We start from the raw sequence: 115,343 nt of genomic DNA on the forward strand, positions 1-115,343 counted from the left end.
GCGGTGGACTCTGAGTGTGTGGGTGACCGTCACGACGGTCGCTGCGGGGTCATTCCCGACTGCCTGAGCGACTATAGGCCGGCAAGCAATCAAACGCATGTTTGAAACATACGTTTACGCCCCACCCTTGTCAAGCACCTGCGCAGCACAGACTACGCCGCGGGCACGACAAAGTGCTTCGATCTCGATGAGGTGTCTTGCCGGCGATAGAGCCGCAGATCGGCGCCTGACCGGACATCCTGCGGCTGCGCCCGGCGCTGCTGCAGCACGCGGAAACTGGACGCGCCCCGGTCGGGCGCAGCGCTCTGCACGGGCGCGTCGTGGACAGCGCTGGAGGCGTGGAAGTGAGTGGGCGAGGCGGGAAGGAGCGGCAGCGGCGCGACTGCCAGCGAGCAAGACGCCATTGCGCCGCCGATCTGCATCAGCCTCTCCTTACCACTGGTCGGCTTTTGGACTGCGTTGCTGGGTCAAGCGGAGTCTGGGTGCAGCAGGGCAGCGCTCCGCCCTGGCGGACGGCCGCTCAGGCCTTGGTGTCGATCAGGGTGCCCAGCACTTCATCGGCGGTCTTCACCAGCCGTGCGCCGACCTGCGCCTCATGCTGGCCGACGCGCAAGGCCACCAGGCTTTCGCTCAGGTCGGCGGGAGCGTCGGCATGCGACTCGGGCGTTGCATCGACGCGGCTTTGTTCCGGCGCTGGCGCGGCAAGCGCAGCACCGGCGATCTCGGTCGCCGCCTGATCGATGCGCCGCTGGCCAGACTGAATGCTGCTGATGCCCGCGCTGAAGGTGCTGCCGGAGATTTCCATGAGTTAGCTCCCCTGGGGGAAAGACGCCGTAGACCTGCATTGAAGCAGAAAACATCCGGCCGACCTACTGGCATTTGGTAATGGCAAAAGGCCGCCTTATAACGCAACCCCGAGCCGGGCGAGGTCGAGATGCGCGGCCACGGCCGCCGGCAGCGGCTGGTCCAGGCGCGGCACCCGCCCCAGGCAGGGCGCCGGCAGGCGCTCGACCAGGGTCGCCAGGTTTTCCTCGAGGCGCGAGGTCTGCGGGTCGACCACGTTGGCCACCCAACCGGCCAGCGGCAAGCCGTCACGGGCGATCGCCTCGGCGGTCAGCACCGCCTGGTTGATGCACCCCAGGCGCACGCCCACCACCAGGATCACCGGCAGCTGCAGGCTGATCACCAGATCCGACAGGGACGCCTGGCCATCCAGCGGCACGCGCCAGCCCCCCGCCCCCTCGACCAGGGTGAAGTCGGCGCCCTTGTCCAGGATCCGCTGCACCGGCCCGCGCAAGGTCGCCACGTCCAGCACCGCGCCGACCTCGCGAGCAGCCAGGTGGGGGGCGATGGCCGGTTCGAATGGCAGCGGGTTGACCTCCTCGTAGCGCAGATCGAGGCTGCATTCCCCCAGCAGGGCCAGGGCATCCTCGTTGCGCAGCCCGTCCGGCGTGCGCACGCAGCCAGAGGCCACCGGCTTGGCCGCCGCGGTGCTGAGACCGGCGCACCGCGCCGCATGCAGCAGGCCGGCGGCGATGGTGGTCTTGCCGATCTCGGTATCGGTGCCGGTGACGAAGTAGGCGTAGCTCATGTCGATTGTTCCTTCCCGACCTGCCGCCTGGCGGCGGCGTTCATTTCAAGGCTGTTTCTGCAGCATACCGTAGACCACCTGGTAGGTGGCCGGCAGGCCCTGGGGCTGGCGAAAGCGCTCATAGGCCTCGACCAGCGCGAGGATGCGCGCGCGGCCGGTCAATCCGCCCGGGCGTCCCGGGTTGAGGTTGTGCGCGCCCAGCGCTTTCAACTCATGGGTGAGACTGCGCAGGTCGGCGTAGTGCAGCGCCTCGGCCCGGGTTTCCAGGGTCGATAGCAGCATGCCGCTGGCGGCGCACAACTGCTGGTAGTCGGCGAAGCGACGGAAGCGGTTGACGTGGACGAAGCCGTCCACCGCCTGCCAGCTGTCGCGCAGTTCCTGCAGGGTGCCCACGCACAGGCTGCTGAACGCCAGCACGCCGCCGGGGCGCAACACCCGCCGGGCCTCGTCCAGCACTGCGCGGAAGTCCGCACACCACTGCAGCGCCAGGCTGGAAAACAGCAGATCGCAGCACGCGTCGCGCAACGGCAGACGCTCGGCGTCACCGGCGATGAAGCGCTGCGCGCCCCCCAGTGGCCGGGCATGGCGCAGCATGCCTTCGGCGATATCCAGGGCGACGCCCTCGGCTGCCGGGAAGCGTTCGCCGAGGGCGCGACTGAAATGCCCGGTGCCGCAGCCCAGGTCGAGCCAGCGCTGCGGCTCGAGCCGCGCGGGCAGCCGCGCCAGCAACTGATTGCCGACGCTGCGCTGCAGTGCCGCGACGCTGTCGTAGCTGTCGGCGGCGCGGGAAAAGGATGCGGCGACCTGGCGCTTGTCGGGCAGGCCGCTGGTGGATTGGCTCAGGCGTTCACTCATCGCCGGCCTCGTGAAGGAAGGCCTGAATTGCCGCCGCCACTTCATGGGGTCGCTCGAGGACGAAGGCGTGACTGGCCGTGTCGATCAGACCGACCTCGACATCCGGCAACAACTCGAGCAGGGCCGCCGGCGCCTCGGCCGGCACCAGCGCATCGAGGCCGGCGAACAGGTGCAGCTGCGGGCCGACGAAGGCCTGCAGGGCGGCGCGGGTGTCCAGCGCCGCGAGCAGGTCGAGTCCACTCAGCAACCGCTGCGCGGACTCTTGCGGGGCGGCACCGAGAATCTGACGGGACAGCCCGCGGGCATCGCCTGCCCCTTGGGCGCAGAGCAGGGCGAAACGCTTCAGGGTCGCCGCCGCATCGCGGGCGCAGCCCTGGCGGAACGCGGCGAAGGTGTCCGCCGGCATCGCCGCGGGCCAGCCCGCCTCGGCGACGAAACACGGGTTGCTGGCCAGGCACAGCAGGCCGCTGCAGCGCTCGCCGCGCCGCGCCGCCAGTTCCGCCGCGAGCATGCCACCGAGGGACCAGCCGCCCAGCCAGGCATCCTCGGGCAAGTTGGCATCCAGCTCGTCGAGCCAGGCCTCGGCGTCGCCGCTATCCAGCCGTGGCAGCGGCTCGATCTGCACCCGCAGGCGCGGATCCAGGCCGCGCAGGGCCTCGGCCAGGGGCTCGAGGGGCGCCGTGCCCAGGCCCCAGCCGGGCAGCAGGATCAACCGGTCACGCATCACCGCGCTCCTCTTCCCCGCCAGCCAGTTGCGGCCAGCACTCGGCCAGCGCCTCGAGCAGCAGGTCCAGTTGCTCCACGCTGTGGTCCGCGGACAGGGTCACGCGCAGGCGCGCACTGCCGGCCGGCACGGTCGGCGGGCGGATCGCGGTGACCAGCAGGCCGCGCTCACGGAGCATCTGCGACAGGCGCAGGGCGCGGCCGCTGTCGCCGACCAGGATCGGTTGAATCGGCGTGGCGCTGTCCATCAGCTGCAGGCCGATGGCCGCGGCGCCGGCGCGAAAGCGCGCGACCAACAGGTTCAAGTGTTCGCGCCGCCAGTGCTCGCTGCGCAGCAACTCCAGGCTCTTCAGAGTGGCGCAGGCCAGGGCCGGTGGCTGGCTGGTGGTGTAGATGTAGGGACGGGCGAACTGCACCAGGGTCTCGATCAGTTCCTCACTGCCGGCGACGAAGGCGCCAGCGGTGCCGAAGGCCTTGCCCAGGGTGCCGACCAGCACCTGCACATCGTCCGCGCCCAGGCCGAAGTGCTCGACGATGCCGCCGCCGTTGGCGCCGAGCGGGCCGAAACCATGGGCATCATCGACCATCACCCAGGCCCCTTTGCGCCGCGCCTCGGCACAGAGGGCCGGCAGGTCGGCGAGGTCGCCGTCCATGCTGAACACGCCGTCGCTCACCACCAGGGTGTTGCCGGCGGCCTTGTCCAGGCGCGCGGCCAGGCTGGCGGCATCGTTGTGCAGGTAGCGCGAGAAACGCGCGCCACTGAGCAGGCCGGCGTCCAGCAAGGATGCGTGGTTGAGCCGATCCTCCAGCACCGTGTCGCCCTGGCCGAGCAGTGCGGTCACGGCGCCGAGGTTGGCCATGTAGCCGGTGGAGAACAGCAAGGCACGCGGGCGCCCGCAGAATTCGGCCAGCGCCTCCTCCAGCTCGTGGTGCGGCGTGCTGTGGCCGATCACCAGGTGCGAGGCGCCGCCACCGACGCCCCAGCGCCGGGCACCGGCCTGCCAGGCTTCGATCACCTGGGGATGATTGGCCAGGCCGAGGTAGTCGTTGGAACAGAAGGCCAGCAGCTCGCGGCCATCGACCCGCACCTGCGGGCCTTGCGGCGAATCCAGCAGGGGCCGCTGACGGTAGAGATTGGCCGCCCGGCGTTCGGCGAGGCGTGAGGCGAGATCGAAGCTCATGGCAAGACCCGGTGGATAACCGCAAGCGGGTTATCCACCCTGCAGAGGACTACGTAGGGTGGAGCGCGGCGCGCAGCTGGCGCGCCGTCCATCCACCGCGCGACTTCAGCTTGCGGCGTTGTAGAACAGCTTGGCGTCGCGCTGCTCGACCAACGCCTGCTCGATGGCCGCCTGGTGCACCTCGTCGCCGTGTTCCTCGCGTTCCTCGGGCTTGATGCCGAGGCGGGCGAACAGCTGCATGTCCTTGTCCGCCTGGGGGTTGGCGGTGGTCAGCAGCTTCTCGCCGTAGAAGATCGAGTTGGCACCGGCGAAGAAGGCCAGGGCCTGCATCTGCTCGTTCATCTGCTCACGGCCGGCGGACAGGCGCACGTGGGACTGCGGCATCATGATCCGCGCCACCGCGAGCATGCGGATGAAGTCGAAGGGGTCGACGTCCTGTTCGTCGGCCAGCGGCGTGCCCTGGACCTTGACCAGCATGTTGATCGGCACCGATTCCGGGTGCTCCGGCAGGTTGGCCAACTGGATCAGCAGGCCGGCGCGGTCGTCCAGCGACTCGCCCATGCCGAGGATGCCGCCCGAGCAGATCTTCATCCCCGACTCGCGCACATGGGCCAGGGTCTCCAGGCGCTCGGAATAGGTGCGGGTGGTGATGATGTTGCCGTAGAACTCCGGCGAGGTATCCAGGTTGTGGTTGTAGTAGTCGAGGCCGGCTTCGGCCAGGGCCTGGGTCTGCTCCTTGCTCAGCTTGCCCAGGGTCATGCAGGTTTCCAGGCCGAGGGCCTTGACCCCTTCGACCATCTTCAGCACGTAGGGCATGTCCTTGGCCGACGGATGTTTCCAGGCCGCGCCCATGCAGAAACGGGTGGAACCGATGGCCTTGGCCTCGGCCGCCGCCTCCAGCACCTTCTGCACCTCCATCAGCTTTTCCTTGTCCAGGCCGGTGTTGTAATGGCCGGACTGAGGGCAGTACTTGCAGTCTTCCGGGCAGGCGCCGGTCTTGATCGACAGCAGGGTCGAGACCTGCACGCGGTTGGCATCGAAGTGCGCGCGGTGCACGGTCTGGGCCTGGAACAGCAGGTCGTTGAAGGGTTGCTGGAAGAGCGCCTTGACCTCGGCGAGGGTCCAGTCGTGACGCAGTTCGGCGGCTGTAGTAGCGCTCATGATCGATTCCTTGTGGGCGGCAACGGCCTGCTAGAGTCAGCAGGCACGACACGGATGTCCGGCATATTTATGGAAGGCCCATGCGCTGTCAACCTGGCAACAGGCCATCGGTTTACCAATGGTTGAAAAACAAACAGACCTGCATGCTCTGCGATGAACCCGCGGACCTGAAACACGCCCTGTGCAGCGACTGCGAGGGCGAGCTGCCCTGGCTGGGCGAACACTGCCAGGTCTGCGCCCTGCCACTGCCCGGCGCCGGGCTGACCTGCGGCGAGTGCCTGCGCCGGCCGCCGGCGTTCGACCGGGTCACGGCGCCGTGGCGCTACGGCTTCCCGCTGGACAGCCTGATCAACCGCTTCAAGCACCAGGCCCAGTGGCCTCTGGGACGTCTGCTCGGCGAGCTTTTGTCACATCACCTGCGCCACGCCTTCGAGGAAGGGCTGCCACGCCCCGACCTGCTGCTCGCGGTGCCGCTGGCAGCTGCACGCCAGCGCCGGCGCGGCTTCAACCAAGCGCAGCTGCTCAGCCAGTGGCTCAGCCACAGCCTGCAACTGCCGCAGCAGCCGCACTGGCTGCTGCGCACCAGCGACACCCAGGCCCAGCAGCAACTGGATGCCGGCGCACGCCGGCGCAACCTGCGCCGGGCCTTCGCCCTGGCGCCCGCGAGCCGGGTGCAAGGCCTGCACCTGGCCCTGGTCGACGACGTGCTGACCACCGGCGCCACCGCCGAGAGCCTGGCGCGCCTGCTGAAGCGCGCCGGCGCGGCGCGGGTCGATGTCTACTGCCTGGCCCGCACGCCCAAGCCGGGCGAGCGCTGAACGCGCGCCGCCTCGCTGGGCGCAAGGGGGTACACTGTGCGATCAATGCCGCGGAGTCGCCCATGTCCCATCCCTTTGACGCCCTCACCCCCGACCTGGTCCTGGATGCCGTGGAAAGCCTCGGCTACCTCAGCGATGCGCGGATACTGGCGCTCAACAGCTACGAGAACCGCGTCTACCAGGTGGGCATCGAAGACCAGACGCCGCTGATCGCCAAGTTCTACCGGCCGCAACGCTGGAGCGATGCGGCGATCCGCGAGGAACACAACTTCAGCTTCGAGCTGGCCGAGTGCGAGGTGCCGGTGGTGGCGCCGCTGGCCCGCGATGGCGAAACCCTGTTCGAGCACGCCGGCTTCCGCTTCGCCCTGTTCCCCCGGCGCGGCGGCCGCGCCCCGGAGCCGGGCAATCTGGACCAGCTGTACCGCCTCGGCCAGCTGCTCGGCCGCCTGCACGCGGTCGGTTCGACCCGGCCGTTCAGTCACCGCGAGCACCTCGGCGTGGACAACTACGGCCACGCCTCGCTCGCCACCCTGCTGGACGGCGGCTTCATCCCGCGCAGCCTGCTGCCGGCCTATGAGTCGGTGGCGCGCGACCTGCTCAAGCGGCTCGACGGCCTGTTCGCCAGCACTCCGGTGCAAGCGATTCGCCTGCACGGCGACTGCCATCCCGGCAACCTGCTGTGCCGCGACGAGACCTTCCACATGGTCGACCTCGACGACTGCCGCATGGGCCCGGCGGTGCAGGACCTGTGGATGATGCTGGCAGGCCCGCGCCACGAGCGCCTCGGCCAGCTGTCCGAGCTGATGGACGGCTACCAAGAGTTCCACGACTTCAACCCTCGCGAGCTGCCCCTGATCGAAGGCCTGCGCGCTCTGCGCCTGATGCACTACAGCGCCTGGCTGGCGCGCCGCTGGGACGACCCGGCCTTCCCCCACAGTTTCCCCTGGTTCGGCACGGAACGTTACTGGGGCGAGCAGGTGCTGATGCTGCGTGAGCAGCTGGCGGCGCTGGACGAGGAGCCGCTCAAGCTGTTTTGAGCCCCCCGATCACGGACGAGCGAGGAACCTTCTGTGCATATAGTCGAACGCTGGTTTGGCGCCGGGTTTAACCAGTTTCACCCTCTGCTGCAGCTACTGCATCGCCAGGGTGGTCGGCTGTACGGTCAAGTCGACCTGCAATTAGGCAACGGTCTAGCCGGCCTTGTGGGCGCACGCCTGGTAGCCCGTCTCGGCATCCCGACGACGCAACCGCGGGTCGACTTTCAGGTCGAGATTCACTCAGATGCAGTAGCCCTGCACTGGAATCGCTGCTTCGCCGATACAGTTCAGCTCCGCTCGGCGTTTCAACCCAAAGGAAGTTGGCCGCACGGCTATTGGCTGGAAACAACTGGAGCGCTGACCCTGGCATTAGCGGTGGATGTTCGCGAGGGCGGCTGGTATTGGCAGCCGCTCAGGGCCTGGCTGCACGGCATCCCCATACCCTTATGGCTGCTCCCCCGAACCCAGGCCTATAAACGTATCGAAAACGGCCTGTATCACTTTTACGTCGGCTTCAGCCTCCCCCTGCTCGGCAAACTGTTCAGTTACAGCGGAGCGCTGCAGGCCGAGGCACCAGCAACCGGGCCGTACAGCTAAACAGCACTACAGTTGCGGCCAAGCCGTAAAGCCAGGCTTACACTAATTGCTCGGCAGGCAGCGCCGGCGAAGCTGAACGACCAGACAAGTGCCGGTGCGGACAACTAGAATCCCTGGCCTTTAGTTAGCAGCCTAAGCAAGGACTCCGCATGGCCACCGTCGACCCGCGCCGCGGGTATATTCTGGGCCTCACCGCCTACATCATCTGGGGCCTGTTCCCTCTCTACTTCAAAGCCATCCAGAATGTCCCGGCGCTGGAGATCATCGTCCACCGGGTGCTCTGGTCGGCACTGTTCGGCGCCGCCCTGCTGCTGGCCTGGAAGCACCCGGGCTGGCTGCGCGAATTGCGCGAGCACCCCAGGCGCCTCGCGGTACTGGCCGCCTGCGGCTCGCTGATTGCCTGCAACTGGCTGGTGTATGTGTGGGCGGTGAACAACGAACGCATGCTCGAGGCCAGCCTGGGCTACTACATCAACCCGCTGATCAATGTCCTGCTCGGCCTGCTGCTACTCGGCGAGCGCCTGCGCCGCCTGCAGTGGCTGGCCGTGGCCCTGGCCGCCCTGGGCGTGGCGCAACAGGTGTGGCAGCTGGGCAGCCTGCCCTGGGTATCACTGGTGCTGGCGCTGACCTTCGGTTTCTACGGCTTGATCCGCAAGCAGGCGCCTGTCGCCGCGTTGCCGGGCCTGGTGGTGGAAACCTGGATGCTGCTGCCGGTCGCCCTGGCCTGGCTGCTGCTGCACCCCGCCGCGATGAGCAGCCAGGCCCCCTTCTGGGGCACCAGCGAAGCCCTCTGGCTGATGGCCGCCGGGCCGATCACCCTGGTGCCGCTGGTCTGCTTCAACGCCGCCGCGCGTCATCTGCCCTATACCACCCTGGGCTTTCTGCAATACATCGCCCCGACCCTGGTGCTGCTGCTGGCGGTGCTGGTGTACGGCGAACACTTCGACCCGGCCAAGCTACTGGCCTTCGTCTGCATCTGGGCCGGCCTGGCGCTGTACAGCCTGGACGCCTGGCTGACCCTGCGGCGCCGCGGCCGGAGCTGATTGCCTGGCCAGCGCTTCGGCTGGACGGGACAATCCTCGCTGGCTCGCCGCCAGGCATCCATAGGCTGATGCCCGGCGGACAACTGGACAATAAACGAGCAGTTCGGCGCAGCCCGCGCCGGACCAGGCCTGCAGCCAGCCATCCCGACCTTATCCACAGAATGATCCCCGATCTCTGTGCACAAGCCTTTGAAATTGCTGGTTTTTTAATCAGATCTCGGCAGGCCGCGGGGCACTAGCGCGCGCACCGCCGCCCCCCAGGTTATCCACAGCCCTACGCACATCAGCCGTGGATATCCGCGCTCGACCGGCCCCTTAGTTCTCGGTGCGCAGGTTGAGCTCGACCATCAGGTCGTCGGCCAGGGCCTCCAGCTTGCCCTGCAGCACCTCCAGGGACAGCTCCAGCGGCACCGCCAGCAACGCCTCGGCGTGGAACAGCGGTTCGCTGCTCATGGGCGCCGGCATCACCTCGGTGACCAGGCTCTCCAGGTTGACTCCCTGGGCGGTGAGCAGGCTGGTGATGTCACGGACGATGCCAGGGCGGTCGTTGCCGACCAGGTCGAGGAGTATCGGCTTCCAGCTGCACACCGGCTCCGCGCCGCTGTCGGCCAGCAGCACGCGGATGCCCTGGGCGCCGAGGCCCTGCAGTTCCTCGACCAGCTCGGCGCGCGCCTCGGCCGGCACGGCGATGCGCAGTATCCCGGCGAATTGCCCGGCCATGCGCGACATGCGGCTCTCCAGCCAGTTGCCGCCGTGGTTGGCCACGCATTGGGCGACGCGCTCGACCAGCCCCGGCTGATCCTGGGCGATAACAGTAAGTACCAGGTGCTCCATGGAAAGCCTCTCATCGTTTCAGGTGTAGACAGCGCCGGCAGCGTCCGCGCCAGTGGCATCAAGGGGTGCGGCTAGACAGCTGCAGCCAGTAGGTAAAGAACACTTCATCACGCACATAACCGAGGCGCTCGTACAGCGCCTGGGCCTCCAGATTGCCCTTCCCCGTCTCCAGCTGCAATCCGCAGGCGCCGCTCGCTTCGGCATGCACCCGCGCGGCGTTCATCAGCGCGCTGCCGACACCGCGCCGGCGCGCCGCCGGTGCCACGTAGAGATCGCTCAACAGCCAGGCCGGTCGCAGTGCCAGGGACGCGAAGTAGGGATAGAGCTGCACGAAACCGAGGGCGCCGCCGGTCGCGTCTCGCCCGACCAGCAGGGTCGAGTCGCCGCGACTCAGGCGCTCGGCGAGAAAGGCGCGGACCGCGGACGGGGACCTGTCCACCTGATAGAAACGCAGATAGGCGGCGAAGAGCTCGACCAGCGCCTCGAGATCCTCTGTAGTGGCTGCGGCTACACGCATCGCTCGGCTCCCTCGGATGATCATCGCAGTATAGGCAGGCGCCGCTCGCACCGGCCGGGCGCCCCGAACAATAAGTCGTATACCGCTCAACTCGCTTTATGAAACAATAATTACAGAAATTTAATACAAAGCGCTCATGCCGTGACTGCAAAGCACTTTACGGTCGCAGAACGACGCGACCCCCGCTGATTTTCCGATAATCTTGATGTAGTATGCCGCGCCTCGGACTACAAGACGTAACCCCCGGGTTCCACGCGGCTATTAAGTAGAGCTGAAGAGCTGAGCAGAGTGAGGCAAGTGATGACTGAACGCGTTCAAGTCGGTGGCCTGCAGGTCGCCAAAGTGCTGTTCGACTTCGTTAACAACGAAGCCATCCCCGGGACCGGCATCACCGCCGACAAGTTCTGGAGCGGTGTCGAGGCCGTGATCAACGAACTGGCGCCGAAGAACCGCGCCCTGCTGGCCAAGCGCGACCAGCTGCAGGCGCAGATCGACGCCTGGCACCAGGCCCGCGCCGGCCAGGCCCACGATGCCGCGGCCTACAAGGCCTTCCTCGAGGAAATCGGCTACCTGCTGCCGCAGCCGGCCGACTTCAAGATCAGCACGCAGAACGTCGACGACGAGATCGCCCACCTGGCCGGCCCGCAGCTGGTGGTGCCGGTGATGAACGCGCGCTTCGCCCTGAACGCCTCCAACGCCCGTTGGGGCTCGCTGTACGACGCACTGTACGGCACCGACGTGATCGGCGAAGACGGTGGCGCCGAGAAGGGCAAGGGCTACAACAAGGTCCGCGGCGACAAGGTCATCGCCTTCGCCCGCGCCTTCCTCGACCAGGCCGCGCCCCTGGCGGCCGGCTCCCATGTCGACGCCACCGGCTATCGCATCGAGGGCGCCCGCCTGCTGGTCAGCCTCAAGGGCGGCAGCAACACCGGCCTGCGCGACGACGCCCAGCTGGTCGGCTTCCAGGGCGACGCCCATGCGCCGTTCGCCATCCTGCTCAAGCACAACGGCCTGCACTTCGAGATCCAGATCGACGCCAGCAGCCCGATTGGCAGCACCGACGCCGCCGGGGTCAAGGACGTGCTGATGGAAGCCGCCCTGACCACCATCATGGACTGCGAAGACTCGGTCGCCGCCGTCGATGCCGACGACAAGGTGGTGGTCTACCGCAACTGGCTGGGCCTGATGAAGGGCGACCTGGCCGAGCAGGTGTCCAAGGGTGGCCAGACCTTCACCCGCACCATGAACCCGGACCGCGTCTACACCCAGCCGGATGGCAGCGAGCTGACCTTGCACGGCCGCTCCCTGCTGTTCGTGCGCAACGTCGGCCACCTGATGACCATCGACGCCATCGTCGACAGCCAGGGTTTCGAGGTGCCGGAAGGCATGATGGACGGCCTGATCACCAGCCTGATCGCCATCCACAACCTCAACGGCAACACCAGCCGCCACAACACCCGCACCGGCAGCGTGTATATCGTCAAGCCGAAGATGCACGGCCCGGAGGAAGTCGCCTTCACCAACGAGCTGTTCGCCCGCGTCGAGGACGTCCTCGGCCTGCCGCGCAACACCCTCAAGGTCGGCATCATGGACGAGGAGCGCCGCACCACAGTCAACCTCAAGGCCTGCATCCAGGCCGCCAGCGAGCGCGTGGTGTTCATCAACACCGGCTTCCTCGACCGCACCGGTGACGAAATCCACACCTCCATGGAGGCCGGCGCCATGGTGCGCAAGGCGGCCATGAAGGCCGAGAAGTGGATCGGCGCCTACGAGAACAACAACGTCGACGTCGGCCTGGCCTGCGGCCTGCAGGGCCGCGCGCAGATCGGCAAGGGCATGTGGGCCATGCCCGACCTGATGGCCGGCATGCTCGAGCAGAAGGTCGCCCACCCGTTGTCCGGCGCCAACACCGCCTGGGTGCCCTCGCCGACCGCCGCCACCCTGCACGCCCTGCACTACCACCAGGTCGACGTGTTCGCCCGCCAGGCCGAACTGGCCCAGCGCACCCCGGCTTCGGTCGACGACATCCTGAGCATCCCGCTGGCCGCCGACACCAACTGGTCGGCCGAGGAAATCCAGAACGAACTGGACAACAATGCCCAGGGCATCCTCGGTTACGTGGTGCGCTGGGTCGACCAGGGCGTCGGCTGCTCCAAGGTGCCGGACATCAACGACGTCGGTCTGATGGAAGACCGCGCCACCCTGCGCATCTCCAGCCAGCTGCTGGCCAACTGGCTGCGCCACGGCATCGCCAGCGAGGAGCAGATCGTCGCCAGCCTCAAGCGCATGGCGCCGGTGGTCGACCGGCAGAACGCGGGCGACCCGCTGTACCGGCCGATGGCGCCCGACTTCGACAACAACATCGCCTTCCAGGCCGCCCTGGAACTGGTGGTCGAAGGCGCCAAGCAGCCCAATGGCTACACCGAGCCGGTGCTGCACCGTCGGCGCCGCGAGTTCAAGGCCAAGAACGGCCTGTAACCTGCAGCTGCTGCCATAAAGAACCGCCCTCCGGGGCGGTTTTTTTATGCTCTAGACTTACGTCCAATGTGCAGACGGCCGTCCGCGGACGACCATACCCCCTCAGTGAATCGTCGAGACCGGCCATGAGCAAAGCGGACGCCTTCGCCCAGGCGGGCAAGACCGCCGTCATGCAGAACATCCACGGCACCATGGAGTTTCTGCAGAAATTTCCGCCCTTCAATCAGATGGATACGGCCCACCTGGCCTACCTGGTGGAACACTGCCAGCTGCGTTTCTACGGCGAAGGCGAAACCATCATCAAGCCGGCCGATGGCCCCGTCGAGTTCTTCTACATCGTCAAGCAGGGCCGCGTGCACGGCGAACGCCCGCACTCGGCGCGGCGCGGCACCGAGACCACCTTCGAAATCACCAGCGGCGAGTGCTTTCCCCTGGCCGCGCTGATCGGCGAGCGCGCCACCCGCACCGAGCACCTGGCCGCCGAAGACACCTTCTGCCTGCTGCTGGGCAAGGCGGCGTTCATCAAGTTGTTCAACGTCTCCAACCCGCTGCGCGACTTCGCCCTGCGCGGGGTCAGCAGCCTGCTCGACCAGGTCAACCAGCAGGTGCAGCTGCGCGCGGTAGAGACCCTCGGTGCGCAATATTCGCTGGATACCCGCCTGGGCGAGCTGGCCATGCGCCAGCCGATCAGCTGCGCGCCGGATACGGCGCTGCGCGAGGCAGTCAAGCTGATGCACGAGCAGCACGTCGGCAGCATCGTCATCGTCGACCCGGCGCTCAAGCCCCTGGGCATCTTCACCCTGCGCGACCTGCGCCGGGTGATCGCCGACGGCGAGTCGCTGGAGCAGCCGATCGAGCGCCTGATGACCGCGCAACCCTTCCACCTGGCGCCGGATGCCAGCGCCTTCGACGCGGCGATCGCCATGACCGAGCGGCACATCGCCCATGTCTGCCTGGTCGAACACGAGCGCCTGTGCGGTGTGGTCTCCGAGCGCGACCTGTTCTCCCTGCAGCGGGTCGACCTGGTCCACCTGGCGCGCACCATCCGCCACGCCGGGCGGATCGAGACCCTCAGCGCGCTGCGCGAGGACATCCGCCAGCTGGTCGATCGCATGCTCGCCCACGGCGCCAGCTCGACCCAGATCACCCACATCATCACCCTGCTCAACGATCACACGGTGTGCCGGGTGATCGAACTGACCCTGGAGGACCTCGGCGATCCCGGCGTGCCCTTCACCTGGCTGTGCTTCGGCAGCGAAGGGCGGCGCGAGCAGACCCTGCACACCGACCAGGACAACGGCATCCTGTTCGAGGCCGCGGACAAGATCGAGGCCGCCGACATGCGCCGGCGCCTGCTGCCGCTGGCCGGCGAGATCAACCAGCGCCTGGCGCAGTGCGGCTTCACCCTGTGCAAGGGCAATATCATGGCCGGCAACCCCGAGCTGTGCCTGTCGCGCCAGGAGTGGGCGCGGCGCTTCGCCGGCTTCATCGACGAGGCCACCCCGGAGAACCTGCTGGCCTCGAGCATCTATTTCGACATGCGGGTGGTCTGGGGGCCGGACGAGGGCTGCGAGCGGGTCCGCGAGGAGCTGCTGCGGCGGATCGCCGAGAACAGCCTGTTCCAGCGCATGATGGCCGAGAACGCCCTGCGCCAGCGCCCGCCGGTCGGGCGTTTCCGCGATTTCGTGGTGGCCCGCAAGGGAGCCGAGAAGGACACCCTGGACCTCAAGGTGCAGGGCCTGACGCCCTTCGTCGACGGCGCCCGCCTGCTCGCCCTGGCCCACGGCATCGAGACCTGCAACACCCTGGAGCGCCTGCGCGAGCTGATCGCTAGGCAGGTCATCGATCCCCTCGACGGCGCCGCCTACGAGGAGGCCTACCACTTCATCCAGCAGACCCGCATGCAGCAGCACCAGCTGCAGGCCCGGGAGAACCAGGCGTACTCCAACCGCCTCGACCCGGACAGCCTCAACCACCTGGACCGGCGCATCCTGCGCGAGTCCTTCCGCCAGGCCAAGCGCCTGCAGAGCAGCCTGGCACTGCGTTATCAGCTATGAGTCAGTTCACCTGGCTGACCGGCCGCGGGCCGGCCCTGCTCGAGACTCAGCTGGATCGCCGCGCGCGCCTCGCGGCCCCGGCGCCGCTGGATGAGCGAGCGCTGAACGAACAGCGCCTGGTGGTGCTCGACCTGGAAACCAGTGGCCTTGATCTGCGCCGCGATCAGGTGCTGTCGATCGGCGCGGTGGTGATCGAGGGCGGCGCCATCGACCTGGGCCAGCAGTTCGAGCGCACCCTGCGCTGCCCGGATCGGCAGCTGGGCGCCAGCGTGCTGATCCATGGCCTGGCCCCCAGCACCATCGCCGCCGGCAGCGAGCGCGCCGAGGCGCTGCTGGACTTCATGGAGTTTCTCGGCGACAGCCCGCTGCTGGCGTTTCATGCCGGCTTCGACCGGCGCATGCTCGGCCGCGCCCTCAAGCAGACCCTCGGCCACCGCCTGCGCCACCGCTTCTTCGACCTCGCCGAGCTGGCGCCGCTGCTCTGCCCGCAGGCGCACATCGCCCGCGGCGGCCTCGACGACTGGGCCCGGCACTTCGGCCTGCAGGCGCAACAGCGCCACCACGCCAGCGCCGACGCCCTGGTCACCGCCGAGCTGGCGCTGATCCTCTTCAGCCGCGCGCGCCGCCAGCAGCTGGACAGCCTGCAGGCCCTCGAGCAGCGCCTGCATGGCTGGCGCCGACGCCAGCGCGCGCAGGCGTTCTGAGGCATCGTCCGCCGCCAGTGCCCACACCCGATCCCCCAGCGCGCCGCGCTCAATATATTTCGCAATATCTGGCCTGACGACCCCCTACTGGCGATTATTAAGATAACTAAATATCAATTAAAACAATAATTTACGCTATGAAACAGGCGACACCCTATTAATCGCCTGTAAATTGACACCCTGACACCAGCCAGCTTTATTTATACGGCGAGCACGTGTTAGTTGTCCCCACGCGCCATGCTGGAGGGGCCGCTGCGCAGTTCCGTTCCACAGCCATTCTCCAACGACCCACTCGCCCAATGTCCCGCCGCTTCGGTAACCGGGATACAGAGGCTCTGTTCATGAAAGAGAATGGCAGGCGACCGACTCCGACTCGCTCGGAAGCAACCCCAGAGAACTCGGCCAGGCGCTCGTTCCTCACACTGTCCGCGGCGGCGGTGGCGAGTCCGCTGCTGTTGCGCGGCCAAGTGGGCGATGCCGCCGAGTGGGTGACCACGCCCCAACCGGTGTTCCCGCCCAGCCCGCCGACCCGGCCCTGGCAGGAAGAACTGCCCAGGGCGATAGTCCCGGTAGGGCCGTCCGAGGCCCTGGTCCCGGCCGCCGAGGCACAGCCGAAATTCGACCACAAGGAGGCCGGTCGCGAGCCGCACCAGCGCTTCGACGAGATAGTCGCCGCCCTCGGCGCCCCGACCCTCTATGAACTGACCGCCAGGGAGATTCCCTGGAGCTTTCACCCGGATCTGCCCCCCCAGACCGCCTGGACCTACGTCAGCGCAGGCCGCGAGGCAACCCTGCCGTCCACCATCCTGGCCCGCTACGGCAAGCCGGTGGTCTGCCGCTTCCACAACGATCTACCCAAGGATCATGTGGGTTTCGGCAGCCCGGAGATCTCCACCCACCTGCACAACCTGCACATGTCCTCCGGCTGCGACGGCTACCCCAGCGACTACTACCGCAAGGACAAGGCCGGGCCGACGCTGAAGAACATCGGCCCCAACGGCGGCAAAGGCACCTTCAAGGACCACTTCTACCCCAATGTCTACGCCGGCTACGACGAATCCAGGGCGCAAGACCCGCAGAGCATCGGCGATCCGCGCGAGGCCCTGGGAACCCTGTGGTTCCACGACCACACCGAGGACTTCACCGCGCCGAACGTCTACCGTGGCCTGGCGGGGTTCTACCTGTTGTTCGACCCTCTCGACTCGGGCAATGAGAACGATCCCAGCCCGACGGCCCTGCACCTGCCGAGTCATCCCTACGACTACCCCCTGGCCTTCGGCGACAAGCGCTTCGACCCGCAGGGCTACCTGTTCTGGGATGAGTTTCATGTCGAGGGGGTGCTCGGCGACAAGGTCACGGTCAACGGCAAGATCGAGCCGGTATTGCGCGTGGATGCGCGCAAGTACCGCCTGCGCCTGCTCAACAGCGGCCCCAGCCGCTTCTACGAGTTCTACCTGGTCGACGGCAGGGACCGCGAGCAATCCTTCAGCTATATCGCCAACGACGGCAACCTGCTGCCGGCGCCGCTGCTCAACCAGCGCAAGGTGCGTATCGCCGTGGCCGAGCGCGCCGACATCGTGGTGGACTTCTCCCGCTACCCGATCGGCACCGAGCTGTACCTGGTCAACCGCCTGCGCCAGGACAGCACGCGCAAGCCCAAGGACATCAGGAAGCCGGGCGACCGGGTGCTGAAGTTCATCGTCGACCGCTATCCAGCGCAACAGGACCTCAGCCAGGTGCCCGCGGCCCTGCGCGAGCTGCGCCCGCTGCCACCGGCCGAGGACCTCGCCACGCTGAAGGTGCGGCGCTGGGAGTTCGACCGCAAGAACGGCCTGTGGATGGTCAACGGCCGGCTGTTCGACCGGGACAACCCCAGGGCCCGGATCGCCAAGGGCAGCGCGGAGATCTGGGAGCTGGTGGGCAAGTCCGGTGGCTGGTCCCACCCGATCCACCTGCACCTGGAGGAAGGCCGCATCCTCAGCAAGAGCGTCGATGGCGTCGAGGTGCCGATCCCGCCCCATGAGCGCGGGCGCAAGGACGTCTTCGAGCTGCACCAGACCATGACCATCAAGGTGCTGGTGCGCTTTCGCGACTTTACCGGCAAGTACGTCATGCACTGCCACAACGTGATCCATGAGGACCACGCGATGATGGTGCGCTGGGATGTCGAGAGCAAGGACGCCTGACCCCCCACCGCTCAGCCAGGAGGTGAACGGCAGATGAACACACGCAGAGAGTTATTGCTGGGCCTGGGCGCCCTGGGTGTCGCCGCGCTCGGCTGGCACGTCGGCGCCCGGGGCGGCGACCGGCGTATCCCCAATACCCGGTTGCAGACCCACGAAGGCCGAACGGTGCGTTTCTACGACGACCTGGTGCGCGACAAGCTGGTGGTCATCAACATGATGTACGCGGCCTGCACCGGCATCTGCCCCACGGCCACCGCCAACCTGCGTCAGGTGTACAGGCTGCTGGGCGCGCGCGCCGGCCGCGAGGTTTTTCTCTATTCGCTGAGCCTGCAACCGCAGCTGGACAGCCCGCAGGTGCTCGGGGAATACGCCAGGCAGCAGCGCATCGGCCCCGGCTGGCTATTCCTCACCGGCGCCCCCGAGGAGATGGAGCAGCTGCGCTACAGCCTCGGTTTCTATGACCCCGACCCGGCACTCGACGCCGACAAGAACAGCCACACCGGCATGCTGCGCATCGGCAACGAGCGCTACCGGCGCTGGACCATGGCCCCTGCCCTGGCCACGCCCCGGCAGATCATGGGCACCATCGAGCACGTCGACATCTGACCGCGCCACGGCACGGGCCTCCTGGGCAAGCCGGACACTGCAGCCCGTTGCCCACAGAAGCGGTGGATAGCGCTGTGGATAAGCTGTACGAACAGGCGCCCGGCCCAGGCGCCGCAACGGCTCCCGGGCCTTGGCTATTTATTGAGCCATTTCAACAAGATAGGTAGGCAGTTAGACACAGTATCTGTGCATCGGCCTGTGGATAAGCTGTGCCCCGAGCGCCACGATCCAGCAGCCACGGGGCATTGCCAGTGCTGGCTGTTTTTTGTCCAGCATCGGCCACCAGCTGGGCGCGCCGCGCGGAAACGACAACGCCCCGTTTCCGGGGCGCTGGTTAGGACGCGCTAGCTAGCGCTTAGTGGTCGATGGCGGCTCCGGCACCACGGGGGATGCGGATGTCCTCGATGATGTGCTGGATATGATCCGGCGGCGCGGCGGTAACCTTGGAAACCACCAGCGATACCGCGAAGTTGAACAGCATGCCCAGGGTACCGATGCCCTCAGGGGAGATACCGAACCACCACTCGTTCGGGCCCGCGGTCGGGTTGATGAACTTGTAGTAGACGATATAGCTAAAGGTGAAGGCCAGGCCCACCACCATGCCGGCGATCGCCCCTTCCTTGTTCATCTTCTTGGAGAAGATGCCCATGACGATGGCCGGGAAGAACGAGGCCGCCGCCAGGCCGAAGGCGAACGCCACCACCTGGGCCACGAAGGCCGGCGGGTAGATGCCGAACAGGCCGGCCACCACCACCGCCACACCGGCGGCGATACGCGCGGCGAGCAGTTCACCCTTTTCGCTGATGTTGGGCTTGATCGCGCTCTTGAGCAGGTCGTGGGAGATCGAGGTGGAAATCACCAGCAGCAGGCCGGCCGCAGTCGACAGCGCCGCCGCCAGACCACCGGCAGCGATCAGGGCGATCACCCAGCCCGGCAGGTTGGCGATTTCCGGGTTGGCCAGAACCATGATGTCGCGGTCCACATAGAGCTCGGTGGTGGCGTCGGTCGGGGCGTTGGTCACCAGGCGCTGGCCATGCTCGCCGCGTTCCTCGGCGAAGGTCGGGTTGCCGACGAAGGGCGCGCCAGGGCCGTACTGGATCTTGCCGTCGCCGTTCTTGTCCAGCCAGGCGATCAGACCGGACTTCTCCCAGTTGCTGATCCACTGCGGCGCTTCCTCGTAGCTGATCCCGGGGATGGTGGTCAGCAGGTTGGTGCGGGCGAACGCGGCCACGGCCGGCGCGGTGGTGTAGAGGATGGCGATGAACAGCAGCGCATAACCGGCGGACTGACGGGCCGCGCGCACGGTCGGGGTGGTGAAGAAGCGCACGATCACGTGGGGCAGGCCGGCGGTACCGACCATCAGCGCCATGGTGATGAAGAACACGTCGATGGTCGACTTGCTGCCGTCGGTGTAGGTGCCGAAGCCCAGTTCGGTGCCCAGGCCGTTGAGGCGTTCGAGCACCGACTGGCCGGTGCCGGTGACCTCGCTGCCGAAGCCCAGCTGCGGGATCGGGTTGCCGGTGATCAGCATGGAGATGTAAATCGCCGGCACCATGTAGGCGAAGATCATCACGCAGTACTGCGCCACCTGGGTGTAGGTGATGCCCTTCATGCCGCCGAGCACCGAGTAGAAGAACACGATCGCCATGCCGATCATCACGCCGGTGTTGATGTCCACTTCCAGGTAGCGGGAGAAGACGATACCGACGCCGCGCATCTGCCCGGCCACGTAGGTGAAGGAGATGAAGATCACGCACACCACCGCCACCAGGCGGGCGGTCTGCGAGTAGTAGCGCTCGCCGATGAAGTCCGGCACGGTGAACTTGCCGAACTTGCGCAGGTAGGGCGCCAGGCACATGGCCAGGAGCACGTAGCCGCCGGTCCAGCCCATCAGGTAGACGCTGCCGTCGAGGCCGACGAAGGAGATGATCCCCGCCATGGAGATGAACGACGCCGCACTCATCCAGTCGGCGCCGGTGGCCATGCCGTTGAGCACCGGGTGCACGCCCTTGCTGGCGACGTAGTACTCGCTGGTGGAACCGGCACGGGTCCACAGCGCGATGCCGATATAGAGCGCGAAGGTCGCGCCGACGAACAGGTAGATCAGGGTTTGGGTATCCATGCTCGGCGCCTTTAGTCTTCGTGGACGTCGTGTTTGCGGTCGTACTGATTCATCTTCCACACGTAGAAGAAGATCATCACCACGAACACGTAGATGGAACCCTGCTGGGCGAACCAGAAGCCCAGGGGGAAGCCGAAGAACTGGATGGCGTTGAGCTGTTCGACGAACAGGATCCCGCAGCCGAACGACACCGTGAACCAGATGGCCAGCAGTATCAACATCAGCCGCAGGTTGTCTTTCCAATAGGCTTTGGCAGCCTCTTCTTTGCTAGCGGACATGAGGTGCTCCTCAAGGGTTTTTGTTGTTTTACGCATTCAACATAGCAGTCCCCGCGATGACCCATAACGCGACTTTGGTCGAAGGCCATACCAGCGCTCGCTGCACCGGTCACGCCTGCGCCCGGCGCGCCGCCACGGCGCCAAGCCGGGCGCAGCCCAAGCTGTGCCGCCGCCGCCCAGGCTGCTAGGCTGGGCCGGCTAGCGAATCGAGGAGCGCCTATGGCCACGCCCAGCATGACCCTGTTCCACTCCCCCGCCTCGCCCTTCGTGCGCAAGGTCCTGGTGCTGCTGCACGAGACCGGCCAGCGCGAACGGGTGCAACTGGAGGAGGTGCAGCTGACCCCGGTCAGCCCCAGCGCGACGCTCAACGCGCACAACCCGGCCGGCAAGATTCCCGCCCTGCGCCTGGCCGACGGCAACGTGCTGTACGACAGCCGGGTGATCCTCGAGTACCTCGACCAACAGCACGTCGGCGAGCCGCTGATCCCGCCGTGCGGTGCCGCGCGCTGGCGCCGCCTGACCCAGGCGGCGCTGGCCGATGCCATCCTCGATGCCGCCGTGGGCATGCGCTACGAGAGTTTCCTGCGCCCGGAAGACAAGCGCTGGCCGCAATGGCTCGCGGCCCAGGCCGAGAAGATCGAGCGTTCCCTGCAGCAGTTCGAGGAACAGGCCATCGCCGAGCTGAGCAGCCGCTTCGACATCGCCGCCATCACCCTGGCCTGCGCCCTCGGCTACCTGGACTTCCGCCAGCCCGAGCTGGACTGGCGCCAGCGCTTTCCGCAGCTGGCCGCCTGGTTCGCCGAGGTCAGCCAGCGCCCCTCGATGCAGGCGAGCGAGCCGCCGCGCTAGCTGCGGCCTCCCCCGTGGCGCCGCGCGACTGCCGGCGCGGCGCCATTACGCCCCCACTCCTTCCCCGCCCTACGCCCCGGACAATTAGCGCCCAGAGGATGTGGCGCGCCGCGCGCGCGCCCAGTATCGACTGCGTCACGGTGACCCCACCTCGCTCAAGGACGCAGCCATGCCCCCTCTCCGACTGCCACGACGCCTGTTCTGCCTGCTGCTCAGCGGCTTATCGCTGATCGCCAGCGCCGCCGCCGAACCGCTCGAGCCCGGCCCCGCAGAAGCCCTGCTCTACTATCAACGCCCGGCCGGCGACTACGCCGGATGGGGCCTGCACCTGTGGAACACCGGGCAATGCAATGGCACGGCCGAGCCGACCAGCTGGGAGCAGCCGTTGCTGCCCGCCGGGGTGGATGGGCAATACGGCGCCTGGTACCGCATCGCCCTCAGCGGCGCGGACGCGTGCCTCAACCTGATCATGCACAAGGGCAACGACAAGGACCTGGGTGGTGGCGACCTGCAGTGGCGCTTTGCCGAACTGGGCCGGCGGGTGTTCAGCGTCAGCGGCCAGGCGCAGTTGTCCGCCACGCCAATCGCCGCGCCGGCCCTGAGCCTGGATGGCGCCCGCGGCCACTGGCTGGACGCCCGCAGCCTGGTGCTGGTCGGTGGCGGCGAGGTGGCGCGCGTGGAGCTGCGCTATGCCCCGGACGCCGACCTGCAGATCGATGCCGAGCAGCGGCGCGTCCGCGGCGGCGAGGTGATCGCCCTGCGCCCCGGCAGCCTCAGCGAACGCCTCAAGCGTCGCTTTCCGCACCTGGCCGGGCAGCCGGCCTACCGCATCGACGCCGACCGGCGCACCCTGCGCCGCGCGCTGAAGAGCCAGCTATGGCTGCTCAGCTACGATGCCGAGGAGCGCCTCAGCGGCGTTACCCAGGTGCAGACCCCGGGCGTGCTGGATGACCTTTACGCCTACTCGGGCCGCCTCGGCGCCGAAGTGCGCGCCGACGGGGTGCGCTTCCGTCTGTGGGCGCCGACCGCGCAGTGGGTGCGCCTGCACCTGTTCGACCAGCACAAGCGGCCGCTGCCGGGCAGCCCGGTGAGCCTGCGCGAGCACCGTGGCGTGTGGCGCCATGACGGTCCGAAGTCCCTCGATCGCCGCTACTACCAGTACGAAGTCCGGGTCTACCACCCGAGCAGCGGCCGGCTGGAAACCACCCTGACCAGTGACCCCTACGCCCTCAGCCTGTCGCGCAACAGCCGCTATGCCCAGGTGGTCGACCTGGACGCCGCCGACCTCAAGCCGGCCGGCTGGGACAGCCTGCGTCGCCCGCGGCCGCGCAAGCCCGAGGCCAGCGTGATCTACGAGACCCATGTACGCGACTTCAGCGCCAGCGACCACAGCCTGCCCGCCGCCCAGCGCGGCACCTACGCCGCGTTCGCCCAGCCGCACAGCCAGGGCATGCAGCACCTGCGCGAGCTCAAGGACGCCGGCCTCACCCATGTGCAACTGCTGCCGGCGTTCGACCTCGCCACCGTCGACGAAGACCCCGCGCAGCGGGTCGACCTGGATGACCCCTTCGCCCGACTCTGCGAACGCTCGCCCCGCGCCCGCCAGCAGTACGCCGCCTACTGCGCCGCCGGCAGCGTGCGCGAGGTGCTGCAGCGCTTCGACCCGGCGGGCAGCGAGGCCCAGGCGCTGTATGGCCTGCTGCGCGACCTGGATTCGTTCAACTGGGGCTATGACCCGCTGCATTACAGCGTCCCGGAAGGCAGCTACGCCAGCGACGCCGAAGGCGTGCAGCGCATCATCGAGTTCCGCCGCATGGTCCAGGCCCTCACCGAGCTGGGGCTGAACACGGTGCTGGATGTGGTCTACAACCACACCCATGCCTCGGGCCTGGACGCCCACTCGGTGCTCGACAAGCTGGTGCCCGGCTACTACCACCGGCGCGACCCGCAGACCGGCGCGGTGGAGCGCTCGACCTGCTGCGCCAACACCGCCAGCGAGCACCGCATGATGGAAAAGCTGATGATCGACTCGCTGCGCCTGTGGGCACGCGACTACAAGATCGCCGGCTTCCGCTTCGACCTGATGGGCCACCATATGCGCCGCAATATCCTCGCCGCGCGCGAGGCGGTGCGGCGCGTCGATCCCGACACCTATTTCTACGGCGAAGGCTGGAACTTCGGCGAGGTGGCCAACGACGCCCGTGGCATCAACGCCAGCCAACTGAACATGGCCGGCAGCGGCGTCGGCACCTTCAACGACCGCCTGCGCGATGCGGTGCGTGGCGGTGGCCCGTTCGACGGCGGCGACAGCCTGCGGCGCAACCAGGGCTTCGCCAATGGCCTCTACGTGCTACCCAACGAGCTGAACAGCGGCGCCGGCGACGAGCGCGAGCAGCTGCTGCGGCGCATGGACTGGATCCGTGTCGGCGTCGCCGGCGGCCTGCGCAGCTACGTCGTACCGAGCGCCGACGGCAGCCTCAGGCGCGGCGCCGATATCGACTACAACGGCCAGCCGGCCGGCTACACGGACGACCCGCAGGAAAGCATCAACTACGTGTCCAAGCACGATAACCAGACCCTGTGGGACAACAACCAGTACAAGCTCGCCGCCAGCCTCGGCGCCACCCAGCGCGTGCGCCTGCAGCTGCTCGGCCTGGCCGTGCCGCTGTTCAGCCAGGGCGTGCCCTTCCTGCACATGGGCGGCGAGCTGCTGCGCTCGAAATCCATGGAGCGCGACAGCTACGACTCCGGCGACTGGTTCAATGCGGTGGACTTCGGCTATCAGCACAACAACTGGAACAAGGGCCTGCCGCGCCAGGACAAGGACGGCGACAACTGGCCGCTGATCCGCCAGATCATCGCCGACCCCAACGCCCAGCCCAGTGCGGCGCACATCCTCGCGGCCAAGCGGCAGTTCCTCGAGCTGCTGCGAATCCGCTCGGGCAGCCCGCTGTTCCAACTCGGCAGTGGCGAAGCCGTGCGCAAGCGCCTGGCCTTCCACAACACCGGCCCGGCTCAGCTGGCCGGGGTGCTGGCCTTCAGCCTCGACGACAGCCGCGCCGCCGGTGCCGACCTCGACCCGCAGGTTGACGCGCTGATGGTGATACTCAATGCCAGCGGCGAAACCATCAGCCTGCCAGGCGCGCTGCCGGGTTACCGCTTGCACCCGCTGCTGGCGGCCTCGTCCGACCCGCTCAACCGTAGCGCCCGGGTTGAGGCCGGACAGTTCCAGGTTCCGGCGCTGACCGCCGCGGTGTTCGTCCTGCCGCAAGGACGCGACCGGCGGCGCTGAGGCCCTGCCGAGGCAGACGACGCGGCGGCGGCGCCCGCTCAGTAGCCGGGATACCAGAGCTCCCGGCGCTGCAGCGGGGTCGCGGCGGGCAGGATCGGGTTGTCCAGCGGGTAGACCTGGCGCTGATCCAGCCTGGCCTTGCTCAGCAACTCGGCGTGATAGTCCATGAACAGGCGATCGAAACTGCCATCGGCCATGGCCAGGTTGAGCCACTGCTCGATCCTGTCCGCCAGGGCCTGGTTATTCGGCGCGACGAAGTAGTAGAACGCGGTGGGGTAATGCAGCAGCTTGGTCTGTTCGAGGGCGATGCCTTTGTCGCCGTGGCTGTCGAGCTCGCCCCACACCTCGACGATGGAGCGGGGAAACAGCTCGGCGCGCCGGCGCAACAGCATGTCGAAAATGGCCTGGTAGCTTGGCGTGCCCAGGACGGTGAAGCCGTTCATCTGCAGGATCCGGGTATCCGGCCAGTCATGGCCCTGCACCATGATGTGCGCCCGCAGTTGCGCCAGCGTCATGGGTTTTTCGAACAACGCGGCGTCCTGCCGGTTGATCAGGAATACCCGCCAACCGATCAGCCCCTTGTAGATGGGGATGCGCACCGGCAGCAGGTCGCGCTCGCGCTGCTCCGAGGTCATGCTCCACACCACATCCACGCCCCGGGCGGCTTTCAGTTGATGCAGCGCGCGGCCCTGATTCATGACCTGCGCGGTTGGCAGCAGGCGAAACGGCTGGCCGGACTTGGCAAGCGCCAGCTCGAGCAGTTTCAGCGGGTATTCGGTGCGTTTGTCGAATGCCGTCTCGGGCATGGGATAACGCACGACCTCCTGCTCCGCCCATAGCCAGGGCGAACCGATCAGGCTCAGCACCATCAGGCAACACTGCAGCGTGCGGACTCCCATGGCCACCTCCGGCGCCATCCCCCGCACAGCATAGATCAGCAGCCGGATCCTGCCCCCGCGCCTGGCCTCAGTGCGCGGCCCCGCGCGGGCCGGCGGGCGGCGCCTGGCCCGGCAGCCGAGACGGCGCCGGTCGAGGAAACAGGCGGGCGATACGCCGCGCCAGCAGGTGCCCCGCGCGCGCCTCCTCGCGCAGGCCGACATGCCCGCTCATCGCCGATACCACAGGCGAAAGAACCCCAGGGCCAGCAGCAGGGCGCACTGGCCCAGGGCACTGCACAGGGCGAGGAAGGACGCCAGCGACTGGTTATGGCCGGCATCGGCCACCCCGGTCAGGTCGTTCCAGAAGGCCTCCGGCAGCGCCCACAGGGCCAGCTGGGCCAACGGCTTGCCGGTCAGCAGCAGGCCATCGATCAGGCCGAACTGACCGAGGAACATCAGGCCGAGCAACAACAGCAGCGCGACCAGCAGGCCCAGGGCGAAGCAGGCGGAAAATTGCAGTACGACACGCATGGCGATTCACTCCAGCAAGGGCGCGACCAGGGCCGCGCCCGGCACCTCAGGCCTGGTTGAGCGGACTGCTGCCGACGTTGCGACCCACGCCGTACCAGTCCAGCTTGCGGGTCAGCACCATCACCCCGCCGAGTACGCCGAACACCAGCAGCGAGCCCATCAGCAGGGCATAGTCCTCGCTGCTGAGCAGCCCGTAGAGCAGGGCATACAGCGCCGCCAGCAGCGCGCCGAAACCTATCCCGCGTAGGCGGCTTTGCAGGACATGGCTGACGTAGAAGGCGTTCAGTGCCACGCAGGCCAGCGCCGACAGCCCATAGGCCAAGGCGAAGCCCAGGTGCTCGGACAGCGACAGCAGCAGCAGGTAGAACAGCGCCAGGGACAGGCCGACCAGGGCGTACTGCACCGGATGCACGGCCAGGCGCTTGAGCACCTCGCACAGGAAGAACATCGCGAAGGTCAGGGCGATGAACAGCAGCGCGTACTTGATCGCCCGGTCGGTCTTCAGGTACTGGTCCACCGGATCGACGAAGCTGACCCCGAAACTGCGCCCGGACAGCGCCTGGCAGTCGCCCTTGCGCACGCAGTCCTGCAGGCCCTGCTCCAGATTGGTGGCGAAGAAGCTGGTCTGCCACTGCGCCTGGAACCCGTCGGCGCTTACCTCGCGCCGGCTCGGCAGGTACTCGCCGACGAAGCTCGGATGGGGCCAGTCGGCACGCAGCTCGACCCGGCTGTCGCGGCCCACCGGGGTGATGTCCAGCTGCTCGGTGCCCTGCAGCTTGAGGTCGAAGGCGAACTCCAGCTGCTGGCCGCCCTGGCTGTCCAGGGCCGGCAGGGGCGCGTGCACGCCGGGGCCGAAGCGCTCGTCGCCGCTGCCCGGCGCGAAGCTCAGGCGCTGGCCATTGAGGCGCAGCTGCAGGTCGTTGCCGATGCCACGCACATCGCTGATGCCCACCGCGAGAAACGGCTGCGCGAAACTGTACAGGCCCAGGTCGTCGCCCAGCCCCAGGCGCGCCGGCAGCTTGAAGGCGCCGCTGATGCGGTTGTCGCTGCGGTACAACAGCGCCTCGTAGATGCCCCGCGCACGCCGCTCGGTGGTCACCTCGCCGTTGAGCACGAAGCGCTCCGGCAGGAAGTACAGACGCCCGCGGGACTGCTGCTGCTCCTGATAGCGCTCCCCGCTCTGCTTGTGGGTTTTCCACTCCAGCCAGGTCTTGGTATAGGGCAGCACCAGGATCGGCCCGCTGATCCGCTGGCGGTAGCTGGAGCTGCGGGCGATGTCCTGCAGCACGCCGGCGCGCTGGTATTGGCGATCGCCGACCAGGCCATCGATCATCGACAGGGGGATCAGCAACAACAGGATCAGCAGGGCAATGGTGCCCAGTTTGAAAGCCAGGATTCGGTTCATGGCGCAGCGCTCCGCAGTGACTAAGGTAGGCGGAGTCTGGCCAGGCCATGGGGTGGTTTTATGCAGGCACGGTGGAGATTGCGTGGAGATTGTGCGTGCGCCGGGTTACGCGCCCAGGCGCTATTCGCCGCGGATGTACTGCTCCAGCTGCTGGATCAGGCGGGCCTGCTCGGCGATGGTTTCCTTGACCAGGTCGCCGATCGACAGCAGGCCGATCAGCTCGCCCTCGGCCATCACCGGCAGGTGGCGCAGGTGGCGGTCGGTCATCAGCTGCATGCACTCCTGGGCCGTCTGGCTCGGGCCGACGGTGATCACCTCGGCAGTCATGATCTCGCTGACCTGGGCGGAGAAGGCCGAGCGCTCGAGCAGGGCCACCTTGCGCGCGTAATCGCGCTCGCTGACGATGCCCGCCAGGCGCCCGTTGTGCAGCACCACCAGGGCGCCGATGCCCTTCTCGGCCATCAGCTTGATGGCGTCGAGCACCGTTGTAGTGGGGCTGACGCTATGGACCGCGGCGGACTGCTTGCTGCGAAGAATCTCGGCGACTGTTTTCATACGTGGCTTCCCGGGGCTGTGGAGGGGCGCGCCACGAGGCATGGGCCGCGGTGCGCCGCCTTCAATGATAGCCAATGCAGTGGGCCCTCGAGGTCCTGTTCGCCCGCGCAGAAACTCGGTAGTCTGCCCCCGCCAACGCGCGGGCGGCACGGCGCACAGGCGGCGTTGCCCGCAACCGCCGCAGCCGGGCCATACTTGCAGCGGCGCATGCCGCCCCGCGCCGCTCAGTCGGCACCGACCGCCCCCGGTCTCGGGGCACGAACCTTCTTATGTTTCTAGCGCGAACCTGGGCCTTATGAAGTCGACCGAACCTGACGCTCGCCACAGCAAAGACAGCCGCAGCGACAGCGAACAGATCATCCAGGCGCTGGAGAGCGGCAAGAACAAGCGCGTGCGCAAGCTGCTGGGGCGCATGCACCCGGCCAAGGTCGCCGCCATGCTCGAGTTGCTCGAGGACGAGCCGCGCCTGGCCCTGTGGCAGCAGATCGACCCGGCGCGCGAAGGGCGGGTGCTGCCGCACCTGAGCATCAAGCTGCGCCGGCAGCTGGCCGGGGAGTCGGCCGATGCGCAGCAGGCCAAGCAGGACGCGACACTGGACAGCGGCCAGGGCGAAATCAACCACCTGGAAGCCATCCGCGACGCCCTGGGCCTGAAGAAGCTCAAGCGGGTCGGCAAGATCCTCCACCGCATGCACCCGGCCAAGGTCGCCGGCCTGCTCGAGGCGCTGCCGCCGGAGGAACGGCGCAGCGTCTGGAGCATGGTCGAGACGGAACGGGCCGGCAAGGTGCTGACCTACCTGCACGACGAGATCCGCATCGCCCTGGCGCTGGAGCTCGACCTCGACGACCTGATCGCCTCGGCCAGTCACCTGGAGCTCGACGATCGCGTCGACCTGATCCAGACCCTGCCCTCCGAGCTGGGCGCCAAGCTGCTGCACGCCAGCAGCGCCAGCCAGCGCAGCCAGCTCGAGTCGATGCTGGCCTATCCGGAGGACTCGGCCGGCGGCCTGATGAACGCCGACGCGATCCAGATCCGCGCCGACGTCAGGGTCAGCACCGTGCTGCGCTACCTGCGCCTACTGGAAACCCTGCCGCCGCAGACCGACCTGCTGATGGTGGTCGACCGCAAGGGCCACTACCAGGGCGGGCTGCGCCTGAGCGTGCTGGTCACCGCGGACCTCGACCGGGCCGTGGCGGAGTTGCTGGACAGCACCATCGTCGGCATCGCCGCCGACGCCAGTGGCAGCGAGGTCGACCAGGTCTTCAAGGAGCTCAACCTGCTGTCCGCCCCGGTGGTGGACGAGCACAACCGGGTGATCGGCCGAATCACCCTGGACGACGTGGCCGACCTGATGCGCGAGGACTCCGAGCGCACCCTGATGCAGATGGCCGGTCTGGACGACGAGGCCGACATCTTCGCCCCGGTGCTGGTCAGCTCGCGCCGTCGCGCGGTCTGGCTGGGCATCAACCTGATCACCGCCTTCAGCGCCGCCTGGGTGATCGGCCTGTTCCAGGCCACCCTCGAACAACTGGTCGCGCTCGCCGTGCTGATGCCCATTGTGGCGAGCATGGGCGGCATCGCCGGCAGCCAGACCCTGACCCTGGTGATCCGCGGCCTGGCCCTGGGCCAGGTGCAGAAGGGCAACTTCCGCATCCTGCTCAACCGCGAGCTGGGCATCTCCATCCTCAATGGCGTGCTCTGGGCCGTGGTCATCGCCCTGCTGGCGGTCGCCTGGTTCGGCCATTGGGGCCTGGGGGCGGTGCTCGGCAGCGCCATCCTGATCAACCTGTTGTGCGCGGCGCTGGCGGGCTGGGGCATCCCCCTGCTGCTCGAGCGCATGGGCATCGACCCGGCCCTGGCCGGCAGCGTGATCCTCACCACGGTGACCGATATCGTCGGCTTCTTCGCCTTCCTCGGCCTGGCCAGCCTGTTGCTGCTGTGAGACCGCCTCGCCACCGGTTCAGGCGAGCGGCAGGCGCAGGCTGACCTCGACCCCGCCGGCGACATTGCCGATCTGCAGTGCACCGCCGTGCAGCGTCGCCACCTCCTGCACGAAGTTCAGCCCCAGGCCGCTGCTCTTGCGCCCGCCGCCGGGGCGCGGCAGGGAGTAGAAGCGCTCGCTCAGGCGCCCCAGGGCGTAAGCGGGAATGGCCTCGGCCTGATTGAACAGACGCAGTTCGACCTGCCCGTCACGGACTTCGGCGCTGCAGCGGATCGAGCCGCCCTCGGGGGTGAAGTCCAGGGCGTTGTCCAGCAGGTTGGCCAGGGCCTGGCGCAGCAGGAAGCGCTCGCCGCGCACCGCCAGGTCGGCCGCAATCCGCTGTTCGATGCGCAGGCCGGCGCGCTGGATACGGGCCTGCTGGGCCTGCAGCAACGCCGCGAACAGCTCGCCCAGCGGCACCCTGACCCGCTCCTCCAGACCCTGGCGCTGCTCCACCTGGGCCAGGTGCAGCAGGCGCTCGATCAGCTGCTGCATGCGCCCGGCTTCCTGGTCGATATTGCCGACGAAGCGGCGCCGCTGTTCGGCCGGCATCTCGCCGTCGAGCAGCTCGGCGGCGCCGCGAATCGCCGCCAGCGGGCTCTTCAGCTCGTGGGTCAGGGTGTGCACGTAGCGCTCGACGTAGGCCTTGCCCTCCAGCTCGGTGCGCATGCGTTCGAGGGCCTGGGCCAGTTGCGCCAGTTCGCCGCCGTGCAGGTCCGGCAGCTCGGCGCGCTGGCCGGCGCTGACCGCCTGGGCGTAGCGGGTCAGCTGGCGCAGCGAGCCGCTCAGCCACCAGGACAGCAACGCGCCGACCAGCAGGCCGAGGCCGATCAGCCCGGCGCCGAGCCAGCCCAGACGCTGCTGGGAACGGTCGATATAGGGCTGCAGGCTGCGGTTCGGCTTGGCCACCGAGACCACCCCGATGATCCGCTCGCCATCCCTGATCGGCGCCGCCACGTACATCACCGAGGAGTCCGGGTCGCCCGGGTCCTCGCGGCTGGAGCGGGCGCCGTACTGGCCGCGCAAGGTGAGGAACACGTCGTTCCAGCGCGAATAGTCCTGGCCCACGGCGACGCCGCTGGAGTCGAGCAGGACGATGCCGGCGGCGTCGGTGACATAGATGCGGTGGTTGACCTGGCTCTTCTCCACGCCCCAGATCTGCGCCTGCGGCCGGCGCCGGCCGTAGGCCTCGAGCAGCGCCGGCAGGCGGCTCTGCGCCAGGCTGCCGGCCTTGACCTCGTCGCGCAGGATCTCCGCCAGCAGGTTGGCGGTATCCACCAGGGTCTCCTCGGTGGACTGGCGCACCCCGGGGCGGATCTCGTCCATCACGGTACTGAGCACGAACCAGCCGGCCAGGCCGACGAACAGGAAGTAGACCAGGAAGATCCGCGCGCCCAGCGGCATCTCAGCGCTCCGGGCTGCAGCTGTAGCCCAGGCCGCGGTGGGTCTGGATCGGTTCGCGGTCGGGGGCGACCTGGCGCAGCTTGGCGCGCAGGCTCTTGATATGGCTGTCGATGCTGCGCTCGTAGCCGGCCTCGCTGGCCACGCCCAGGGCGTCGAGCAGCTGCTCGCGACTGAACACCCGCTCGGGCTGCGCCAGCAGGGTCTGCAACAGGCGGAATTCGTGACGGGTCAGGCCCAGCGCCTGGCCATGGAAATGGATCTGGAAGCGCAGCGGATCGACGCGAAAGGCGCTCTCGGCGGCCGCCACCGGCTCGAGCGCTTGCGGGGCGACCGAGCGCGGCCCGACCGTTCGCGGCCCGACCGAATGCGGCCCAACCCGCTTGAGGATGGCCTTGACCCGTGCCGCCACCTCACGCGGGCTGAAGGGTTTGACCACGTAGTCGTCGGCGCCGATCTCCAGCCCCACCACCCGGTCGATCTCGGCGTCGCGCGCGGTGAGGAAGATCACCGGCACCTCGGAGAAGCGCCGCAGGCGCTTGCACGCCTCGAAACCGCTGATGTCCGGCAGGCCGACATCGAGAATCACCAGGTCGAAGGGCTCACAGGCCAGCCGCTCGAGCGCCTCGCCGGCCAGGCTCAGCCAGCTGGTGGCGAAGCCCTCCGCCTGCAGGGCGTAGACCAGGGTGTCGGCGATCGCGGCTTCGTCTTCGACGATCAGAATATGCAGCATGGCGTCCTGCTCTCGGGCAACTCGGCGAGGAGCCTGCGGCAGCCGGGCGCACGCGTCAACCTCGGAACATGCCGGTAGGGTGCGCCGTGCGCACCAGGGCCCAGGCTGCCCAAACCCGGTTCAGGCGGTGCGCAGGGCGCACCCGACCGATAGCGGCGAGCCGGCTAATCCAGCTTGAAACGACCGGTATTCTGCGCCAGCCCCTGGCTGCCGCGGCGCAGCTGCTCGGCGGCACTGCTCACCGCCTGGGCGCCATCGAGCAGGGCGCTGGCGGCCTGGTCGACCTGCTGGATATTGCCGCTGACCTCGTCGGCGGTGGCCGCCTGCTGCTCGGCGGCGGTGGCGATCTGCGCCAGGCGGTCGCTGACCCGCTGCACCGAGTGGACGATGCTGTCGAGGTCCTCGCCCATGGCCAGCACGCTGCCGACATCGCCCTCGGCCTGGCGCACGGCTTCCTCCATCAGGCCCACCGACTGGCCGACCACCCGGTGCAGGTCGGCGACGGTCTGGGCGATTTCCGCGGTGGAGTTCTGCGTGCGCTGCGACAGCGAGCGCACCTCGTCGGCCACCACGGCGAAACCGCGGCCCTGATCGCCCGCCCGCGCCGCCTCGATGGCCGCGTTGAGCGCCAACAGGTTGGTCTGCTCGGCGATGCCCTTGATCACGTCCACCACCCGGGTGATCTGCTCGGTCTGCTCGCGCAACTGCTGCAGGGCCGCCGCGCTATCGCCCAGGCGCCCGCTCAGCTGACGCATGCTGGCGCTGGTACGGGCGCTGCGCTGGTTGCTCTGGTTGGCGATCTCGCGGGTGTGGCCGGCCTCGACCGCCGCCTCCTCGCAGCTTTGCGCGACACTCTGGGCGGTGGCGGCCATCTGCGTGGCGGCGGTGGCGATCTGACTCATCTGCCCCTGCTGCTGCTCCACCGCGCTCAGGGCATTCTGCGCCTGGCCGGTGAGCAACTGCACGGTGCCACCGAGCTGCTGGCTCTCCTGGTTGACCCCCTGCAGCGAACCGCGCATTTGCGCCACCGCGGTGTTCAGGGCCACCGCGATGCTGGCCAGGTCGTCGGCGCCGTGCACCTGCATCTGCACCCGCAGGTCGCCGTCGCGCAGGCCCTGGGCAGCCTGGATGATGCTTGCGGTGCTGCGGCGGATGGAGGCGTTCAGGCACAGCAGCACATAGAGCGCCAGCAGGGTCAACACGCCGAACAGGCCGATCACCCTGGCCATCGCGTACTGCGCCTGCTGCCGGTAGTCGCCCAGGCCCACGGCGAACTGCCGGTACAGCGCCTGCTGCAGCCCGTGCAGCTGGCCCTGGACGCTGTCGATGCGCTGGATGAACTGCGCCGGCGTCACGGCGATGGGGTTGCTGTCGAACATGTCCCGGTCGATCTCGGCGAGGAAGCGTTGCAGGCCCTGTTCGGCGTCGCCGAAAGGCCCCTGCAGGTTGTTCATGGCCCCAGGCGCCTTCTGGCTCAGGGCGGTGCGCGCCTTGACCAGTTGGGCGAGCGACTCATCCAGGGAGCGGCGCAGGTCACGCAGCAGCACCCGGCTCTGCAGGGTGAAATGCTGCGAGATCACCGAGCCGAAACCCTGGCTGGCGAAGGCACCGAGGTGATCCTGCAGGCGCGGCAGGGTGAAGGTCAGCTGCTCCATCATCAGGTAGGTATCGAGATTGGGGTCGAGGATCAGGCCACTGTCGGTGGCCACCTGCTCGCGCAGGGCCAGCAGCTGGGTCAGGGTGCTTTGGTAACGCTCCAGCGCATCCGGTAGCGCCAGCTTACCCAGCGCCGCCACACCCAGCTCGCCGCGCAGCCGCTGCAGCTGCGCCAGCTGCTCGGCGGCCTGGGGGCTGATGGCTGCCTGCTCCAGCTGCTGGGTCGCCAGCTGCAGGGCCTCGTCCAGGGCGCCGGCGCGCTGCTGCAGCAGCGCCTCGGCCGGCTTGTCGGTGCCCTTCCAGCGCGCCAGCAGGGTGCGCTGTTCGAGCAGCGCCTGCTGCACGTCGCCGAGCGCCTGCACCCCCTGCATGCCCTCTAACTCGCGGTCGAGCAGGCTCAGGCGCGCCAGGTGGTCACTGCTGATCACCCACAGGGCATAACCCAGCGGCAGGATGAACAGGACGAACAACAGCTGAAACTTGCGCGCGAAGCTGAAACGCTCCAACAGGCGAACACCCGGTTTGAGTACTCCAGTCATGGCGACCTCTCAATGAATCGACTGCACAGTCCGTAAGTGACTGTGAACAAGGTAATGGGCGAGGTTAAAGCAAGAAGCACGCCGGACCTTCTGCTCGGATCACTGGCGTAGCCCGGCGAGTCCGCGCGGGTAGCCTGCAGCCGCCGGTTGAAAGGCCTGCGGTGTCGGCACGGGCAGGGCGTGGCTGTCAGCAACAGTAGTCGTTCGAGATCATGGCCGCCAGAAAGTCGACGACTCTTGGCCGATCAGCGAGTCCGCTCAGCTCAGTGCGACAGATTCACGGCTGGGCAGGCCGGTCCACAGCTCGTCCAGGTTGCTCAAGCCCCATTCCGACGGCGACTCGCGACCGACGATGCGCTCATGACCATTGAGCTTGCTCAGGTCGACGATTTCCTGGGCAATCGGCTGCCTGCTCTTGGTCGAGAAGAACACCTTGACCCGCGGCGTGAGCAGCGACTGGCCATGCTGCTCCAGCACCACGCCGAGGCGACCGCTCTGCAGGCGCACCAGCGAACCGGTTGGGTAGATGCCGACCGTCTTGACGAAGGCCTGAAACACCCGCTCGTCGAAGTGACCCTTGCTCCATTCGGCCATCTTGTGGATCGACTGGGCGGGCTCCCAGCCGGCCTTGTAGGGGCGATTCGAGGTGATCGCGTCGTACACGTCGCAGACGGCGCCCATCCGCGCGAACAGGCTGATCTGCTCGCCGACCAGGCGATGCGGGTAGCCGGTGCCGTCGACCTTCTCGTGATGGTGCAGGCACACGTCCAGCACCAGGGCGCTGACCTGCTTGCAGTCGATCAACAGGCGCGCGCCGGCCTCGGGGTGGCCGCGCATGGTGGCGAACTCGCTGTCGCTGAGTTTGCCCGGCTTGTTCAACACCTCCAGCGGCATGCGCATCTTGCCGATGTCGTGGAGCAGGCCGGCCATCCCCGCCTCGCGCACCTGCTCCTCGGCCAGGCCGAGCTGGCGGGCCAGGGCGATCATCAGCGCGCAGACCGCCACCGAGTGCATGTAGGTGTACTCATCGGCGTGCTTGAGGCGCGCCAGGCTGATCAACGCATTGGGCTGGCGCATGATCGAGGCGGATATCTGCTCGACCAGCTCGCGCGCCTGGCCGACCTCGATCGCCTGGCCCATGCGCGCATCGCCGAACATCTCCATTACCGCCCGCTTGGAGCTGTCGCAGAGCCGGGCGGCCCGCTCGACTTCCTCCTCCAGGCTGTGCCTGCGCACTTCCCGCGCCACGGGCGTCACCGGCACAACCGCTTCGACCGGCGCCACAGGGGCGGCGGCGAGCAGGACCGCCTCGGTCTCCTCCTCGACCTGTTCGACGGTCAGACCGCTCGGCAGGTCGAGGCCCTTGCTGGTGTCGATCCACACCTCGCGGATACCGCTTTCGAGGATACGCTGCAGGTCCTTGCCGCTATTGAGCAGGAACCTGGTTTTCCAGAACGGGTGCTCCATCCATGAACCGCACAGTTCATGGATGTACATGCCTTGCAGCAGCTCGGTGACGGAAATACGTTTGAGCACGGCGACAGCCACTGTGAGATTGGGAATGCCCGACAAGCATATGCCATACGGCGCGATGGCAGACGGCAATGAGGCAACTTTAATCGGCCTCGGGCTCTCGTCAATTTGGCGCCCGCGCCGCGCCTGCTTATCATGGCCCGGTCCCTGGCCCGCACCCGACAAGGAGTAGCCATGCGCCGCCTGCTGACCGGCCTGAGCGTCACCCTGCTGCTCGTGCTCAACACCCTGATCCTGATCGGCCCGCTGCTGCTGATCGCCCTGGGCAAGTTCGCCCTGCCCGGCCGCCGGTTGAAGGCCGCCAGCTCGCGCGGGGTGATGTGGGTCGCCGAGACCTGGGCCGAAATCAACAAGCTGATCTTCGCCAGCCTGCTACCCACCGTCTGGGATATCCGCGGCGGCGCCGAGCTGCGCCAGGACACCTCCTACCTGGTGATCAGCAACCACCAGTCCTGGGTCGACATTCCGGCCCTGGTGCAGGCGTTCAACCGCAAGACGCCCTACTTCAAGTTCTTCCTCAAGCAGCAACTGATCTGGGTGCCGCTGCTCGGCCTGGCCTTCTGGGCGCTCGACTATCCCTTCATGAGGCGCTATTCCAAGGCCTTCCTGGCCAAGCACCCGGAGCTCAAGGGCCAGGACCTGGCTATCACCCGGCGCGCCTGCGAGAAGTTCCGCGAGCTGCCGGTGACCGTGGTCAACTACCTGGAAGGCACCCGCTTCACCCCGGCCAAGCATGCCCAGCAGGGTTCGCCCTACCGCTACCTGCTCAAGCCCAAGGCCGGCGGCGTGGCCTTCGTCCTGGCGGCCCTGGGCGAGCAGCTGGACGCGGTGCTGGACATCACCCTGGTGTATCCCGGGCCGCGCATTCCGGGCTTCTGGCAGCTGATCAGCGGCCAGGTGCCCAGGGTCATCGTCGACATCCACACGCGCACCCTCGACCCGGCGCTGTGGCAGGGCGACTACGAGAACGACGCGGCGTTTCGCCGCCAGGTGCAGGACTGGGTGAGCCAGCTGTGGCGCGAGAAGGACCAGCGCATCGCACGCCTGCGCGGCGAGACCCAGGACGAGGCGATAGACGCCGTCGAAGCCTAGGGGCGCCGGGCTCGACGCTGTCGGGTATTTTCGCCAGGCATAAAAAAGGGCGGCCCAAGGCCGCCCTTCTTACCTAGCGCACCTGGACTCAGGCGGCGCTGAACAGCTTGTGCGGATCGATGACGAATTTCTTCGGCACGCCGGCATCGAACTCGTGGTAGCCGTTCGGCGCGTCGTCCAGGCTGATCACCTGTACGCCAACCACTTCGGCGATGTTGATGCGGTCCCACATGATCGCCTGCATCAGCTGGCGGTTGTACTTCATCACCGGGGTCTGGCCGGTGTGGAAGCTGTGCGACTTGGCCCAGCCCAGGCCGAAACGGATGCTCAGGGCACCCTTCTTCGCCGCGGCATCCACCGCACCCGGATCGTCGGTGACGTACAGGCCCGGAATACCGATCTTGCCGGCCACGCGGACCACGCCCATCAGCGAGTTGAGCACGGTGGCCGGAGCCTCGTGCTGCACGCCTTCGTGACCATGGCCACGAGCCTCGAAGCCCACGGCGTCGATGGCGCAATCGACTTCCGGCTCACCCAGCAGGGCGGCGATCTGCTCGTGCAGCGGGGTGTCCTGGGACAGGTCGGCGATCTCGAAGCCCTGGGCCTTGGCATGCACCAGACGCACCGGGTTGACGTCACCGACGATGACCACGGCGGCGCCGAGCAGGCGTGCCGAGGCGGCGGCGGCCAGGCCGACCGGGCCGGCACCGGCGATGTAGACGGTGCTGCCCGGGCCAACGCCGGCAGTCACGGCACCGTGATAGCCGGTCGGCAGGATGTCGGACAGGCAGGTCAGGTCGCGGATCTTCTCCATCGCCTTGTCGCGATTCGGCAGCTTGAGCAGGTTGAAGTCGGCGTACGGGACCATGGCGTACTCGGCCTGGCCACCGGTCCAGTCGCCCATGTCGACGTAGCCGTAGGCGCCGCCCGGGCGGGCCGGGTTGACCGACAGGCAGACGCCGGTGTGCTGTTCCTTGCAGCTGCGGCAGCGGCCGCAGGCGACGTTGAACGGCACCGAAACCAGGTCGCCGATCTGCAGGTTCTCGACGTCACGACCCTTCTCGATCACCTCGCCGGTGATCTCGTGGCCCAGTACCAGGCCGGTTTGCGCCGTGGTACGGCCGCGCACCATGTGCTGGTCGGAGCCACAGATGTTGGTGGAAACCACACGCAGGATCACCGCGTGATCGATTTTCTTGCCGCGCGGATCCTGCATCTTCGGATAGTCAATTTTCTGTACCTCGACCTTGCCCGCGCCGAGATAGACGACACCACGATTACCAGACATGCGTTGTTCTCCATTGTTGTTGTGGACACAAAGGCGTAGCCAGCGGCCACGCGGCCTTGCATTTGGAGCGTTGTTCAGCTGCTGGAGAGACCGCCGACAGGCCGAGCGGTACTACTCTCTCCACTCTGTTGCCCTGGCGCCGGGCCGACCCGGCGCCGGGATTCCTCAGGCGTTCAGCACCACGGTGCGGTTGGCGTTGACGAACACCCGCCGCTCGATGTGGTAGCCGATGGCCTTGGCCAGGGTCAGGCACTCGATGTCGCGGCCCTTGGCGATCAGGTCTTCCGGGTAGTGGGCGTGGTCCACCGACTCGACGCCCTGGGCGATGATCGGCCCCTCGTCGAGGTCGTTGTTGATGTAGTGGGCGGTGGCCCCGACCATTTTCACGCCCTTCTGATAGGCCTGGTGGTAAGGCTTGGCGCCCTTGAAGCCGGGCAGCAGCGAGTGGTGGATATTGATCGCCCAGCCGTCCAGCTTGCGGCACAGCTCCGGCGACAGCACCTGCATGTAGCGGGCGAGCACCACCAGTTCGGCGCCGCTGTCCTCGATCACCTGCCAGACCTTGCGCTCCTGCGCCGGCTTGTCATTCGGGTCGAGGGGGAAATAGTGATAGGGAATGTCGTGCCAGCGCGCCAGGGGCTCGAGGTCCGGGTGGTTGGACACCACGGCGACCACGTCCATGGCCAGGTGGCCGATGCGCTGACGATAGAGCAGGTCGTTGAGGCAGTGGTCGGCCTTGGAGACCATCAGCACCACCTTGGCCCGATAGCCCGGCGGGGTCAGCTCGGTCTGCATGCCGAAGGGCGCCAGGCGCTCGTCGAGGCTCGCGCGAAAGTTGCTCTCGTCGAAGCCGGCCGGGGCGCGGAACTCGACCCGGATGAAGAAGCGTGCGGACAGCCGGTCGTCGAACGAATGGTGCTCGGTGACATAGCACTGCTGCTCGTAGAGCAGGCGCGTCACCGCATCCACGGTGCCGAGCACGCTCGGGCAGTGGGCGGTGAGAATCCAGGTATCGGGGGCACGGCTCATGTTGATCCTTCCCTTCAATTGACCGGCAGGGGCGGCCGCGGCCGCCCCGCTGGGAGGCTAGGCGCGGCTCAGGCCTTGATCGCCAGGCCGTACTCGGCGCTGGCATCCTGCAACCACAGCCAGATGTAGTCGGCGAAGCTGCGGCGCACCAGCAGCTCCCAGGTGTCCTCGGCGGTATGGCGGATCACCAGCTGGGACTTGGCGAACACGGTGCCGACGGCCTTGCCGACCGGGAAGTTGCTCGGGTGCACGTCGTAGGAGCTGGACTTCATCAGCAGCTCGCGGACCTTGGGACCGCTCAGCTCGACGATGGTCTGGCCACCGCTGACGTTGACGATGGAGAAGTGCTGACCCTCCAGGGCCGCGCGCAGCTTCTGCTCGGTGGCGAACTCCTCGCCGCTCGGCACGATCAGCAGCCACTCGTCCGGCGCCAGCCACTGCAGCGAGGTCTCGCCGCTGGCCACCAGGGTAAGGGCCACCGGCAGCTCCAGGCCGATGGCCTTGTGCACGGCGCCGGCGAAATTGCTGTCGCTGGCTTCGCCGCGCAGGATCAGGTGGCCGAGCAGTTTCTTCTCGCGCAGGGTCACCCCGGCGCTGCTCTTGCCCTTGCGTGCCAGCTCGTCGAGACCGGCGTGGAACAGCGGGGATTCGGCCTTGCCGGCATCGGGGCGCTGCTTGTAGACGTTGATCGCGGTCATGTTGTTAACCTGTCGCTAATGTCTGATTGACCAGGAGGGACCGGCTCGCCGGCCCCTCGGGTTGGGTGCCGAAGGCTCAGATGTTCTGCCGCTCGCCTTTCGGGTCGTAGAACACCGGGCTGCAGATCTCCGCCTCGATCACGCTGCCATCGACCAGCGGCGCGTAGACCTTCTCGCCCATGCGCTTGAGGCCGCCCTTGACCAGGGCCATGGCGAAGGAATAACCCATCGCCGCGCTCATGTAGCTGGAGGTCACGTGACCGACCATGGTCATCGGGATCGGCTGCTTCGCATCGAACACCAGTTGCGCACCCTCCGGCAGCACCTTGTTCGGGTCGACCGGCTTGAGGCCGACCAGCTGCTTGCGGTCTTCACGCAGGCAGTCCTCGCGGTTCATGCCGCGCCAGCCGATCCAGGAGAACGGCTTGGTGCGACCGACGCACCAGCCCATGCCCAGGTCGTCCGGGGTCACCGAGCCGTCGGTGTCCTGACCGACGATGATGAAACCCTTCTCGGCGCGCAGCACGTGCATGGTCTCGGTGCCGTAGGGGGTCAGGTTGTATTTCTTGCCCGCCTCGACGATCTGCTCGAGCACGCCCATGGCGTAGTCGGCCTGGACGTTGACCTCGTAGCTCAGCTCGCCGGTGAAGGAGATGCGGAACACCCGGGCCGGCACGCCGCCGACCTTGCCTTCCTTCCAGGTCATGAAGGGGAAGGCGTCCTTGTCCAGGTCGATGTCGGTGACCTCGGCCAGCAGCTTGCGGCTGTTGGGGCCGGACAGGGTCAGGGTGGCCCAGTGGTCGGTGACCGAGGTGAAGTACACCTTCAGCTCCGGCCACTCGGTCTGGTGGTAGATCTCCAGCCATTCCATGATGCGCGCCGCGCCACCGGTGGTGGTGGTCATCAGGAAGTGGTTGTCGGCCAGACAGGCGGTAACGCCGTCGTCGGTGACCATGCCGTCTTCCTTGCACATCAGGCCGTAGCGGGCCTTGCCCACGTCCAGCTTGGTCCAGGCGTTGCTGTAGATGCGGTTGAGGAACTCGCGCGCGTCCGGGCCCTGGATATCGATCTTGCCCAGGGTCGAGGCATCGAGCAGGCCGACGCTGTCGCGCACGGCCTTGCACTCACGGGCCACGGCGGCGTGCAGGTCTTCACCATTCTTCGGGAAGTACCACGGACGCTTCCACTGGCCGACGTCCTCGAACTCGGCGCCGTTCTTCAGGTGCCAGGCATGCAGCGCGGTGTAGCGCTTGGCGTCGAACAGCTCGCCACAGTTGCGCCCGGCCACGGCACCGAAGGTCACCGGGGTGTAGTTCGGGCGGAACATGGTGGTGCCCATCTCGGGGATGCTGATGCCCAGCGAACGGGCGGCGATGGCCAGACCGTTGATGTTGCCCAGCTTGCCCTGGTCGGTGCCGAAGCCCAGCGCGGTGTAGCGCTTGACGTGCTCGACCGACTCGAAGCCCTCGCGGGTGGCCAGCTCGATGCCGGCCGCGGTGACGTCGTTCTGCAGGTCGACGAACTGCTTCGGCGCCCGTGCGGTGGATTTGTCGTGGGGTACCTGGAACAGCGCGACGGCCGGCTCCTCGGTACGCTTCTCGACCTTCGGCAGGCTGCCGGTGACGGCCTTGAAGCCGGCTTCGGCGGCGGCCGAGGCGCCAGCCTCGAAACCGTCGGCCAGGGCGTCGCCGAGGGCGAACACACCGTTGACCGCGCCGGCGCACAGGCGCTTCTGGAAGCCTTCACCCGGAACGAAGGCGAGGATGTCTTCACGCCACACCGGACGGCCACCGAGGTGCGAAGCCAGGTGCACCACCGGGCTGTAGCCGCCGGAGCTGACGATCAGGTCGCAGTCGAGCATCTCGCCCGGGCTGGTGACCTTGTGCTTGTTCAGGTCGATGGCGCAGATGCGCGCACCGGTCACCCGCTTGCTGCCGCGGGCTTCGACCACGGCGCTGCCGGTGAGGACACGGACACCGCGCTTGCGCGCTTCCTCGACCCAGGTGCCGCGCGGGTTGCTGCGCGCATCGGCGACGGCAACCACCTGCTGGCCGGCGTCGAGCCAGTCCAGCACCACGCGGTAGGCGTAGTCGTTGTTGGTCGACAGCACCAGCTTGCGGCCCGGGGCGACGCCGTAGCGGCGCACATAGGTGGAGACCGCGTCGGCCAGCATGTTGCCCGGCACGTCGTTGTTGGCATACACCTGCGGGCGCTCGTGGGCGCCGGTGGCCAGGACCACGCGCTTGGCGCGCACGCGGTGCATGCGCTGACGCACCTGGCCCATCGGCGCGACTTCACCGAGGTGGTCGGTCAGGCGCTGGTGGATGGTGAGGAAGTTGTGGTCGTGGTAGCCGTTGACCGTGGCGCGCGGCAGCAGGGTCACTTCCGGCAGTTTTTCCAGCTCGGCGAGGGCCGCGGCGACCCACTCGGCGGCAGGCTTGCCATCGAGGGTCTCGCGGGTCGACAGCAGGCTGCCACCGAACTCTTCCTGTTCGTCGGCGAGGATCACCCGCGCGCCGCTGCGGCCGGCGGCCAGGGCGGCGGCCAGGCCGGCGGGGCCGGAACCGACCACCAGCACGTCACAGTGCTGGTTCATGTAGTCGTAGCTGTCCGGGTCGTTTTCCCGCGGCGCACGGCCGAGGCCGGCGGCCTTGCGGATGTACTTCTCGTAGGTCAGCCAGAGGTTCTGCGGGTACATGAAGGTCTTGTAGTAGAACCCGGGCGGCATCATCTTGCCGCCGACCTTGCCGAGGATACCCATGAGGTCGTTGTTGACGTTCGGCCAGCCGTTGGTGCTGGTCGCCACCAGGCCGCTGTACAGCGCCTGCTGGGTAGCGCGCACGTTGGGGATCTGCGCCGCTTCGGTGGAACCGATCTGCAGCACCGCGTTCGGCTCTTCGGCGCCGGCGGCGACGATGCCGCGCGGACGCGAGTACTTGAAGCTGCGGCCGACGATGTCGACGCCGTTGGCCAGCAGCGCGGCGGCCAGGGTGTCGCCGGCATAGCCCTGGTAGGTCTCGCCGTTGAACTTGAAGGTCAGGGGCTGGCTGCGATCGATGCGCCCGCCCTGGGAAAGACGATTGACCTGGCTCATGCGGTTACTCCTTGGCCGGCAGTCTTCTTCGCGGCAACGCTGGCCTCAGTGACACTGGGGCGCTCGCCGATCTTGTAGGTTTCGAGGATTTCGTAGCTCACCGTGTGGCGAGTCACGTTGAAGAACTTGCGGCAGCCGGCGGCGTGCACCCACAGCTCGTGGTGGATGCCACGCGGGTTGTCGCGGAAGAACAGGTACTCGCCCCACTCCTCGTCGGTGCAGGCATTCGGGTCCAGCGGGCGGGCGATGTGCGCCTGGCCTTTGGCATGGAACTCCTCTTCGGAGCGCAGCTCGCCACAGTGAGGGCAGAAGATATGCAGCATGGTCGGTACCTCCAGAAAACATTCCTCCCTCTCCCGTCGGGAGAGGGGGCCAATATCAGTGCGCCACCCCGGCCGCGCCGTGTTCGTCGATCAGCGCGCCGTTATGGAAACGCTCGATCGAGAAGGCCTTGGCCAGCGGGTGCATCTCGCCCTTGGCCAGGCTGGCGGCAAATACGTGGCCGGAACCCGGCGTGGCCTTGAAGCCACCAGTACCCCAACCGCAGTTGAAGAACAGGTTCTTCACCGGGGTCTTGGCGATGATCGGGCAGGCGTCCGGAGTGGTGTCGACGATGCCGCCCCACTGGCGGTTCATGCGCACCCGCGAGAGCACCGGGAATAGCTCGACGATGGCCTGCAGGGTGTGTTCGATGGTCGGGTAGGAACCGCGCTGACCGTAGCCGTTGTAGCCGTCGATGCCGGCGCCGATGACCAGGTCGCCCTTGTCCGACTGGCTGATGTAGCCGTGTACGGCGTTGGACATGATCACGCTGTCGATGATCGGCTTGATCGGCTCGGAGACCAGGGCCTGCAGCGGGTGCGACTCCAGCGGCAGGCGGAAGCCGGCCAGCTTGGCCATGTGCCCGGAGTTGCCCGCCGTCACGACGCCCACCCTCTTGCCGCCGATGAAACCACGGGTGGTCTCGACGCCGATGCACGCGCCGTTTTCCTTGCGGAAGCCGATCACTTCGGTCTGCTGGATCAGGTCGACGCCCAGGGCGTCGGCGGCGCGGGCATAGCCCCAGGCCACCGCATCGTGACGGGCGACACCGCCGCGACGCTGCAGGGAAGCGCCCATCACCGGGTAACGGGTGTTCTTGCTGCAATCCATGAACGGGATCATTTCCTCGACCTGCTTGGCGTTGAGCACCTCGCCGTCGATGCCGTTGAGGCGGTTGGCGCTGACCCGGCGCTCGATGTCGCGCATGTCCTGCAGGGTGTGGCCGAGGTTGAACACGCCGCGCTGGGAGAACATGACGTTGTAGTTGAGGTCCTGGGACAGGCCTTCCCACAGCTTCATGGCGTGCTCGTAGAGCTGCGCCGACTCGTCCCACAGGTAGTTGGAACGCACGATGGTGGTGTTGCGCGCGGTGTTACCGCCCCCCAGCCAGCCCTTCTCGATGACCGCGACGTTCTTCACGCCGAACTCTTTGGCCAGGTAGTAGGCGGTGGCCAGACCGTGGCCGCCACCGCCGACGATGATCACGTCGTAGACCGGCTTGGGCGTCGGGTTGCGCCACATGCGCTGCCAGTTCTCGTGGTGGCTGAAGGAATGCTTGAGCAGGCCGAAGCCGGAATAACGTTGCATGGGTATGCTCCTGAAATCTGTTCCCCCAAGCCTCGCCAGAGGCCTTGGGGGTGAGGGAAACCTGGGGGACTCTGGCGTACCTAAAATCCGCCGCTTCCCTCATCCGCCCTGCGGGCACTGCTCCCGGAGGGAAAGGGAAAACTCAACGATAGACCGGGTAGTCCGCACACAGGCCAGCGGCCAGCTTGGCCACCTGGGCCTCGACGTCGGCGTCGCCGAGGTGGTCGAGCACGTCGCAGATCCAGCCGGCCAGGGCGATGCACTGGGGCTCCTTGAAGCCGCGGGTGGTCACGGCCGGGGTGCCGATGCGCAGGCCCGAGGTGACGAACGGCGACTGCGGGTCGTTCGGCACGGAGTTCTTGTTCACGGTGATGCCCACGCGGCCCAGGGCGGCATCGGCGTCCTTACCGGTCAGGCCCTGCTTGATCAGGCTGAGCAGGAACAGGTGGTTGTCGGTACCGCCGGAGACCACGTCGAAGCCGCGCTCGATGAACACCTTGGCCATGGCCTGGGCGTTCTTGATCACCTGGGCCTGGTACTCCTTGAACTCAGGCTCCAGCGCCTCCTTGAAGCACACCGCCTTGGCGGCGATCACGTGCATCAGCGGGCCGCCCTGGGCACCCGGGAAGACCGCGGCGTTGAGCTTCTTCTCGATCTCGGGGTTGGCCTTGGCCAGGATCAGGCCGCCACGCGGACCGCGCAGGGTCTTGTGGGTGGTGGTGGTGACCACGTCGGCGAAGGGCAGCGGGTTCGGGTACAGGCCGGCGGCGACCAGGCCGGCGACGTGGGCCATGTCGACGAACAGCAGCGCACCGACCTTGTCGGCAATGGCGCGGAAACGCGGGAAGTCCAGGGTCTTGGAGTAGGCGCTGAAGCCGGCGACGATCATCTTCGGCTTGTGCTCGACGGCCAGGCGCTCGACTTCGTCGTAATCGATCAGCCCGGTGGAGGTGTCCAGGCCGTACTGCACGGCGTTGTACAGCTTGCCGGAGGAGCTGACCTTGGAACCGTGGGTCAGGTGACCGCCGTGGGCCAGGCTCATGCCCAGGATGGTGTCGCCCGCGTTGAGCAGGGCCAGGTAGACGGCAGCGTTGGCCGAGGAGCCGGAGTGCGGCTGGACGTTGGCGAAGTCGGCGCCGAACAGCTGCTTGGCGCGGTCGATGGCCAGCTGCTCGACCACGTCGACGTGCTCGCAACCACCGTAGTAACGCTTGCCCGGGTAGCCTTCGGCGTACTTGTTGGTCAGGCCGCTGCCCTGGGCTTCCATGATGCGCTTGCTGGTGTAGTTCTCCGAGGCGATCAGCTCGATGTGATGCTCCTGACGGGCCTCTTCGGCGTTCATCGCCGCGAGCAGTTCGTCATCGTAGCCCTGGATTTGGTCTTGTTTGCTGAACATCGCTGATCTCCTGCGGCGCCACGTTGTAGCGCATCGGTGTGGAATCGGGAGGGGGTTGCCCCTGTGCAGCGGATGGTATGACTCGCCCCAAACCCTCAGATGCCTATGCACGCCACAGGGGATTGCGTTTGCGACATACTCCTGTCGGTCTTACGCATGCAGCGTCCCAGAGGCGCTCCGGCAGCCTGCCTGCGACAGCGCGTCGCAGGCTCTAGGCCAGGTGCTCGCGCAGCAACGCCAGGATCAGGAAGTGGGCCGGATAGAAACCATAGGCCCAACGCCTCACCGGCGCCACCGACCACCGACCGGGGGCCCGCAACAGGCGAATTCCGACCAACGGGGCCAGGCCGCAACTGAAAACGACCGCCAGGGCGAAGGCCTCGCCATGCAGCGCCTGGCCGTACAGCGGCTGCGAGTAGTTCGCCAGCAGGCACAGCGCCACCGGCCACGGCCAGGCTCGGCGCGGCTCGCGCAAGGCCAGGACGAACGCCGCCGGCAGCAGCGCGCCAGCGGCGCCGAACATCAGCCAGGGGTGGCCCAGCACAGCCAGCAGCAGCGCGCCCGCCGCCAAGCCGCGCGCGCCGCCCCGGGGCTGCTCCAGGGCGTGGGCGAGAATCAGACCCAGGGCCAGGGTCGGCAGGATATTCAGCACCTGCGGCGCCGGCACCAGCAGCCGATAGGGCCCCTCGGACAACAGCGCAAAGCCCAGCAGCAGGCCCAGGTAGCGCAGCGGCAGCGGCCGGCCCGGGGCTTGCCGGCGCAGGTTGGCGGCGATCGCCAGGCAGAACAGCGGGAAGGCCAGGCGCCCCGGCACATACAGCCAATACAGCTGCGGCCAGACGTAGCGCAGGTGATCGAGCAGCATGCTCAGCAGCGCCAACCACTTGATCAGGTCGAGGGCGGCATCGCGGGGGGCGGCGGACAGAACGCTGGACGGCGGCGGCATGGGCAGGCGGGGGACAGAGGGGACTGCAACGACCTTAGCCCATGGCCGCCGGCGACACCGAAGAGCATTCGCGGGCCAGGCTGTCCCCTGCTGCCGCCCGCCGCCGCGCGGGAGTAGAGTAGCGGCATACGCCGGCCCTCACCCCGGTGCCTCGATAAGAAGGAACTTGCAATGCCCGATTCATCCCAACAGTTCGCCAGCGACAACTACTCCGGCATCTGCCCCGAGGCCTGGGCCGCCATGGCCGAGGCCAACCATGGCCACGACCGCGCCTATGGCGACGACCAGTGGACCGCCCGCGCCGCCGACCATTTCCGCCGGCTGTTCGAAACCGACTGCGAAGTGTTCTTCGCCTTCAACGGCACCGCGGCCAACTCCCTGGCCCTGGCGGCCCTGTGCCAGAGCTACCACAGCGTGATCTGCTCGGAGACCGCCCACGTCGAGACCGACGAATGCGGCGCCCCGGAGTTCTTCTCCAACGGTTCCAAGCTGCTGCTGGCCAAGACCGAGAACGGCAAGCTGACCCCCGCCGCCATCCGCGAGATCGCCCTCAAGCGCCAGGACATCCACTACCCCAAGCCGCGGGTGGTCAGCCTCACCCAGGCCACCGAGGTCGGCACGGCCTACCGCCCCGAGGAGATCCGCGCGATCAGCGAAACCTGCCGCGAACTGGGCCTGAAGCTGCACATGGACGGCGCGCGCTTCTCCAACGCCTGCGCCTTCCTCGACTGCTCGCCGGCCGAGCTGACCTGGAAGGCCGGGGTCGACGTGCTGTGCTTCGGCGGCACCAAGAACGGCATGGCCGTGGGCGAAGCCATCCTGTTCTTCAACAAGGAACTGGCCGAGGACTTCGACTACCGCTGCAAGCAGGCCGGCCAACTGGCCTCGAAGATGCGCTACCTGTCCGCGCCCTGGGTCGGCCTGCTGCAGAACGATGCCTGGCTGCACTACGCCAATCACGCCAACCGCTGCGCCCGCCTGCTCGCCGAACTGGTCAGCGACGTGCCGGGGGTCAGCCTGATGTTCCCGGTGGAGGCCAACGGGGTGTTCCTGCAGATCGCCGAGTCGGCGCTGGAAACCCTGCGCGCCAAGGGCTGGCGCTTCTACACCTTCATCGGCGCCGGCGGCGCCCGCTTCATGTGCTCCTGGGACACCGACGAACAGCGGGTCCGCCTGCTGGCGGCGGATATCCGCAGCGCCATGAACGGCGCCTGAGTCCCACGGGCCGCCACGGGGCCGTGTCGGCAGCGGCCCCGGGCGGCCCAGTTACCCACGAACCCGGTGGATCAAGCTGTGGATAAGCTGTACAGCGACGGCTACGCGGCACGCCGCCCGCGGGGCGCCGCCAAACGATCACTTTATGAGCGATTTCAATAACTTAGAAATCCACTTACCCACAGGTGCTGTGCAGCAAATCCTTGGCAAGCTGTGGATAGATGGCTGCAAGGCCCACTCTGCGCCGGCTTCGCCTCGCTGTACAGTTTCTAGCCAGCCGCCTGCGAACGCTCGCCTCGCCCGCTCCCGCCGATCACCTCCCACGGGCCCGCCGCCCTCGCCGGCCCGTTTTCCACAGTGGCGGTGGATCAAACTGTGGACAAGCTGTACAGCCAAGGCTGCACCCCAGTGCCGACGGGGGCTCGCGCCGATCGCTCAGTTTTTCGGCAATACCGCCAAAGCAAACCAGCACTTAGACACAGAAACTGTGCGCGACGCCGTGCATAGCCTGTGCATAACGCCTCGCAGGCCCCTGTTCACGTGGCCTGCGCCGGCCTGCTCAAGGATTGCCCAAGCTCCCGCGCCACAAGCAGCGGGCCTTGCGAGGGGGCAGACACGGCACGCGCCGCGCACCTTTACCCACAGCACCGGTGGATGGTTCTGTGCACAAGCTGTCCAGACGCTGTATAGCGATGGCCGCAGGCCAGGCACGCCGCGGGCTGCCCGGAGCAGCTCATATTTTGCGCAGAATCAATGACTTAGCTGATACTCACGGCGCCTGGCAACGGCCTTCGGCGGCGGCACCTATACTCTCGGGGTGCGCTCGGCGATCCTCAGGACAGGCCCCATGAATCCCCCTACACAGCTCTATCCACAGGCCCTGGAGCGCCTGCAGCGACTGATCGACGAGGCCGCCGCCCGCGGCGTGGAAGAGCCCCACAGCGCCGCCCTGGCCACCGCCGACCGGGAGGCCAGGCCCTCGGTGCGTACGGTCTACGTGGTGGCCGTGGAACCGGCCGGCCTGCTGTTCTTCGCCAACCGCGAGAGCGGCAAGGGCCGGCAGCTGCGGGACAATCCCCGGGCCGCCCTGTGTTTCTACTGGCCGGTGCTGCAGGAACAGGTGCTGGTCGAAGGCGAGGCGATGCTGCAAGGCGACGAAACCGCCGACCAGTACTGGCGCAAATGCTCGCGGATGATGCAGCTGGGCGCCTGGGCCTCGGAGCAGGGCCGCACGGCCGGAGAACCGGGCAAGCTGCACCAGCAGGCGCGCCAACTGGAACAGGCGACGGGGTTCGAGGCGATCCCCCGGCAGGCCGACTGGTGTGCCTTTCGCGTGCTGCCCGAGCGCATCGAATTCTGGCCCAGCGGCTGGCAGCGCCTGCGCGAACGGCTGCGCTACCAGAAGGACGCCGACGGCCACTGGAGCCGCACCGCGCTGCATCCCTGAGCCGCCGCCGCGCCGCTGCCTATACTGCAGAAATCTGGCTGAGGGAGGCACACATGGCGAACTATCCGGTCGAGGCCATACGCACGGCCGCGCTGGTCGGCCATGCCGACGGCGGCAAGACCAGCCTGGTCGAGGCGCTGCTGCAGCACAGCGGCACCCTGGCCAGCATGGGCACCCTGGAGCGTGGCGACACGGTCTGCGACTTCGACCCGCTGGAGCGCGAGTACCGCCACTCCCTGTCCTCGGCGCTGGCCCACTGCAGCTACCAGGGGGCCGAGATCAACCTGATCGACACGCCGGGCTATCCCGACTTCATCGGCCAGTCCATCGCCGCCCTGGCCGCGGTGGACACCGCGCTGGTGGTGGTCAATGCGCAGAGCGGCATCGAGCTGAACACCCGGCGGATGATGGCCCTGGCCGGCGAGCGGCGCCTGTGCCGGATGCTGGTGGTGAACAAGATCGATGCCGAGCGCGTCGACCTGCCGCTGTTGCTCGAGGAACTGCGCGAGGCCTTCGGCAAGGAGGTGCTGCCGCTCAACCTGCCAGCCGCTGGTGCCAGCCGGGTGGTCGACTGCTTCTTCAATCCCGATGGCGAAGCCGACTTCTCTTCGGTGACCGAGGCCCACCGGGCCCTGGTCGACCAGGTGGTGGAGGTCGACGAGGCGCTGATGGCGCGCTACCTGGAACAGGGCGAGATCAACCCCGAGGAGTTGCACGCGCCATTCGCACAGGCGCTGCGCGAGGGCCACCTGATCCCCCTGTGCTTCGTCTCGGCGCGCAGCGGCGCCGGCGTCGGCGAACTGCTGGATATGCTCGTACGCCTGGCGCCCAATCCGCGCGAGGGCAATCCCCCGCTGTTCTTCAAGGGCGAAGGCGCGAGCGCCAAGCCGTTTCGCTCGCAGCCCGACCCGCAGCGCCATGTGCTGGCCCACGTGTTCAAGGTGGTGATGGACCCCTTCGTCGGCAAGCTGGGGATCTTCCGCGTGCATCAGGGCACCCTGCGCCGCGACATGCAGCTTTACATCGGCGAGGCCAAGAAGCCGTTCAAGGTCGGCCACCTGCTGCGCCTGCAGGGCAAGCGCTACGACGAGGTGACGCAGCTGGTGCCCGGCGACTTCGGCGCGGTGAGCAAGGTCGAAGAGCTGGAATTCGATGCCGTGCTGCACGACTCCCACGACGAAGACCGCATCCACCTCCAGCCCCTGGGCTTCCCCGCGCCCATGCAGGGCCTGGCCATCGAGGCCAAGCGCCGCGGCGACGAGCAGCGCATCGCCGAGGTGCTGCACCGCCTGCTGGCCGAAGACCCCTGCGTGAGGCTCGACTACCACCCCAGCACCCAGGAAACCGTGTTGCGCGGCATGGGTGAGCTGCACCTGCGCTACCTGCTCGACCGGCTGGCCGGCACCTACAAGGTCGAGGTGAAGACCCGCCCGCCGCGGGTGCCCTACCGCGAGACCATCACCCGGGCGGCCGAGGGCCATAGCCGGCACAAGAAGCAGACCGGCGGCGCCGGGCAGTTCGGCGAGGTGTTTCTGCGCGTCGAGCCACTGGCCCGCGGCGCCGGGTTCGAGTTCGTCGATGCGGTAAAGGGCGGGGTGATTCCCTCACAGTTCATTCCGTCGGTGGAAAAGGGCGTGCGCTCGGTGCTGGAGGCCGGCCCACTGACCGGCCACCCGGTCGAGGACCTCAAGGTCACGGTCTACGACGGCAAGAGCCACGCCGTCGACTCCAAGGACATCGCCTTCCAGGCAGCCGGACGCAAGGCCATGCTCGATGCCCTGCGGGGCGCCGGCTGCATCGCCCTCGAGCCGATCGCCAACATCGAGATCACCACCCCGGAGAGCAAGCTCGGCGACATCACCACCGACCTGGTCGGCCGCCGCGGCCAGGTGCTCGGCAGCGAGGCCACGGCCCAGGGCCTGGCGCTGGTCCGGGGGCAGGTGCCGCTGGCCGAACTGGACGGCTACGGCGGACGCCTCAAGTCGATCACCGCAGGCCAAGGCGCCTACAACCTGGAGTTGAGCCACTACAGCGCGGTGCCGGCGGAAGTGCAGCAACGCCTGGTGGCCAGCCACAAGGCAACGGCCCCGGAGGACGAATAGCGCGCTAGGGCCATGCCCGGCGGCTTTACAGGCGCTTGAGCAAAGCCTCGGCGGCCGCCTCGGAAGACGCCGGATTCTGCCCGGTGATCAGCAGGCCGTCCTCGACCACGTGGCTCTGCCAGTCGTCGTCCCGGGAGTACTGCCCGCCCTTCTCCTTGAGCATGTCCTCGAGCAGAAACGGCACCACCTCGCTCAGCTGTACGGCCTGTTCTTCGCTGTTGCTGAAGCCGGTGACCCGGTGCCCGCTGACCAGCGGCTTGCCGTCGCCGCCCTTGGTGTGCCTGAACACCGCCGGGGCATGGCACACCGCGGCAATCGGCTTGCCGGCGCCATGGAACTGCTCGATCAGGGCGATCGAGGTGGCATTCTCGGCCAGGTCCCAGAGCGGGCCGTGGCCACCGGGATAGAACAGCGCATCGAAGTCCTGCATCCTGACGCTGTCGAGCACCCGGGTATTGGCCAGCGCCTGCTGCGCCGCGCCATCCTGCTTGAAGCGCTCGGTCGCCGGCGTCTGCGCGTCCGCCGCATCGCTGTTGGGGTCCAGGGGCGGCTGACCGCCCTTGGGCGAGGCCAGGGTGATGCTGGCGCCCGCATCCTTGAACACGTAGTAGGGCGCGGCGAACTCCTCCAGCCAGAAGCCGGTCTTCTTGCCGGTGTCGCCAAGCTGGTCGTGCGAGGTCAGGATCATCAGGATCTTCATGGGCATCTCCGGTGGAAGTGGGAAGCGGGGCTAGCGGGCGGGCACCTCACAGGCGCCAGGCCCCGCAGGTTAGGGACAGGCAGATGACTCGATAATTCAAAAAGCGCTCATCGCTGGCATGGACATATGGCCATCGCCCGCAGCGCTTTGCTCAGTCGCTGATCAGCTCGCCGGACCGCCCGAACGGCATGGCCGCAAGCCCAGGGCATCTATCCCGGATTTCGGTGGATGACGCTGTGGATAAAGTGTGCAGAACCGCCGCCAGGCGACGCCCCAGCAGGGCTCCGGCCACCAGAGCACTTTATGAACGATTTCATAAAGTTAGCTGCAGCAGTTAGCCACAGTATCTGTGGGCCGTGCTGTGGATAAACTGTGCTCACTATGCGCCACGGCAGGCGGGCCTGGGGCTGCCGCCGGCTGTACGTTTTTCGTCCGGCGCGAGCCGCGCAGCCGCCGCGGTCAAACGACTCGCGTGTAGCGACTCTGCACCAGGCCATTGGCGAAGGTGCGGGTGGCCATGTGGTGCCAGCGGATGTCATGCAACAGCGGCCCGAACAGCGGGATGCCGGTGCCAATGAGGATCGGCACCCGGGTCAGGATCAGCTGCTGGATCAGCCCGGCGCGCAGGAAGCCCTGGATGGTCTGCCCGCCGTCGATATACAGGTGCTTGGCGCCCCGCTCCGCCATGCGCTCGATCACTTCAGGCGGGGGGCAGGACATGACCTCGACGCTGGCGGCCAGCGGCGCGGGAATCTTTCGCGTGCGGCGGCTGAGTACCACCACCGGGGTGTCGGCATAGGGCCATTCGTCGAAACGCTGGACCTGCTCGTAGGTACAGCGGCCCATGACCACCGCATCGACCGTGCTCATGAACTCTGCGTAACCATAATCCTCGGCGCCCTCTTCGGCGCCCCCGGCCGGCAGCCAGTCGAGCGCGCCATCGGCACGAGCGATGAAGCCATCGAGACTGGTGGCGATATACACGGACGTTTTCATCCTGCCTCCTCGCACCCGGCCACGCCAGGCGCTCGATTTGCGGGATATTCCCTGGCGGCTGCGCCCGCCGCCAGTTACCAGCCCTAATCTAGCAGCCAGCCGGCGACGACAGGCAACGAACTGCCCAAGGGTACTGCGCAGGCCGCTAAACGGAAGCGCAAGGTACGGAGCACCCGGCAGCTCAACAGACGCTGGGGCGACGGTGAAATAGCGGAAAGCGGTGGCGGATCGGGGGATGGGCGGGACGGTCTGGGCGGCTTTCGGAGTGAGGGGGCCGCAGAAAGGAAGCGCCTTGCCGGCCCCGAGCGGGTCCGGCAAGGTATCGGCTGCGGGCCTTAGTAGTCGATGACCACGTCGCCCTGGGGCACGCTGCAGCAGGACAGGATGAAGCCTTCGGCGACGTCCTCGTCGGTGATCCCGCCGTTGTGCTCCATGGTCACTTCGCCGGCGGTCTTCATCACCTTGCAGGTACCGCAGATGCCCATGCCGCAGGCCTTGGGGATATGCAGACCGAGCTTGGCGGCGGCCGCATGCACGGTCTCGCCCGGCTCGATGCGCACGCTCTTGCCGGTGCTGGTGAATTCCACCATCAGCTGCTCGGACAGCGGCACCGGCTCGGCTTCAGCGGCCTCGGCAGCCAGTTCCTTGACCTCCTCGCGGACGTCCGCCGGCGTGGCGCCGAAGGATTCCTCGTGGTAGCGCGACATGTCGAAACCGTTGACCTGAAGCAGGTGCTTGATCGCGTTCATGTACGGCGTCGGGCCGCAGCAGAAGATTTCCCGCTCCTGATAGTCCGGGGCGATCAGTTCCAGCATCTTCAGATTGAGGTAACCGCGGTAGCCGGCCCAGGCTTCACCCAGGCCATGCTTCTCGCAGATCACGTGCAGGCTGAAGTTGTTGATCCGCGCGGCCATGTGTTCCAGCTCGCGGTGATAGATGATGTCCTTGGGCGTGCGCGCGCTGTGGACGAAGACCATGTCGACGTTGGCGTTGGTGTCGTAGAACCAGCGGGCCATGGACATCACCGGGGTGATGCCGACGCCGCCGCTGAGGTACAGCACCTTCTCGGCCGGGAAGTCGATGGCGTTGAACAGCCCGACCGGACCGTGCACCGGCAACTCATCGCCTTCCTTGAGGTTGTCGTGCAGCCAGTTGGACACCTTGCCGCCAGGCACCCGCTTGATGGTGACGGAGAAGCTGTAGGGCACCGAAGGCGCGCTGGAAATGGTGTAGGAGCGCATGATCGGCTGGCCGTCGATCTCCAGCTCCAGGGTCACGAACTGCCCGGGCTTGAAGAAGAACAGCACCGGCTGTTCGGCCATAAAGCAGAAGGTGCGAACATCCCAGGTTTCCTGGATGACCTTGACGCAGCGCACCAGGTGGCGGCCGTTGCTCCAGGTCTGGGTCGTAACCGGATTGAGGAAGTCGTTCGTCGTCATGGACGTCTCTCCGCGCACGGCCGGACATCGGCCTAATATGCGGCGGATTGTGCGTAACGCCCGCCGCCGCCACTTACCTGTCAGCGACATCCACATACTTATCGCGACCTGCCGCAGAACACGCGGTTTGCAGCGTCGGAAACGGATGCCGCCATGTCGCCCATGGATAAGGTTAGCTTAGCGCCGCCATCCAAACTCGATTCCAGCCGAAGCAAATGGATAAGAGCGCACGCCCCCTTATATTTGCGCGCAGCAAAACGCCGCTCGGCGGGCGATAATTGAGGGGTGCCACGCCGCCTTGCGTAGCAACCGAAACAGCCACTTTATTCCGGCGCGAGCAGCGAGTGCTTCCGCCACTGAGGAGTTACCGATGGACGTCACTTCCACTCTGAGCCTGGGCGATCCACTAGAGCCTGCACGCAAGGCCACGGCCGAGATGCTGCACAACCGTGAGCGCACCTTCTCGCTGCCGCAGCCGTTCTACAACGACGAGCGCCTGTTCAAGATCGACATGCAGGAGATCTTCCACAAGGAGTGGCTGATCGCCGGCATGACTTGCGAGGTCCCGGCCAAGGGCAACTACCTGACCCTGCAACTGGGCGACAACCCGATCATCGTGATCCGTGGCGCCGAAGGCGTCGTGCATGCCTTCCACAACGTCTGCCGCCACCGCGGCTCGCGCCTGTGCACCAGCGACAAGGGCAAGGTCGCCAAGCTGGTCTGCCCGTACCACCAGTGGACCTACGAGATCGACGGCCGCCTGCTGTTCGCCGGCACCGAGATGGGCCCCGACTTCGACATGAAGCAGTACGGCCTCAAGCCGGTGCACTGCAAGACCGCCGGCGGCTTCATCTTCATCTCCCTGGCGGAGAACCCACCGGCAATCGACGAGTTCCTCTCCGGTCTGGCCCACTACATGGAGCCCTACGACATGGAGAACGCCAAGGTCGCGGTGCAGAGCACCATGATGGAGAAGGCCAACTGGAAGCTGGTGCTGGAAAACAACCGCGAGTGCTACCACTGCAGCGGTTCGCACCCGGAACTGCTCAACAGCCTGCTGGAGTGGGACGACACCAACGACCCGCGTGCCGACCAGGCCTTCAAGGACCACGTGGCCGAGTCCGCCGCCAAGTGGGAAGCCGAGAAGATCCCTTACCTGCACGCCGGTTACGGCCTGCGCAACCGTATCGTGCGCATGCCGCTGCTCAAGGGCACCGTGTCCATGACCATGGACGGCAAGCAGGGCAGCAAGAAGCTGATGGGCCGCATCCAGAACCCGGACCTGGGTTCCATGCGCATCCTCCACCTGCCGCACTCGTGGAACCACTGCATGGGTGACCACATCATCAACTTCACCGTGTGGCCGGTCAGCGCCCAGGAGTCGATCGTCATCACCAAGTGGCTGGTGCACAAGGACGCCGTGGAAGGCGTCGACTACGACGTCGCGCGCCTGCGCCAGGTCTGGGACGCCACCAACGAGCAGGACCGTCGCCTGGGCGAAGAGAACCAGCGCGGCATCAACTCCACCGCCTACCAGCCGGGCCCCTACTCCAAGACCTACGAGTTCGGCGTGGTCAACTTCCTCGACTGGTACAGCGAGCGCATGCTGAACAACCTCGGCGCCGAACCGGCCCCCTACCTGAAGGGTGTCCCCGCCGAGTAACAGAGCTTCACCGGCGGGTTGGTCGCCCGCCGCTACTGGCTGCACACTGAGGCCCTGACGGGCACTTCCCAACCCTCCAAGCCCCGGCTTTGGAGGGTTTTTTTATGCCTCGCGACCTCCCCGCCAGGCGCCTCGTAACACCTCCCCCACCCAGGCCGGGCGTGTTACCCCCCGATCCCGTGGGTAACAAAACCGGGTAGTAGCACCACAAAATCCTCTGCCCCGGGGTCGCCTGAAAAATCATGAAATCAGACAAGTCATTGATTTATAAGGATAAAAAAATACTGGCACGGCAAATGCTTTATCTATGGCACAAAAACAATAAAGCAAAAAAGAAAACGTCTCGGCTCTGCGACAACAAAAACAACAGGACAGAAGAGTCGCAAACAGATTTTTTTGGAAAGGGTGTGCGTTTCGGGGTCAGCCCCGCGACCTAGGCGATAAGAATAAAACTACCTGAAGGTAGCACGCCGCTCCGGTCGGATCACTTGGTGACAAGACGCTGCCAGCATCCAAAAAAATACGTTTGCCCTTGATCCCTCGATGGGATCGGACAAGACGGTTTGGAACGAGAACAAGAACAACAGATCGTTCAACAAGAAAAACAAAGCACGCCGCAATAGTTTGAAGGGGAGCCTAGGCTCCCCTTCGTGCTTTGTGCGCTGCGCACTCATTCCGCGCGCCTCCACCTGCCCCTCCCCACAATACCCCCTACTTCACGGCCCGGTGCCGCGCTCAGGTGCTCTTGCAGAAGCCCTCGTAAGGGCTGCAGCGCAAGGCCCACGGCCAATGACCGGCCGCGGGCCACGAGGTTCTGATGCTGCGCACCGATCAACTCGGCAGGTAGCGCTCCGACCACTGCTCAGCGGCCACGCCCTGTTCGATCATCTGCTCGACCTGCTCCGCCGTGCAGCCCAGTTGCTGCAGCACGGCGCGGGTATCGCTGCCATATTTCGCCATCTTTCCCGGCAAGCGCACGGGCGCCCGCTGCAGACGGATCGAGTTCGGTGCGATCAGCGCCACCCGATGGCCACAGGGGTGTTCCGGGTACTCGATAAAGGCCACGGTCTTCGGGCCGTTCAGGTCGATGCCGCCGGCCTCGTTCATCAGCGACGACTCGCGCAACTGGCTCATGCGCCCCAGGGGCTGGCAGCCGATATCGACCGGCGCCAGCAGTGCCTGCCAGTGGCCCATCGCCTGGCTGCGGAACAGGCTTTCCAGGCACTGCTCGGCCGTCTTCTGGTCGGCGCTTGCCAGCTCGGGCAATTGCAGGGCCCGCGCCAGATCGGCCAGCTGGCTGCGCCGGTCCAGCGCCAGGAACAGCCAGCCGTCCAGCGCCTGGTAGCAGCGATAGAAGGCATGGGCGCCCTTCACCTCGCGCCCGCTCGGCTCGTCGAAGGGACCGCGTCCGGGGTAGTCGTACATGAACGGCACCTGGATCAGCTGACCGGCCGCCACCAGCGAGCTGCGCGCCACCGAGCCCCCCTGGCCATTGGCCCGCTTGACCAGCGCCACGCCGATGGCGTGGGCGGCGCAGTAGCCGCCCAACACATCGATGGTGCCGAAGTGGGCATGCTCCTCCGGCGTCTCGATGCCGCCGCCGAAGCGCGCCATGATGCCGGTGGTCGCCTGCACCAAATCGTCATAGCCCGGATGGTTGCTGCGCGGCCCCGCCGTGGGGCCACCGAAGGCGTCGAACTGGCAGAGGATCAGCTGCGGGTTGATTCGCTGCAGACGTTCCGCCGACAGGCCGAGGCGCTCCAGCTGCGCGTCGCTGGCGTTGATGGTGACCACGTCCACCTGGGGCAGCAGCCTGTCCAGCAGCGCCTGGCCCTCGGGGCTCTTCAGGTCGAGCAGCACGCTGCGCTTGCCCTGGTTGGCCTGCATGCCGAAGACGGTGGTGTTCCAGGGGTCCAGGGCCGGCTGCGGCGGATCGATGCTGATCACCTCCGCACCGAAGCGGGCCAGGGTGCAGGCGATGGTCGGCCCGGCGATCACGTTGGTCAGGTCGAGGATGCGCACGCCCTCCAGCCAGCCCCGGGCCGGCGCCGCCGGATCGGCGTCGGGCAGCGTGCTGGGGTGATCGCGCCAGCTCTCCAGCAGCTGCAGCACGGCGCCGCGGTCCGTATGGGGCGCCTGCGCCGGCTGCTTGTCGAGCACCGCACCGTCGCCTTGCAGCCAGCAGATGTTGCCCAGCTGGCGCATGGCGCCGTAACGCGGGTCTTCGACCTGCAGCACACTGTGCGACTGCAGGGCGTGCTCGCTGGCCAGCCATTCGCGGGTCAGCTGGTGGGCACAGCCCGGCACCCCGGCCTCGCCGAACAGCCGCTGCCATTCGTAGGCCGGCCTGCTCAGGAACGCCGCCTTCATCTTCTCCGAGACCAGGTCCGCCCACTGCCGCGACAGCGGATAGGACAGCAGCGTGCACTCGGCGCCCTCCGGCCAGTCCGCCACGTCCAGATACGGGCTGTGGGTTGGAATGCCCAGCGCGGCGATCTCCTCCCACAGGCCGAGCACCTGCAGGCAGGCGATCGGGTGGCGGGCATGGGAGCAGTTGACCGAATAGAAGGGCCGGCCGTCCTGGCAGACATAGGTGCGATAGAAGGGATCGAGGAACTCCTGCAGATCGGCGTACTGCAGATTCAGCGGCAGGCCGTTGTTGCGCCGGCGCTCGATTTCCCGCTCGCGCAGCGACTTGTAGCGCTCCGGCAGCCCTTCGATGTGCATGGAGTTGTAGGCCAGCCCCTCCATCAGCGCGGCGGCGATCGGCACCTCGATGCGCTCGCCCTGCCCGCTGCTGGCCCTGGCGAACAGCGCCAGGGTCACCGCGGTGGCGCCCAGTACCGAGGCGTAGGCCGAGGCCAGGGGCAGCGGCGAAAACGACGGCGTGATGCCCATCAGCACCCGGCTCAGGCCCATGTCGGTGAACTGGCCCACGGCCGCGGCGATGATGCCTTCCCAGGCCGGCAGCCCCGCGAACTCCTCATCCTTCTCGGAGAAGCCCGGCAGGGACAGATAGACCAGCGCCGGATTCAACGCGCGCATCGCCTCGGCGCCGAGACCGAGGCGCTCCATTACCCCCGGACGGAAGTTCTCCACCAGCACGTCGGCATGCCGGACCAGGTCGATCGCCAGTTGCAGGTCGGCCTCGCTATGCAGGTCGAGACTGATGCGCTGCTTGCCGCGGTTGAGGATGGCGTCGGCCGGGTTGTCCCAGCGCGGCCCCTCGGGCGGGTCGATATGGACCACCTCGGCGCCCTGGTCGGCCAGCATCATGGCCACCGCCGGCCCGGCGATGTACTGGCCGAAATCGACAACCCGGTATCCGCCCAGGGGGCGCTGCTTGCTCGCGTTCATGCTCACCTGCCGCTGTAAGTGTGGAGTTAACTCCAGCGAGCCTAGGAAATTGCCGCCCCGGCGCATATCGGATAGTTTCGCACTGGCCGTTCGATTTTTTTGTACAGGGCAAAGCGCCCGGGGGCAGCGATGGACCTGCAAGCGATCAAGACCTTCCTGACCCTGGCCGACCTCAAGCGCCTCAGCCTCTGTGCCGAGCAGCTGTGCCTGACCAAGTCGGCGGTCAGCACCCGCATCAAGCTGCTCGAGGAGCAGCTGGATCAGCAGCTGTTCAGCCGCAGCCATGAAGGCATGGCCCTGACGCCCGCCGGGCGCCAGTTCTACCAGCACGCCATGGCCCTGCAGCAGCGCTGGCAGCGGGCCAAACGCGAGCTGTCGCTGCGCGACGACAGCGCCGGCCTGCTGCGCCTCGGCGCTCACCCCAGCCTGGCCAGCGACCTGCTGTTCAAATGGGGCAGCGCCCTGAACCGGCAGGCGCCAGGGCTGCACCTGCACCTTGAGGCCGACTATTCAAGCGAGATCGTCCGCCAGGTCTCGGCCGGAATCCTCGACATCGGTCTGATCTTCGTCGCCGACACCACCGCCGGCCTGGTGGTCGAGCAGGCCGGCGAGGACCGCCTGCTGATGGTCGCCAACGGCGCCACCGCACTGGCCCAGGTGTCCGTGGACAACTACCTGTATATCGACTGGGGCTGGGGCTACAACGCCGCCCACTCCGAACGTCTGCCGCAACTGCAGAACAGTCGCCTGAGCTGCGGCTTCGCCGAACTGGGGCTGCCCTGGCTGCTCGACAACGGCGGCGCGGCCTACCTGCCGAAACGCCAGGTGGCCGCCTTGCTCAAGGACGGAACGCTGTCACGGGTGGCCGATGCGCCGGAGTTCAAGCGCCCGATCTTCGTCACCTACGCCCGCGACGCCCTCGACGCCGGCCTGCTGCAGCGGGCCCTCGACGCCCTCGGCGGGGTCATCGAGGGCAACCGGCAACCGCGCTGAAACGACACGGGCCGCCCTGAGGCGGCCCGTGTCAGATAACGCGGAAGCAGCAAGCGTCAGGCGATATCCGCCGGCTGTCCGCCCAGAATCGGCTTCACCGGCACCTCGCTGGAGTCCATGATCAGCGACTTGAGCAGACCGAAGGTCATCAGCAGGATCACCACGCTGACCGGCAGCGCGGCGGCGATATTGACGGTCTGCAGCGCATTGAGACCGCCGGCGAGCAGCAGCACCCCAGCCACGGCACCGATCACGCTGCCCCAGAAGATGCGGAACAGCTTCGGCGGCTCCTCGTTGCCCAGGGACAGGATGGTGGTCAGCACCAGGGTGCCGGAGTCCGAGGAGGTGACGAACCAGCTGAGCAGCAGGAACACCAGCATGGCCGAGAGGATCCAGCCCATCACGCCGGTACCGGCGATACCATCGGCGGCGGCGAACAGCGCCGCCGGCAGGTTCCACTCGGTCACCAGCCTGACCAGCTCGCCGGTGCCGGCGCCACCTGCGGCGTTCAGCTCCTGGTACAGCGCCGAGCCACCGAAGATGCCCATCCAGACGAAGATCATCAGGGTCGGCACACAGAGCACGCCGAACACGAACTCACGCAGGGTGCGCCCCCGGGAGATGCGCGCGATGAACAGGCCCACGAACGGCGCCCACGACAACCACCAGCCCCAGTAGAACACGGTCCAGCCGTTCTGCCAGGCCGCCGGGCCCTGCTCTTTGGGGAACCACAGGCCCATCGGCAGCACGTTGACCAGGTAGCTGCCCAGCGACTCGCCGAACATGCTTATCAACCAGGCGGTCGGCCCGCCGAACAGGAAGAACGCCACCACCAGGGCGGAGATGATCATGTTCCACTCGGAGATGATCTTGATACCGCGCCCCACGCCGGACAGCGCCGACATGATCGAGACGATCGAGATCAGGCCGATCAGTACCAGCTGGGTGGTGGTGCCGGAATCGACGCCGATCAGGCGCTCCAGGCCCACGGCCATCTGGTTGACGCCCAGGCCCAGGGAGGTGGCGACCCCGAAGACGCAACCCAGCACGCCGATCATGTCGACGGCATGACCGATCGGGCCATAGATGCGATCGCCGATCAAGGGATGCAGCGCCGAACGCAGGGCCAGCGGCAGCTTCTTGCGGTAGGCGAAATAGGCCAGCGACAGGCCGACGATGGCGTAGCCCGCCCAGCCATGGAAGCCCCAGTGGAAGTAGGTGACGCGCAGGGCTTCCACCGCGCGGGCATGGCCCACCTCGGTGGCGCCGGCCATGTCGGCATAGGGGTTGTTCGGGTAGCCGAAGGCGCCGCTGTTATCCAGGTAGAAGATCGGCTCGGCCACACCGAAGAACAGGATGCCGATGCCGATACCGGCGGAGAACAGCATGGAGAACCAGGCCAGGTTGCTGAAGTCCGGCCGACTGTCGTCGTCGCCCAGGCGCACGCTGCCATGGCGAGAGAGCACCAGCGCGAAGCAGATGGCGATGAAGACACCCATGACGACCAGGTAATACCAACCGAAGACGTCTTCGATCCAGCTGCGCATGGCTCCAAAGAGCGAGCCGGCCAACTCGGACGTGATCCCGGCGAACAAGACGAAGGCCAGGACTATGGAGGCAGACGCAATGGTCATGCCCTTGTGCATGCCTTTGAAGAGCCCGGATCGACTCAATAACTCTTTACTGAACACGGTGCTGCCGGGGGCACCACCGCCTTGCTCTTTGATGCTCGACATCTATTCGTTCTCCCAGGTCGGGCTGTAGCTGCTTGCTGTGATGGTCATGCGAGTTGCGGCGTCCCCGGTTCGGCGAAGCAGTGCTTCGCCCTACCGTGGCGCCACGACGCCTGCACTGGCGCCACATAGGTCGTTCATCCTGCGTGACGCGGCGCATTGCCCACCGGCATCTGCAGCTGTTGGCATTGCGCGATAACCGCTCGAGCGGTGCTGCCTAATCAGCAACATTCGCGCCACCCACCCCCATCCAGAGAAAATAGAAAAAACACCACTATTCAAGAAGTTATCCGGCCCTCCGGGGCAGTGAACTAATGATCACAGCCCCCTGATCTGCTGGTTGCGCGCTCACCGAAAAACAGCGTTTTCAGCAATTGTCCAAAGGATCGTCGCAAACGGAACTGCCGGCGGCGCTGCCGCTATCGCAGCCCAACGCCTCGTCAGGTTCGGCCGACGAACCCGGGTTTTCCGCAGCGGCATTGCCACGCACTGCTTCGGTGCGCGAATGGGGCGCCCGCTGCCTGTCGATGCAACACGACTCACCGAGGGGTCCGTCCGGGGGCATCCAGCAGCCCCGAAGACCGTCGCCCGACCGGCCTCCGCCACTGAGCATGGACATTCCTTGGCGGTCGCGCGCGAGGCGCGGCCGAGGAGCCGTTTGCGCGATTCGACGGGTCGCCTGACAAGGTGTGCAAGGGCTCGAGGATCTGGTGCAGTCGCTGAACGACAGCAGGTTGAGCCCGGGACAGCTGGCGCCTGGCGGATAGATCCGGGATGCCAGCCGAGCAGCCGTCCATGGCCGCGCCCATCAACCAGGGCGGCGTGACAGACTCGCAACTGCGGCAAGGCCGGGGCGCTGGCCAGGCGCTGAAACGACACGGGCCGCCCTGAGGCGGCCCGTGCACTGGAACGTACAGTCAGGTAGGAGTTAGGCGTTTTCCGCCGGCTGTTCGGCCAGCGGTGGCGCCACCGGCACCTCGCTGGAGTCCATGATCAGCGACTTGAGCACGCCGAAGGTCATCAGCAGGATCACCACGCTGAGCGGCAGCGCCGCGGCGATGTTGGCGGTCTGCAGCGCGCTGAGGCCGCCGGCGACCAGCAGCACGCCGGCCACGGCACCGATCACCACGCCCCAGAAGATGCGGAACAGCTTCGGCGGCTCCTCGTTGCCCAGGGACAGGATGGTGGTCAGCACCAGGGTGCCGGAGTCCGAGGAGGTAACGAACCAGCTGAGCAGCAGGAACACCAGCATGGCCGAGAGGATCCAGCCCATCACGCCGTCGCCGGCGATGCCGTCGGCCGCGGTGAACAGCGCCGCCGGCAGGTTCCACTCGGTCACCAGCTTGACCAGCTCGCCGGTGCCGGCGCCGCCCGCGGCGTTCAGCTCCTGGTACAGCGCCGAGCCACCGAAGATGCCCAGCCAGACGAAGATGATGAAGGTGGGCACGCAGAGCACGCCGATGACGAACTCACGCAGGGTACGACCGCGGGAAATGCGCGCGATGAACAGGCCCACGAACGGCGCCCACGCCAACCACCAGCCCCAGTAGAACACGGTCCAGCCGTTCTGCCAGGCCGCCGGGCCCTCTTCCTCGGGGAACCACAGGCCCATCGGCAGGAAGTTGACCAGGTAGCTGCCGAACGATTCGCCGAACATGCTCACCAGCCAGGCGGTCGGCCCGCCGAACAGGAAGAAGGCGACGACCAGCGCGGAGATGATGATGTTCCACTCGGAGATGATCTTGATGCCGCGGCCCACGCCGGACAGCGCCGACATGATCGAGACGATGGAGATCAGGGCGATCAACACCAGCTGGGTGGTGGTGCCGGAATCGACGCCGATCAGGCGCTCCAGGCCCACGGCCATCTGGCTGACGCCCAGGCCCAGGGAAGTGGCGATGCCGAAGACGCAACCCAGCACGCCGATCAGGTCGACGGCATGGCCGATCGGACCATAGATGCGGTCGCCGATGAACGGATGCAGCGCCGAGCGCAGGGCCAGCGGCAGCTTCTTGCGGTAGGCGAAATAGGCCAGCGACAGGCCGACGATGGCGTACACCGCCCAGCCATGGAAGCCCCAGTGGAAGTAGGTCACCCGCAGGGCGTCGACCGCGCGGGCATGGCCCACGGCCGTGGCCCCGGCCATGTCGGCATAGGGGTTGTTCGGATAGCCGAAGGCGCCGCTGTTATCCAGGTAGAAGATCGGCTCGGCCACGCCGAAGAACAGGATGCCGATACCGATACCGGCGGAGAACAGCATGGAGAACCAGGCGAAATTGCTGAAGTCCGGACGACTGTTATCGTCGCCCAGGCGCACGCTGCCGTGACGGGTGAACACCAGCACGAAACAGACCAGGATGAAGAACACCATGGCCACCAGGTAGTACCAGCCGAAAACGCTTTCGATCCAGCTGCGGGTGGCGCCGAAGAGCTTGCCGGCCGACTCGGTGTTGAATCCGGCGAACAGCACAAAGGCCAGTACCATCACCGCCGACACGATGGTCATGCCCTTGTGCATGCCCTTGAAGAGTCCTGACTGACTCAGTAGCTCCTCTTTGAACACGGTAGTGCCAGGGGCGCCACCGAACTGTTCTTTCACTTTCGACATTTTCTTGTTCTCCCAGGTGGAGTCGTAGCTAATTGTTGTAATTGTCATGCATGTCGCTGTTTCTTCGGCGCGCCGAAGAAAACCTTGGCACCGCGGTGGCGCCTCCTGGCGCCGGACCTCTCACCGCACAAGTCGTAGGACTTCTGCGGCATCGGTTTGCTGCTGCGTCTGCCCGGACCCACTGCTGCGGTGACGCGTCAGTCGGATCTTGGGCAAAACGATACGAACCGGATTGTTATGAAGATGGACAGTCGTCGGAAGCAATAAAATAGCCGCCTATGACCACGTTTAATTTATGGCGACCTCGACGGAAAGCCCCGTTCGGCGGCGCTGGCAAAACTGGTCGCAATCAAGCCGCCAGGCGACGCTTCTAGCGCTGCAGCACATGAATTCGCGACAGCAGTTCGTCGCGATCGACGTAGCAGCCCTTGAAATGCCGGGCGCCGCTGGTCGGGTCGAACTCGGTGCGCGCATGCAGGGTGCGGCGATTGTCGAAACACCACAGCTGCCCGGCCGCCAGCCGTCGCTGCACGCGAAAGCGCGGCTCACGGGTCATCTCGATGAAACGCCGGTAGGCGCTGTACAGCGCCGGCATGCGCTCGACCGGTGCGTCGAACGGCCCCTTCAGGAAGTTGCCCATGCGGATCTCGCTGACCGCCCCGTAGGCGTCCAGGGCAATGATCGGCGCCAGGCAGCGGTAATCGCTGGTGCGGCTCTTGTTGCGGAATTCGATCGGCGTGTCGCACAGGGTGTGAAACAGTTCGGGGGCCTCCTGATGCAGCGCCTCGGCGATGGCGAAGCCGTCGACGAACACGCTCTCCCCTCCGCTCGCATCGTTGACCAGGCAGTGCAGGAACTGCAGCCCGGGCTCCAGCTCGCGGGTCGGCAGGTCGGTATGCAACGGCAGGTTGAAGGCGGTGTAGGCGTTGCTGTCGGCATCGGCCTTGGACTGCACGTCGAACAGCACGCCGAAGTTGCTCTCGCGGATAAAGGAGATGCGCTTGGCCAGGATCGGCAGCACGTCCGCGCGGGTCGGCACCTCGAGCAGCTGGGTCAGGCCGATGTCGCGCACCGCCAGCAGCCAGTTCAGCAGGGCACTGTCGTCCGTCATCACCGCCTGGTAGTCGAACTGCGGCAGCTGCTCGCCCATCTCCGCACCCCACAGGCGGCTCTGCGGCCGTTGGGCGCGGCGCTCGGCACGCGACGCCTCGTCATAGGCGTGGGCGCGCAGCCAGCCGGGGTGGTAGCGGCTGTGATGGCCATCCTGCCAGTCGACCAGCAGATGGCCCTGCTCGTCGATGCGGGTGCGCTGCGGGTGCAGCTGCTCCGGCACATCGACGATCTCGAACAGTTGCTCGCGGGTCACGCTGTACACGCACTTGTTGCAGGAACAATTGTCGCGCAGCCACTGGTGATGGAACGGGCTGACGCGACCGTCGCTCCACACCGTTTCCAGCGCGTCCGCCTCGGCTCTTACAGCCACCAGGTCGGCGCTGATCGGGTAGCTTCGCCAATCGGCGATCGGTGGGTTTTCCAGGGCGGGATCTACAGCGTTCATTGCGATCTCCTCAGGCGATGCCGTAACGGCTGGTGTTGGAGAAGCGATCGGGCCGGAAGCGTTTTCAGCGCCGTAGCGCGCTCCCCAGCCAGTCGATCAATTGCGCATACAGGTTATCCACCTCGGCCACCCGCCCCAGCGCACGCAGGCAGCCGTGCACCAGGCCCTGCCCCGGCTCGAAGCGCACAGCCACACCATCCGCGGCCAGGCGCTGGGCATAGAGCGCACCGTCATCACGCAGCGGATCGTGCTCGGCGACCGCTACGAACGCCGGCGGCAGACCGCTGAAGTCCTGGGCAGCAAGTGGCAGCGCAAGCGGATCGGCGCGCAGACTCGAATCGGGCAGGTACCAGTCCAGACAGGCCTGCAGATCTTCCCGCGAGAGCAGGGGCGCATCGGCGCAGCTCAGATGCGAGGGCAGAGGCTGCGGACTCAGACCGGGATAGATCAACGCCTGGGCGCAGGGTTGCGGCTGTCCCGCCTGGCGCAAGGCCAGGCATAGCGCCACCGCCAGGTTGCCGCCGGCACTGTCGCCGGCCACGGCGAGGCGCTGCTGATCCAGTTGGATATCCAGTTGGTCGTTGCGCAGCGCCTGCCAGACCTGCTGGCAATCGCGCAGGCCCGCCGGAAACGGATGCTCGGGCGCCAGCCGGTAGGCGACTGCCACCACCGCCACGCCGAGGCGCTCGGCCAGTTCGGCACAGACCAGGTCATGGGAGTCGAGGTCGCCGAACGCCCAGCCGCCTCCGTGCAGGTACAGCACACAGGGCCAGCCCGACGCCGGCATCGGGCCCGCGGGCCGATAGCGCCTCAGCGGCACCGTCTGGCAGTGCAGGTCGCGCACATCCAGGCGCTCCGATCGCGGCCGGTCGAATGCCTGCGCCATACGTCGGTAGGCCTCACGTTGCGCCGCCAGGCTGGCGTCCCGGGCGACGAAGCTTTGGCTGAGCGCGACGAACTCCAGCATCTGCGCCGTCAGCTCGTAGTGCCTGGCGCGCCCCGCTGCCTGCCCGTGCTCCACCATGAGGGTCAACCTTAGCGCCCCGGCAGGCCGATGGTGCGGCCTACATGCAGCGGAACCGGCAAGCGTCCATGGGCCTCGCCGAGCGCCAGCACCTGCGCCATGACCTGCTCGTCGAAAGCCGCGGAGCGCCCGCTGGCGCTGTCGATATTCATCAGCATCTGTTCGCTGGCCGCCAACAGCTCATCTCCGCCCGGATAGTAAAGGCCGTGGTGGATGTGCAGACGCTTACGGTCATGGGCCAGCAACTGGGTGCGCACCTCCGCCTCGGCACCGAGCTTGACCTCGGCCAGGTAGTTCAGGTGGCACTCCAGGGTGTACAGGGTGTGCCCGGTGCGCGCCCGACCCGCCTCGTCGAGGCCCAGCCGATCCATCAGCGCATCGGTGGCATAGCTGAAGATCAGCAGGTAGAAGGCATCGCGCAGGTGGCCGTTGTAATCCACCCACTCGGGCTGGATCTCGGTCTGGTAGGTGGTCAGAGGTTGCGCACTGGACATCGGTTGTTCTCCTGCGGCCGGGCGGCTCGCCCCCGGCCGGGTATCGATTGGCGGCAGTGCCGCCGGCTCAATGCCTGGCCCGATTCAGGCGGGCCAGGCTGCACGTCAGTCGGCGAAGTCGAAGCCGTGCTTGGCCTTGGTCGCCTTGATCGCGTCCATCACCGCCATCAGGCAGTCGTCGCGATAGCGCTCCAACTCGGCGATGCTGCGCTCGCCCTGCTGCACCGCGGTGCCCTCGACCACGCTGTCGATCAGCTGGTCGGTCAGCTCCGGGGCCTCGAGGTAGGTCCAGGGCAGCTTCAGGGCCGGGCCGAACTGCGACATGAAGTGGCGCATGCCGGCGTTGCCGCCCGCCAGGGTGTAGGTCAGGAAGCTGCCCATGAACGACCAGCGCAGGCCCGCGCCGAAGCGGATCGCGTCGTCGATCTCGCCGGTGGTGGCCACGCCGTCGTTGACCAGGTGCAGCGACTCGCGCCACAGCGCCTCGAGCAGGCGGTCGGCGATAAAGCCGGGTACTTCCTTGCGCACATGCAGCGGGCGCATGCCCAGGGTGGTGTAGATCTCGATCGCCGCCTGCACGGCTTCGGGCGCGGTGTGCTGGCCACCGACCACTTCCACCAGCGGCAGCAGGTAGACCGGGTTGAACGGATGGCCGACCACGCAACGCTCGGGCTGCGTAGCGTCGGCGTAGAACTCGCTGGGCAGCAGGCCCGAGGTGCTCGAGCCGATGATCACGTCGGGCCGCGCGGCGGCGCTGATCTTGGCGTGCAGCTCGCACTTGAGGTCCAGGCGCTCGGGAGCGCTCTCCTGGATGAAGTCGGCGTCCTTCACGCACTCCTCGATGGTGGCGACGAAGCGCAGCCGCTGCGGCGAGGCGCCTGGCGCCAGGCCCTTCTTCTCCAGGGCCGGCCAGGCGTTGGCGATGCGCGCGCGCAGCGCTTCTTCGGCGCCCGGCGCCGGGTCCCAGGCCACCACGTCGAGGCCATGGGCCAGGGCGCGGGCGATCCAGCCGGCGCCGATGACGCCGGTGCCGAGGGCGGCGAAGGTTTTCAGTTCAGTGACAAAGCCCATGATGATTCCTGCAGGTTGCCCGGACCACGTCCGGGACTGGCTATTGGACCCGGTCCGGCATCGCGCCGGACCGCGGATGGGGGGCGCCGATTCAGCCGCGCGGCTTGAGGTTCATCTTGGCGCGTCCCTCGGCCGGGGTCAGGGCGCGGCCGCCGAGGCGCTGGATGATCTCGATGGCGCGCTCGACCAGCTGGCCGTTGGTGGCGTAGACGCCCTTGTCCAGCCAGATGTTGTCTTCCAGGCCCACGCGCACGTGGCCGCCCAGCAGCATGGCCTGGGCCACCATCGGCATCTGCATGCGGCCGATGCCGAAGCCGGCCCAATTGGCGCCCGCCGGCAGATTGTCGGCCATGGCCTTCATGGATGTGGTGTCGGCCGGCGCGCCCCACGGGATGCCCAGGCAGATCTGGAACAGCGGGTCTTCCAGCAGGCCTTCCTTGAGCATCTGCTTGGCGAACCACAGGTGGCCGGTGTCGAAGATCTCCAGCTCGGCCTTCACCCCCAGCTCGGTGATGCGCTTGGCGCCGGCGCGCAATTGGGCCGGGGTGGAGACGTAGATGTAGTCGCCGTCGCCGAAGTTCAGGGTGCCGCAGTCCAGGGTGCAGATCTCCGGGCGCAGGGCCTCGATATGCGCCAGGCGGGTCAGCGGGCCGACCAGGTCGGTGCCGGCGCCGAACTCCAGGGGCTGTTCGCCCGGGCCGATTTCCAGGTCACCGCCCATGCCGGCGGTGAGGTTGATGATCACGTCGGTATCGCTCTCGCGGATGCGCTCGACCACCTCGCGGTACAGCTCGACGTCGCGACTCGGCTTGCCGGTCTTGGGGTCGCGGACATGGCAGTGGGCCACGGTGGCGCCGGCCTTGGCCGCTTCGATGGCGGCGTCGGCGATCTGCTTGGGGGTGACCGGGATGGCCGGGTGCTTGCCGACGGTGTCGCCGGCGCCGGTCACTGCACAGGTGACGATTACTTCGTAGTTCATGATTCGGGGTCCTTCATTCAGGCGAGCGGAGGCCGTGCGCGAGCAGGCGCGCACGGAAAGTCTGGGTTAGGGATTACTGCAGTTTGGCGACGGCGGCGGCCTGGCCCGGCTGGCCATCGACCGTGGTCACGCCCTCCAGGAAGGCCTCGACCACTTGCGGGTTGGCCTTGAGCCAGTCGCGCGCCACCTGGTCCGGCGATTCGCGGCCCATGATCGGCTCCATCAGCTCACTTTCCTGGGCGGCGCTGAACTTGAGATTGCTCAGCAGGCGATGGACGTTCGGGCAACGCTGGGCGTAGTCCGGGGCGGTGACGGTCCACACGGTGGCCTGGCCTTCATTGGGGCCGAACACGTCTTCGCTGCCGGTCAGGTAGGTCAGGTCCATCTGGATATTCATCGGATGCGGGTTCCACCCCACGAAGACGATCGGTTTCTCACGCTTGACCGCCCGCCCGACTGCCGCGAGCATGGCCGCCTCGCTGGACTCGACCAAGGTGAAACCGCCGAGGCCGAACTGGTTGGAGTCGATCATCGCCTGGATCTTGGTGTTGGCCCCGGTGCCCGGATCGATGCCGTAGATCTTGCCATCCAGCTGATCCTTGAACTTGGCGATATCCGCGAAAGTCTTCAGCCCGGCATCAGCCGCATAGGCCGGCACCGCCAGTGTGGCGATGGCATCGGCCAGGCTTGGCTCTGCGGAGACCTTGACCGCCCCCTTGTCGAGGAACGGCTTGATGTTGTCGTCCATCGCCGGCTTCCAGTAGCCGAGGAAGAAGTCGATCTGGTTCTTGCTGATGCCGGAGAACACGATCTGCTGGGAGGCCGTGGTCTGTTTGGTTTCGTAGCCGAGGCTTTCCAGCAGCTCCGCGGCCACCGCCGTGGTGGCCACCACGTCGGTCCAGCCGACCAGGCCGATGCGCGCCTTCTGGCAACTGGCATCCTCGGCCGCCATCAGCGACGAGCTGAACAGGGTGGCCAAGCAGCAACCGGCGACGAGTTTAAGACTTTTCATGGTGGTGCCCTCTTGCGGCGATACGGTTGGTCCGTGTTTTTCTTCTGGTGGCCCGGTGTTTCCGTCTTGGGCCGGGCGGGTAAAGCGTGCCCAGTGGCGATCACCTTACGCAGCGATGGCGCCGCTCATTCGCACTAGAACGACCAGCTGTTGAACCAAAGCGACTTCGCCTGTTGCACTTGCGCCGCGACTGCCGTTTAGTTGCTTACGACAACCGCCGAAGCCGCCCCATGCCCCAGACCTTCCAGTTCCTGCTGATGCCCGGCTTCTCGATGATGGGCCTGATGTCCGCCGTCGAGCCGCTGCGCGCGGCCAACCGTTTCAGTCGCGAGTTGTTCAGCTGGCGCCTGCTCAGCCAGGACGGCGAGGCGGTGCAGAGCAGCGGCGGCATGTCGCTGAACGTCGACGACGCGCTGCAGATGCCGGGCAAGCAGGACAGCCTGTTCGTGGTCGCCGGCTACGACCCGCTGGAGCATTTCGACAGCCGCCTGGCCGCCTGGCTGCGCCGCGCCGAACGCGAGGTGGCGGTGCTCGGCGGCATCGACACCGGCAGCTTCGTGCTGGCCGAGGCCGGGCTGTTCGGCAAGGAGCGCCTGACCCTGCACTGGGAGGCGATCAATGCCTTCAAGGAGCGCTACCCCGCCCTGCAGGTGACCCAGGAACTGTTCGAGATCGACGGCCGGCGCATCACCAGCGCCGGCGGCACCTCGAGCCTGGACCTGATGCTGACCCTGATCGGCCGCGATTACGGCCATGAGCTGGCGCTGGACGTCTCCGAGCAGTTCGTCCTCGGGCGCATCCGCACCCGCCAGGACCACCAGCGCATGCAGATCGCCAGCCGCTACGACCTGCACAACAAGAAGCTGGTGCAGGTGATCGGCGAGATGGAGCGCAACAGCGAAGAACCGCTCAGCTCCCAGGCCCTGGCCGAGCTGGTCAAGGTCACGCCACGGCAGCTGGAGCGGCTGTTCCGCAAGCACCTGAACGAGACGCCGTCGAACTTCTACCTCAACCTGCGCCTGGACAAGGCCCGCCAGCTGCTGCGCCAGACCGACCTCAGCGTGCTGGAAGTGGGCCTGGCCTGCGGCTTCGAATCCTCTTCGTATTTCTCCCGCTGCTACCGCGCACGCTTCGCCAACTGCCCCAGCCAGGACCGTCACGAACAGCCGGCGGCCTAGCCACGCCTGCCGCCCAGGCCGCCTGGGCCGGCAGCGCCACGCGGGCGCTGCGAGGCATGCCGACGCCGCGCACCGGACAGTCGCCCGTGCAATGCCGGCACCCTGCCGACGCCTTATCCGATCACGACACGGCCTTGACGCTTTCGGCAATACCCCAGTCGTTTTTGCATCGGGTCCCCCGGCCCCCAAGGAATATGCTGCCCCCAAAGCGCCAACAGCGGGTTTGGCGCACGAAACCAAAAGGGGACAGCCTGATGAGCCCAGCCGAAGTACACGCCGACAGCATCGTCATCGACGGCCTGATCATTGCCAAGTGGAACCGTGAACTGTTCGAAGACATGCGCAAGGGCGGCCTGACTGCGGCCAACTGCACCGTCTCGGTCTGGGAGGGCTTCCAGGCCACCGTCAACAGCATCACCGCCAGCAACAAGCTGATTCGCGAGAACAGCGACCTGGTCATCCCGGTGCGCACCACCGCCGACATCCACGCGGCCAAGGCCCAGGGCAAGACCGGCATCCTCTACGGTTTCCAGAACGCCCACGCGTTCGAGGACCAGATCGGCTACGTCGAGGTGTTCAAGCAGCTCGGCGTGGGCATCGTGCAGATGTGCTACAACACCCAGAACCTGATCGGCACCGGCTGCTACGAGCGCGACGGTGGCCTGTCCGGCTTCGGCCGCGAGATCGTCGCCGAGATGAACCGGGTCGGCATCATGTGCGACCTGTCCCACGTCGGCAGCAAGACCAGCGAGGAAGTCATCCTCGAGTCGAAGAAGCCGGTGTGCTACTCGCACTGCCTGCCGTCCGGCCTGAAAGAGCACCCGCGCAACAAGTCCGACGAGGAACTGAAGTTCATCGCCGACCACGGCGGTTTCGTCGGCGTGACCATGTTCGCGCCGTTCCTGGCCAAGGGCATCGACTCGACCATCGACGACTACGCCGAGGCCATCGAGTACGTGATGAACATCGTCGGCGAAGACGCCATCGGCATCGGCACCGACTTCACCCAGGGCCATGGCAAGGAATTCTTCGAATACCTGACCCACGACAAGGGCTACGCCCGCCGCCTGACCAACTTCGGCAAGATCGTCAACCCGCTGGGTATCCGCACCGTCGGCGAGTTCCCCAACCTGACCGAGACCCTGCTCAAGCGCGGCATGTCCGAGCGCACCGTGCGCAAGGTCATGGGCGAGAACTGGGTGCGGGTGCTCAAGGACGTCTGGGGCGAGTAAGCCCTCCTCTACTACTTACCGCCCCTCTTCCCACGGGAGAGGGGCCAGACCACAGAATTCTGGAGTTAGAAGATCATGGCAAAACACGCCCCTGAAATGCCCATCGAAGTCGACAGCGAAACCGGCGTCTGGACCACCGACGCCCTGCCGATGCTCTACGTACCGCGGCATTTCTTCGTCAACAACCACATCGGCATCGAGGAAGTGCTGGGCGCCGAAGCCTATGCCGAGATCCTCTACAAGGCCGGCTACAAGTCCGCCTGGCACTGGTGCGAGAAGGAAGCCGAGTGCCATGGCCTGTCCGGCGTGGCGGTGTTCGAGCACTACATGAAGCGCCTGTCGCAGCGCGGCTGGGGCCTGTTCAAGATCCAGTCGATCGACCTCGACAAGGGCACCTGCGAAGTGCGCCTGGACCACTCCGCCTTCGTCTACGTCTACGGCCAGTGCGGGCGCAAGGTCGACTACATGTTCACCGGCTGGTTCGCCGGCGCCATGGACCAGATTCTGCAGGCCCAGGGCAGCAGCATCCGCACCGTCGCCGAACAGGTCTACGGCGCTTCGGAAGAAGGCCACGACCACGGTCTCTTTGTCGTCAAGCCGCTCTAAATCGAGGAACGAGTCATGGCCTTCGAAGCAATGTTCCAGCCGATCCAGATCGGCAAACTGACCATCCGTAACCGTATCGTGTCCACCGCCCACGCCGAAGTCATGGCCACCGATGGCGGCATGACCACCGAGCGCTACGTCAAGTACTACGAAGAGAAGGCCAAGGGCGGCATCGGCCTGGCCATCTGCGGCGGCTCCTCGGTGGTCTCCATCGACAGCCCACATAGTTGGTGGAGCTCGGTGAACCTGTCCACCGACCGGATCATCCCGCACTTCCAGAATCTGGCCGACGCCATGCACAAGCATGGCGCCAAGATCATGATCCAGATCACCCACATGGGCCGTCGCACGCGCTGGGATGGTTTCGACTGGCCGACCCTGATGTCGCCGTCCGGCATCCGCGAGCCCGTGCACCGCGCCACCTGCAAGACCATCGAGGTCGAGGAAATGTGGCGCATTATCGGCGACTTCGCCAAAGCTGCGGGGCGGGCCAAGGCCGGCGGCCTGGACGGCGTCGAGCTGTCCGCCGTGCACCAGCACATGATCGACCAGTTCTGGTCGCCGCGCGTGAACAAGCGTACCGACGAATGGGGCGGCACCTTCGAGGGCCGCATGAAGTTCGGCCTGGAAGTGCTCAAGGCCGTGCGCAAGGAAGTTGGCGACGACTTCTGCGTGGGCCTGCGTATCTCCGGCGACGAGTTCCACCCGGACGGCCTGTCCCACGAGGACATGAAGCAGATCGCCAAGTACTACGATGACACCGGCCTGCTCGACTTCATCGGCGTGGTTGGTTCTGGCGCCGATACCCACAACACCCTGGCCAACGTCATCCCGAACATGAGCTACCCGCCGGAGCCGTTCCTGCACCTGGCGGCCGGCATCAAGGAAGTGGTCAAGGTCCCGGTGCTGCACGCACAGAACATCAAGGACCCGAACCAGGCCACCCGTATCCTCGAGGGCGGCTACGTCGACATGGTCGGCATGACCCGCGCGCACATCGCCGACCCGCACCTGATCGCCAAGATCAAGATGGGCCAGATCGACCAGATCAAGCAGTGCGTCGGCGCCAACTACTGCATCGACCGCCAGTACCAGGGCCTGGACGTGCTGTGCATCCAGAACGCCGCGACCAGCCGTGAGTACATGGGGTTGCCGCACATCATCGAGAAGAGCACCGGGCCCAAGCGCAAGGTCGTCGTCGTCGGTGGTGGCCCGGCCGGTATGGAAGCCGCTCGCGTGGCGGCCGAGCGTGGCCACGACGTGACCCTGTTCGAGAAGAAGGATGCGCTGGGCGGGCAGATCACCACGGCCTCCAAGGCACCGCAGCGCGACCAGATCGCCGGCATTACCCGCTGGTACCAGCTGGAGCTGGCTCGCCTCAACGTCGACCTGCGCCTGGGTACTGCCGCGGACGTGGCGACCATCCAGGACCTGCGCGCGGACATCATCGTGCTGGCCAACGGCGGTCATCCGTTCCTCGAGCAGAACGAACACTGGGGCTCGGAAGAAGGCCTGGTGGTGAGCGCCTGGGACGTGCTCGACGGCAAGGTCGCACCGGGCAAGAACGTGCTGGTGTACGACACCATCTGCGAGTTCACCGGCATGTCGGTGGCCGACTTCCTCGCCGACAAGGGCGCCCAGGTCGAGATCGTCACCGACGACATCAAACCGGGCGTGGCCATGGGCGGCACCTCGTTCCCGACCTTCTACCGCAGCATGTACCCGAAAGAAGTGATCATGACCGGCGACATGATGCTGGAAAAGGTCTATCGCGAGGGCGACAAGCTGGTGGCAGTGCTGGAGAACGAATACACCGGCGCCAAGGAAGAGCGTGTGGTCGACCAGGTGGTGGTGGAGAACGGCGTGCGTCCGGACGAAGGCCTCTACTACGCGCTGAAGGAAGGCTCGCGCAACAAGGGCCAGATCGACGTCGAGGCACTGTTCGCGATCAAGCCGCAGCCATGCCTGAGCGAGGCCGGCGACGGCTACCTGCTGTTCCGCATCGGTGACTGCGTGGCTCAGCGCAACACCCACGCGGCGATCTACGACGCGCTGCGCCTGTGCAAGGACTTCTAAACCTGCACGCATGACTCCCTCTCCCCCAGGGAGAGGGCGGGGGTCGGGGGTTCTGGCAGGCATTGCCAGAGCCCCTCGGCCTATCCCTCTCCCCGCCGGGGCGAGGTGACTGGATTGACGCCGCTCTCAGGTCCCGGCAAGGAGACCAAACGATGTTGAACACCATTCTCCCCATTCTGCTGTTTGCCGCGCTGGCCCTGGCCGTGCTCGGCGCAGCCAAGCGCTTCCTGATGTGGCGCCGCGGCAAGCCGGCCCAGGTCGACTGGATCGGTGGCCTGCTGGCCATGCCCCGTCGCTACCTGGTCGACCTGCACCACGTGGTCGAGCGCGACAAATACATGTCCAAGACCCACGTGGCCACGGCCGGCGGCTTCGTCCTGGCCGCCGTGCTGGCGATCCTGGTGCACGGTTTCGGCCTGCACAGCAAGATCCTCGGCTTCGCCCTGCTGGCCGCCACGGTGCTGATGTTCGTCGGCGCGCTGTTCGTCGCCAAGCGCCGCAAGAATCCCCCGGCGCGCCTGTCCAAGGGCCCGTGGAACCGCCTGCCGAAGAGCCTGCTGATGTTCTCGGTGAGCTTCTTCATTGCCACCCTGCCGGTGGCCGGCATCCTCCCGGCCGATTTCGGCGGCTGGATCCTCGCCCTCATCCTCGCCGTCGGCGTGGCCTGGGGCGTGTCCGAGCTGTTCCTCGGCATGACCTGGGGCGGGCCGATGAAGCACGCCTTCGCCGGTGCCCTGCACCTGGCCTGGCACCGCCGCGCCGAGCGCTTCGGCGGCGGTCGCTCCACCGGGCTCAAGCCGCTCAACCTGGACGATGTCAAAGCACCGCTGGGCGTGGAAAAACCCACCGACTTCACCTGGAACCAGCTGCTCGGCTTCGACGCCTGCGTGCAGTGCGGCAAGTGCGAGGCGGTCTGCCCGGCCTTCGCCGCCGGCCAGCCGCTGAACCCGAAGAAGCTGATCCAGGACATGGTCATCGGCCTGGCCGGCGGCACCGACGCCAAGTTCGCCGGCAGCCCCTACCCGGGCATCCCGGTGGGCGAGCACGGCGGCGGTCCGCACCAGCCGATCGTGGTCCAGGGCGGCAAGGGCCTGGTCGAGGCCGACACCCTGTGGTCCTGCACCACCTGTCGCGCCTGCGTCGAGGAGTGCCCGATGATGATCGAGCACGTCGACGCCATCGTCGACATGCGCCGCCACCTGACCCTGGAAAAAGGCGCCACGCCGAACAAGGGCGCCGAGGTGCTGGACAACCTGATCGCCACCGACAACCCCGGCGGCTTCGCCCCGGGCGGCCGCCTGAACTGGGCCGCCGACCTCAACCTGGCGCTGATGAGCGAGAAGAAGGAAGCCGAGGTGCTGTTCTGGGTCGGTGATGGCGCCTTCGACATGCGCAACCAGCGCACCCTGCGCGCCTTCGTCAAGGTCATGAAGGCCGCCAACGTCGACTTCGCCGTGCTCGGCCTGGAAGAGCGCGACAGCGGCGACGTGGCCCGACGCCTGGGCGACGAGGCGACCTTCCAGCAGCTGGCCAAGCGCAACATCGCCACCATGAGCCAGTACCGCTTCAAGAAGATCGTCACCTGCGATCCGCACAGCTTCCACGTGCTGAAGAACGAGTACGGCGCCCTCGGCGGCCACTACCAGGTACTGCACCACAGCACCTACATGGAAGAACTGATCAGCGGCCAGCAACTCAGCCTCGGCCAGCACAAGGGCGGCAGCGTCACCTACCACGACCCATGCTACCTGGGCCGCTACAACGGCGAGTATGAGGCGCCGCGCGCCGTGCTCAAGGCCATCGGTATCGAAGTGAAGGAAATGGAACGCTCCGGCTTCCGCTCGCGTTGCTGCGGCGGTGGCGGCGGCGCGCCGATCACCGACATCCCCGGCAAGCAGCGGATTCCCGACATGCGCATGGTCGACATCAAGGAGACCGGCGCCGAGCTGGTGGCCGTGGGCTGCCCGCAGTGCACCGCCATGCTCGAAGGCGTGGTCGAACCGCGGCCGCAGATCAAGGACATCGCCGAGCTGGTCGCCGACGTGCTGCTGGAGACACCCGCCCCGGCCAAGCAGCCGGCGCCCGCCAAGCCTGAAGCCCTGGAGGTGCATTGATGAGCGACATTATCCGCCGCGATCCCCGCGCCGAATGGATCGCCCGCAACCGCCTGCATCCGCTGCACGCGGCCATGCAGGTGGCGCAGACCAGCTGGATGGGGCCTAACGGCGTCATCCGCAAGAACCCCCATGCGGTCGGCTTTATCGGCCCCAACGGCATCAAGCGCATCGACCGCAGCGGCGCCCAGCAGGGCGGCAGCCAGAAGCGCGTAACGGCCAGCGCCGAGGTCCAGCTGCCGCTGCACGTGGTCGAGCAGCCGGCGTTCTACATCGCCGTGGTCCCGGACATGGTCGGCGGCCGCCTGTCGGCCCATGACAAGGACCTGCTCGGCCTGGCCCACAAGCTGGCCAGCGACGGCGGCGCGGTGGTGGCCGTGGTATTCGGCGAGCACAAGGAAGGCGCCTTCGATACCGCCGGCGTCGATCGCCTGCTGCTGATCGACGGCGAGGCCTTCGATGGCTACGCCCCGGAGCAGCGCGTACTGGCCCTCAGCGCCGTGGAAAGCCAGCTGTCGCCACGCCACTGGCTGCTGCCCGACAGCCGCACCGGTGGCGGCGAACTCGGCCGGCGTCTGGCCGCCAAGCTCGGCGAGCGTCCGGCCACCCGCGTCTGGCAGGTTGCCGACGGCCAGTGCATCGGCCGTGCCGGTGCCGGCCAGCAGGACCTGGTGCGCCCGGCGCCGCGGCTGATCCTGGCCGCCGCCGAGTGCGCCGAGCCGGTCAGCGACACCCGCCACGAGGCCCGAGCGCTGGAACTGGAGGGCAAGATCGCCCACAGCCTGCCGCGCATCGAAGACCTCGGCGCGGTGGCCGTCGACCCGGCCCTGATCCCCATGGCCGAGGCCGAGTTCATCCTCTCCGGCGGCAACGGGGTCAAGGACTGGCAGCAGTTCCACCAGGCCGCCCAGGTCCTCGGCGCCACAGAAGGCGCCTCGCGCGTGGCAGTGGACGACGGCTTCATGCCGCGCAACCGCCAGGTCGGCGCCACCGGTACCTGGGTCACCGCGCGGGTCTACCTGGCGGTGGGCATCTCCGGCGCCATCCAGCACCTGCAGGGCATCGGTGCCTGCGACAAGGTGGTGGCGGTGAACATGGACCCGGGCTGCGACATGATCAAGCGCGCCGACCTGTCGGTGATCGGCGACTCGGCGCAGATCCTTGCGGCGCTGATGGACAAGGTCCACGCCTATCGCCAGGGAGGTGCCCGTGATGCGGCCTGACGCTCTCGCCGCCCGGACCTGCTCCGGGCCGTTCGAAACTATTTCCCGGACTCGTTCCGGGCTGCGGGTGTGCCATGACTGACTTGAACATCATCACCCTGGTCTCGGTCGGCGCCCACCCGACCTCGGGCCGCGCCCGCCGCGCCGAGCAGGACTCGCGCGCCGTCGAGCTGGGCCTGCGCCTGGCCGGCGACAAGCTGCAGGTGCTGCACGCCGGCGATCCCCAGGAAGAGGCGCTGCGCGCCTACCTGGGCATGGGCCTGGCGGAAATGGCGGTACTCGAACAACCCAAGCAGGCCGATGCCCTGCCGGTGCTGACCCGCTACCTGCAGGAGGCCGGCGCCCAACTGGTGCTGACCGGCAGCCAGGCGGAAACCGGCGAAGGCTCGGGGCTGCTGCCCTTCCTCCTGGCCGAGCGCCTGGGCTGGCCCCTGGTGGTCGGCCTGGCCGAGGTGGAGAAGGTCGAGAATGGCGTGGCCCAGGTGCTGCAAGCCCTGCCCCGCGGCCAGCGGCGCCGCCTGCGGGTGCGCCTGCCGTTCCTCGCCTGCGTCGACAACGCCGCCCCGACCGCGCGCCAGAGCGCCTTCGGCCCGGCCCGTCGCGGCCAGCTGCGCGCCGAGGACGTGACCATCATCGAGGACAACCTGCTCGCCGAAGCCCAACTGCAGCCGGCCCGCCCGCGGCCCAAGCGGCTCAAGGTGATCAAGGCCAAGACCGGCGCCGAACGGATGAAGGCGGCCACGGCCAAGGCATCCGGCGGCGGCGGCAAGGTGCTCAAAGATGTCTCGCCACAGGAAGGCGCCGAGGCTATCTTCAAGCTTCTGATTGAAGAAGGGGTGCTGCGCTAAGGCGCGGCACCGGCCGTTAAACCGACGGAGCATAGCGAGCCATGATGCATGCCGACCTGATCGACCAAGAGGACTTCCGCGACCGCCTGGTGGCGCTGGGCCTCTCCATTCCGCCCGGCGTCAGCGCCGAGCAGGCCTGCGAGTACGCGGTTCAGGGCCTCAGCCCGGACCGCGCGCAGGCCCTGCGCCGGCTGGTCGAGGAGCTGCTGGGCGGCAACGCCACCCTGCTGCCGACCGTGCGCGAGGCGATCTCCCGCCACCTGCTGCCAGCCCTGGTGCCGCGCTGAGACGCAACTGCCGGGCATGAAAAAGGGGCGCATCGAGCGCCCCTTTTTTCTGCCTGCGGTCAGACCGGGCGGTTGGGGTACAGGCGTACGCTGGCGAAGGTCGATTCGCCCTGGGCGCGGGTCAGCGCGGTCATGGCGGTGGACGAGGACGGGCGCATCAGGTCCTCCGGCATCGGCACCAGGGCCACCACGTTGCTGGAGGTCTGGCCGGCGCGCTCATCGCGAGGCGGAATGCCGAAGTACTCGCGGTAGCACTTGGAGAAGTGCGGGGTGGAGACGAAGCCGCACACCGAGGCGACTTCGATGATCGACATCGAGGTCTGCTTTAGCAACTGGCGTGCACGGATCAACCGCAGCTTCAGGTAGTAGCGCGACGGCGAGCAGTGCAGGTACTTCTGGAACAGGCGCTCGAGCTGGCGGCGCGACACGTCGACGTAGCAGGCCAGCTCGTCGAGGTCGATCGGCTCTTCCAGGTTGGCTTCCATCAGCGCGACGATCTCCTGCAGCTTCGGCTGGTTGGTGCCGAGCATGTGCTTGAGCGGCACGCGCTGGTGATCCTGCTCGTTGCGGATGCGCTCGTAGATGAACATCTCGGAGATTGCCGCGGCCAGTTCGCGGCCGTGCTCGCGGCCGATCAGGTGCAGCATCATGTCCATCGGCGCGGTGCCGCCGGACGAGGTGCAGCGGGTGCGGTCGATGGAAAACAGGCGGGTGCTGATGGCGGCGCGGGGGAAGGCCTCCTGCATCGCCGCGAGGAATTCCCAGTGCACGCTGCAGTCGAAGCCGTCGAGCAGGCCGGCCTTGGCCAGCGCCCAGCTGCCGGTGCACACACCGCCGAGCTGGAGACCGTGACGGCCCTGCACCTGCAGCCAGTGCAGGTGCTCGCGAGTGACGCTGTGCTGGATATCCACGCCGCCGCAGACGATCACCGCGTCCAGCGCCGGGGCATTGTCCAGGCCGGCATCAGGGGTGATCTGCAGGCCATCGCTGGCGCTTACCGGCAGGCCGCTCTGGGTCAGGGTGTACCAGCGATACAACTCCTTGCCGGAGAGCTGGTTGGCCATGCGCAAGGGTTCCACGGCCGAAGCCAGGGAAATCAGGGTGAAGTTGTCCAGTAGCAGGAAACCAATGGACTGAGGAACACGGTTCTGGGGCTGGGCCCCTTGGTTGGACTGCGACATCAGAGAAACCCTCACGCTGAGCACGTATTCGAGCCTTCGTGGCGAGGCTCTTCATTGATCTTGTTGTTCTGGTATGTGACATACCCAGACCGGTATGAATCACAAGGCAAACGCCGTGCCTAATTTGATTGTCTGTTCAATAAAAAATGAACAACATCCAATCCACGTGCCATTCAGCCTTCCCAAGAGCGACAGAATCATCCTACCTGCGACGGCAAATGCTCAGACGCCCGAGCGCCTGAGCATTTCAGTAGCACTGCGGGTGCGACAGATTGTCACCCCAGCCTTCCGTCTGGTAACACCGGTAACAGACCAACGGTCCGGCAATTGACCCAGCGGTCGCTTCAGATTAGCCGAGAAGCGACCGGCGGCACGCCCCGAAATCGGGCGCAGTGGCTGTTGCCACGCACCAGAAAGGGCAGCGGCAGCGACCGCTCCGCTGCCTTGATACTAGTCGCGCACAGACCCTTCGCGACTCAACACTCGACCGCGCTGACCGCCAGGCCACCGCGCGAGGTTTCCTTGTACTTGTCGTGCATGTCGGCACCGGTATCGCGCATGGTGCGGATCACCCGGTCGAGCGAGATGAAGTGCTCGCCGTCGCCGCGCAGGGCCATCTGTGCGGCGTTGATCGCCTTCACCGCGGCGATCGCGTTGCGCTCGATGCACGGCACCTGGACCAGGCCGCCGACCGGGTCGCAGGTCAGCCCGAGGTTGTGCTCCAGGCCGATCTCGGCGGCGTTCTCCAGCTGCTCCGGGGTGGCGCCGAGGATCTCCGCCAGGCCCGCGGCGGCCATGGCGCAGGCCGAGCCGACCTCGCCCTGGCAGCCCACTTCGGCGCCGGAGATCGAGGCGTTCTTCTTGCACAGGATGCCCACGGCCGCGGCCGCCAGCAGGTAGTCGACCACGTCGGCCTCGCTCACCGCCGGGCTGAAGCGCACGTAGTAGTGCAGCACCGCCGGGATGATCCCGGCCGCGCCATTGGTCGGCGCGGTGACCATGCGCCCGCCGGCGGCGTTTTCCTCGTTCACCGCCAGGGCGAACAGGTTGACCCACTCCATGCCGCTCAGGGTCGAGCCGATCACGTTGGGCTTGCTCATCTCCTGCAGGCTGCGGTGCAGCTTGGCGGCGCGGCGCTTGACGTTGAGGCCGCCGGGCAGGATGCCCTCGTGCTTCAGGCCGTTGTCCACGCAGTCGCGCATGGCCTGCCACAGGCGCATCAGGCCGGCGCGGATCTCCGCCTCGCTGCGCCAGGCCTTCTCGTTCTCCATCATCAACTGCGACACGCGCAGGCCGTGCTGCTTGCACAGGCTCAGCAGCTCGGCGGCGCTGTTGAAGTCGTAGGGCAGCCGGGTGCTGTCCTGATCCAGCTGGCCGGCGGCGGCCTGTTCGGCGTCGACCACGAAGCCGCCGCCGATCGAGTAATAGGTGTCAGCGTGCAGCTCGCGGCCTTCGCCGCAGAACGCCGTCAGCGTCATGGCATTGGGGTGGTACGGCAGGTTCTCCTCCAACAGCAGCATGTCGCGCTGCCAGTCGAAGGCCACCGCCAGGCGCCCGTCCAGCTGCAGCTGGCCGCTGGCGCGCAGCGCCTCGATACGCGGAGCGATCTGGCTCGGGTCGATGCTGTCGGGCCACTCGCCCATCAGGCCCATGATCACCGCGGTGTCGCTGCCGTGACCGACCCCGGTGGCCGACAGCGAACCGTACAGGCGCACTTCGATACGACCCACGCGCTCGAGCAGGCGACGCTCGCGCAGGGCGCCGACGAACAGCGCCGCGGCGCGCATGGGGCCGACGGTATGGGAGCTGGAAGGCCCGATACCGATCTTGAACAGGTCGAACACACTAATAGCCACGACAATCTCCTGAACGGGGTGCTGCAATGCCGCCATCATCAAGATTTCGCCAGCACTCAGGAGTCCCATACCGACTCGCCTGTGTCCAAATCCGTCAGCCCTCGAACGGGACTGCCCGACGGGCCGTCCGGCAAGCGTGATCCAGTGCGCATTTCTCTCCATGAGCCATGCGATCCGCGACAAAATCGTTCCGTATGCGACTTCGCGCATAGGCACCAACCAACTTCCGGCGCCATGATCCAGGCGCCCATGCGCCGGCCGGCAACCCATCGCGTGCCTCGCCCAGGGCCACACGCCCCGCCCGTCCCGGAGCGGCAGGGAATCCGTCAACGGTGACTTGGATATGCCCATGACCCGATACAAGAGCTTTCTCCTGGCGGCCGCGCTGAGCACGCCGTTGCTGGCCCAGGCGGCCGATCCCGCGGCCTGCGACCGGGTGCGCCTGGCCGATGTCGGCTGGACCGATCTGATCGTGACCAACGCCGTCACCCGTCTGCTGCTCAGCGAACTGGGCTACCGCACGCAGATCAAGCGCCTGTCCGTGCCGGAGACCTACGACGCCCTGCGCAACAATGACCTCGATGTATTCCTCGACCTGTGGATGCCCAGCTCGGAAAAGGGCATACGCCCCTATCTGGATGACGGCTCGATCGAGCTCATCGCGGTCAACCTGGAAGGCGCCAAGTACACCCTGGCGGTCAACCAGGCCGGCTTCGACGCGGGGATCAGGAGCTTCGAGGACATCGCCAAGTTCAAGAAAGCCCTGGGCGGCAAGATCCACGGCATCGAGCCGGGCAACAGCGCCAACAAGACGATCCAGCAGATGATCGAGAAGAATGCCTTCGATCTCAGCGACTTCAAGCTGGTGGAGTCCAGCGAATCGGACATGATCCTGCACGTCAAACGCGCCGACCACCTCGGCAAAGCGGCGGTGTTCCTCGGCTGGGAGCCGCACCCGATGAACAACCAGCTGAAGATGAACTACTTGCCCGGCGGCGACGACTACTTCGGCCCCAACCTGGGCGGCGCCACCGTCTACACCGCGGTGCGCAAGGACTACGCCAGCCAGTGTCCGAACCTCGGCCGACTGCTGAAGAATCTGCGCTTCAGCCTGCAGATGGAGAACGATCTGATGGAAGCCATTCTCAACCAGAACACCACCCCCAGGCGCGAAGCCAAGGCCTGGTTGAAAGCCAACCCGCAGGTGCGTGCGCAATGGCTACAGGGCGTCAGCAAGCGCGACGGCAGCCCGATTAGCAGCGGCCAGCCGTAGTTAATTTCGAACACCCGAACCTCCCCCCGAGCCCCCGTCATACGGAGCCTCCACCCCGGAACAGGGCCTTCCGACCGCGCCCGGCGCGGTCGGCAGCCTTGGCCAAAGGGCCATCGAGTCTGTTAAGGTTTTTTTAGGCAGACAGCATGTCGTCGCCCAACACGTCGACGTCGCAAACCGATAATTGCGACGTCTCGAAGCCTATATCGTTGAGTCAGCCGATCTCGTCGCTGTCTTCTCCCCCGAGGGAGCTGGCAGACCGGAGCCCCACCGCTCTGGACCGAAAAAGATAAGCGCTGGCACCCCTACTTAGGCGCCGGCCTAACAAGAAAATTCGGATGCACGCGCATCTCGATGTTGAGATGTGATTTCCCAAAGGATTGGGCTTCGTAACACTGCCAGAGGGTTTGGAAAGCAGTTTGCAGCACGGCACAGCAAGGTTCACTCACCCACGCACTCGAGTAGCGCCCACGGCCATGGCCGGTGGAGCGACACCCCGATGGCGTCCGAGTACCCCGCCCCATCGTTCTGCAGCCTGTTGTCCAAACCCGGAAATCATGACCACCCACACAGGCAAGAACAGTCGGCATCACCTGACGAATGGCCCGAGGGCGCTCATCAGGTTCCATGTAGCTGGTCTGGATGTCTACTGAAGGGGAAACCTCCCATGAAGTCTGGAAAGATCGTCGTCGAGAACCTCTACAAGGTCTTCGGCCAAAACCCACAGGATGCCATCGACCTGCTCAAGCAGGGTTGGAGCAAGGACAAGATCCTTGCCGAGAAAGGCGCCGTCATCGGCGTCAGCGACGTGTCCTTCAGCGTCGAGGAGGGCGAGATCTTCGTCCTCATGGGCCTCTCGGGCTCGGGCAAGTCCACCCTGATCCGCCTGATCAACCGCCTCATCGAGCCCAGTGCCGGTGACGTCTACATCGACGGCCAGAACGTGGCCAAGATGGCCACCTCCGAGCTGGTCGACCTGCGTCGCCGCGACATGAGCATGGTCTTCCAGTCCTTCGCCCTGATGCCCTCGCGCAGCGTGCTGGACAACGCCGCCTTCGGCCTCGAGGTCGCAGGCGTCGGCCGCAAGGAGCGCGAGAAGCGCGCCATGGACGTGCTCGCCCAGGTCGGCCTGGACACCTTCGCCCACAAGTACCCCCATGAGCTGTCCGGCGGCATGCAGCAGCGCGTCGGCCTGGCCCGCGCCCTGGCGGTAGACCCCTCGATGATGATCATGGACGAGGCCTTCTCCGCCCTCGACCCGCTCAAGCGCCGCGAGATGCAGGACCTGCTGCTGGAGCTGCAGAAGACCCATCGGCGCACCATCATCTTCGTCTCCCACGATATCGAGGAGGCCATGCGCATCGGCAGCCGCATCGGCATCATGGAGGGCGGCAAGCTGATCCAGGTCGGCACCCCCCAGGAACTGGTCGACAGCCCGGCCAACGACTATGTGCGCAACTTCTTCGACACCGTCGACACCAACCGCTACCTCACCGCCGGCCAGCTCAAGGCCGACAGCGTGCCGCTCTACGTGCACAACGGCGTCGCCCCCGACGCCAACAAGGTGTGCAAGGAGCTGCAGGAGCTGGACAAGCACTACGCCTTCATCGTCGACGAGAACAAGCGTTTCTGCGGCTCCATCAGCCTGGAGAAGATCGCCCTGATGGTCGACGGCAACAGCCAGTGCGGCCTCGATCTCGACGTACTCAAGCGCATCGACCCGGTCCCCGAAGACATGCCGCTGGACCAGGTGATCGAACGCCTGGTGGACAACGAGGGGCCGATCCCGGTGATCGACGCCAACGGCCACTACAGCGGTGCCATCAGCAAGGGCCGCCTGCTGAATCGTATGCAGGGAGAATGACATGAGCGACAAGAAACTCGACCTGGGCAGCTGGGTCAACGATGTGGTCCAGCACCTGCTGGACAACTACAGCGGCGCCTTCGACAGCATCGGCAGCGTGGTCGCCGGTTTCTCCGAGGCCATCGAGGCCCTGCTGATGTTTCCGCCGGCCTGGCTGCTGATCGCCATCTTCGTCGGCCTCGGCCTGTGGCGCATCGGCGCGCGCTTCGCCGCCTTCACCGCGGTGTCGTTCATCCTCATCGTCATGACCGGCTTCTGGGAGCAGACCGTGGTCACCCTCGGCCTGACCTTCTCTTCGACCCTGATCAGCCTGCTGCTGGGCATCCCCCTGGGCATCTGGGCCGCGCGCAGCGAGCGGGTGGCCACCACCATCCGCCCGGTGCTGGACTTCATGCAGACCATGCCGGCGTTCGTCTACCTAATCCCGGCGGCCATGCTGTTCGGCCTCGGCCGCGTGCCGGGGATCATCGCCACGGTAATCTTCGCCATGCCGCCGGCCGTGCGCCTGACCAACCTGGGCATCCGCCAGGTCAACAAGGAGATCGTCGAGGCCGGCCAGTCCTTCGGCTGCACCGGCCGCCAGCTGCTGTTCAAGGTGCAGCTGCCCAACGCCATGCCGTCGATCATGGCCGGGGTCAACCAGACCATCATGATGGCCCTGTCGATGGTGATCATCGCCTCCATGGTCGGTGCCGGCGGCCTGGGCAATGACGTGCTGGCGAGCATCCAGCGCCTGGATATCGGTCTAGGCTTCGAGAGCGGCATGGCCGTGGTGTTGCTGGCGATCATTCTCGACCGCATCACCGAAAGTTTCGGGACCAAGCAGACTGAACCACGCAGCGGACTGATCAGCTGGGTGAGCGCGCGATTCCAGCGCCAGTGAACAGCACGCCTCTTAATTCATTCATACAGGGAGTCATTAATGAATAAGCTCAAGACCATCGCCGGCCTCGGCCTGCTGTCCTGCGCCCTGGTGCAGAACGCCTGGGCCCAGGAACCGGAAAGCTGCAAGCAGGTGCGTTTCGCCGAGATCGGCTGGGCCGACATCGCCGCCACCACCGGCGTCGCCATGACCCTGACCGAGGGCCTGGGCTACCAGCCGCGCAAGATCATGGCCTCGGTGCCGATCGCCTTCACCGGCGTGCAGAAAGGCCAGATCGACGTGTTCCTCGGCTACTGGGCGCCCTCCATGGACGCGGTGATCGAGCCCTTCGCCAAGGACGGTGGCGTCAAGGTGCTGCCGACGCCGAACCTGGAAGGCGCCAAGTACACCCTGGCGGTCCCCACCTACACCGCCGAAGCGGGCCTCAAGAGCTTCCAGGACATCGCCAAGTTCAAGGACGAGCTGGGCGGCAAGATCTACGGCATCGAGCCGGGCAACGACGGCAACCTGCTGATCGAGCAGATGATCAAGAACGACCAGTTCGGCATGGGCGGCTTCCGCATGGTCGAGTCCAGCGAGGCCGGCATGCTGGTCCAGGTGCAGCGCGCGGTGAAGAAGAAGGAGCCGGTGGTGTTCCTCGGCTGGGCCCCGCACCCGATGAACACCCAGTACGACATCACCTACCTGGCCGATGGCGATGACGTGTTCGGCCCGGACTACGGCGCGGCCAAGGTCTACACCGTGGTCACCCCGGACTACGAGGCGCGTTGTGCCAACGTCGGCAAGCTGCTGAACAACCTGCAGTTCAGCGTCGAGATCGAAAGCCAGCTGATGGAAAAAGTGCTGGAGAAGGAAGATCCGGTCGAAGTGGCGAAGAACTGGATCAAGGCCAACCCGGAAATGCTCGACAAGTGGCTGGCCGGTGTCACCACCTATGACGGCAAGGATGGCGTCGCCGCGGTCAAGCAGCACGTCGGCCTGTAAGGACCAGAGCCACGACCCGGTTCGTGGCTCGAAGACCAGCCGGTCGCCGGGGTTTCGCCCCGGCAACCGGCCGGCGCAGTACCCGCAATCAGAACGAGCCAGTAACACCAACAAGAACTGCAACTCACCCTGACGGAGTTACACCTATGCGCAAACTCAAGACCCTCCTCCAAGGCCTCGGCGCCGCCGCCCTGGCAGTCGGCATGTCCTCCGCCGTGGCCGCGGACAAGCCGACCCTGACCTTCGGTTTCGTCAACGGCTGGGACGACAGCGTCGCCACCAGCTACCTGGCCGCCGAAATCATGGAAAGCAAGCTCGGCTACGACGTCGAGCTCAAGCCCCTCGAGCCGGCCATCATGTGGCAGGGCGTAGCCCGCGGCGACATCGACGGCCTGCTCTCCGCCTGGCTGCCGGTGACCCACGGCGAGTATTACGCCAAGTTCAAGGACCAGCTCGAAGTGCTCGGCACCAACTACAACGACGCCAAGATCGGCCTGGTCGTGCCGGACTACGTCGAAGCCAAGAGCATCGCCGACCTGAACGCCACCAAGGCCGCCTACGACGGCAAGATCACCGGCATCGATGCCGGCGCCGGGATCATGCGCCGCACCGAGGAAGCCCTCGAGAAGTACAAGCTCGACTACAAGCTGATGCCGAGCTCCGGCCCGGCCATGGCCACCGCCCTGGCGCGCGCCATCAAGAAGAACGAAGCGATCGTGGTGCCGGGCTGGGTACCGCACTGGATGTTCGCCAAGTGGAAGCTGCGCTTCCTGGAAGACCCGATGGGCGTCTACGGCGAAGCTGAGCACGTCGACTCCGTGGTCAATCCAAGCTTCAAGGACAAGGCACCGGAAGCGGTCGCCTTCCTCAAGAAGTTCAACTGGACCAGCGAGGAAATCGGTGCGGTGATGCTGGCCATCCGCGACGGCGCCAAGCCGGAGCAGGCCGCCAAGGACTGGATCGCCGCCAACCCCGAGCGGGTCGAGTCCTGGCTGAAGTAAGCCACCTCAGCGATACAAAAAGCGGGCCTCGGCCCGCTTTTTTGTTTTTCCGTCCAGGCAGCTTCCCCCTGGCCTACCGCCCGTAACGGCGCGCGCCTTGAGGCGGCATCGACGCCAGGCCCAGGCCGCCGCCCATGAAAAGCCGCGCAAGCCGTGGCAGACTGTCCGCCACTCGGCGGCTCAGAGCCGGCATCCATTCGATAGAACAGACCCGGGAAGACCATGACCTGGAAAGTGTACTTATCCGGTGAAATCCATACCGACTGGCGCCAGCAGATCATCCAGGGCGCCGCAGCGCAGAGCCCGCAACAGGTGGTCGAACTGCTCAAGTACATAGTCGCCGAGGCCTAGCCGCGCTCTCGATCAACAGCTCGCTGCACGGGCTTTTCGGACGCCGCGCCACACATGTCCCCGGGCGACAATTCGTCTCCTAAAACGCGTTCTTTATTGATCGGTCAATAAAGAACGCCCTAGACTGCGTCCTTCCTCGCCAAGTCCCTGTCGCCGGAGAAACCGATGCCCAAGGTCGGAATGCAGCCGATCCGCCGCTCGCAGCTGATCGCCGCCACCCTCGAAGCCGTCGACCAGGTCGGCATGGGCGATGCCAGCATCGCCTATATCGCCCGCCTGGCCGGGGTGTCGAACGGCATCATCAGCCATTACTTCCAGGACAAGAACGGCCTGCTCGAGGCCACCATGCGCCACCTGATGCAGGCACTCAACCAGGCGGTGCGCCAGCGCCGCGCCAGCCTGCAGGACGACAGCCCGCGCTCGCACCTGCGGGCGATCATCGACAGCAACTTCGACGACAGCCAAGTCAACGGCCCGGCCATGAAGACCTGGCTGGCCTTCTGGGCCTCGAGCATGCACCACCCGGCCCTGCGCCGCCTGCAGCGGATCAACGACCATCGCCTGTATTCCAACCTCTGCGGCCAGTTCCACCGGCTCCTGCCGCAGCCCCAGGCCCGCGCCGCGGGCCGCGGCCTGGCGGCGCTGATCGACGGCCTGTGGCTGCGCGGGGCCCTGTCCGGCGAGGCCTTCGATACCCGCCAGGCGGTACAGATCGCCTACGACTACCTCGACCTGCAACTGGCCAAGGCCGATTCGCCCCCGGCCAGCCAGCCGGCGCGCACCAGCCGTCATCCGGCCAGCAGCCAGCACTGACGGCAAACCGGCCCCGCCGAACGGGCCGGCCCCGTATTTCAATTATTTCTCGCACCCCGCGAGGCCGTCTGCGCCGTCGCTTTCGGAGCAGGCTTTGTCGTTCCCGAACAGTTTTGTTGTTTGAGCGTTCAATAAAAATAAAGTAGGCTGGCTTCCACTTTGATCGGCGCGCATGGCCACAAGCATACCGCCGAGCCAGCCGGCCAGGGGCGACAAACCCGCCCGCCGGCCCTATCCAGATGCCAATCAAGAGGATTCGACCATGGCCCGATTCGACGAACAGAAGCTCTACATTGGTGGTCGCTACACCGACTCGAGCAGCGGCGCGAGCTTCGAGACCGTCAACCCGGCCAACGGCGAAGTGCTCGCCCAGGTGCAGCGCGCCGGCAAGGAAGACGTCGATCGCGCCGTCGCCAGCGCCACCGAGGGCCAGAAGGTCTGGGCGGCGATGACCGCCATGCAGCGCTCGCGCATCCTGCGCAAGGCCGTGGACATCCTCCGCCAGCGCAACGACGAGCTGGCCGCACTCGAGACCCTCGACACCGGCAAGCCGCTGTCCGAGACCCAGGCGGTCGACATCGTCACCGGTGCCGACGTGCTGGAGTACTACGCCGGCCTGATCCCGGCCCTGGAAGGCCAGCAGATCCCGCTGCGCGAATCGTCCTTCGTCTACACCCGCCGCGAGCCGTTGGGCGTGGTCGCCGGCATCGGCGCCTGGAACTACCCGATCCAGATCGCCCTGTGGAAGTCGGCCCCGGCCCTGGCCGCCGGCAACGCGATGATCTTCAAGCCGAGCGAAGTGACCCCGCTGTCGGTGCTCAAGCTGGCCGAGATCTATACCGAGGCCGGCCTGCCGGACGGCGTGTTCAACGTGCTCACCGGCAGCGGCCGCGAAGTCGGCCAGTGGCTGACCGAGCACCCGGGCATCGCCAAGGTCTCCTTCACCGGCGGCACCAGCACCGGCAAGAAGGTCATGGCCAGCGCCTCCGGCTCGACCCTCAAGGACGTGACCATGGAACTGGGCGGCAAGTCGCCGCTGATCATCTTCGAGGACGCCGACCTCAACCGCGCCGCCGACATCGCCATGATGGCCAACTTCTACAGCTCCGGTCAGGTCTGCACCAACGGCACCCGGGTGTTCATCCCGCGCAGTCTGCAGGCGCGTTTCGAGGCCAAGGTGCTCGAGCGCGTGCAGCGCATCCGCCTGGGCAACCCGGAAGATGCCAACACCAACTTCGGCCCGCTGGTCAGCTTCGCCCACATGGAAAGCGTGCTCGGCTACATCGAGACCGGTCGCAAGGAAGGCGCGCGCCTGCTCTGTGGCGGCCAGCGCGTGACCGACGGCGAATACGCCCGGGGCGCCTATGTCGCCCCGACCGTGTTCACCGACTGCCGCGACGAGATGACCATCGTGCGCGAGGAGATCTTCGGCCCGGTCATGAGCATCCTCGCCTACGACACCGAGGAAGAAGTGATCCGCCGCGCCAACGACACCGAGTACGGCCTGGCCGCCGGCCTGGTGACCCGCGACCTGGCCCGCGCCCACCGGGTCATCCACCAGCTGCAGGCCGGCATCTGCTGGATCAACGCCTGGGGCGAGTCGCCAGCGGAGATGCCGGTCGGCGGCTACAAGCAGTCCGGCGTCGGCCGCGAGAACGGCGTGGCCACCCTGGAGCACTACACCCAGGTCAAATCGGTGCAGGTGGAGCTGGGCGACTACGCCTCGGTGTTCTGAGCCCGATCGTAGGGGGACGGGTCGCGCAGCGGCCCGGTCCACCACACCACTGCAGATTCGCCATGGTGGATGAGGGCCCGGCCCAATCCACCCTACGCAGGAAGGTCCCATGTCCCAAGAATTCGACTACATCATCATCGGCGCCGGTTCGGCCGGCAACGTGCTGGCCACCCGCCTGACCGAGGATGCCGACGTCAGCGTGCTGCTGCTGGAAGCCGGCGGCCCCGACTACCGCCTCGACTTCCGCACCCAGATGCCCGCCGCCCTGGCCTTTCCCCTGCAGGGCCGGCGCTACAACTGGGCCTACGTCACCGACCCCGAGCCGCACATGAACAACCGCCGCATGGAGTGCGGCCGCGGCAAGGGCCTGGGTGGCTCCTCGCTGATCAACGGCATGTGCTACATCCGCGGCAACGCCCTGGACTACGACGGCTGGGCCAAGCTCGAGGGTCTGGAGGACTGGACCTACCTGGACTGCCTGCCCTACTTCCGCAAGGCCGAGAGCCGCGACATCGGCCCCAATGCCTACCACGGCGGCGACGGCCCGGTCAGCGTGACCACGCCGAAGACCGGCAACAACCCGCTGTTCCAGGCCATGATGGAAGCCGGGGTGCAGGCCGGCTACCCGCGCACCGACGACCTCAACGGCTACCAGCAGGAAGGCTTCGGTCCGATGGACCGCACCGTGACCCCCCAGGGCCGGCGTGCCAGCACCGCCCGCGGCTACCTGGACCAGGCCCGCGGCCGACCGAACCTGAAGATCATCACCCACGCCCTCACCGACCGCATCCTGTTCAGCGGCAAGCGCGCCATCGGCGTCGCCTACCTGCACGGCAACAGCGACACCCCGCTGACCGTGCATGCCCGCCGCGAGGTGCTGCTGTGCAGCGGCGCCATCGCCTCGCCGCAGATCCTCCAGCGCTCCGGAGTCGGCCCGGCCGCCCTGCTGCGCGACCTGGACATCCCGGTGGTGCACGAGCTGCCCGGCGTCGGCCAGAACCTCCAGGACCACCTGGAAATGTACCTGCAGTACGCCTGCAAGCAGCCGGTGTCGCTGTACCCGGCGCTGCAGTGGTGGAACCAGCCGAAGATCGGCGCCGAGTGGATGTTCCTCGGCAAGGGCACCGGCGCCAGCAACCAGTTCGAGGCCGGCGGTTTCATCCGCAGCAGCGAAGAGTTCGAGTGGCCGAACATCCAGTACCACTTCCTGCCGGTGGCGATCAATTACAACGGCAGCAATGCGGTCAAGGAACACGGCTTCCAGGCCCACGTCGGCTCCATGCGCTCGCCGAGCCGCGGCCGCGTCCACCTCAAGTCCAAGGACCCGCGCCAGCACCCGAGCATCCTGTTCAACTACATGGCCACCGAACAGGACTGGCGGGAGTTCCGCGACGGCATCCGCATCACCCGCGAGATCATGGCGCAGTCGGCACTCGACCCGTACCGCGGGCGCGAGCTGAGCCCCGGTGTCGACGTGAACAGCGACGCGGAACTGGACGCCTTCGTCCGTGAACATGCGGAAACCGCCTTCCATCCCTCGTGCTCCTGCAAGATGGGCGAGGACGACATGGCGGTGGTCGACGGCCAGGGCCGGGTGCACGGCATGGAAGGCCTGCGCGTGGTCGATGCCTCGATCATGCCGATCATCACCACCGGCAACCTCAACGCGCCGACCATCATGATGGCCGAGAAGATCGCCGACAAAATCCGCGGTCGCACCCCGCTGCCGCGCAGCACCGCGCCCTACTACGTCGCAGGCGGCGCCCCGGCGCGCCGGGCGGCCCAGCGCTAACCGGTCGCCCCGGCGACCTCGGTCGCGGCCAGCGCCCGCCGGCGCTGGCCGCGCCACCTCATCCCACAGCCACCGACACAGGCAAGCACTATCGATAGCACTCCACGCCCCCAGCCTCGCGCGCCGGGTTCCAGTAACTGAACTGAATTCTAATAAGAGAGGGTCCTACCCAAATGCAGTCAGGAAAGATCGTCGTCGAGAACCTCTACAAGGTCTTCGGCCAAAACCCACAGGAAGCCATCGAGCTGCTCAAGGAAGGCTGGAGCAAGGACAAGATCCTTGCCGAGAAGGGCGCCGTGATCGGCGTCAGCGACGTGTCCTTCAGCGTCGAGGAAGGCGAGATCTTCGTCCTCATGGGCCTCTCGGGCTCGGGCAAGTCCACCCTGATCCGCCTGATCAACCGCCTCATCGAGCCCAGTGCCGGTGACGTCTACATCGACGGCCAGAACGTCGCCAAGATGGCCAATGCCGAGCTGGTCGACCTGCGTCGCCGCGACATGAGCATGGTCTTCCAGTCCTTCGCCCTGATGCCTTCGCGCAGCGTGCTGGACAACGCCGCCTTCGGCCTCGAGGTCGCAGGCGTCGGCCGCAAGGAACGCGAGAAGCGCGCCATGGACGTGCTCGCCCAGGTCGGCCTGGACACCTTCGCCCACAAGTACCCCCACGAGCTGTCCGGCGGCATGCAGCAGCGCGTCGGCCTGGCCCGCGCCCTGGCCGTGGACCCCTCGATCATGATCATGGACGAGGCCTTCTCCGCCCTCGACCCGCTCAAGCGCCGCGAGATGCAGGACGTGCTGCTGGAGCTGCAGAAGACCCACCGGCGCACCATCATCTTCGTCTCCCACGACATCGAGGAGGCCATGCGCATCGGCAACCGCATCGGCATCATGGAAGGCGGCAAGCTGATCCAGGTCGGCACCCCGCAGGAGCTGGTCGACAGCCCGGCCAACGACTACGTGCGCAACTTCTTCGACACCGTCGACACCAATCGCTACCTCACCGCCGGCCAGCTCAAGGCCGACAGCGTGCCCACCTACGTGCATAACGGCGTGGCGCCATGCGCCCTGGCCATCTGTCAGGAACTGCAGGCCCAGGACAAGCACTACGCCTTCGTCCTCGACGAGAACAAGCGCTTCTGCGGCTCCATCAGCCTGGAGAAGATCGCCCTGATGGTCGACGGGGTGAACCCGCGCGAGCTGAGCCGGGACCTGCTCAAGCAGGTCGAGCCGGTCTCTGAGGACATGCCGCTGGACCAGGTGATCGAGCGCCTGGTGGACAACGAGGGGCCGATCCCGGTGATCGACGCCAACGGTTTCTACAGCGGCGCCATCAGCAAGGGCCGCCTGCTCAACCGCCTGCAGGGAGAATGACATGAGCGACAAGAAACTCGACCTGGGCAGCTGGGTCAACGACGTGGTCCAGCACCTGCTGGACAACTACAGCGGCGCCTTCGACAGCATCGGCAGCGTGGTCAGCGGCTTCTCCGAGGGCGTCGAAGCCCTGCTGATGCTGCCGCCGGCCTGGCTGCTGATCGCCATCTTCGTCGGCCTCGGCCTGTGGCGCATCGGTGCGCGCTTCGCCGCCTTCACCGCGGTGTCGTTCATCCTCATCGTCATGACCGGCTTCTGGGAGCAGACCGTGGTCACCCTCGGCCTGACCTTCTCCTCGACCCTGATCAGCCTGCTGCTGGGCATCCCCCTGGGTATCTGGGCCGCGCGCAGCGAGCGGGTCGCCACCACCATCCGCCCGGTGCTGGACTTCATGCAGACCATGCCGGCCTTCGTCTACCTGATCCCGGCGGCCATGCTGTTCGGTCTCGGCCGCGTGCCGGGGATCATCGCCACGGTGATCTTCGCCATGCCGCCGGCCGTGCGCCTGACCAACCTGGGCATCCGCCAGGTCAACAAGGAGATCGTCGAGGCCGGCCAGTCGTTCGGCTGCACCGGCCGCCAGCTGCTGTTCAAGGTGCAGCTGCCCAACGCCATGCCGTCGATCATGGCCGGGGTCAACCAGACCATCATGATGGCCCTGTCGATGGTGATCATCGCCTCCATGGTCGGCGCCGGCGGCTTGGGCAACGACGTGCTGGCGAGCATCCAGCGCCTGGATATCGGTCTGGGCTTCGAGAGCGGCATGGCCGTGGTGTTGCTGGCGATCATCCTCGACCGCATCACCGAAAGCTTCGGCACCAAGCAGACCGCACCACGCAGCGGCCTGATCAGCTGGGTAAACGCGCGCTTTCAACGCCAGTGACCAGCCTTCACCCTACCTACCCCCAGAGGAATCGCTTATGAACAAGCTCAAGACCATCGCCAGCCTCGGCCTGCTGTCCTGCGCCCTGGTGCAGAACGCCTGGGCCCAGGAACCGGAAAGCTGCAAGCAGGTGCGCTTCGCCGAGATCGGCTGGGCCGACATCGCCGCCACCACCGGCGTGGCCATGACCCTCACCGAAGGCCTGGGCTACCAGCCACGCAAGATCATGGCCTCGGTACCGATCGCCTTCACCGGCGTGCAGAAAGGCCAGATCGACGTGTTCCTCGGCTACTGGGCACCCTCGATGGACGCGGTGATCGAGCCCTTCGCCAAGGACGGTGGCGTCAAGGTGCTGCCGACACCGAACCTGGAAGGCGCCAAGTACACCCTGGCGGTCCCCACCTACACCGCCGAAGCGGGCCTCAAGAGCTTCCAGGACATCGCCAAGTTCAAGGATCAGCTGGGCGGCAAGATCTACGGCATCGAACCGGGCAACGACGGCAACCTGCTGATCGAACAGATGATCAAGGGCGACCAGTTCGGCATGGGCGGCTTCCGCATGGTCGAGTCCAGCGAGGCCGGCATGCTGGTCCAGGTGCAGCGCGCGGTGAAGAAGAAGGAGCCGGTGGTGTTCCTCGGCTGGGCCCCGCACCCGATGAACACCCAGTACGACATCACCTACCTGGCCGGCGGCGATGACGTGTTCGGCCCGGACTACGGCGCGGCCAAGGTCTACACCGTGGTCACCCCGGACTACGAGGCGCGTTGCGCCAACGTCGGCAAGCTGCTGAACAACCTGCAGTTCAGCGTCGAGATCGAAAGCCAGCTGATGGAGAAAGTGCTGGAGAAGGAAGATCCGGTCGAAGTGGCGAAGAACTGGATCAAGGCCAACCCGGAAATGCTCGACAAGTGGCTGGCCGGTGTCACCACCTATGACGGTAAGGATGGCGTCGCCGCGGTCAAGCAGCACGTCGGCCTGTAACGCTCCGTCGTTCCCCCAGAACGCCGCCCACTTGGGCGGCGTTCTGCTTTCAGCGCGGCGCCTGCGACCGCTGCACGCCGCCGCCCTTGTCGCGGTCCGCGCCTTCGCGCCATGATGAAGGTCTGATCGGCTCGACCCATCCGCCACTGCCGCCCTGAACGGCGCCGCTCCGTGCAAGGAACCGTCGCATGTACCAGGCCTTCGCCGCCCTCAAGCGCCACTTCGCCGCACTGCACTGCGCGGCCGAGCACTGGTCGCTGCGCTACGTGCGCCAGGACGACCGCCAGCTGTGGGTGCGCAAGCACATCGCCGAACCGCCGCGCTTCAGCCGCGACGAGGGCGCCATGCTCAGCGTGCGCCTGGCGGGGGTCGAGGCCTATGCGGCGACCAGCGACCTGTCCCGCCAGGGCCTGCAGGCCGCCCTCGAGCAGGCGACCGAACTGGCCCGGCGCCTCGCGTCCTGCGCCCTGCTCGACCAGCGCACGCTGGAACCCTCCAGCGCCCGCGGCGACTACCGCTCGCCCGGCCTCGACCAGCCCTTCCCCTCGCTCGCCGAGTGCTACCAGCTGCTCGCCGCCGAGTCGGCGGCGGTGCCGGGCGATCCGCGCCTGGTCACCTGGCGGGTCGGCCTGCAGGTCAGCGAGGTCGAGCAGCTCTACCTGAACAACAGTGGCGCCGAGCTGAGTTCGGCGCAGCGCTTCGTCTACCCGCACCTCGGCGTCACTGCCTACGACGGCAGCGACAGCCAGACCCGCCACCTCGGCGGCGCCCACCTCGGCCAGCAGGGCGGCGCCGAGGTGATCGCGCGCCTGGGCCTGGTCGGCGCCGCGCCCCGGGTCGCCGACCAGGCCCTGCAACTGCTGCTGGCGCCCAACACGCCCAGCGGGCCGCGCGACCTGCTGCTGATGCCCGACCAGATGATCCTGCAATTGCACGAGTCCATCGGCCACCCCCTGGAGCTGGACCGCATCCTCGGTGACGAACGCAACTTCGCCGGCACCAGCTTCGTCAAGGTCGAGGATTTCGGCCACCTGCAGTACGGCTCGCGGCTGCTCAACGTGAGCTTCGACCCGACGCCTGCCGAGGAGCTGGCCAGCTACGCCTTCGACGACGACGGCAGCCCGGCGCGCAAGACCCTGCTGATCCGCGACGGACTGTTGCTGCGCCCCCTGGGCGGCGCCCTGTCGCAGCTGCGCAGCGGCCTGCCGGGGGTGGCCAACAGCCGCGCCAGCAGCTGGAACCGCCCGCCCATCGACCGCATGGCCAACCTCAATATCGAGCCGGGCAACCACAGCCTGGCGCAGCTGATCGGCGGCATCGAGCAGGGCATCCTGATGGCCAGCAACCGCTCCTGGTCCATCGACGATGCGCGCAACAAGTTCCAGTTCGGCTGCGAATGGGGCCAGCTGATCGAGCACGGCGAGCTGCGCGGGGTGGTCAAGAACCCCAACTACCGCGGCGTCTCCAGCCAGTTCTGGCGCTCGCTCAGGGCGGTCGGCGATGCCAGTACCGTCGAGGTGCTGGGCACCCCGCACTGCGGCAAGGGCGAGCCGAACCAGGTGGTGCGGGTCGGCCATGCCACCCCGGCCTGCGTGTTCGCCGCGGTCGACGTATTCGGCGGAGCCAGCTGATGAACGATCACGCCCACAGCCAGTTCGAGGCCCTCAGTCAGTGGCTGGGCGGCGCCCTGCTCGCCGACGAGGAGTTCAGCCTCGGTTACAGCGCCGAGTGCTCCGACTTCGTCCGCTTCAACCAGGCCAGAGTGCTCCAGGCCGGCCAGGTGCGGCAGGCCAGCCTGAACCTGCAGCTGATCCACCAAGGTCGCCATGCCGAGCAGCAGCTGAGCCTCAGCGGCGTGCCGCAGGTCGACCGCCAGCGCCTGGGCGAGGCCGTGCGGCAGCTGCGCGCGATCCTGCCCCTGCTGCCAGCCGATCCCTACCTGCAGTTCAACCGCGAGCCCTGGCACAGCCAGGCCCAGCGGCTCGAGACCCTGCCCGACAGCGCCGAGGTGATCGCCGAGGTGACGCGCCAGGCCGCCGGCCTCGACCTGGTCGGTTTCTACGCCGCCGGCCCCATCAGCCGCGGCTTCGCCAGCTCCAGCGGGGCCTTCGGCTGGCACCAGGCGAGCAGCTTCAACCTCGACTGGAGCCTGTTCCACGGCAACGGCCAGGCGCTCAAGGCGCAGTACGCCGGCCAGCACTGGCAGGCCGACGCCTTCGCCGAACGCCTGCGCCAGGGGCAGGAACAACTGGCCTACCTGGGCCTGCCGCCGCGCACCCTGGCGCCGGGCGACTACCGCGCCTACCTGGCCCCTGCCGCGCTGCAGGAGCTCCTCGAGCTGCTGGCCTGGGGCGGTTTCTCCGCCCAGGCCCTGGCCGAGAAGGACAGCCCGCTGCAGCGCCTGCACAGCGGCGAGGCCCGGCTCAGCCCGCTGCTGCACCTGCACGAGCAGGTCAGCGACTCGCTGCTCCCCGGCTTCTCCAGCGAGGGCTTTGTGCGCCGCGACCTGCGCCTGATCCGCGCCGGCCTGGCCGAGGAAAGCCTGGTCAGCGCCCGCAGCGCCGCCGAGTACGGCCTGCCGGCCAATGGCGCCAGCCCCTGGGAGGCGCCGGCCGCCCTGGCGATGGCCGGCGGCGATCTGCCCCAGGAACAGATTCTCGAACGCCTCGGCCGCGGCCTATATATCGGCAACCTGTGGTACCTCAACTACTCCGACCGGCCCGCCGCGCGGATCACCGGCATGACCCGCTTCGCCTGCTTCTGGGTCGAGGACGGCCGCATCCAGGGGCCGCTGACCAGCATGCGCTTCGACGACAGCCTCTATCGCCTGCTCGGCAGCCAGCTCGAGGCGCTGACCGGCGAGCGCGAGCTGAGCCTGTCCACCAGCACCTACCAGCAGCGCCACAACGGCTCGACCCTGCTGCCGGGCGCCCTGCTCGGCGGCCTGACCCTGACCCTGTAGCACAGGGCCTCGCGGCGTCCGCCGTCGGGCCGGCGCGGCCAGCGGCTCCGCGCCTAGCCGGCCGCGCCTGTTACACTGCGCGCCATTTCGTTCTTTCGCAGGTTCCAACCGTGACGTCCACCGCCTTCAACTCCCTGCCGCTGTCCGCCGCCATGCTGGCCAACCTCGAGTCCCTCGGCTACGCACAGATGACGCCGATCCAGGCGCAGAGCCTGCCGGTGATGCTCAAGGGCCTGGACCTGATCGCCCAGGCCAAGACCGGCAGCGGCAAGACCGCGGCCTTCGGCATCGGCCTGCTGCATCCGCTGAACCCGCGCTACTTCGGCTGCCAGGCCCTGGTGCTGTGCCCGACCCGCGAGCTGGCCGACCAGGTGGCCAAGGAGATTCGCCGCCTGGCCCGCGCCGGCGACAACATCAAGGTGCTGACCCTCTGCGGTGGCGTGCCCTTCGGCCCGCAGATCGGCTCCCTGGAACACGGTGCGCAGATCATCGTCGGCACCCCGGGGCGGGTGCAGCAGCACCTGGACAAGGGCACCCTGAAGCTCGACGGGCTCAACACCCTGGTGCTGGATGAGGCCGACCGCATGCTCGACATGGGCTTCTACGACAGCATCGCGGCGATCATCAATCAGACCCCGAGCCGGCGCCAGACCCTGCTGTTCTCCGCCACCTACCCGGCGGCCATCAAGCAGCTGTCCGCCGCTTTCATGCGCGACCCGCAGCAGGTCAAGGCCGAGGCCCTGCACGACGACAGCCAGATCGAACAGCGCTTCTACGAGATCGCCCCGGAGCAGCGCCTGGACGCGGTGGTCAAGCTACTGGCCAGCTTCCGCCCCGAGTCCTGCGTGGCCTTCTGCTTCACCAAGCAGCAGTGCCAGGAGGTGGTCGATCACCTGGGCAGCCGCGGCATCTCCGCCGCGGCGCTGCACGGCGACCTCGAGCAGCGCGACCGCGATCAGGTCCTGGCGATGTTCGCCAACCGCAGCCTGTCGGTACTGGTGGCCACCGACGTGGCCGCCCGCGGCCTGGACATCGACGCCCTGGACATGGTGATCAACGTCGAGCTGGCGCGCGACTCGGAGACCCATATCCACCGCGTCGGCCGCACCGGCCGTGCCGGCGCCAAGGGCCTGGCGGTGAGCCTGGTGGCGCCGGCCGAGGCGCACCGCGCCCAGGCCGTGGAGACCCTGCAGAAAGGCGCGCTGACCTGGCACCCGCTGGACAGCCTGAAGGCCCAGGCCGGCGAGCCGCTGCAACCGCCGATGATCACCCTGTGCATCGGCGCCGGGCGCAAGGACAAGCTGCGCCCCGGCGACATCCTCGGCGCCCTCACCGGCGAGGCCGGGATTCCCGGCACCCAGGTCGGCAAGATCGCCATCTTCGACTACCAGGCCCTGGTCGCGGTCGAGCGCGGCATCGCCAAGCAGGCGCTCAAACGCCTCACCGACGGCAAGATCAAGGGCCGCTCGCTGCGCGTACGCGCCCTCTGAGTCCCGACCAACCGCGGCCGCACCCGCTACAGGAGTTGATCGTGCGCAACATTCTGGTCATCGAAGACAGTCCGCTGGTACTGAAGATCCTCGAACACCTGTTCCGCCAGGAGCCCGAGCTGCAACCGCTGTTCTGCGCCTCGCTGGCCGAGGCCCAGGTCATGCTGGAGAGCTCCGCCGAGCTGTTCTTCGCCGCCATCGTCGACCTGCACCTGCCGGATGCGCCGCACGGCGAGAGCGTCGACCTGGTGATGCACTACGGCCTGCCGTGCATCGTGCTCAGCGGCTCGTACGACGAACAGCGGCGCGACCAGCTGCTGCTCAAGGGGGTGGTCGACTACGTGCTCAAGGAGAGCCAGCACTCCTACGAGTACGCCTTCCGCCTGCTGCACCGCCTGGAAAGCAACGGCCGGGTGAAGATCCTCGTCGCCGAGGACTCCGACGCCACCCGCCAGTACATCCGCCACGTGCTGGCGCCGCACCGTTTCCAGCTGCTCGAGGCCCGCGACGGCGACGAGACCCTGCGCATCCTCCAGGCGCAGCCGGATATCGACCTGCTGGTGGTCGACCACAGCATGCCCGGGCTCAGCGGCTTCGAGCTGGTCAAGCTGCTGCGCCAGCAGATGAAGCGCCACGAACTGATCATCATCGGCCTGTCCGCCGACGCCAAGGGCTCGCTCAGTGCCAAGTTCATCAAGCACGGCGCCGACGACTTCCTGCGCAAGCCGTTCTGCCCGGAAGAGTTGAACTGTCGGGTGATCTCGACCCTGGAGCGGCGCGACCTGCTGCGCGCCCTCAAGCAGGCCGCGCAGTTCGACGCGCTGACCGGCCTGAACAACCGCCGGGCCTTCTACGAGCAGGGCGTCGGCCAACTGCAGCAGGCGCAGCGCGCCGGCCGCGCCCTGAGCGTGGCGATGATCGACCTGGACCATTTCAAGCGGATCAACGACCAGCACGGCCACGCCAGCGGCGATGCCGCCCTGGTCGCCTTCGCCGGCGCCTTCCTCGAGGCCTTTCCCGACGCCCTGCTCGCGCGCCTCGGCGGCGAAGAGTTCGCCCTGCTCAGCCAGCAGGACGCGGCCGACCTGGCCCAGGGCCTGGACCGCTTGCGTGTGCGCTGCGCCGGATTGCCCTACAGCGCCGGCGCGCCGCCACTGTCCTTCAGCGCCGGGGTCAGCCAGGGCGCAGGCACTAGCCTGGAGAGCCTGCTGCACGAGGCCGACCAGCGCCTGTATCGCGCCAAGCACCAGGGCCGCGGCCTGACGGTCTGGCAGTAACGCTACAGGCCGTGGCGCCGGAAGATGGCGGCATAGCTGCCATCGGCGCGCATCGCCTCGATGGCGCGGTTGAACGCCTCGGCGATGCGCTGGTGATCCGGGCGACCGAGCCCCACCAGCACATGCAGGCCATTCTCGCTCAGGGGCTGCGCGACGAATTCCAGGTCATCGCGGATGTCCCGTAGCTCGCGGGCGAAATGGTAGCGCGCGACGATCTCGTCCTCCGGCATCATCTCCACCCGCCTGGCATGGACCATGCGCGCGCCGCTGAGAAAACTGCTGACCTTGACCTTGCGCAGCCGCCCGTCCTTATCGAACACCGGTGAATAGGCGTAGTCGCGCATCACCGCGATGCGGTGGGGATAGAGATCGGCCAGCGTGTCGAACTGCAGCGGGCGATCCTTGCGCCGCAGCAGGCGAATGCGATTGACCAGAAATGGCTGGGAAAAGTAGCCGAAGGCGGTGCGGTCCTCGCTGTACCAGGCGTTGATCAGCACGTCGTAGTCGCCCAGGCGCAGGCCGCGCACGGCTCGGGCCCAGGGCACCTCCACATAGTCAGTGGCATAGCCGGCGCGGCTGAACGCGGTCTCGACCAGGTCCGAGGCCAGGCCATGGTTGAGCAGCTTCTGGTCGTTGAACGGCGGCCAGGGGCTGGCGACCAGGCGCAGTCGCTCCGCGGCCCCGGCCAGGCCGGGCCAGGCCAGCAACAGCAGCGACAGACAACAGACGCGCAAACCTGTCATAACGGGCTATCCATAGCGAAACATTGGTCAATACTAGTCATCACGCACGAAAACACCTGTGGCCTGGGTCTCGTCATGGCAGCAGCCTGGCAAGTACCCAGCGCTCGAGCAACGCCCCATCCGAGAGGAACCGCCGATGAACAGCCTGCGATCGTTGTCGAGCCTCGCCCTGCTGCTCTGCAGCGTGCTCGCCCAGGCCGCAGACGGGCTGGTGGTGCTGCCCAGCCCGCACAGCGCCGCCGATACCATGAACCGCCTGGAGCTCGCCGTAAAGCAACGCGGGCTGCAGGTCTTCGCCCGGATCGACCACGCCGCCGGCGCCGCCAAGGTCGGCCAGGCGCTGCGCCCCACCGAACTGCTGATCTTCGGCAACCCCCAGGGCGGCACGCCGCTGCTGCAGTGCGCGCAGAGCGCCGGCATCGACCTGCCGCTCAAGGCGCTGGTCTGGGAGGATGCTGCGGCCCAGGTCTGGCTCGGCTACAACGACCCCGCCCATATTGCCGAACGGCATGAGATCGCACAGTGCCCGGTGGTCGGCAAGTTGAGCGAGGCCCTGGCGGATATCGCGGCATCAGTCGTCACGCCCTGAAGCGCAGCCATCGGGTAAGATGCGCGCTATTCGGTGCCGCGCTGGCGGCGCCCGTCGGGTTGTGGGGAAGTGGCTGTGCAAGTGACGGATGTGGTGATTATCGGCGCCGGCGCCGCCGGTTTGATGTGCGCGCTGACCGCCGCCGGGCGCGGACGGCGGGTGCTGCTGCTGGACCACGCCAACAAGGCCGGCAAGAAGATCCTGATGTCCGGCGGCGGGCGCTGCAACTTCACCAATATGTATTGCGAGCCGGGCAACTTCCTCTCCGAAAACCCGCACTTCTGCAAGTCGGCCCTGGCCCGCTACAGCCAGTGGGACTTCATCGGCCTGGTGGCCAAGCACGGCGTGCCCTACCACGAGAAGAAGCTCGGCCAGCTGTTCTGCGACAACAAGTCCAGCGACATCCTCGAGATGCTCCTGGCCGAATGCGCCGATGTCGGCGTCGAGTTGCGCCTGCAGACTTCGGTCAGCGAGATCGCCCGGGTGGAAAGCGGCTACCAGTTGCAGACCAGCGCCGGCCAGGTCGCCTGTCAGTCGCTGGTGATCGCCACCGGCGGCCTGTCGATCCCCACCCTGGGCGCCAGCGGCTTCGGCTATCAGGTGGCCAAGCAGTTCGGCCACCAGCTGTTGCCGACCCGCGCCGGCCTGGTGCCGTTCACCATCACCGACCCGCAGCTGAAGATACTGTGCACGGAGCTGTCCGGCACCTCGGTGGAAGATTGCCTGGTCAGCTGCAACGGCCAGAGCTTTCGCGAGAACATTCTGTTCACCCACCGCGGCCTGTCGGGCCCGGCGATTCTGCAGATTTCCTCCTACTGGCAGCCGGGCGACAGCATCAGCATCGACCTACTGCCGCATATCGACCTTCCGGACTGGCTGGCCACCCAGCAGGCCGCGCGACCGAACAGCGAGCTGAAGACCCTGCTCGCCGAGCTGTTCACCAAGAAGATGGCCGGCCTGCTGGCCGACAGCTGGTTCGTTTCCAAGCCGCTGAAGCAGTACAGCCCCGCCGAGCTCAGGGCCATCGCCGAGAAGCTCGCCGACTGGCGCCTGGTACCGGCCGGCACCGAGGGCTATCGCACCGCCGAGGTGACCCTGGGCGGCATCGACACCCGCGAGGTGTCGTCCAAGACCCTGGAGTCGCTGAAGAGCCCGGGCCTGTATTTCATCGGCGAGGTGCTCGATGTCACCGGCCACCTCGGCGGCTTCAACTTCCAGTGGGCCTGGGCCTCGGGCTACGCGGCGGCGCAGTATGTCTGAGCCATACCCCGCCATCCCGGCGCAGCTAGGCTGACTCCACCCCACTCGCCTCCTTCCAAGGATCGTTCGCCCGCATGACCCAAGACCAAGGACTGATCTTCGCCATCCTCGCCGCCACCATGGGCCTGTTCCTCTGGGGCCGCTGGCGTCACGACATAGTCGCCCTCGGCGCGCTGCTGGCCTGCGTGATCACCGGCCTGGTGCCGGATCAGCAGGCCTTCGTCGGCTTCGGCCATCCGGCGGTGATTACCGTGGCCTGCGTGCTGGTACTCAGCTTCGGCCTGCAAAGAACCGGGGCGGTCGACGCCATGGCGCAGCGGATATTGCCCGCCAATGCCGGACCGATGCTGTCGATCGCCGCCCTGACCGGGCTGGGCGCGGTGTTGTCGGCCTTCATGAACAACGTCGGCGCCCTCGCCCTGCTGATGCCGATCGCCTTGAAGATCGCCAGCAAACAAGAGCTGCCCCCCGGTCGCCTGCTGATGCCCCTGGCCTTTGGCACCATCCTCGGCGGCATGACCACGCTGATCGGCACGCCGCCCAACCTGATCGTCTCCAGCTTCCGTGCACAGAGCGGTGCCGGGCCCTTCGCCATGTTCGACTTCAGCCCGGTAGGCGTCGCCGTGGCGCTGACCGGCGTGGTGTTCATCGCCTTGGTCGGCTGGCGCCTGGTGCCGCGGCGCGAAGTGGCCGGCGCGGCCGGCTTTGATACGGGGACTTATATTACCGAGGCCCGGGTCAAGGAAGGCGCCAAGGCAGTAGGCAAGAGCCTGCGCGAGGTCGAGCAGCTGCTGGAGGAAGCCGACGCCCAGGTGGTGGGCATGGTGCGCAACAAGCTGCGCCTGTCGGCACCCAACCCGCGGCGCATCCTCCAGGCCGACGACGTGCTGATGATCGAGGCCGAGCCGGAGGCCCTCGGCGACGTGCTCAGCAAGCTGGGGCTGACCCTGGCCGCGGCGAAGAAAGCCGACAACAAGGCGGCTGATCAGGACGGCAACGCTGCCCAGGCAACGCCGGAAAAGAATAAAGCCGACGAGAAAAAAGACAGCAGCCATGAAGAGCGCGTCTTGCAGGAGCTGCTGGTACGCCCGGACTCTCCGCTGCTTGGCCTGGCGGCGAGCAATATCCGCTTGCGCCATCGCTACAACATCAACCTGCTGGCCATCTCACGGCACAGCCACCGTTCGATCAAGCGCCTGCGCTCAACCCAGTTCGAGCGCGGCGACGTGCTGCTGATGCAGGGCGAGGCAAGCGATATCAGTGATTTCGCCGGTGACTATGCCTGCGTGCCCCTGGCCGACCGCGCCATCAGCATCCCCAACCCGGGCCAGGCGGGCCTGGCCGCCGGGGTGATGCTGCTGGCGGTGGTGCTCGCCGCATTCGGCGTATTGTCGGCGGCGGTGGCCTTCGCCGCCGGCATGCTGGTGTTCATGGTGGCGCGGATCGTGCCCCTGCGCCTGCTCTACCAGTCCATCGACTGGCCGGTGATCGTACTGCTCGGCGCCATGATTCCGGTGGCAGGGGCCATGTCCGAGAGCGGCGCCGCCGACCTGTTGGCGCGCCTGCTGATGGAGCACGTCGCCCAGGGCAACCCGGTGGTGGTGCTGACCCTGCTGCTGGTGGTGACCATGACCCTGTCGGACTTCATGAACAATGCCGCCACCGCCGCGGTGATGTGCCAGATCGCCCTGAGCGCGGCCAGCCAGCTGGGGGTCAGCCCCGACTCGCTGCTGATGGCGGTGGCGATCGGCGCGTCCTGTTCGTTCCTCACCCCCATCGGCCACCAGAACAACACCCTGATCCTCAGCCCGGGCGGCTTCCGCTTCGGCGACTACTGGCGCCTCGGCCTGCCGATGGAAATCCTCGTGGTAGTGGTCAGCGTGCCGCTGCTGCTGCTGGTCTGGCCGCTCTGACGCGGCCGGCGCTCAGGCGGTCGGCGTCACGCCGAGGACGATATTGAAGCGAGCCACCTGCTCGCGCGCCACCGAGCCGGCCACCGGCACGAATGGCACGATCAACAGCTCGCGCAGCTTGGGGTCGCCGATCGAATTGAGGATGCCGTCACGGGCGTTCAAGCGTTCGCCACGGATATAGCACTGGGTGGTAAAGCGCGGCTGCCCCGGCAGGGTGACGGCGAAGTGGATATGCGGCGTGCGCCCCGGATAGGCCACCGGGCGGATGGTGCGGAAGCGGTAGCGACCGTCGCTGCCGGTGAGGAAGCGGCCGTAGCCCTGGAAGTTCCCATCGCGCCGCGCGCGGTCGCCGCCCTGGCTGTGCAGGTAGATGCCGTGGGCGTCGACCTGCCAGATCTCCACCAGGGCATCGGCCAGGGGCCGGCCGCGCGCATCGCGAATCCGCCCGTGCAGGTGCACCACGGTGCCACTGGCCGGCGTCAGGCTGTCGCCGACGATCAGCAGGTCGTTGTCCCGATCCAGCGGCAACGGGTCCGGATAGAAGGGGCCGAGGGTCTGTGCCGGGGTCAGCAGACGTTCGGCGAAGGCCCCCGGCGCAGCGAGCAACAAGGCAGCGCTGCCCATGCCCGCCATTAGCCGGCGCCGACTGATACACCCATTGCCCATGCCGTGCTCTCCTATGAGCCAATACCTGCACTAGAGATTAGCCGGGCTTGGCGGGCGGCGTCACGACAGGACGGCCGCGCCGCGCCGCGCATAAGCGCGAAGGGGGCCGGCGCCGCCCGCCATCCAGGCGGCGGGCGACGGAGCGCGCGGGCTAGAGGTGCTCCAACACGCTGGTGGCCGAGTGGTACGCCAGGCCATGGGCCTCGGCGACGCTGCCGCAGGTGATCAGGCCCCTGGCCACGTTGAGGCCGTTGCACAGGTGCGGGTCCTCTTCCAGGGCGCGCCGCGTGCCCTTTTCCGCCAGGGCGATGACGAACGGCAGGGTCGCGTTGTTCAGCGCCAGGGTCGAGGTGCGTGCCACCGCGCCGGGCATGTTGGCCACGCAGTAGTGCACCACCTCATCGACCACATAGGTGGGGTCGGCATGGGTGGTGGCCTTGGAGGTCTCCGCACAGCCGCCCTGGTCGATGGCCACGTCGACCAGCACCGCGCCCGGTTGCATCTGCCGGATCATCTCGGCACTGACCAGCTTGGGCGCCGCCGCGCCGGGGATCAGCACCCCGCCGATCACCAGGTCGGCCGCCAGCACCTGCTCGCGCAGGGCCGTGCGGGTCGAGTAGAGGGTGGTGATGCGGTTACCGTACTGGCTGTCCAGGCGGCGCAGGGCATCGACGCTCTTGTCCAGCACGGTGACGTCCGCGCCCAGGCCGACGGCCATGGCCAGGGCATGACTGCCGACCACGCCGCCGCCGAGTATCACCACCTTGCCCGGGGCCACGCCCGGCACCCCGCCGAGCAGCACGCCGCGGCCGCCGCGGGCCTTCTCCAGGCAACTGGCGCCGGCCTGGATCGACATGCGCCCGGCCACCTCCGACATCGGCGCCAGCAACGGCAGGCGGCCGTTGGCGTCGGTCACGGTTTCGTAGGCGATGCAGGTGGCGCCGCTGGCCATCAGCTCGTCGGTCTGCGGCCGATCGGGCGCCAGGTGCAGGTAGGTGAACAGCGTGTGATTCGGCCGCAACCGGGCGCGCTCGACCGCCAGCGGCTCCTTGACCTTGACGATCATCTGCGCCTCGTTGAACACCTGGGCGGCGTCCTTGGCGATCTGCGCGCCGACGGCCAGGTAGTCGGCGTCGCTGAAGCCGATGGCGCTGCCGGCATGGGTCTCGACCAACACCTCATGCCCCAGCACGGTCAGCTCGGCCACCGACTGCGGCGTCAGGCCGACGCGATACTCATGATTCTTGATTTCCTTGGGAACACCGATGCGCATAGCTACCTCCAGACGATAACCGGATGACCATAGGAAAAGTCTAGGCAACGCTCGCCGGCAGCCGGCCTGTATTGGCCGGGCCTTTCAGGAGAATCCCCTGAAATTTCTGAATTTCCGGCAGTGAATCGCGAGCGAAGAGCGCGTGACGCCACGCGCCGACGCGCCCGAGTGCCACCTCGCCGCCCCTATAAGCGCGCGTCTCAGGCCGTCGGAACTGCCAGCGCCTGGCCGTCAGGCTCGGCGCGTTTCACTGGCCCGCAGCTTGTCTGGTAGTGATTCAGCAGACGCTGGAACCAGGCCCCGACATTGGACTCCGTGGCCCAGGGCTGGGTGCCCAGGCACCAGGCCCAGAAGAACAGGCCGCCGACCAGGTAGTCGCTGCCACCGGCGCTGTCACCGTCCAGGTAGGGCTGATCGGCCAGCCAGGCCTCCAGTGGCGCCAGGGCCTGGCGCAGCTGCGCGGTGCCCGCCTGCGGGTCGGCGAAGGCCTCCAGGCTCATGCCCAGGGCCTTCTCGCGGGTGCTGCGGAAATACGCCTGGTCAGCCGGCGCGATCAACGCGTGGACCCGCGGCACGAGGATCTTCAGCAAAGGCATGCGCAGCGCCTGGAAGATCACCCGCTCGAGCAGTCGCGCCCGGCTCTGCGCTTCGCCGGTGCCGAGCAGGGGGCGCTCGGGATAGGCGCGGTCCAGGTACTGGAAGATCGCCACGCTGTCGTGCACCACGCAGTCGCCATCGCGCAGCACCGGCACCAGCTGTTGCCCGGAACAGGCCAGCGGCGCCTTGTCGGTGAAGCACAGCGGCCGGCTGTGGAACTCCAGGCCCTTGTGCAGCAGGGCCAGGCGCACGCGCCAGCAGTAGGGGGAAAACAGCAGCTCGGGGTCGGCCCCGCGCAGCTCGAAGAGTTCACGCATGTTCATCTCCATTGGGGCGGAGCCGAGCGGCTCCGATGGCGCTGCGGAAAGCGGCGGACTCGCAGCTCAGCCGTCAGGCCAGCGGCGAGGCAGGTTCAGAAAGCGGCTCGGCGCAGAGCGTTTCGTGGCGGCCGAGGTTCATCGGCCGAATTGATAACAAAACGCTCCCGGCATGCAACCCCGACGAAAGGCGAAGGCGCCCTAGGACTTGGGCATCTTGATGCTCTGCAACAGCTCGATCGGCAGCGGGAAGACGATGGTCGAGCTCTTGTCTCCGGCGATATTGCTCAGGGTCTGCATGTAGCGCAGCTGCATGGCCCCCGACTGGCGGCCGAGCATCTCGGCGGCCTGCATGAGCTTTTCCGAGGCCTGCAACTCGCCCTCGGCGTGAATCACCTTGGCCCGCCGCTCGCGCTCGGCCTCGGCCTGCTTGGCGATGGCGCGGATCATCGACTCGTCGAGGTCGACATGCTTGATCTCGACATTGGCCACCTTGATGCCCCAGGCGTCGGTCTGCGCATCGAGCACATGCTGGATATCCACATTGAGCCGCTCGCGCTCGGCCAGCATCTCGTCCAGCTCATGCTTGCCGAGCACCGCGCGCAGGGTGGTCTGCGCCAGCTGGCTGGTGGCCTTGAGGAAGTCCTCAACCTGGATGATCGCCTTCTGCGGGTCGAGCACGCGGAAGTACACCACGGCATTGACCTTGACCGAGACGTTATCCCGGGAGATCACGTCCTGGGTCGGCACATCCAGGACGATGGTCCGCAGGTCGACGCGCACCATCTGCTGGATGCCGGGGATGATGATGATCAGGCCGGGGCCCTTGACCCGCCAGAAGCGTCCCAGCTGGAACACCACGCCGCGCTCGTACTCGCGCAGGATGCGGAACGCCGAGACCAGCAGGGCGATCAGCAGCACCGCCAGGGCGGAAAAACTCAGTTCGAAACCCATGGTTACTCTCCTTTGGGCGGCGCCTCTTCGGCCGCCGCGACTTCCAGCATCAAACCCTTGCGCCCCAGCACCCGTACCTGCTGGCCGGCTCGCAATGGCACCTGGCTGACCACCTGCCACTTCTCACCCTGCAATTGCACCCAGCCACCGCTAAGGTTGTCCGGCGCCACGGCGTCGATCCGCACCAGGCTGCCGACCAGCTCGCTGTCGCCCCCGACCAGGGCGCGGCGCCGGGCGCGCAGGGCCATGCTCAGAATGACGAAGATCACCAGGCCGCTGGTGAGTCCCAGGGTCAGGATCAGCGCCAGGGGGATGCCGAAACCGGGCACATCGGTATCGATCAGGATCAGCGCACCAAAGCAGAACGCCACGATCCCGCCGATGCCCAGCACGCCGAAGCTCGGCATGAAGGCCTCGGCGGCGATGAAGGCGATGCCCAGCAGGATCAGCGCCACGCCGGCGTAGTTCACCGGCAACAGCTGCAGCGAGTAGAGCGCCAGGATCAGGCAGATACCGCCGAGCACGCCGCCGACCCCGGTGCCCGGGTTGGAGAACTCGAAGAACAGGCCGTAGACGCCGAACATCATCAGCAGCAGCGCCACGCTGGGGTTGGTGATCACCGCCAGCAACTGGGTGCGCCAGTCGGGCTCGTGGCTGACCAGCACGGCGCCCTCGGTGTCCAGGGTGACCTCCACGCCCGCGGCGGTGAAGGTCTTACCGTGCAGCTGCTTGAGCAGGTGCGCCAGATCGTTGGCCAGGTAGTCGATCACCTTGAGCTGCAGCGCTTCGGCCGCGGACAGGCTGACCGCCTCGCGCACCGCCTGCTCGGCCCACTCGGCGTTGCGCCCACGCATCTGCGCCAGGCCGCGGATGTAGGCCGAGGCGTCGTTGATCTGCTTCTTGCTCAGGGTATCGGTCGGCGCGCCGGCCTTTTCGGTCTTCTTCGTCTTGTCCGCCTTCTCGGCCTGCCCCTGCTGGTCGGGCTGCGCGGCCGGCTCGCTTTCCTTGCCCGCCTCCGGCTGCTCCGGTTTCGGCGACGGCGAGCCGGGCATGCCGCCGATCTGCACCGGCGTCGCCGCGCCGAGGTTGGTACCCGGCGCCATGGCCGCAATATGGCTGGCATAGAGGATATAGGTGCCGGCGCTGGCCGCCCGCGCGCCGCTCGGCGCGACATAGCTGGCGACCGGGATCGGGCTGGCGAGTATCGCCTTGATGATGTCGCGCATCGAGGTGTCCAGGCCACCGGGGGTGTCGATGCTGATCACCACCAGTTGCGCGCCCTCGTCCACCGCCCGCGCCAGCCCGCGCACCAGATAGTCGGCGCTGGCCGGGCCGATCGCGCCGTCGACGCGCAGTTCCACCACCAGGGCTGGCGCCGCACTCAACCAGGTCGGCACCAGCAGCAGGGCCAGGGCGAGGCATACACGGCGCGCCGACGCCAACGTCGCGGAAAACTTCACGGTCCTCTCCATGACAGCCGCCACGGTGATGCCTCAGACATGAGACGCGACTGCCTGCCTAGAGGATAGTCCATGGTTTATCCCAGGCCGCCCCGTCGCCTGGCGCCCGGGCCCGGCGCAGGGGGAGTGCCGCCGGCCGCTCTATTCCAGTAGTCTTCGACGCAAGTCTCGCGGACAAGGCCGTTCAACGATGTCGTCTCCCTCCCTGCGCCACTCCCTGCGTCGCCTCTGGGCGCTGGACAAGTTCAGCTACAGCCTGCGGGTGTTCATCGCCCTGGGCGGCAGCCTGCTGCTGTGCTGGTCGCAGGGCTGGATGCACGCACTGATCCCGCTGTTCCTCGGGGTGATCGCCAGCGCCCTGGCGGAAACCGACGACAGCTGGCAGGGCCGGCTCACCGCCCTGCTGGTGACCCTCGGCTGCTTCAGCGCGGCGGCCTACACGGTGGAGCTGCTGTTCCCCTACCCCTGGCTGTTCGTCGCCGCCCTGGCCCTGTCGAGCTTCGCCCTGACCATGCTCGGCGCCCTCGGCGAGCGTTTCGCCACCCTCGGCTGGGCGACCCTGATCCTGGCGATCTACAGCATGATCGGCGTCGAGCAGCGCGGCGGCAGCGTCGGCTTCGGCCTGGAGCCGCTGCTGCTGGTGGCCGGCGCCGCCTGGTACGGCCTGCTCTCGGTGATCTGGAACGCCCTGTTCGCCCACCAGCCGCTGCAGCACAGCCTGGCCCGGCTGTTTCGCGAGCTGGGCCGCTACCTCAAGCTCAAGGCCGCACTGTTCGAGCCGCTGCGCCAGCTCGACGTGGAGCAGCGCCGGCTGGCCCTGGCCAAACAGAATGGCCAGGTGGTGGCGGCGCTGAACGCCACCAAGGAAATCATCCTGCACCGGGTCGGCAATGACCGGCCGAGCGCCAAAGTCGGCCGCTACCTCAAGCTGTACTTCCTCGCCCAGGACATCCACGAGCGCGCCAGCTCGTCCCACTACCCCTACAACGAACTGGCCGAGGCGTTCTTCCACAGCGACGTGCTGTTCCGCTGCCAGCGCCTGCTGCGCCTGCACGGCGAGGCCTGTGAGCGACTGGCCCAGGCCATCGAACTGCGCCAAGCCTTCGAGTACCGCGAGCTGTGCTCCCAGGCGCTGGCCGACCTGCACGCCTCCCTCGACCACCTGCGCCTGCAGAGCAACCCGGCCTGGCGCCACCTGCTGCGCTCGCTGCAGGCCCTGGCCGGCAACCTCGCCACCCTCGACCGGCTGCTCGGCAATGCCAGCAACCCCGACGCACTGGCCGAGGAACAGGACAGCAGCCTGCTGGACCGCGAACCGCAGTCGCTGAAGGACGTGGCCGAACGCCTTCGCCAGCAGCTGACGCCGACCTCCCTGCTGTTCCGCCATGCCCTGCGCCTGGCCATCGCCTTGGCCGCCGGCTATGGCCTGCTGCACTGGATACACCCGGCCCAGGGCTATTGGATATTGCTGACCACGCTGTTCGTCTGCCAGCCCAACTACGGCGCCACCCGGCGCAAGCTGGTGCAACGCATCCTGGGCACGGTCCTGGGCCTGGTGCTTGGCTGGGCGCTGTTCGACCTGTTCCCCAATCCGCTGCTGCAATCG

93 protein-coding genes (1 of these 93 cut by a window edge) are annotated in these 115,343 nt (G+C 67.1%); 46 read left to right on the forward strand and 47 right to left on the reverse strand.

Annotation, left to right across the window (positions count from 1 at the left end):
• Window positions 1-152: 152 nt before the first annotated feature.
• From LPB260_RS03180 to bioB, 7 genes are all read right to left on the reverse strand, one after another.
• Window positions 153-422, reverse strand: coding sequence for a hypothetical protein (locus LPB260_RS03180; RefSeq protein ID WP_208707190.1), 270 nt, complete (start codon window positions 420-422; stop codon window positions 153-155).
• A 98-nt stretch (window positions 423-520) separates the two neighbouring features.
• The gene (locus LPB260_RS03185) at window positions 521-805 is read right to left on the reverse strand and encodes a hypothetical protein (RefSeq protein WP_208707191.1); all 285 of its coding nucleotides are present in this window, start codon (window positions 803-805) and stop codon (window positions 521-523) included.
• Window positions 806-901: 96 nt separating this feature from the next.
• Window positions 902-1,591, reverse strand: coding sequence for a dethiobiotin synthase (gene bioD, locus LPB260_RS03190; protein ID WP_208707192.1), 690 nt, complete (start codon window positions 1,589-1,591; stop codon window positions 902-904).
• Window positions 1,592-1,636: 45 nt separating this feature from the next.
• Window positions 1,637-2,446, reverse strand: coding sequence for a malonyl-ACP O-methyltransferase BioC (bioC, locus tag LPB260_RS03195; RefSeq protein WP_208707193.1), 810 nt, complete (start codon window positions 2,444-2,446; stop codon window positions 1,637-1,639).
• Window positions 2,439-3,170, reverse strand: a complete 732-nt coding sequence (locus LPB260_RS03200) for an alpha/beta fold hydrolase (RefSeq protein ID WP_208707194.1) — start codon at window positions 3,168-3,170, stop codon at window positions 2,439-2,441. The genes bioC and LPB260_RS03200 overlap by 8 nt, the downstream gene beginning before the upstream one ends.
• Window positions 3,163-4,350: an 8-amino-7-oxononanoate synthase gene (gene bioF, locus LPB260_RS03205; protein ID WP_208707195.1), complete on the reverse strand. Its 1,188-nt coding sequence runs from the start codon at window positions 4,348-4,350 to the stop codon at window positions 3,163-3,165. The genes LPB260_RS03200 and bioF overlap by 8 nt, the downstream gene beginning before the upstream one ends.
• A gap of 105 nt (window positions 4,351-4,455) precedes the next feature.
• Window positions 4,456-5,511 carry a biotin synthase BioB gene (gene bioB, locus LPB260_RS03210; RefSeq protein WP_208707196.1) on the reverse strand — a complete coding sequence of 352 codons (1,056 nt, stop codon included), beginning with the start codon at window positions 5,509-5,511 and terminating at the stop codon, window positions 4,456-4,458.
• 80 nt (window positions 5,512-5,591) lie between these two features.
• On the opposite strand from bioB, the gene LPB260_RS03215 reads away from it, so the two are divergent.
• The 4 genes from LPB260_RS03215 to rarD all read left to right on the forward strand — a co-directional run bounded on the left by LPB260_RS03215 (window position 5,592) and on the right by rarD (window position 9,006).
• Window positions 5,592-6,329 carry a ComF family protein gene (locus LPB260_RS03215; protein WP_208707197.1) on the forward strand — a complete coding sequence of 246 codons (738 nt, stop codon included), beginning with the start codon at window positions 5,592-5,594 and terminating at the stop codon, window positions 6,327-6,329.
• Window positions 6,330-6,391: 62 nt separating this feature from the next.
• The gene (locus LPB260_RS03220) at window positions 6,392-7,366 is read left to right on the forward strand and encodes a serine/threonine protein kinase (protein ID WP_208707198.1); all 975 of its coding nucleotides are present in this window, start codon (window positions 6,392-6,394) and stop codon (window positions 7,364-7,366) included.
• A 33-nt stretch (window positions 7,367-7,399) separates the two neighbouring features.
• Window positions 7,400-7,963 (forward strand): DUF4166 domain-containing protein, encoded by a 564-nt coding sequence (locus LPB260_RS03225; protein WP_208707199.1) that lies wholly within the window; start codon window positions 7,400-7,402, stop codon window positions 7,961-7,963.
• Window positions 7,964-8,112: 149 nt separating this feature from the next.
• Entirely contained in the window at window positions 8,113-9,006 is an 894-nt protein-coding gene (gene rarD, locus LPB260_RS03230; protein WP_208707200.1) for an EamA family transporter RarD, read from the forward strand.
• A 315-nt stretch (window positions 9,007-9,321) separates the two neighbouring features.
• Here the strand turns inward: rarD and LPB260_RS03235 are convergent, their stop codons facing one another.
• Both LPB260_RS03235 and LPB260_RS03240 read right to left on the reverse strand, forming a co-directional pair.
• Window positions 9,322-9,840 (reverse strand): glycine cleavage system protein R, encoded by a 519-nt coding sequence (locus LPB260_RS03235; protein WP_208707201.1) that lies wholly within the window; start codon window positions 9,838-9,840, stop codon window positions 9,322-9,324.
• Window positions 9,841-9,898: 58 nt separating this feature from the next.
• Complete coding sequence (locus LPB260_RS03240) at window positions 9,899-10,357, reverse strand: GNAT family N-acetyltransferase (RefSeq protein ID WP_208707202.1); 459 nt, start codon at window positions 10,355-10,357, stop codon at window positions 9,899-9,901.
• Between the two features lie 300 nt (window positions 10,358-10,657).
• On the opposite strand from LPB260_RS03240, the gene LPB260_RS03245 reads away from it, so the two are divergent.
• From LPB260_RS03245 to LPB260_RS03265, 5 genes are all read left to right on the forward strand, one after another.
• Window positions 10,658-12,835, forward strand: coding sequence for a malate synthase G (locus LPB260_RS03245; RefSeq protein ID WP_208707203.1), 2,178 nt, complete (start codon window positions 10,658-10,660; stop codon window positions 12,833-12,835).
• A gap of 125 nt (window positions 12,836-12,960) precedes the next feature.
• Complete coding sequence (locus LPB260_RS03250) at window positions 12,961-14,892, forward strand: putative nucleotidyltransferase substrate binding domain-containing protein (RefSeq protein WP_208707204.1); 1,932 nt, start codon at window positions 12,961-12,963, stop codon at window positions 14,890-14,892.
• Window positions 14,889-15,596, forward strand: coding sequence for a PolC-type DNA polymerase III (locus tag LPB260_RS03255; RefSeq protein WP_208707205.1), 708 nt, complete (start codon window positions 14,889-14,891; stop codon window positions 15,594-15,596). Before LPB260_RS03250 ends, LPB260_RS03255 begins: the two co-directional genes overlap by 4 nt.
• 455 nt (window positions 15,597-16,051) lie before the next feature.
• A complete protein-coding gene (locus LPB260_RS03260) occupies window positions 16,052-17,782 on the forward strand; it encodes a multicopper oxidase family protein (RefSeq protein WP_371926107.1) in 1,731 nt (576 codons plus the stop codon).
• Window positions 17,783-17,815: 33 nt separating this feature from the next.
• On the forward strand, window positions 17,816-18,388 hold the full coding sequence (locus tag LPB260_RS03265; protein ID WP_208707207.1) for an SCO family protein: 573 nt from the start codon (window positions 17,816-17,818) through the stop codon (window positions 18,386-18,388).
• A gap of 355 nt (window positions 18,389-18,743) precedes the next feature.
• On the opposite strand, the gene LPB260_RS03270 is transcribed toward LPB260_RS03265, so the two are convergent.
• Complete coding sequence (locus LPB260_RS03270; protein WP_208707208.1) at window positions 18,744-20,510, reverse strand: sodium:solute symporter family protein; 1,767 nt, start codon at window positions 20,508-20,510, stop codon at window positions 18,744-18,746.
• 11 nt (window positions 20,511-20,521) lie between these two features.
• Complete coding sequence (locus LPB260_RS03275; RefSeq protein ID WP_208707209.1) at window positions 20,522-20,788, reverse strand: DUF4212 domain-containing protein; 267 nt, start codon at window positions 20,786-20,788, stop codon at window positions 20,522-20,524.
• Window positions 20,789-21,007: 219 nt separating this feature from the next.
• Here LPB260_RS03275 and LPB260_RS03280 point away from each other — a divergent pair, with 219 nt between their 5' ends.
• Window positions 21,008-21,637, forward strand: coding sequence for a glutathione S-transferase family protein (locus LPB260_RS03280; protein WP_208707210.1), 630 nt, complete (start codon window positions 21,008-21,010; stop codon window positions 21,635-21,637).
• Window positions 21,638-21,806: 169 nt separating this feature from the next.
• Complete coding sequence (gene pulA, locus LPB260_RS03285) at window positions 21,807-24,929, forward strand: pullulanase-type alpha-1,6-glucosidase (protein ID WP_208707211.1); 3,123 nt, start codon at window positions 21,807-21,809, stop codon at window positions 24,927-24,929.
• Window positions 24,930-24,967: 38 nt separating this feature from the next.
• Here pulA and LPB260_RS03290 read toward each other — a convergent pair whose 3' ends face one another.
• The 4 genes from LPB260_RS03290 to LPB260_RS03305 form a co-directional block, all read right to left on the reverse strand.
• Window positions 24,968-25,828: an ABC transporter substrate-binding protein gene (locus LPB260_RS03290; protein WP_218281501.1), complete on the reverse strand. Its 861-nt coding sequence runs from the start codon at window positions 25,826-25,828 to the stop codon at window positions 24,968-24,970.
• A gap of 207 nt (window positions 25,829-26,035) precedes the next feature.
• Entirely contained in the window at window positions 26,036-26,338 is a 303-nt protein-coding gene (locus LPB260_RS03295; RefSeq protein ID WP_208707212.1) for a hypothetical protein, read from the reverse strand.
• Window positions 26,339-26,384: 46 nt separating this feature from the next.
• The gene (gene creD / locus LPB260_RS03300; RefSeq protein WP_208707213.1) at window positions 26,385-27,743 is read right to left on the reverse strand and encodes a cell envelope integrity protein CreD; all 1,359 of its coding nucleotides are present in this window, start codon (window positions 27,741-27,743) and stop codon (window positions 26,385-26,387) included.
• A 120-nt stretch (window positions 27,744-27,863) separates the two neighbouring features.
• Window positions 27,864-28,298: a CBS domain-containing protein gene (locus tag LPB260_RS03305; protein WP_208707214.1), complete on the reverse strand. Its 435-nt coding sequence runs from the start codon at window positions 28,296-28,298 to the stop codon at window positions 27,864-27,866.
• Between the two features lie 295 nt (window positions 28,299-28,593).
• On the opposite strand from LPB260_RS03305, the gene mgtE reads away from it, so the two are divergent.
• Window positions 28,594-30,240: a magnesium transporter gene (gene mgtE, locus LPB260_RS03310; RefSeq protein ID WP_208707215.1), complete on the forward strand. Its 1,647-nt coding sequence runs from the start codon at window positions 28,594-28,596 to the stop codon at window positions 30,238-30,240.
• Between the two features lie 18 nt (window positions 30,241-30,258).
• On the opposite strand, the gene creC is transcribed toward mgtE, so the two are convergent.
• The 4 genes from creC to LPB260_RS03330 all read right to left on the reverse strand — a co-directional run bounded on the left by creC (window position 30,259) and on the right by LPB260_RS03330 (window position 36,144).
• Entirely contained in the window at window positions 30,259-31,683 is a 1,425-nt protein-coding gene (gene creC, locus LPB260_RS03315; RefSeq protein WP_208707216.1) for a two-component system sensor histidine kinase CreC, read from the reverse strand.
• A 1-nt stretch (window position 31,684) separates the two neighbouring features.
• Window positions 31,685-32,413: a two-component system response regulator CreB gene (gene creB / locus LPB260_RS03320; protein ID WP_208707217.1), complete on the reverse strand. Its 729-nt coding sequence runs from the start codon at window positions 32,411-32,413 to the stop codon at window positions 31,685-31,687.
• 164 nt (window positions 32,414-32,577) lie between these two features.
• Window positions 32,578-34,608: a methyl-accepting chemotaxis protein gene (locus tag LPB260_RS03325; RefSeq protein WP_208707218.1), complete on the reverse strand. Its 2,031-nt coding sequence runs from the start codon at window positions 34,606-34,608 to the stop codon at window positions 32,578-32,580.
• 258 nt (window positions 34,609-34,866) lie between these two features.
• Window positions 34,867-36,144: an HD-GYP domain-containing protein gene (locus tag LPB260_RS03330; protein WP_208707219.1), complete on the reverse strand. Its 1,278-nt coding sequence runs from the start codon at window positions 36,142-36,144 to the stop codon at window positions 34,867-34,869.
• A 171-nt stretch (window positions 36,145-36,315) separates the two neighbouring features.
• Between LPB260_RS03330 and LPB260_RS03335 the strand changes: the two genes are divergently transcribed.
• Window positions 36,316-37,233, forward strand: coding sequence for an acyltransferase (locus tag LPB260_RS03335; RefSeq protein WP_208707220.1), 918 nt, complete (start codon window positions 36,316-36,318; stop codon window positions 37,231-37,233).
• Between the two features lie 88 nt (window positions 37,234-37,321).
• Here LPB260_RS03335 and fdhA read toward each other — a convergent pair whose 3' ends face one another.
• From fdhA to LPB260_RS03375, 8 genes are all read right to left on the reverse strand, one after another.
• A complete protein-coding gene (fdhA, locus tag LPB260_RS03340) occupies window positions 37,322-38,521 on the reverse strand; it encodes a formaldehyde dehydrogenase, glutathione-independent (RefSeq protein WP_208707221.1) in 1,200 nt (399 codons plus the stop codon).
• A 165-nt stretch (window positions 38,522-38,686) separates the two neighbouring features.
• The gene (purU, locus tag LPB260_RS03345; protein ID WP_208707222.1) at window positions 38,687-39,550 is read right to left on the reverse strand and encodes a formyltetrahydrofolate deformylase; all 864 of its coding nucleotides are present in this window, start codon (window positions 39,548-39,550) and stop codon (window positions 38,687-38,689) included.
• A gap of 68 nt (window positions 39,551-39,618) precedes the next feature.
• The gene (locus LPB260_RS03350; RefSeq protein WP_208707223.1) at window positions 39,619-40,248 is read right to left on the reverse strand and encodes a sarcosine oxidase subunit gamma; all 630 of its coding nucleotides are present in this window, start codon (window positions 40,246-40,248) and stop codon (window positions 39,619-39,621) included.
• Between the two features lie 76 nt (window positions 40,249-40,324).
• A complete protein-coding gene (locus tag LPB260_RS03355; protein WP_208707224.1) occupies window positions 40,325-43,342 on the reverse strand; it encodes a sarcosine oxidase subunit alpha in 3,018 nt (1,005 codons plus the stop codon).
• Complete coding sequence (locus LPB260_RS03360; protein WP_208707225.1) at window positions 43,339-43,665, reverse strand: sarcosine oxidase subunit delta; 327 nt, start codon at window positions 43,663-43,665, stop codon at window positions 43,339-43,341. Before LPB260_RS03360 ends, LPB260_RS03355 begins: the two co-directional genes overlap by 4 nt.
• A 55-nt stretch (window positions 43,666-43,720) precedes the next feature.
• Window positions 43,721-44,971: a sarcosine oxidase subunit beta family protein gene (locus LPB260_RS03365; protein ID WP_208707226.1), complete on the reverse strand. Its 1,251-nt coding sequence runs from the start codon at window positions 44,969-44,971 to the stop codon at window positions 43,721-43,723.
• A gap of 142 nt (window positions 44,972-45,113) precedes the next feature.
• On the reverse strand, window positions 45,114-46,367 hold the full coding sequence (gene glyA / locus LPB260_RS03370; protein ID WP_208707227.1) for a serine hydroxymethyltransferase: 1,254 nt from the start codon (window positions 46,365-46,367) through the stop codon (window positions 45,114-45,116).
• 211 nt (window positions 46,368-46,578) lie between these two features.
• On the reverse strand, window positions 46,579-47,313 hold the full coding sequence (locus LPB260_RS03375) for a TraX family protein (protein WP_208707228.1): 735 nt from the start codon (window positions 47,311-47,313) through the stop codon (window positions 46,579-46,581).
• 171 nt (window positions 47,314-47,484) lie between these two features.
• Here LPB260_RS03375 and LPB260_RS03380 point away from each other — a divergent pair, with 171 nt between their 5' ends.
• The 3 genes from LPB260_RS03380 to fusA all read left to right on the forward strand — a co-directional run bounded on the left by LPB260_RS03380 (window position 47,485) and on the right by fusA (window position 52,077).
• Window positions 47,485-48,528: a low specificity L-threonine aldolase gene (locus tag LPB260_RS03380; RefSeq protein WP_208707229.1), complete on the forward strand. Its 1,044-nt coding sequence runs from the start codon at window positions 47,485-47,487 to the stop codon at window positions 48,526-48,528.
• An 847-nt stretch (window positions 48,529-49,375) separates the two neighbouring features.
• Window positions 49,376-49,975, forward strand: a complete 600-nt coding sequence (locus LPB260_RS03385) for a pyridoxal 5'-phosphate synthase (RefSeq protein ID WP_208707230.1) — start codon at window positions 49,376-49,378, stop codon at window positions 49,973-49,975.
• 53 nt (window positions 49,976-50,028) lie between these two features.
• Window positions 50,029-52,077, forward strand: a complete 2,049-nt coding sequence (fusA, locus tag LPB260_RS03390; RefSeq protein ID WP_208707231.1) for an elongation factor G — start codon at window positions 50,029-50,031, stop codon at window positions 52,075-52,077.
• Window positions 52,078-52,102: 25 nt separating this feature from the next.
• Here the strand turns inward: fusA and LPB260_RS03395 are convergent, their stop codons facing one another.
• From LPB260_RS03395 to gbcB, 3 genes are all read right to left on the reverse strand, one after another.
• Window positions 52,103-52,777: a type 1 glutamine amidotransferase domain-containing protein gene (locus tag LPB260_RS03395; protein WP_208707232.1), complete on the reverse strand. Its 675-nt coding sequence runs from the start codon at window positions 52,775-52,777 to the stop codon at window positions 52,103-52,105.
• A 459-nt stretch (window positions 52,778-53,236) separates the two neighbouring features.
• Window positions 53,237-53,773: a dihydrofolate reductase family protein gene (locus tag LPB260_RS03400; protein WP_208707233.1), complete on the reverse strand. Its 537-nt coding sequence runs from the start codon at window positions 53,771-53,773 to the stop codon at window positions 53,237-53,239.
• A gap of 335 nt (window positions 53,774-54,108) precedes the next feature.
• Window positions 54,109-55,212 carry a hybrid-cluster NAD(P)-dependent oxidoreductase gene (gbcB, locus tag LPB260_RS03405; protein ID WP_208707234.1) on the reverse strand — a complete coding sequence of 368 codons (1,104 nt, stop codon included), beginning with the start codon at window positions 55,210-55,212 and terminating at the stop codon, window positions 54,109-54,111.
• A 370-nt stretch (window positions 55,213-55,582) separates the two neighbouring features.
• On the opposite strand from gbcB, the gene gbcA reads away from it, so the two are divergent.
• The gene (gene gbcA / locus LPB260_RS03410) at window positions 55,583-56,875 is read left to right on the forward strand and encodes an aromatic ring-hydroxylating dioxygenase subunit alpha (RefSeq protein ID WP_208707235.1); all 1,293 of its coding nucleotides are present in this window, start codon (window positions 55,583-55,585) and stop codon (window positions 56,873-56,875) included.
• A gap of 831 nt (window positions 56,876-57,706) precedes the next feature.
• On the opposite strand, the gene LPB260_RS03415 is transcribed toward gbcA, so the two are convergent.
• Entirely contained in the window at window positions 57,707-60,232 is a 2,526-nt protein-coding gene (locus LPB260_RS03415; protein ID WP_208707236.1) for a CoA transferase, read from the reverse strand.
• A 129-nt stretch (window positions 60,233-60,361) separates the two neighbouring features.
• Here LPB260_RS03415 and LPB260_RS03420 point away from each other — a divergent pair, with 129 nt between their 5' ends.
• Window positions 60,362-61,225: a LysR family transcriptional regulator gene (locus LPB260_RS03420; RefSeq protein ID WP_208707237.1), complete on the forward strand. Its 864-nt coding sequence runs from the start codon at window positions 60,362-60,364 to the stop codon at window positions 61,223-61,225.
• Window positions 61,226-61,281: 56 nt separating this feature from the next.
• On the opposite strand, the gene LPB260_RS03425 is transcribed toward LPB260_RS03420, so the two are convergent.
• The 8 genes from LPB260_RS03425 to choX (LPB260_RS03460) all read right to left on the reverse strand — a co-directional run bounded on the left by LPB260_RS03425 (window position 61,282) and on the right by choX (LPB260_RS03460) (window position 71,704).
• Complete coding sequence (locus LPB260_RS03425; protein ID WP_208707238.1) at window positions 61,282-62,961, reverse strand: BCCT family transporter; 1,680 nt, start codon at window positions 62,959-62,961, stop codon at window positions 61,282-61,284.
• Between the two features lie 925 nt (window positions 62,962-63,886).
• Window positions 63,887-65,566 carry a BCCT family transporter gene (locus LPB260_RS03430; protein ID WP_218281502.1) on the reverse strand — a complete coding sequence of 560 codons (1,680 nt, stop codon included), beginning with the start codon at window positions 65,564-65,566 and terminating at the stop codon, window positions 63,887-63,889.
• A 370-nt stretch (window positions 65,567-65,936) separates the two neighbouring features.
• The gene (locus LPB260_RS03435; protein WP_208707239.1) at window positions 65,937-67,124 is read right to left on the reverse strand and encodes a gamma-butyrobetaine dioxygenase; all 1,188 of its coding nucleotides are present in this window, start codon (window positions 67,122-67,124) and stop codon (window positions 65,937-65,939) included.
• 64 nt (window positions 67,125-67,188) lie between these two features.
• Window positions 67,189-68,148: an alpha/beta hydrolase gene (locus LPB260_RS03440; protein WP_208707240.1), complete on the reverse strand. Its 960-nt coding sequence runs from the start codon at window positions 68,146-68,148 to the stop codon at window positions 67,189-67,191.
• A gap of 11 nt (window positions 68,149-68,159) precedes the next feature.
• Complete coding sequence (locus LPB260_RS03445) at window positions 68,160-68,642, reverse strand: thioesterase family protein (protein WP_208707241.1); 483 nt, start codon at window positions 68,640-68,642, stop codon at window positions 68,160-68,162.
• A 105-nt stretch (window positions 68,643-68,747) separates the two neighbouring features.
• A complete protein-coding gene (locus LPB260_RS03450) occupies window positions 68,748-69,713 on the reverse strand; it encodes an L-carnitine dehydrogenase (protein ID WP_208707242.1) in 966 nt (321 codons plus the stop codon).
• Window positions 69,714-69,804: 91 nt separating this feature from the next.
• A complete protein-coding gene (locus LPB260_RS03455; RefSeq protein ID WP_208707243.1) occupies window positions 69,805-70,692 on the reverse strand; it encodes a 3-keto-5-aminohexanoate cleavage protein in 888 nt (295 codons plus the stop codon).
• A 73-nt stretch (window positions 70,693-70,765) separates the two neighbouring features.
• On the reverse strand, window positions 70,766-71,704 hold the full coding sequence (gene choX / locus LPB260_RS03460) for a choline ABC transporter substrate-binding protein (RefSeq protein ID WP_208707244.1): 939 nt from the start codon (window positions 71,702-71,704) through the stop codon (window positions 70,766-70,768).
• Window positions 71,705-71,934: 230 nt separating this feature from the next.
• On the opposite strand from choX (LPB260_RS03460), the gene LPB260_RS03465 reads away from it, so the two are divergent.
• The 8 genes from LPB260_RS03465 to LPB260_RS03500 all read left to right on the forward strand — a co-directional run bounded on the left by LPB260_RS03465 (window position 71,935) and on the right by LPB260_RS03500 (window position 81,268).
• Window positions 71,935-72,882, forward strand: a complete 948-nt coding sequence (locus LPB260_RS03465) for a GlxA family transcriptional regulator (RefSeq protein ID WP_208707245.1) — start codon at window positions 71,935-71,937, stop codon at window positions 72,880-72,882.
• A 254-nt stretch (window positions 72,883-73,136) separates the two neighbouring features.
• Window positions 73,137-74,114, forward strand: a complete 978-nt coding sequence (locus LPB260_RS03470; protein WP_208707246.1) for a dipeptidase — start codon at window positions 73,137-73,139, stop codon at window positions 74,112-74,114.
• 75 nt (window positions 74,115-74,189) lie between these two features.
• On the forward strand, window positions 74,190-74,720 hold the full coding sequence (locus tag LPB260_RS03475) for a 4-vinyl reductase (RefSeq protein WP_208707247.1): 531 nt from the start codon (window positions 74,190-74,192) through the stop codon (window positions 74,718-74,720).
• A 15-nt stretch (window positions 74,721-74,735) separates the two neighbouring features.
• Window positions 74,736-76,796 (forward strand): NADH:flavin oxidoreductase, encoded by a 2,061-nt coding sequence (gene dgcA / locus LPB260_RS03480; protein ID WP_208707248.1) that lies wholly within the window; start codon window positions 74,736-74,738, stop codon window positions 76,794-76,796.
• Window positions 76,797-76,948: 152 nt separating this feature from the next.
• A complete protein-coding gene (dgcB, locus tag LPB260_RS03485) occupies window positions 76,949-78,910 on the forward strand; it encodes a (Fe-S)-binding protein (RefSeq protein WP_208707249.1) in 1,962 nt (653 codons plus the stop codon).
• On the forward strand, window positions 78,910-80,133 hold the full coding sequence (locus LPB260_RS03490) for an electron transfer flavoprotein subunit alpha/FixB family protein (RefSeq protein WP_208707250.1): 1,224 nt from the start codon (window positions 78,910-78,912) through the stop codon (window positions 80,131-80,133). The genes dgcB and LPB260_RS03490 overlap by 1 nt, the downstream gene beginning before the upstream one ends.
• Before the next feature lie 74 nt (window positions 80,134-80,207).
• The gene (locus tag LPB260_RS03495) at window positions 80,208-80,981 is read left to right on the forward strand and encodes an electron transfer flavoprotein subunit beta (RefSeq protein WP_208707251.1); all 774 of its coding nucleotides are present in this window, start codon (window positions 80,208-80,210) and stop codon (window positions 80,979-80,981) included.
• A 41-nt stretch (window positions 80,982-81,022) separates the two neighbouring features.
• Complete coding sequence (locus LPB260_RS03500) at window positions 81,023-81,268, forward strand: hypothetical protein (protein ID WP_208707252.1); 246 nt, start codon at window positions 81,023-81,025, stop codon at window positions 81,266-81,268.
• Window positions 81,269-81,327: 59 nt separating this feature from the next.
• Here LPB260_RS03500 and LPB260_RS03505 read toward each other — a convergent pair whose 3' ends face one another.
• Together LPB260_RS03505 and LPB260_RS03510 are read right to left on the reverse strand one after the other, a co-directional pair.
• Window positions 81,328-82,449 carry a GlxA family transcriptional regulator gene (locus LPB260_RS03505; RefSeq protein ID WP_208707253.1) on the reverse strand — a complete coding sequence of 374 codons (1,122 nt, stop codon included), beginning with the start codon at window positions 82,447-82,449 and terminating at the stop codon, window positions 81,328-81,330.
• Between the two features lie 476 nt (window positions 82,450-82,925).
• A complete protein-coding gene (locus LPB260_RS03510) occupies window positions 82,926-84,305 on the reverse strand; it encodes an L-serine ammonia-lyase (protein ID WP_208707254.1) in 1,380 nt (459 codons plus the stop codon).
• A 349-nt stretch (window positions 84,306-84,654) separates the two neighbouring features.
• On the opposite strand from LPB260_RS03510, the gene choX (LPB260_RS03515) reads away from it, so the two are divergent.
• From choX (LPB260_RS03515) to LPB260_RS03590, 16 genes are all read left to right on the forward strand, one after another.
• Window positions 84,655-85,578 carry a choline ABC transporter substrate-binding protein gene (gene choX / locus LPB260_RS03515; protein WP_208707255.1) on the forward strand — a complete coding sequence of 308 codons (924 nt, stop codon included), beginning with the start codon at window positions 84,655-84,657 and terminating at the stop codon, window positions 85,576-85,578.
• Between the two features lie 667 nt (window positions 85,579-86,245).
• Entirely contained in the window at window positions 86,246-87,442 is a 1,197-nt protein-coding gene (locus LPB260_RS03520; RefSeq protein WP_208707256.1) for a glycine betaine/L-proline ABC transporter ATP-binding protein, read from the forward strand.
• 1 nt (window position 87,443) lies between these two features.
• Window positions 87,444-88,325, forward strand: a complete 882-nt coding sequence (locus LPB260_RS03525; protein ID WP_208707257.1) for a proline/glycine betaine ABC transporter permease — start codon at window positions 87,444-87,446, stop codon at window positions 88,323-88,325.
• Between the two features lie 39 nt (window positions 88,326-88,364).
• Window positions 88,365-89,309 carry a choline ABC transporter substrate-binding protein gene (locus LPB260_RS03530; RefSeq protein ID WP_208707258.1) on the forward strand — a complete coding sequence of 315 codons (945 nt, stop codon included), beginning with the start codon at window positions 88,365-88,367 and terminating at the stop codon, window positions 89,307-89,309.
• Window positions 89,310-89,455: 146 nt separating this feature from the next.
• Complete coding sequence (locus tag LPB260_RS03535) at window positions 89,456-90,310, forward strand: glycine betaine ABC transporter substrate-binding protein (RefSeq protein ID WP_208707259.1); 855 nt, start codon at window positions 89,456-89,458, stop codon at window positions 90,308-90,310.
• Window positions 90,311-90,532: 222 nt separating this feature from the next.
• On the forward strand, window positions 90,533-90,661 hold the full coding sequence (locus tag LPB260_RS28905; protein WP_218281503.1) for a YtoQ family protein: 129 nt from the start codon (window positions 90,533-90,535) through the stop codon (window positions 90,659-90,661).
• Between the two features lie 165 nt (window positions 90,662-90,826).
• A complete protein-coding gene (gene betI / locus LPB260_RS03545; protein ID WP_208707260.1) occupies window positions 90,827-91,474 on the forward strand; it encodes a transcriptional regulator BetI in 648 nt (215 codons plus the stop codon).
• Between the two features lie 262 nt (window positions 91,475-91,736).
• Window positions 91,737-93,209: a betaine-aldehyde dehydrogenase gene (gene betB, locus LPB260_RS03550; RefSeq protein ID WP_208707261.1), complete on the forward strand. Its 1,473-nt coding sequence runs from the start codon at window positions 91,737-91,739 to the stop codon at window positions 93,207-93,209.
• Between the two features lie 109 nt (window positions 93,210-93,318).
• On the forward strand, window positions 93,319-95,001 hold the full coding sequence (gene betA, locus LPB260_RS03555) for a choline dehydrogenase (RefSeq protein WP_208707262.1): 1,683 nt from the start codon (window positions 93,319-93,321) through the stop codon (window positions 94,999-95,001).
• Between the two features lie 173 nt (window positions 95,002-95,174).
• Window positions 95,175-96,371 (forward strand): glycine betaine/L-proline ABC transporter ATP-binding protein, encoded by a 1,197-nt coding sequence (locus LPB260_RS03560; protein ID WP_208707263.1) that lies wholly within the window; start codon window positions 95,175-95,177, stop codon window positions 96,369-96,371.
• Between the two features lies 1 nt (window position 96,372).
• Window positions 96,373-97,254, forward strand: coding sequence for a proline/glycine betaine ABC transporter permease (locus LPB260_RS03565; protein WP_208707264.1), 882 nt, complete (start codon window positions 96,373-96,375; stop codon window positions 97,252-97,254).
• A 37-nt stretch (window positions 97,255-97,291) separates the two neighbouring features.
• Window positions 97,292-98,236, forward strand: a complete 945-nt coding sequence (locus LPB260_RS03570; protein ID WP_208707265.1) for a choline ABC transporter substrate-binding protein — start codon at window positions 97,292-97,294, stop codon at window positions 98,234-98,236.
• Between the two features lie 188 nt (window positions 98,237-98,424).
• Window positions 98,425-99,867 carry a TldD/PmbA family protein gene (locus tag LPB260_RS03575; RefSeq protein WP_208707266.1) on the forward strand — a complete coding sequence of 481 codons (1,443 nt, stop codon included), beginning with the start codon at window positions 98,425-98,427 and terminating at the stop codon, window positions 99,865-99,867.
• Window positions 99,867-101,198, forward strand: coding sequence for a TldD/PmbA family protein (locus LPB260_RS03580; RefSeq protein WP_208707267.1), 1,332 nt, complete (start codon window positions 99,867-99,869; stop codon window positions 101,196-101,198). Before LPB260_RS03575 ends, LPB260_RS03580 begins: the two co-directional genes overlap by 1 nt.
• A gap of 110 nt (window positions 101,199-101,308) precedes the next feature.
• Window positions 101,309-102,688 (forward strand): ATP-dependent RNA helicase DbpA, encoded by a 1,380-nt coding sequence (gene dbpA / locus LPB260_RS03585; RefSeq protein WP_208707268.1) that lies wholly within the window; start codon window positions 101,309-101,311, stop codon window positions 102,686-102,688.
• 41 nt (window positions 102,689-102,729) lie between these two features.
• The gene (locus tag LPB260_RS03590) at window positions 102,730-103,965 is read left to right on the forward strand and encodes a diguanylate cyclase domain-containing protein (protein WP_208707269.1); all 1,236 of its coding nucleotides are present in this window, start codon (window positions 102,730-102,732) and stop codon (window positions 103,963-103,965) included.
• Between the two features lie 2 nt (window positions 103,966-103,967).
• Here LPB260_RS03590 and LPB260_RS03595 read toward each other — a convergent pair whose 3' ends face one another.
• Window positions 103,968-104,708 carry an ABC transporter substrate-binding protein gene (locus LPB260_RS03595; RefSeq protein ID WP_208707270.1) on the reverse strand — a complete coding sequence of 247 codons (741 nt, stop codon included), beginning with the start codon at window positions 104,706-104,708 and terminating at the stop codon, window positions 103,968-103,970.
• A gap of 136 nt (window positions 104,709-104,844) precedes the next feature.
• Between LPB260_RS03595 and LPB260_RS03600 the strand changes: the two genes are divergently transcribed.
• From LPB260_RS03600 to LPB260_RS03610, 3 genes are all read left to right on the forward strand, one after another.
• Entirely contained in the window at window positions 104,845-105,297 is a 453-nt protein-coding gene (locus LPB260_RS03600) for a DUF302 domain-containing protein (protein WP_208707271.1), read from the forward strand.
• A 75-nt stretch (window positions 105,298-105,372) separates the two neighbouring features.
• On the forward strand, window positions 105,373-106,557 hold the full coding sequence (locus LPB260_RS03605) for an NAD(P)/FAD-dependent oxidoreductase (RefSeq protein ID WP_208707272.1): 1,185 nt from the start codon (window positions 105,373-105,375) through the stop codon (window positions 106,555-106,557).
• Between the two features lie 74 nt (window positions 106,558-106,631).
• Entirely contained in the window at window positions 106,632-108,470 is a 1,839-nt protein-coding gene (locus tag LPB260_RS03610; protein WP_208707273.1) for an SLC13 family permease, read from the forward strand.
• 12 nt (window positions 108,471-108,482) lie between these two features.
• Here LPB260_RS03610 and LPB260_RS03615 read toward each other — a convergent pair whose 3' ends face one another.
• The 5 genes from LPB260_RS03615 to LPB260_RS03635 form a co-directional block, all read right to left on the reverse strand.
• Window positions 108,483-109,136: a protocatechuate 3,4-dioxygenase gene (locus tag LPB260_RS03615; RefSeq protein WP_208707274.1), complete on the reverse strand. Its 654-nt coding sequence runs from the start codon at window positions 109,134-109,136 to the stop codon at window positions 108,483-108,485.
• 151 nt (window positions 109,137-109,287) lie between these two features.
• The gene (ald, locus tag LPB260_RS03620; RefSeq protein ID WP_208707275.1) at window positions 109,288-110,409 is read right to left on the reverse strand and encodes an alanine dehydrogenase; all 1,122 of its coding nucleotides are present in this window, start codon (window positions 110,407-110,409) and stop codon (window positions 109,288-109,290) included.
• A gap of 200 nt (window positions 110,410-110,609) precedes the next feature.
• Window positions 110,610-111,323, reverse strand: a complete 714-nt coding sequence (locus LPB260_RS03625) for a glutathione S-transferase family protein (RefSeq protein WP_208707276.1) — start codon at window positions 111,321-111,323, stop codon at window positions 110,610-110,612.
• A gap of 201 nt (window positions 111,324-111,524) precedes the next feature.
• Entirely contained in the window at window positions 111,525-112,277 is a 753-nt protein-coding gene (locus tag LPB260_RS03630) for a slipin family protein (RefSeq protein WP_208707277.1), read from the reverse strand.
• Window positions 112,278-112,279: 2 nt separating this feature from the next.
• Complete coding sequence (locus tag LPB260_RS03635; RefSeq protein WP_371926109.1) at window positions 112,280-113,737, reverse strand: nodulation protein NfeD; 1,458 nt, start codon at window positions 113,735-113,737, stop codon at window positions 112,280-112,282.
• A gap of 190 nt (window positions 113,738-113,927) precedes the next feature.
• Between LPB260_RS03635 and yccS the strand changes: the two genes are divergently transcribed.
• On the forward strand, window positions 113,928-115,343 hold the 5' portion of the coding sequence (yccS, locus tag LPB260_RS03640) for a YccS family putative transporter (protein ID WP_208707279.1). 771 nt of this gene lie beyond the right edge of the window; the window shows 1,416 of its 2,187 coding nt (coding positions 1-1,416); its start codon is at window positions 113,928-113,930; its stop codon lies beyond the right edge, outside the window.

The sequence above is a fragment of the Pseudomonas sp. LPB0260 genome (genome assembly GCF_013388395.1).

Excerpts from the sequence above, each read along its gene's own strand:
- LPB260_RS03255 (WP_208707205.1), top strand. The coding sequence starts at position 14,889 with ATGAGTCAGTTCACCTGGCTGACCGGCCGCGGGCCGGCCCTGCTCGAG.
- glyA (WP_208707227.1), bottom strand. The coding sequence starts at position 46,367 with ATGTTCAGCAAACAAGACCAAATCCAGGGCTACGATGACGAACTGCTC.
- LPB260_RS03455 (WP_208707243.1), bottom strand. The coding sequence starts at position 70,692 with ATGAACTACGAAGTAATCGTCACCTGTGCAGTGACCGGCGCCGGCGAC.
- LPB260_RS03615 (WP_208707274.1), bottom strand. The coding sequence starts at position 109,136 with ATGGGCAATGGGTGTATCAGTCGGCGCCGGCTAATGGCGGGCATGGGC.
- LPB260_RS03270 (WP_208707208.1), bottom strand. The coding sequence starts at position 20,510 with ATGGATACCCAAACCCTGATCTACCTGTTCGTCGGCGCGACCTTCGCG.
- LPB260_RS03495 (WP_208707251.1), top strand. The coding sequence starts at position 80,208 with ATGACTGACTTGAACATCATCACCCTGGTCTCGGTCGGCGCCCACCCG.
- LPB260_RS03420 (WP_208707237.1), top strand. The coding sequence starts at position 60,362 with ATGGACCTGCAAGCGATCAAGACCTTCCTGACCCTGGCCGACCTCAAG.
- LPB260_RS03360 (WP_208707225.1), bottom strand. The coding sequence starts at position 43,665 with ATGCTGCATATCTTCTGCCCTCACTGTGGCGAGCTGCGCTCCGAAGAG.
- LPB260_RS28905 (WP_218281503.1), top strand. The coding sequence starts at position 90,533 with ATGACCTGGAAAGTGTACTTATCCGGTGAAATCCATACCGACTGGCGC.
- LPB260_RS03180 (WP_208707190.1), bottom strand. The coding sequence starts at position 422 with ATGCAGATCGGCGGCGCAATGGCGTCTTGCTCGCTGGCAGTCGCGCCG.
- LPB260_RS03245 (WP_208707203.1), top strand. The coding sequence starts at position 10,658 with ATGACTGAACGCGTTCAAGTCGGTGGCCTGCAGGTCGCCAAAGTGCTG.
- LPB260_RS03610 (WP_208707273.1), top strand. The coding sequence starts at position 106,632 with ATGACCCAAGACCAAGGACTGATCTTCGCCATCCTCGCCGCCACCATG.
- LPB260_RS03475 (WP_208707247.1), top strand. The coding sequence starts at position 74,190 with ATGGCAAAACACGCCCCTGAAATGCCCATCGAAGTCGACAGCGAAACC.
- LPB260_RS03355 (WP_208707224.1), bottom strand. The coding sequence starts at position 43,342 with ATGAGCCAGGTCAATCGTCTTTCCCAGGGCGGGCGCATCGATCGCAGC.
- LPB260_RS03580 (WP_208707267.1), top strand. The coding sequence starts at position 99,867 with ATGAACGATCACGCCCACAGCCAGTTCGAGGCCCTCAGTCAGTGGCTG.
- LPB260_RS03400 (WP_208707233.1), bottom strand. The coding sequence starts at position 53,773 with ATGAAAACGTCCGTGTATATCGCCACCAGTCTCGATGGCTTCATCGCT.
- LPB260_RS03275 (WP_208707209.1), bottom strand. The coding sequence starts at position 20,788 with ATGTCCGCTAGCAAAGAAGAGGCTGCCAAAGCCTATTGGAAAGACAAC.
- LPB260_RS03185 (WP_208707191.1), bottom strand. The coding sequence starts at position 805 with ATGGAAATCTCCGGCAGCACCTTCAGCGCGGGCATCAGCAGCATTCAG.
- bioB (WP_208707196.1), bottom strand. The coding sequence starts at position 5,511 with ATGAGCGCTACTACAGCCGCCGAACTGCGTCACGACTGGACCCTCGCC.
- choX (WP_208707244.1), bottom strand. The coding sequence starts at position 71,704 with ATGAAAAGTCTTAAACTCGTCGCCGGTTGCTGCTTGGCCACCCTGTTC.
- LPB260_RS03380 (WP_208707229.1), top strand. The coding sequence starts at position 47,485 with ATGCCCGATTCATCCCAACAGTTCGCCAGCGACAACTACTCCGGCATC.
- pulA (WP_208707211.1), top strand. The coding sequence starts at position 21,807 with ATGCCCCCTCTCCGACTGCCACGACGCCTGTTCTGCCTGCTGCTCAGC.
- bioC (WP_208707193.1), bottom strand. The coding sequence starts at position 2,446 with ATGAGTGAACGCCTGAGCCAATCCACCAGCGGCCTGCCCGACAAGCGC.
- LPB260_RS03385 (WP_208707230.1), top strand. The coding sequence starts at position 49,376 with ATGAATCCCCCTACACAGCTCTATCCACAGGCCCTGGAGCGCCTGCAG.
- LPB260_RS03625 (WP_208707276.1), bottom strand. The coding sequence starts at position 111,323 with ATGCGTGAACTCTTCGAGCTGCGCGGGGCCGACCCCGAGCTGCTGTTT.
- LPB260_RS03525 (WP_208707257.1), top strand. The coding sequence starts at position 87,444 with ATGAGCGACAAGAAACTCGACCTGGGCAGCTGGGTCAACGATGTGGTC.
- LPB260_RS03450 (WP_208707242.1), bottom strand. The coding sequence starts at position 69,713 with ATGGGCTTTGTCACTGAACTGAAAACCTTCGCCGCCCTCGGCACCGGC.
- creD (WP_208707213.1), bottom strand. The coding sequence starts at position 27,743 with ATGAACCGAATCCTGGCTTTCAAACTGGGCACCATTGCCCTGCTGATC.
- LPB260_RS03265 (WP_208707207.1), top strand. The coding sequence starts at position 17,816 with ATGAACACACGCAGAGAGTTATTGCTGGGCCTGGGCGCCCTGGGTGTC.
- LPB260_RS03415 (WP_208707236.1), bottom strand. The coding sequence starts at position 60,232 with ATGAACGCGAGCAAGCAGCGCCCCCTGGGCGGATACCGGGTTGTCGAT.
- LPB260_RS03290 (WP_218281501.1), bottom strand. The coding sequence starts at position 25,828 with ATGGGAGTCCGCACGCTGCAGTGTTGCCTGATGGTGCTGAGCCTGATC.
- rarD (WP_208707200.1), top strand. The coding sequence starts at position 8,113 with ATGGCCACCGTCGACCCGCGCCGCGGGTATATTCTGGGCCTCACCGCC.
- LPB260_RS03220 (WP_208707198.1), top strand. The coding sequence starts at position 6,392 with ATGTCCCATCCCTTTGACGCCCTCACCCCCGACCTGGTCCTGGATGCC.
- dgcA (WP_208707248.1), top strand. The coding sequence starts at position 74,736 with ATGGCCTTCGAAGCAATGTTCCAGCCGATCCAGATCGGCAAACTGACC.
- LPB260_RS03375 (WP_208707228.1), bottom strand. The coding sequence starts at position 47,313 with ATGCCGCCGCCGTCCAGCGTTCTGTCCGCCGCCCCCCGCGATGCCGCC.
- LPB260_RS03565 (WP_208707264.1), top strand. The coding sequence starts at position 96,373 with ATGAGCGACAAGAAACTCGACCTGGGCAGCTGGGTCAACGACGTGGTC.
- bioF (WP_208707195.1), bottom strand. The coding sequence starts at position 4,350 with ATGAGCTTCGATCTCGCCTCACGCCTCGCCGAACGCCGGGCGGCCAAT.
- LPB260_RS03295 (WP_208707212.1), bottom strand. The coding sequence starts at position 26,338 with ATGCGTGTCGTACTGCAATTTTCCGCCTGCTTCGCCCTGGGCCTGCTG.
- betA (WP_208707262.1), top strand. The coding sequence starts at position 93,319 with ATGTCCCAAGAATTCGACTACATCATCATCGGCGCCGGTTCGGCCGGC.
- LPB260_RS03440 (WP_208707240.1), bottom strand. The coding sequence starts at position 68,148 with ATGGTGGAGCACGGGCAGGCAGCGGGGCGCGCCAGGCACTACGAGCTG.
- LPB260_RS03500 (WP_208707252.1), top strand. The coding sequence starts at position 81,023 with ATGATGCATGCCGACCTGATCGACCAAGAGGACTTCCGCGACCGCCTG.
- LPB260_RS03535 (WP_208707259.1), top strand. The coding sequence starts at position 89,456 with ATGCGCAAACTCAAGACCCTCCTCCAAGGCCTCGGCGCCGCCGCCCTG.
- purU (WP_208707222.1), bottom strand. The coding sequence starts at position 39,550 with ATGAGCCGTGCCCCCGATACCTGGATTCTCACCGCCCACTGCCCGAGC.
- fdhA (WP_208707221.1), bottom strand. The coding sequence starts at position 38,521 with ATGTCTGGTAATCGTGGTGTCGTCTATCTCGGCGCGGGCAAGGTCGAG.
- LPB260_RS03430 (WP_218281502.1), bottom strand. The coding sequence starts at position 65,566 with ATGTCGAAAGTGAAAGAACAGTTCGGTGGCGCCCCTGGCACTACCGTG.
- LPB260_RS03505 (WP_208707253.1), bottom strand. The coding sequence starts at position 82,449 with ATGTCGCAGTCCAACCAAGGGGCCCAGCCCCAGAACCGTGTTCCTCAG.
- LPB260_RS03365 (WP_208707226.1), bottom strand. The coding sequence starts at position 44,971 with ATGCAACGTTATTCCGGCTTCGGCCTGCTCAAGCATTCCTTCAGCCAC.
- LPB260_RS03425 (WP_208707238.1), bottom strand. The coding sequence starts at position 62,961 with ATGTCGAGCATCAAAGAGCAAGGCGGTGGTGCCCCCGGCAGCACCGTG.
- LPB260_RS03235 (WP_208707201.1), bottom strand. The coding sequence starts at position 9,840 with ATGGAGCACCTGGTACTTACTGTTATCGCCCAGGATCAGCCGGGGCTG.
- creC (WP_208707216.1), bottom strand. The coding sequence starts at position 31,683 with ATGCCGCTGGGCGCGCGGATCTTCCTGGTCTACTTCCTGTTCGTCGGC.
- LPB260_RS03595 (WP_208707270.1), bottom strand. The coding sequence starts at position 104,708 with ATGACAGGTTTGCGCGTCTGTTGTCTGTCGCTGCTGTTGCTGGCCTGG.
- LPB260_RS03240 (WP_208707202.1), bottom strand. The coding sequence starts at position 10,357 with ATGCGTGTAGCCGCAGCCACTACAGAGGATCTCGAGGCGCTGGTCGAG.
- fusA (WP_208707231.1), top strand. The coding sequence starts at position 50,029 with ATGGCGAACTATCCGGTCGAGGCCATACGCACGGCCGCGCTGGTCGGC.
- LPB260_RS03575 (WP_208707266.1), top strand. The coding sequence starts at position 98,425 with ATGTACCAGGCCTTCGCCGCCCTCAAGCGCCACTTCGCCGCACTGCAC.
- choX (WP_208707255.1), top strand. The coding sequence starts at position 84,655 with ATGACCCGATACAAGAGCTTTCTCCTGGCGGCCGCGCTGAGCACGCCG.
- LPB260_RS03600 (WP_208707271.1), top strand. The coding sequence starts at position 104,845 with ATGAACAGCCTGCGATCGTTGTCGAGCCTCGCCCTGCTGCTCTGCAGC.
- LPB260_RS03335 (WP_208707220.1), top strand. The coding sequence starts at position 36,316 with ATGCGCCGCCTGCTGACCGGCCTGAGCGTCACCCTGCTGCTCGTGCTC.
- LPB260_RS03200 (WP_208707194.1), bottom strand. The coding sequence starts at position 3,170 with ATGCGTGACCGGTTGATCCTGCTGCCCGGCTGGGGCCTGGGCACGGCG.
- LPB260_RS03395 (WP_208707232.1), bottom strand. The coding sequence starts at position 52,777 with ATGAAGATCCTGATGATCCTGACCTCGCACGACCAGCTTGGCGACACC.
- LPB260_RS03520 (WP_208707256.1), top strand. The coding sequence starts at position 86,246 with ATGAAGTCTGGAAAGATCGTCGTCGAGAACCTCTACAAGGTCTTCGGC.
- LPB260_RS03560 (WP_208707263.1), top strand. The coding sequence starts at position 95,175 with ATGCAGTCAGGAAAGATCGTCGTCGAGAACCTCTACAAGGTCTTCGGC.
- betB (WP_208707261.1), top strand. The coding sequence starts at position 91,737 with ATGGCCCGATTCGACGAACAGAAGCTCTACATTGGTGGTCGCTACACC.
- LPB260_RS03435 (WP_208707239.1), bottom strand. The coding sequence starts at position 67,124 with ATGAACGCTGTAGATCCCGCCCTGGAAAACCCACCGATCGCCGATTGG.
- creB (WP_208707217.1), bottom strand. The coding sequence starts at position 32,413 with ATGCTGCATATTCTGATCGTCGAAGACGAAGCCGCGATCGCCGACACC.
- LPB260_RS03465 (WP_208707245.1), top strand. The coding sequence starts at position 71,935 with ATGCCCCAGACCTTCCAGTTCCTGCTGATGCCCGGCTTCTCGATGATG.
- LPB260_RS03445 (WP_208707241.1), bottom strand. The coding sequence starts at position 68,642 with ATGTCCAGTGCGCAACCTCTGACCACCTACCAGACCGAGATCCAGCCC.
- bioD (WP_208707192.1), bottom strand. The coding sequence starts at position 1,591 with ATGAGCTACGCCTACTTCGTCACCGGCACCGATACCGAGATCGGCAAG.
- LPB260_RS03630 (WP_208707277.1), bottom strand. The coding sequence starts at position 112,277 with ATGGGTTTCGAACTGAGTTTTTCCGCCCTGGCGGTGCTGCTGATCGCC.
- LPB260_RS03325 (WP_208707218.1), bottom strand. The coding sequence starts at position 34,608 with ATGACTGGAGTACTCAAACCGGGTGTTCGCCTGTTGGAGCGTTTCAGC.
- gbcB (WP_208707234.1), bottom strand. The coding sequence starts at position 55,212 with ATGACGACGAACGACTTCCTCAATCCGGTTACGACCCAGACCTGGAGC.
- dgcB (WP_208707249.1), top strand. The coding sequence starts at position 76,949 with ATGTTGAACACCATTCTCCCCATTCTGCTGTTTGCCGCGCTGGCCCTG.
- mgtE (WP_208707215.1), top strand. The coding sequence starts at position 28,594 with ATGAAGTCGACCGAACCTGACGCTCGCCACAGCAAAGACAGCCGCAGC.
- LPB260_RS03215 (WP_208707197.1), top strand. The coding sequence starts at position 5,592 with ATGCGCTGTCAACCTGGCAACAGGCCATCGGTTTACCAATGGTTGAAA.
- gbcA (WP_208707235.1), top strand. The coding sequence starts at position 55,583 with ATGGACGTCACTTCCACTCTGAGCCTGGGCGATCCACTAGAGCCTGCA.
- betI (WP_208707260.1), top strand. The coding sequence starts at position 90,827 with ATGCCCAAGGTCGGAATGCAGCCGATCCGCCGCTCGCAGCTGATCGCC.
- LPB260_RS03350 (WP_208707223.1), bottom strand. The coding sequence starts at position 40,248 with ATGACCGCGATCAACGTCTACAAGCAGCGCCCCGATGCCGGCAAGGCC.
- LPB260_RS03305 (WP_208707214.1), bottom strand. The coding sequence starts at position 28,298 with ATGAAAACAGTCGCCGAGATTCTTCGCAGCAAGCAGTCCGCCGCGGTC.
- LPB260_RS03250 (WP_208707204.1), top strand. The coding sequence starts at position 12,961 with ATGAGCAAAGCGGACGCCTTCGCCCAGGCGGGCAAGACCGCCGTCATG.
- LPB260_RS03570 (WP_208707265.1), top strand. The coding sequence starts at position 97,292 with ATGAACAAGCTCAAGACCATCGCCAGCCTCGGCCTGCTGTCCTGCGCC.
- LPB260_RS03530 (WP_208707258.1), top strand. The coding sequence starts at position 88,365 with ATGAATAAGCTCAAGACCATCGCCGGCCTCGGCCTGCTGTCCTGCGCC.
- ald (WP_208707275.1), bottom strand. The coding sequence starts at position 110,409 with ATGCGCATCGGTGTTCCCAAGGAAATCAAGAATCATGAGTATCGCGTC.
- LPB260_RS03490 (WP_208707250.1), top strand. The coding sequence starts at position 78,910 with ATGAGCGACATTATCCGCCGCGATCCCCGCGCCGAATGGATCGCCCGC.
- LPB260_RS03280 (WP_208707210.1), top strand. The coding sequence starts at position 21,008 with ATGGCCACGCCCAGCATGACCCTGTTCCACTCCCCCGCCTCGCCCTTC.
- LPB260_RS03470 (WP_208707246.1), top strand. The coding sequence starts at position 73,137 with ATGAGCCCAGCCGAAGTACACGCCGACAGCATCGTCATCGACGGCCTG.